Genomic DNA, 111,550 nt, shown 5'->3' with positions numbered 1-111,550 from the left:
GCAGTTCGGGCGGCAGGGTGGCGGCCAGGCGCTGCAGGAACGACAGCCTTTCGCCGAGGTAGTTGTCGACGTCGCGGGCCACGTAGTCGGCCAGGGCCTTCTGCTGGGTCGCCACCGACTGGGTCAGGTCCTGCCGCAGGAAGCGGCTGAGCTGGATGTAGCTGACGGCGGTTCCAAAAACCGCCATCAGCAGGCCCATTGCGAGCAGGCGAACAACCAGACTGTTGGCAGATTTTCTGAAGTTCACTCTGGCGGCAAGTCGTGAAGCGGTGGTGCGGGACTGTATCCCAACCGCCCGATGTGCAAACCGCGGTACTACCCGTTTTGTGCGGCCAGGCCCTCGCGCGAGGGCCGCTGCCGGCGCGACCAGACGAAGATGGCGCCCATGGCCAGCACCAGGAAAGCGCCGAAACCCGCAAGCGTGGGCAGCAGCGGCGCGTCCAGGTAGAGCAGGGCGCCGTACACCGCCAGCATCGCCAGCGAGGCCAGGCTCTCGTTGGCGTTCTGCACCGCGATCGACTGGCCCGGGTGCATGCGCTGCAGCCCACGGCTTTGCAGCAGGGCGTTCATCGGCACCAGCAGCAGGCCAGCCAGCGCGCCGATCAGCACCAGCATCGCGGCGGCCACGGCGGGCCGGGTGACCAGCGTCATGGCCATCACCGCGGCGCCCAGCGCCACGCCCAGCGGCAAGGCGCGCCTGGCGCGTTCCAGCGGAAACCAGCGCGACGCCCCGATGGCGCCGGCCACCATGCCGATGGCCACGGCAATCTGCAGCAGCGCGCCCTGCGACAGCGGCAGCCCCAGCCGCTCGGCCGCCCAGCGAAGCACCAGGAACTGCAGCGTGGCCGACGCGGCCCAGAACAGGCTGGTGACGGCCAGCGAGATGCGCGCGTCGGCATCGGCCCACAGCAGCCCCAGCGAGCGCCAGAAGCCGCGCAGCAGCGCCACCGGATGCGCCAGCGCCGCGCGGTCGCGCGCCGGGCTGTGCGGAATGGCCCGGGTGCAGGCGGCGGCCAGCAGGTACACCGCGCCGATGGCGTGCAGGCCCAGGGCGCTGTCGACCAGCGTGCTGCCCAGCGCCACGCCGAACAGGATCGACAGCACCGTGCTCGCCTCCACCCAGCCGTTGGCCCTGACCAGCTGGTCCTGCGGCAGCAGCTCGGGCAGGATGCCGTACTTGGCCGGCGAGTACGCGGCCGCGCCCAGCCCGACCAGCGCATAGGCCACCAGCGGCTGCACGTGCCACAGCAGCAGCGCGCAGCCGCCCAGCTTCACGAGGTTGGTGGCCATCAGCACGCGGCCCTTGGGCGCGGCGTCGGCCACGGCGCCCGCGAAGGCGGCCAGCAGCACGTACGACAGGTAGAAGAACAGGCGCAGCGCGGGCGTCATCCAGCCGGGCGCGTGGCGCTGCGCGAGCAGGCCGATGGCGACGATCAGCAGGGCGTTGTCGGCCAGCGAGCTGAAGAACTGGGCGCAGACGACCGCGCGCAGCGCGCGCCTTGAACGCTGTGCCGGCGCTGCCGGCTGTGCCCGTGGTGCGGGCGGAGCAGGCGGTGCAGGCGGTGCAGGAGGCCGCGCCAGAGGCTTCACGCCGCCGCGCCGAAGAAGTGCTGGCGGTAGCGCGGGGCAACGTCGTCCAGCCGCAGCATCAGCGGCAGGTCGGCCGTGTTGAAGGCGACGTCGAGCGCCGGCGGGCCGAGCAGGCGCGCGCCGCAGCGCAGGTAGCCCTTGATGAGCGGCGGCGGCGCCGGGGGAGCGGCGTCGCTGTCGGCATCGGCGTCGGGGTCGGTGTCCAGCGGCAACGCGATGCGGGGCTCGACGCGCCAGCGCTGCTCGACCAGGTGGGTGCGGCACAGCCGGTGCCACAGCCGCGCGGCGCTCAGACCCTGGTCGTCCAGGCCGATGCTGGCGCAGCCGATCATGGTGTCCAGCCGGTGCTCGACCATGTACTGGCCCAGCGCGGTCCACAGCGCCATGATGACGCTGCCCGAGCGCCATTGCGCGTCCACGCACGAGCGGCCCAGCTCCAGCGCACTGCCGCGCAGCGGCGCGAGCGGTGCCAGGTCGAACTCGGTGTCGGTGTAGAAGCCGCCCGCGCGCCGCGCCGCCTCGGGCGTGAGCACGCGGTAGGTGCCGATGAGCGGGCCGGGGCCGTTCACCGGGTCCACCGCGCGCACCAGCAGGTGGTCGCAGAAGGCGTCGAAGCGGTCGGCGTCGAGGCCGGGCGGCGTGCCTTCGGGCGGCGACAGGCTGGCACCCATCTCCTGCGCGAAGACGCGGTAGCGCAGGCGCTGGGCGTCGCGCAGGTCTTCCTCGCAGTCGGCCCAGCGCGTTTCCAGCACGGGCGCGGGCGTGAAGGCGAAGGCGGTGGTCGTTGTGCCCATGGGCATGCGCTCTTTCATGCGGTGGCTCTTCAGTTGGAAGGGGGATAGCGGTCGACCAGGCGGTTCTGCCGCCGGTTGAGCCGCGCGAGCGCCAGCAGGCCGATGGGCCGCACGCCGGCCTTGCGCTGCGCCGCGCCAATGGCGAACAGCAGCCGCTGCTTGGCGAAGACCATGCGAAAGCCCTGCACCACGCCGGTGTCGGGGTCCCAGGCCTCGATGGCCTCGGAGCCCGCGCCGTTGATCTCCATGATGGTGAAGCCTCGCCCCGCGCCCAGTTCGCGCAGGCTGTCGTAGCGCACGTCGAAGCGGCCGAAATGAAACTCGGGCATGTCGCGCGCCACGGCATCGATGGCGCGCACCAGCTCCGGCGTGATGAGCGCCACGCCGTCGCGGTACAGCCCGCCCACGCGCGTGGAGCCGATGGTGGCCAGCCGCACCTGCTGGCCGGCCGCGGGCACGCTGTCGGGCGGCACGCTGCACTGGTGGCGCGGCGAGCGCCCGATGCGCCGGGCGCGCACGTCGCCCGCCACGAGCTCGGCCACGGTGCTGCGCCCGTCGCCCGTCACGCGCGGAAAGTAACGCAGCGCCAGGCCGATGATGCGGCCCTCGCCCGTGGCCGGGTCGCGCGCATAGAAGATGCCGGCCTCGCCCTCCTGCGGCAGGTAGCGCTGCAGCACCACGGTCTCGCCGGTGGGGAACGCCGCCAGGTACGCCTGCAGTTCGCCCATGCCGTGCAGCAGGCGCACGCCGTAGCCGCACAGGCCCAGGTCGGGCTTCGCGACCACCGGGAACGCGAGGCCGTTGCCGGCCATGGCTTGCTGCAGCGAAGCCGGCGTGGCCGCGCCGTCGTTGAACACCGCGCAATGCGCGGCCGTGACCGAGCGCGCCAGCGGCCCCATGCCGCGGAAGTACTCGAGCTTGCCTTCGCCCACGAGCCCGCCCGAGGTCAGGTGCGGGTTGGCCGCCGACGGCACCGTGGGCCCGCCGTAGCGCAGCGACAGCCACAGCCACTGCACCACCAGCGGCACGCAGATGAGCCACTTGGGCATGCGCTCGAGCACGCTGCATGCGCGCACCTCGGCCAGCCGGCCGGTGTCCACGCCAAGGTCGGCCGCGCCGAGCCGGGCGGCCATCAGGCGGCCTCCGGTGCCCGCGTGGCGACGAGGCCCACGGCGGCGATGCGGTCAATGTGCGCGTACACGGGCCGCTCCAGCTCCTCGCCGAACACGTCGGGGTCGATCTCGGTGTACGACCACTCGGTGCCCGAGGCGGCCAGCAGCGGACGCATCTCGGCCAGGAACGGGTCTTCGCCGTCGACCATGGCCACGCCCGTGTACAGCAGCAGCTGCCCGCCCGGCGCCAGCCGTTTCAGCGAATCGGCCGCGATGCGCGCGCTCAGCGCCCGCCCGAGCCGCGTGCCGCCGTGGCGGTAGGCGCGCTGCGCGGCGTCGTCGAGGTACGGCGGGTTCGACACGATGAGGTCGAACGCACCGTCGACCGCCGACAGCGCATCGCCCTGCGCCAGCGTCACGGGCACGCCGGCCACTTCGGCGTTGGTGGCGGTGTACTGCAGCGCGAGCGGGTTGATGTCGTTCATGACCACCGTGGCCGCGATGCCCATGGCCGCCAGCGCGCGCGCCACGGCGATGCCGCCCGCGCCGCTGCCGCAGCCCACGTCGAGCACGCGCAGCGGCGGCTGCTGTGGCTTGCGTGCGTGCTGCGTGTGGCGTGGCGCCAGCGCATGCCCGATGAAGCGCGCGAAGCGGCTGGTGTCGGGGCCGAAGAACACGGCGTTCTCCTCCACCGTCGGGTACGCCGAGTGAAGGAACAGGTCGTCCCCCAGGCTGGCGATGCGCACGGTGCTGCGCAGCAGCGAGCCGGTGCGCGCGACGACGCCGACATGCTCCATCGCGGCCAGCAGTTCCGGCGGCACGGTGCGCGCCTCGAACGGCAGGTTCCAGCCGAAGATGTCCCGCAGCGTGGCGCCCGGCTCGCGCCCGCGGCGGGCCAGCACGCGCTGGTGCGTGAGCGGCGTGACGGTCGTGAAACGGTAGCCCGTGGCCGCCACCTGGCGCAGCAGGCCGGCCGCGTTCAGCATGCGGCGACCTCCTCGGCGTGCAGGGCTTCATCGAGGTGCGCGCCGTAGCGCGCGAAGCAGCGCTCGCCGCACACCAGCCGCATGAGCGCGCCCTCGGCAATAAACTGGCCGCAGGCCGGGTCGGCCGCCACCAGCGGGTGGATCACTTCGCGCAGCCATGCGCGCGCGTGCGACACGTCGAGCGCCGCGTGCAGGTCGAAATAGGCGCGCGCCCGCCCGCTCAGGCCCAGGCGCCGCATGCCCGCCGCCACCTGCTTCACGCGCCCCGGCGCGGTGAGCTCGATGACGCCGAGCGCGCCGACGGCGTGGTAGCCGTAGCGCCGCGTGGTGGCCAGGCCCACCATGGTGTTGGCGAGCGCCAGCGACTCCCACACGGTGGTGTCGATCGACGGGCGCAGCCCCAGCTCGCCCACCATGTGCTCGAGCATCTGGCCGTGCATGGCGCTTTGCTTGCCGTGGCCCATCTCGTCCCAGAAGTTGCGCGCGCACTCGAGCTTGGGCCGGGGCGGCAGCTTGACCTGGGTGTAGGCCAGCAGGTCTTCGAAGCCCGCCTCGCCCGCGGCCTCCTGTGTGAGGAACCAGCGCATCTGCGGCAGCGTGGCCTCCTGCGCCAGCCGGTCGAACAGCGCGTGGTTCTGGCCCGGGCCGGTGTGCGCGAGCTGCTCGAACCAGCTCACGAAGTGGTCTGCATTGCCGGCCGAGCCCGCGGCCGTCACCTGCACCGTGGCGCGCAGGTCTTCGAGGAAGCGGCCTTCCAGCAGCCGGTATTCGTGTTCGCGCGCGAGTTCGTCCTGCCATCGGGGGGAAGGAATGCCGAGCTTCAGCCGCTCGGCATTGAACCGGGCCAGCCGCCGATGAAGTGAGGTGTTCGTCTCCGGGGTCTTCTGAGCAGGCATGGCCGGTCCTTGTCACCGCTGGGCAAAAGGGCAGCGTGCGCCTTTGCGCAGCGGCTGTCCGTCAGACAGCGGCTACAAATTCGCTCCCCGCTCCGGGGGAGGGCGCTCAGGTCGCCCAGATGCGCGGGGTGGCCGCGGGCAGCTGCCAGAGCTCGCTGCGCCATGCCTGCCACACCTGCCGCAGCAGCTGCATCGCGGGCTCGACCACGGGCGCGAGCACGCGCAGCACCACCAACTCGGCATGCGGGCTGGTGGCACCGGCGCTGTCGAACAGGGGGCTCGCCTCGAGCAGCGTGCGCGCATGCGCGAGCAGCGCGTCGCGCCGCGCGCGGGCCACCGGCGAGCCCGCCACGAAGAACAGCGAGGCCATGCAGCGGTGGCCGCCCAGGCCGATGGGGCTTTGCAGCAGCCGGTGGTCGGCCGCGTCGATGCGCCCGCGCTCCAGCCACAGGCCGGGTACCTCGATGTGCTGCAGGTAGGTACCCCGTTCGAAGGGCTGGTTGGCGTTGGGCAGGCCGAGCGCGGTCACGTCCCAGCCGATCAGCTCGGCGCCGGGCGCGACCTCGATCTCGAGGCGGTTCTCCGCCTGGCAGCCGCTGTAGCAGATGGCCTCCAGCGGCAGCCACTCGAGCCGCGCGCCGGCCGCGAGCCGGATGCGCGTGCGCTGCAGCGCGAGCTCGCCTTCGGAACGGTAGAAGCGCGAGGCACCGGGCGTGGTGATGAGGCCGTGGCTGCCGTCGGCGGCCTCGATGTCGATGTCCAGCGTGTCGCCGCCCACCAGGCCGCCGGGCGGGTGCACCAGCACGTTGTGGCAGACGGTGTCGCCCTCGGGGTAGAGGCTTTGCAGGATGCGCAGCGGGCCGTCGTGGCGGAAGCGGGCGACGGTGCGGTCGGCTTCGTTTTGGTAGGAGAGATGGAGACGGGCGTGCCAGGGCATGCGGCGAGTCTCGCATGGGGCGTATGAGGGACGCACCCGGCGCGTCCGGGGGGCATACGGGGCTTGCTTACGAGGCGGTGCGCACCGACGATCTCTGCTTCTTCATCTCGGCCGCCGCCTTCACCACCACGTCTTTCAGTTCCCGCACCATGAGGCTGCCCTGCATGGCGCTGGTGGTGAGGAAGCTCACCGGTGGAAGGTTCCACCCCAGCCGGTACGGCAGGGCTCGCCAGTGGCCCTTGGCCTCCATGTCGTCCACGACGTCGCGCGAAAGAATGGAGATGGCATTGGGCTCGTCGCGCAGGGCGGTCTCCAGGGTCCTGATGGAGGTGGACTCCAGCATGGGCACGGGCGGCTGCACGCCCGCGCCGACGAAGACGGCGTTGTAGGTGCGCCGCATCGGCGTGTTCAGCGGCGGAAGTATCCAGTCGAGCCTGGCCAGGCCGGCCCAGTCCAGCGGGCCGCGCGACAGTCTCCTGGCGCTCTTGGCGGACACCACGAGGCAGGGCTCCTGCTCGTAGAACGCCTCCTGCACGAGGCCGGTGGCGTCTCCGTCGTAGGAGCGGCCGATGGCGCAGTCCAGCTCCCCCGCGAGCAGCAGCCCCACCAGCTCGTCGGTGGTGCCTTCGCGCACCATCGCCGCGACGCGCGGCGTGCGGTGCAGCAGGTGGTCGAGCAGGGCAGAGATGAACTTCTGCGGCACCTGCTGCGTGAGCCCGATGCGCACCCGGCCGCCGCGGCCTGCTTCGTACGACGACAGCACCTGGGCGGTCGCTTCCAGTTCCGCCAGGCCGCGCTTCGCATAGGCCAGCACCGCCTCGCCGCTGGGCGTGGGAACCAGGCCGCGACTGGTCCGCTGGAAGATCGCGCTGCCGAAGATCTCCTCGACCTCCTTGAGCGCCTTGGTCACCGCGGGTTGGCTCACGCGCATCTCGGCGGCGACCCTGCCCAGCGTTCGATGCCGGTCGATGCGTTGCAGCAACGCAAGTTGCCGCAGCTTCAAGCGGGACAAAAGCGCCTGGTGCAGCACCTCGGCGGGATCGCGGAAGGAAGACAAGCCATAACTCCAGGGTTATCGGTGCATCAGTTTATAGGTGCTTTTATTGAATTGACCGGCCTAGACTTTCTTCATGACATCGCCGTGCAACATCAATGACCTCGATCTGGACCTCCTCGCGGCCTGCGCCACGCCGGGGGAGGGAATGGCCGCGATCGATGCGCTGCGGCGCAGGATCGCACCGCAGTCGATCTTCAGCATCCAGCAGAACGTGACGACCGCGCGCGATGCGGCGGGCGAGGTGCTCCTGCGCCGTTTCCATTCTTCTGAGGCCGAGAGCTTTCCGGTCAACGGCGCCAAGCGCAAGACACGGACGCCATGGACCGAATGCCTCTTTGTCGAGGGGCGCGCCTTCATCGGCGAAGGAGAGCAGGTGCTCGCGCAGCACTTCGACGACTTCGAGCAGATGCGTGCGATGGGCTTGCGCAGCGTGATCAATGTGCCGCTCATGCAGGGCACGCTGTGCTACGCGACCTTCAATGTCTTCGGCACCCGCGACCGCTGGCTGCCGGGCGAGGTCCTCGGCATTCGGCTGCTGGCGCTCGCAGCCGCGCGCTGGGTGCCGGCCATGCCCGGGCTTTCCTACCGGTTCACGGGTTTGCCGGCCATTCCCGCGGTCCCCGCGATCCTCGCCATTTCCGGTATTTCCGGCATTTCCACCATGGATGCGCGAGTGCGCTGAAGGAGTACTTCCATGCCCGTGACCGCCTTGCATCACTTCACCATCCGCTGCGCGCCGCAAGAGCTGCCGCCGCTGCTGGACTTCTACACCCGCGTGCTGCGCCTGGAGGCCGGGCGGCGGCCCGAGATTCCCGCGCCGGGCGCCTGGCTCTATGCCGAAGGTCAGCCGATCGTGCACCTGTTCGCGCACCTGTCGACGCCGGACGCGCCCGTGCAGCCGGTCACCGGGCATGTCGACCACATCTCGTTCCGTTCGCACGGGCTGCGGGAGATGCGCGCGCACCTGCGCGAACTGGGCGTGCCGTTCAGCGAGGCGCCGATTCCCGGCTGGAACATCCAGCAGCTGTTCCTGCATGACCCGCGCGGACTGAAGATCGAGATGACTTTCTGGCTGGACCAGGAAGAAGGTGCGAAAGAAGACGTGGAACAAGGCGCGAAAAAGGGCCTGGAAGGCAGCGCGCCATGACCGAATTCCTGCAGGCTGGCGAGGTGCGCATCGCCTTCGACCGGGCCGGCGAAGGCCCGCCGCTGGTGCTCATGCACGGCGCGGAAGCCACGCGGCAGATGTTCGCGGCGCTGGTGCCGCACCTGGCGAGTCACTTCACCGTCATCACCTACGACCAGCGGGACTGCGGCGAAACCGAAGCACCGGAACAGGCCAGCACGCTGTCGGACCTCGCGAACGATGCGCAGCGGCTGATCGGCGGGCTGGGCTTCAGGCGCGCGCATGTGTTCGGGTCGTCCTTCGGTGGCCGGGTGGCGCAGGCGCTGGCCCTGATGCATCCGCGTGCCGTCGATCACCTGGTGCTGGGCAGCACCTGGCCGCTGCCGAGGCCGCTGGAAGAACTCTGCCCCGACGCACGTCGCCTGGCCGAGGTTCGGCGCGGCCTTCCCGGTACCGCCGAAGAGCTGGCGACATGGTTCTTTCCCGAGGCTTTCCTGGCGCAGCGGCCCGAGCTGCGGCGCTTCTTCGCCAACGCGCGGCCCGCGTCGCCACGGTCCGCGCGCCGCGCCGCCACCGTGCAGACCGCGCTCGACAGCGGCGTGGCCGACATCGTGGCGCCCACGCTGCTGCTGGCCGGCGAACTCGATCGCGTGGTGCCGGCGAGTGTGACCCTTGCCATGGCGGCCCGCATCCGCAATGCCGACGCCGTGCTGCTGCCCGCGGTGGGCCACGTGACGGCGATGCAGGTGCCCGAGGCTCTCGCCCGGCACATGGTTCATTTCTTGAAGCCCACAGGAGCCGACGCATGAACGCACCCCTGCGCCCCGACTACATCCGCATCGAGGGCCTGTCCAAGAACTTCGGAGGCGGCACCGACGGTGTGCTCGCGCTCAAGGACATCGACTGCACCATCGCGCAGGGTAGCTTCGTCACTATCGTCGGGCCGAGCGGGTGCGGCAAGAGCACGCTGCTGCGCATCCTGGCCGGGCTGCTCGACTACAGCATGGGCACGGTGATGCTCGACGGCCAGCCCATCCGCGGCACGCGCCGCGACGTGGGGGTGGTGTTCCAGAGTTCCATCCTGCTGCCGTGGCGCACCATCCTGGAGAACGTGATGCTGCCGGCGGAGGTGCTGGGCCTGGACAGGAAGAAGGCCCGCGACCGCGCCATGCAGCTGCTGCAGATGGTCCGGCTCGAAGGCTTCGAACACAAGCTGCCGCGCCAGCTCAGCGGCGGCATGCAGCAGCGCGCCTCCATCGCGCGGGCACTGCTGCACGACCCGAAGATCCTGCTCATGGACGAGCCCTTCGGCGCGCTCGATGCCATGACGCGCGAGCGGATGAACCTCGAGCTCCAACGCATCTGGATGGAAAGCGGCAAGACCGTGGTGCTGATCACGCACTCCATTCCCGAGGCCGTGTTCCTGGGCGACAAGGTGTTCGTGATGTCGCCGCGCCCCGGCACGCTGGAGCGGGTGCTGCCCATCGACCTGCCGCGCCCCCGCACCATGGACGCGATGTCGCACCCCCGCTTCGCGTCGGCCTCCGCCTCGATCCGCGAGCGCTTTTCGCACGCTGCCTCGTTTGACTGAAAGGGCGCTCCCATGACCACCGCCATGCTGAACTCTTCCCAAGCCGCGCCGTCCACCGGTGTTGCTGCGGCGCCCCTAGCGTCAGTCGTGGGATCGCCGCCGCGCCGACGCTTCAACCCGCTGGCGTCCACCCGCGTGCAATCCATCCTGCTGCTGGCCGCGCTGCTGGGCTCGTGGGAGGCGGCCGTTCGGCTGTTCAAGGTGCCGCAGCACCTGGTGCCGCCGGTCAGCGACATCGCGGTCGCGCTGTGGCGCGGCCTGGCCACCGGGCCGATGGCGAAGGACGGCTTCTGGTACCACGGCGGCGTCACGCTCGCGGAGATCCTGCTGGGCTTTTTCGTCGGTGGCGGCATCGGGCTCGCGATAGGCATCGTGATCTCGCAGATGCCGCGGCTGGAGGCGCTGCTGGAGCCCTACGTGGCGGCGCTGCAGAGCGTGCCCAAGGTGGCGGTGGCGCCCATCATCGTGGTGTGGCTCGGCTTCGGCATCAGCTCCAAGGTCGTCATCATCTGCCTGCTGACGTTCTTCCCGGTGCTGGTGACCAGCATCGCGGGCTTCAAGGCGGTGGACACCGACCGCATCGACCTGCTGCGCTCGCTGTCCGCCTCGCCCTGGCAGATCTTTCGCAAGGCCAAGTTCCCCACCGCGCTGCCGTACATCTTCGCGGGCCTCAACATGGCCGCCGCCTTCAGCGTGGTGGGCGCCGTGGTCGGCGAGTTCGTGGGCGCGCAGGCCGGCCTGGGGGTGCTGATCCTGCAGATGGAAGCGCAGGCCGACACCGGCGGCAGCTTTGCGGTGTGCATCGTGCTCTCGGTCATCGGCATCCTGCTGACATCGGCGTTGCGCCGCGTGCAGCGGCGGGTCTTGCACTGGATGCCGGCCGACACCTCCCAGCGCCCGGTGAACACCTGAACCGGCGACACCCCGAGCCATCTTTTCCTGAAGGAGCACAGCGATGTTGACGAGACGTGATCTTGGCCTGGGCCTCGGTGCCTGGGCCCTTGCGACCGGACTGCCGGCACTGGCGCAGAGCGTGCGCGTGATGAAGCTGGCGAACACGGCGGCGGTGAACGACCCGCAGCAGTGCTTTGTCACGGCGGGCCAGCATCCGCGGCTCAACTTCTACAAGCCCGCCGGCGTGGACCCGGAGTACGTCAACATGTCGAGCATGACGCAGGCGCTGCAAAGCCTGCGCGCCGGGCATGTGGATTTCGGGCCCGCCGTGCCGGGCATCCTGCTCCCCGCAATGGCGAAGGACCCGTCGCTGGACCTTGTGAGCGTCTACAAGTGGCTGCCGGGCAATGCCAACACGGTGGTGGTCAAGCCGGGCAGCCCGATCAAGTCGGTGGCGGACCTCGTGGGCAAGCGCATTGGCGTGCGCAGCCAGGGCGACGCGGGCATCGTCGTCACCAAGACCATGCTGGGCGAACTGGGGCTGAAGGACGACACGTGCGAATACATCGCGATCGGCGACGGCGCGCCCGCCGGGGCGGCGATCGACAACGACCGGGTGGACGCCATGGTGGCCTTCGACACGGCCACGGCGCGCATCGAACTGGTGGGCACCCCACTGCGGTATGTGCCGCTCACGCCCAGGTTCGCGCGCTTGGGTTCGGGCTGGTTGTGCGTGCCGCGCAAGCTGCTGAAAGATGAGCGCAAGTCGCTGGTGGCCCTGTTCCAGGGCATGGCGAAGTCGACCATTTTCTCGAACGCCAACCTCGATGCGGCCATCGACCTGCACTGGGCGGTCTACCCCGAGAGCAAGCCCAAGGGCCGCAGCGAAGACGAAGCCCGCAAGGAGCTGGCGTTCATCCTCAAGGACCGCAAGAACAGCTGGATGCGCCGCACCGACGACCCGGACCAGCGCATGGGCGCTTCTTCGCTGGCCGAATGGAACTCGAACATCGAGATGGCCGCGGAAAGCAGCAAGAACCCCAAGCTGGGCAAGGAGCTGGGCGACCCGAACCGCCTGTTCACGAACGACCTGGTCGACGAGATCAACAACTTCGACAAGCAGGCGGTGATCCGGATGGCCAGGGACTTCAAGCTGTAGACAGCGGCAACACGCCCATGCCGCCGAACGGGTACCCACGCTCAACACTCAGGAGCCGCACCATGAATGTCCTAGTCTCCGGCGCCAGCATGGCCGGCCTTTCCGCCGCCTACTGGTTCGCCCACCTTGGCCACCGGGTGACCGTGGTCGAGCGTTCGGATGGCCTGCGCCCCGGCGGTGCGCCCATCGACGTTCGCGGACGGGCGCTCGGCACGGCGCAGCGGATGGGAATTCTCCAGAGGATCGACGACGAGAAGGTCGTGGTCTCGCAGCCGGCGCCGGTGCTCGACGCCAAGGGAATGCAGGTGGCCACGCTCGACCTGCGGTGGTTCGCCAACGAGACCGACGACGACATCGAGATCTCGCGCGATCGTCTCAACAACATCCTGCTGGGTCTCATCCCGAAAGAGGTCGAGTTCCGCTTCGAGGTGTCCATCGCGTCGCTCGTGGATGACCAGGACGGCCAGGGCGGCGTGGACGTGGCCTTGACGGATGGCTCGCAAGGCCGCTACGACCTCGTGGTGGGTGCCGACGGCCTGCACTCCAACGTGCGCAAGCTCGCCTTCGGGCCCGAGAAGAACTACGTGCGGCACTTCGGCTACTACGTGGCGCTGCTCGACCTGCCGAAGGAGCGTGAGTGGTCCCGCGGCATGCTCAACGTGCCCGGCCTGAAGATCAGCGTGCGCAACGCGGGCGACGGACCGCAGGCCATGATGATCGCCGCCAGCCCCGAGATCGACTACGACCACCGCGACCTTGCCGCGCACCGGAAGATCATCGATGGCTTCCTGTCGCGCGTGGATGCGTGGCAGGTGCCCGCGATACGCGCGGCGTTCATGGACCCCGCCGCCAAGGGCTTCTACTTCGACTCGGTGAGCCAGACCCACATGCCGAGCTGGACCCAGGGCAACGTGGCCGTCATTGGCGATGCGGGCCACTGCGCGGCCCTGCTGTCAGGCATGGGGACCACGCTGGCCATGGTGTCCGCGGAAACACTCGCGAGAACCTGGAGCGATTGCGATGGCGACATGTCCGCCGCATCCCCCCTCTATCACGAGAGCCTGCGCCCCTACGTGGAGCAGTGCCAGGCCTTCGCGCACGAAGGCGCGCCGATCATGGTGCCCATGACGCAGGAGGCGCTCGACCAGCGCAACGCGAGCTTCCGGAGCTGCGCCGAAAAATCAGCGGCATCGTTGGCTGCAACAGCCGTCGAGGGCAGCGACCAGGTTCGCGCCTGAGTTCGCGCGTGAGCAGGCAGCACCTGCCCGTTTGGGTCAGGGCAGCAGCAGGATCGCGCCAGTCACCGAGCGGCTTTCGGCGGCCCGGTGCGCGCCGGCCGCATCGGCCAGCGCAAAGCGCGCGCCGATCGACGCGCGCACCGCGCCCGAGGCCATGGCGTCGAACACGTCCTTCGCGTTCGCGCGGAAGGTGGCGGGGTCGGCGTTGTGCGGGAACACCGACGGGCGCGTGAGGAACAGGCAGCCCTTCTTGTTGAGCAGCTCGGGCTCGATGGCCGGCGCCGGGCCCGAGGCCGCGCCGTACAGCACCACCATGCCGAAGGGCGCGGTGCAGTCCAGCGAGCCCATGAAGGTGTGCTGCGCGACCGAGTCGTACACCACGCGCGCCTTGCGCCCGCCGGTGGCGTCGATCACCTGTTGCACCCAGTCGGGCTGCGAATAGTCGACGGCCACGTCGCAGCCGGCCGCGCGCGCCGCTTCGCACTTGGCGGCGGAACCGGCGGTGCCGATCACCGTGGCGCCCAGCGCCTTGGCCCAGCCGCTCAGGATCTGCCCCACGCCGCCCGCGGCCGCATGCACCACGACGATGTCGCCGGGCTGCACCGCGTGCGTCTTCTTCACGAGGTACTGCGCCGTCATGGCCTTGAAGAACACGGCGGCGGCGTCCTCGTCGGAGATGGCGTCGGGAATGCGCACCAGCTTCGCGGCCGGCACGTTGCGGCGTTCCGCATAGGCGCCGACGCCGGCGTTCATGTAGACCACGCGGTCGCCCGCCTTCAGGTCGGTGACGCCTTCGCCCAGCACCTCGACCACGCCGGTGGCCTCGTGGCCCAGGCCGGTGGGCGAGGGCAGCGGGTACTTGCCGCTGCGCTGGTACACGTCGATGTAGTTGAAGCCGACGGCGGTCTGGCGCAACTGCACCTCGAGCGCGGCGGGCGCGGGAAGGTCGACGGTTTCGAGGCGCATGGCCTCGGGGCCGCCGAATTCGGTCACGCGGATGGCTCGGGTGGTTCCGGTCTGTGGGGTCTGCTGTGTCGGGGTCACGGGGCTTGCTCCTTTTTGCTTCTCATGGGCCATGGCGGCCGATGCGATTCTGGGCGAAGCCGGAGTCCCGGGCAGGCGCGGGTCTTTCGGGCGTCCAGGCCTTCAGGAGAAGCGCAGGAGGCGAGGCGTCGGGGCGTCGGGGCGTTCGGCCTTCAGGCCTTCAGGCCTTCCAGGCCCCGTCGTGCGCCGCGCTGGCCTCGTCGATCAGCGCGGGCCCGATGCACTCGATGCGGTGCGGCGACGCGCGGAACACGTCGCGGCACGACAGCTCGGCGTCGCGCTGGTCCTGCCGTTCGCCGCGGAACACGCGCAGGCGCTCGGCGTCGATGCCGAACACCACGCGGCCGATGTTCGACCAGAAGATGGCGCCCGCGCACATCACGCAGGGTTCGCCCGAGGCATAGAGCGTGGCGCCCGCCAGCTCTTCGCGCGAGATGTTGCGCCCGGCCAGCGCGCGCAGCGCGTTCACCTCGGCGTGCGCGGTGCAGTCGCCGGTCTCGGTGTTGCTGTTGCCGGCCTCGGCCAGCACCTCGCCGGAGGCCGAGACGATGACCGAGCCGAAAGGGCGGTTGCCACGGCGGCGCGCCGCGTGCGACCACACGATGGCCTTGCGCAGGTAGCGGCCGTCGCGCTCGTCGAGTTCGTTTTCCGCGGGGTAGGTTTGGGTGTTGTTGTTGAGGTTCATGCCTGGGGTTGGGTCCTGTGTCACGCCTTGGGAAGATTGCGTTCGCTGCGCAATGGGAGCATCGAAGTGTTGAAGATGGCGTCGGACGCGGGCTTGATCTTGAGGCCGAACACATCGGCCACTTCGTCGACCTGCTGCTCGAGCGTGAGCTTTTGGATGTCGCCCAGCCCGTGGCCGCGCGTGTCGGCCGCGCCCACGTACTGCGCCGTGATGCCCCAGCGCTCCAGCTCGATCTTCTCGTCGAGGATGGGCTCGCGCTGGCGCATGGCCGCGATGCTCGGCGCCGGGTTGGCGAAGGTCTCGACGATGGCGCGGTTGCTCGCGCGCAGGAAGGCGGCCACCACCTTCGGATTCTGCGCGATGAGGTTGCTGCTCGCGAGGATGGCGTTGCCGTACAGGTTGACGCCCGCGTCGGCGTACTTGAGCACCGAAAGCTCTTCGGGCTTCATGCGCGCGAACAGCGAGACGGCCGAGTCGTGGAAGTAGGTGGCGGCATCGACGTCGCCGCGCACCATCACGTTGTCGCGCGCGCTGAAGTCGGTGGTCTGCCACTGGAAGGCGTCGCCGCGCATGCCCTGCTTGCGCGCCACCATCGGCCAGGCGCGGCGGGTCGACTCGACGGCCGCCGCGGCCACCTTCTTGCCCTGCAGGCTCCTGAAGTCGCCGGTCACGCCGCGGTCCTTGCGCCCGATGATCACGAACGGTGCACGGTTGTAGTACTGGTACACGGCCTGCACCATCGGCGTGCCCGGGTTCTGCGCGTTGAACTCCACCAGCGAGCTGATGTCGCCCAGGCCCAGCTGGTACACGCCGCTGGCAATGCGGGTGATGGAGGCGACCGAGCCGGCGCCCGTGTCGATGCTCACGTCGAGGCCTTCGTCCCTGTAGTAGCCCTTGGTCATCGCGAGGAAGAAGGGCGCGGTCTGGCCGTTGATGCGGAAGTCGAGCGTGAACTTGAGCGGCGTGAGCTTGCCGGTGCCCTGCGCGAAGACGGCGGGTGCGGCAATGGGGGCGAGGGCGGCGGTGCTTGCCGCAAGAAAGAATCGACGTTGCATGGGGGGAGCCTCGGAATCTTCTGGTCTTGAATCCCTCCGCACAAAGCGGAAGGCGCTTCAAGAGCAATTTCCGGGCGAGCGCACTTTCGTGGTGCGTGCGCTGCTGAACGCTTCTACTCTCGGGAGTGTTGATGCACGACGCATGCCAAGGCCTTGGCTCGGGCTGTATCGAAAAATTCCACACGCAAAAGCAGAATCAATGCTGCCCACGGCCGCTATATGAATCAAGCACTTGCCGTCCACAAACTCCGTGAGCATCCTGATTCGCACAACTTCAGCGCATCTTGTTGGATTCCGCCGATCTCCGACCCTGGATTCAGCAGACGTCGAATTGGGCTGGGAGTGCACGCACCACGGGCCCTGCGGTGAAATAGACCCGGCCTTGCCCGCACGGCAGAGGTGGGTTCGGGTCGACAGCAAACGCTGCGCCACGCAGGATCGGGGTTCGCAGCCCGACCCCCACGTGCGTTCACCTGCACGCAGGGGATTCACCCATCACCGGACGGATATGGATTTCCCCGCCGGCGTTGCATCGAAGCTCAGCGTGGCGGGCCAGCGCGGCCATGCGACGCCCAAGCTCGTATCGTTCGGATCACCCTTGAGCGCGAAGGCGCCGATGCTGCGCATCATGCTGTCCGACAGGGCAAGCCGGCCCTGCTCGTTGGCCTTGCTGAACATGATGTTGGCGTACAGCGAGGGGCCGAAGTTGCCGAAGGCGAAGGGCAGATCGAAGGCATGCGCTGCGCCGTAGATGCTGTCGAACGGCGCGGGCTCTTCATCCCAGTCGAAGCTGTAGGCCCACAGGTTGCTCTGCTGTGACGCGAGGGCGCCCGCAACGCTGTCGCGGCTGGCGCCGAAAAAGAGCTGGGTCAATCGGGAAGCCACGGCGTCGAAGCCGGTGCCCGGCGTCGCCACTGGCAGGTAGGCCGATGGGATCCACTGTGCAAGCGTGCTCTGCGGTGCGGCGTCGGGCTGGTAGTTGAATGCGGTGGAGAACACCTGCGAATCGCCCAGCAGCCGCGCGCTGCCCGTGCCGCCGGCAAGCGGAAACAGCGTGGGGAAGAGTTTGCCCTCGTCTCGCGCATTGCCGATCAGCACCGGCACCTTCGCGTACTTGCCGGCCTTGATCGCCGCGATGGGGCTCGTCGGCACCACGTTGCCGTCGGGAATCGGCCCCGACCCTGAAGCACCCAGCGGTGCAAGCCGCGTGAGCACCGTGTGCAGCACGAAGTCGGCGCTCTTGCCGCGCATGTATGCGGCAATCTGGTCGCTGCTCTGCGTCGCAAGGTAGGCCTGCGCAGACGGTATGTCGGTGGCAAGCCCGTCGTCGATCACCATGTAGACGATCAGCAGCCCCCATTGGCCCGCATAGTCCGACGCGCGCGCGAGCGTCGCGACACTGCCGGCCGGCAATTCGCTCGCCAGCGAGATGCCACCGCTGATGGGCAGCGCGCGGTGTATCAGCGCAGGCTTCGCATTGGCCACCAACGGCGACGTCATGGCCGCGTAGACATTCACGGCACCCGCCGACTGGCCCATCAGCGTGACGTTGCCGGGGTCGCCGCCAAAACTGTCGATGTTGGCCTGGACGAACTGCAGCCCCTTCACGATGTCCAGGATGGCGAAATTCCCCGAGTCGTTGAGCGGGTCGCCGTTCTTGAGTGAGCTCGCATTCATGAAGCCGAACATGCCGAGCCGGTAGTTCACCGAGACCACCACGGCGTTGGCCGTGCGCGCAAGGTTCGCGCCGTCGTAGACGGGGTCGGCCGTGTAGCCGGTGATGTTGCTCCCCCCGTGCACCCACACGATCACCGGCAGCTTTGCGGTGTCGTTGGCCGGCCGCCAGACGTTCAGGTACAGGCAGTCTTCCGAGCCGACCGTCTGGCCGAGCGTTGTGCCGATGGTGGCGTCGTACGTGTTGTTCAGGCCCGGCCCGTACAGCCGGCCGGTCGATGCACAGGCGTTGCCGAACTGCTGCGTGTCCCTGGGCGAGTTCCACGCCTGCGGGTCGACCGGCGGTTTCCATCGCAGCTCGCCCACAGGCGCCTTGGCAAAGGGAACGCCCTTCCAGGCGAAGGTGCCGCTGGTGGCTGAGTTGTCTGTGCCGACGACCCCACCGAAAGCGGTTTGGCGCTGCATGGAAGGTGCCGATGTCAGTGGCGGCGGCGGTGCGGCCGGCTGCGCGGGTGGGGGCGCCTGCGTGCCGAGACCGCTCAGGTCGATGGCGCCGCTGCCACTGCCACCACCGCCGCCACCACCGCAACCGGTCAGCATCAGCGCCGTCAAGAGCATCGCGGGCAGGCTGCGATGGAGCGACTTGCCAACCGCAGTTCGTGTTCTCTTCATGTTGTCTCCTGGATTTTTTTGAGCCCCGGTCGGCGAGGGCCGAACGGGTGCCGCGTGCCTGTGCTGCGCGACCGCTCCAGTCTGGCGGGCTGCCATCCGCGTTCAATGGCAGCGGAGCACACCGCTGGCCAGGACATGGTGTGCGCAGGTTCTACCGGAAGAACCCTTGAAGAGTTGGCGCAGAGGTGGCGCAAAGGTGGCGCGACCCCCTGGCTCAACCAGCGATCGCGCCGGGCACTCGGAAGCTCTTACTCGTCGCGCAAGGCAGGCAGCGCGCCGGCCGCGCTCAGGCTCCACAAACGCAGCGCCATGTGAATCTCCAGTGCCCGGCTGGCGCTTCCCCAATGGCCCAGCAGCTCCTCCACGCTCGCCAGGCGCTGGCGCACCGTGTTGACGTGGATGCCCATGCGGGACGCCGTCGCCTTGGCGTTCTGGTTGCTGTCGAAATAGGTCAACAGCGTGGATGTGAGTTCGGAGCCCCGCTTGCTGTCGTGCGACGTGACGGGGCCGATGGTCGCGCCGAGAAACGAGGAGAGGCTGGACTGGTCGTGCGTTTCGAAAAGCACCGAGTACAGCGCCATCTCGTTCTGCGCGACGACGACCGCGCGCATGCCCAGCCGTGCCAGTACCGACAGCCCGCGCCGCAGCGCGGCGTACAGCGCCGGCAACTCCGCCGGCGCCAGTGCAGGCCTCGACGTCACGCCCCTGTAGGCCTGCCCGAGTTCGCGCCGGGCGAACGCGCCGAACTGCCCGAGCACGTCGTGCGCCCTCGAGGCGTTGCACACCAGCACCAGCACGCCGTCCACCTCGTCGAGCACCTGTTCGCCCAGCACAGGGTCCGAGCGCAGGCGCCGCGACCAGAACCCCGCCGTGGACTGGTCCGTCTCGACCACAAGCAGGGACATGGGCTGCGACAGGTCGAGCCCGAAGCGCTCGGCCCGGTCCTGCGCCAGCGCAGGCTCGCCCTGCCGCGGAGAGATGAGCGTGCGCAGCAGCGCGGACACGTCGCGGCTTTTCTCCGCTTCCACGCGTTCCTGCGACAGCAGCATGACCCCGATGACGCTGGAACTTCGCTCGAAAGTGCGCAGCGAAATCCCGCGCAGGTCTTCGTGCCGGAAGAGCAGCACGGCGCCCAGCATGTCGTTGCCACCGATCACGGCGATGGCCCGGCAGAGCTCGTCGCCGTGCGTGAAAGCCGCGACCGACCGGCCGGCCTGCCGGCTCTCGCGCAGCGCGCGCGTCAGGTCCGCGCTGTGAGCGCCGTTCGGCGAATAGGCTTGCGCCACCGTGCCGTCATAGCCAGGCTGCTTGGCGCTGGCAATCACGTGGCCGGCCTCGTCGAGCACCAGGACGCTGCCGTTGAGCAACTGCGCAACCGACTCGCACAACACGCCCAAGGAGGCACCCCTTGCAAGCAACGACGTGAGCTGCTCGTGCGCCTCGGCCGCGCCTTGCACGTCGCGCGCATGGCGCTCCAGCTCGGCGCGTGCCAGGTCGGCGTTGGCCAGGGCCGCCTTCGCTTCGGCGAACGCCTTGGCGTTGTTGATGGCCACGGCGGCATGCGTGGCCAGCGTGCACAGGATCGACACGTTGAGCGCGGTGTGCGTGCGGTGATACCGGTCCGCCACGAACAGCAGGCCGATGACGTTGTCCTCGCAGATCAGCGGCGCGCCCACCAGCGCGGCCACGCCCTCGTCGCGGAAGGTGTCGTCCAGCGCGGGGTCGTGCACGAAGCGCTTGTCGTGCAGGTAGTCGGGCGTGAAAAAGGGCAACCGTGTCGACATCACGACGCCGGCCACGCCGAGGTTGCGCCCCGCGGTCATCCTGCCCGTGCGTTGCGAGATGGCACCGTCGGCCACCACCACCTGGAACTCGCCGGTGTGCGCATCGACCACCGTCAGCCAGCACAGGTGCGAGCCCATCAGGTTGCGTGCACGGTTCGCGATGGCCTTGAGCAGCCCCTGCAGGTCGAGGCGGCTCGACAGGTCCTGTGCCGACTCGATGACCGCGAGCATGCCGCGTTCGCGCTGCTCGTGCAGTTCGAGCCGGTTGCGCAGCGCCATGGCCATGCGCACGAGCTCGACCAGGCCGGGCTTGCCACGCAGTGCGTCGGGCAAGGCCTCGACGTTGGAAAGGCGCGCCGCGAATTCCTCGGCGGAGGCGCTGCGGTGCAGCAGGCCGATCAGGTCGGCGGCAATGTCCTCGGGGGCGAGGCCCGAGGCCGGCGCCTGTGAACGCTTTCTTTCGAGGGGCAGTGATGACATAGGGCTGCGAAGGCTAGCAGAACGAGGCGGCCCGGGCATGGGCGCAAGCCCTGAGCCGCGGGGCGCGTTTTCCCGGAGGGTGGCGCGCACATCGCGACGGCGGCGCGTGTGTGCGCGGCTCACATAGCCATCGGCTCATGCCTTCCGGACACTCGATGCATTCAGTCGTCGACCGGCAACCCCACACACGTTCTACAGGCATTCATGAGCATCATCGATTCACTCCGGCCCGCGCCCGGCCTGCGCGTGCTGGTCACCGCGGGCGCTTCGGGCATCGGCGCGGCTGTTGCGCGCGCGTTCTGCGAGGCGGGCGCGCGCGTGCATGTGTGCGACATCGATCGGGCCGCACTCGACCGGCTGGGCGCCGAGCTTCCCGAGGTCACCGCGAGCATGGCGGACGCATCGGTCCCCGAAGACGTCGACCTCGTCTTCGACGACGTGCAGGGCGCCCTGGGCGGCCTGGACGTGCTGGTCAACAACGTCGGCATTGCCGGGCCCACCGGCGCCATTCAGGACCTGCGGCGCGGCGACTGGGAGCGCACCGTGTCGGTGAACCTGAACAGCCAGTTCTACTTCGCGCAGCGCGCGGTGCCGCTGCTCAAGCAGTCCGTGAACAACCCCTCACTGATCGCGATGAGCTCGGTCGCGGGCCGGCTCGGCTACCCGTTGCGCACACCGTATGCGGCAACCAAGTGGGCCATCGTCGGCCTCATGAAGTCGCTGGCCATCGAGCTCGGTCCGCACGGCGTGCGCGTCAACGCGATCCTGCCCGGCACCGTGGAGGGCGAGCGCATGAACGGCGTGATCGGTGCGCGCGCGGCCACTGAAGGTGTGTCGGTGGAGGCCATGCGCGCGCAGTACCTGCAGAAGATTTCGCTGCGCCGCATGGTCACGCTGGACGACGTGGCGGCCATGGCGCTGTTCCTGTGTTCACCCGCCGCGCGCAACCTCAGCGGCCAGGCCATCAGCGTCGACGGGAACATGGAATACCTCTGACGCCCAGCGAGCTTCCCCCGCGGTTCGCACCCCGCGCCTCCCGCACCTCTCGCGCCTCTCGTACCTCCCCCCGCATTCCGCTTTTCAAAACAAGGAGACATTCATGCAAAAACGCAAAACTTCCGCCTTCAATTTCGCGCTGATCCCCACGGTCGGGCTGCTGCTCTCGGCGGCTGCATCGGCGGCGCCGGTGAAGATCGGCGTGCTAGAAACCCTGTCGGGACCACAGGCCTCGTCGGGCCAGGCCTACCGCAGCGCGGTGCGCTACGCCATCGACCAGATCAATGCGGCCGGCGGCTGGAACGGCGAGCCGGTGCAACTGCTGGAGTACGACAACCAGGGTGGTCCCACCGGCGCGGCAGACAAGCTCAAGGCCGCGGCGGCCGACGGCGTGCAGATGATCGTGCAAGGCGCCTCGTCGGCCATCGGCGGGCAGATCACCGAGGACGTGCGCAAGTACAACCTGCGCAACCCGGGCAAGGAAATCGTCTACATCAACGTGGGGGCGGAGGCGCTCGAGCTGACCGGCGACAAGTGCAACTTCCATCACTTCCGCTTCAGCGGCGATGCGCAGATTCGCACCAAGGCGCTGGTGAGCGCCATGAAGCAGGCCAACGCACTCGGCACCCGGGTGTATTCGATCAACCAGAACTATTCCTGGGGCCAGGACATGGAGCGCGCCATTTCCGACAACGCGTCGGCGGGCGGTTACCAGGTGGTCGAGAAAACGCTGCACGACGTCAACAAGGTGCAGGACTTCGCGCCCTATGTCGCCAAGATCGCCGCGGCCAAGGCCGACTCGGTGCTCACCGGCAACTGGTCGAACGACCTGCTGCTGCTGATGAAGGCGTCGAAGTCGGCGGGGCTGAAGGTGCGCTTCGGTACCGTGTTTCTCGACCAGCCGGGCAACCTCGCCAATGCCGGCGACCTGGCCATCGGTCACTTCGTGGTCCACACCTTCAATGCGGAGGCGGGCGGCGCGGACGGCGAGCGCTTCGTGAACGACTACAAGGCCAAGACCGGCCACGCGCCCGCGTTCATCGAACCGCAGACCGTGTTCGGCATGGCGATGGTCGCCGACGCGCTGAAGCGCACGCCGGCCGAAGGCGGCAAGCTCAATGTGAACGCCTTCGCCAAGGCGCTGGAGACCGCGAAGATCAAGTCGCCCATGGGCGAGATGAGCATGCGTGCCGCGGACCACCAGGTGCAGATGCCCATGGTGGTGTCGACCGTCAGCAAGGACGCGCGCTACAAGGCCGACGAGAGCGAGCTGGGCTTCAAGCCGGTCAAGCGCTTCTCGGCCGAGGAGGCTTCCGCGCCGGCCCAGGCCAGCTGCGTCATGAAGCGGCCGGGCTGACCGGGCGGCGACATGGACCAGTTCCTCGTTTCGCTCATGAACGGCGTCATCTATGGCCTGCTGCTGTTCATGGTGTCCGCCGGGCTCACGCTGATCTTCGGGATGATGGGCGTGCTGAACTTCGCGCACGCCTCGTTCTACATGCTGGGCGCGTACTTCGCCTACACGCTGCAGGACCTGATCGGCTTCTGGGCCGCGGTGGCGGTGTCGCCCGTCATGGTGGGGCTGGTCGGCGTCGCGGTGGAGCGCTTCTTCCTGCGGCGCGTTCACCAGTACGGGCATGCGCACGAACTGCTGCTGACGTTCGGGCTGTCGTTCATCGTGGCGGAATCGATCAAGCTGTTCTTCGGCAACTTCCCGGTCGACTACCGCATTCCCGCGGCGCTCGACGTGCCGGCCTTCAGCATCGGCGGTGCGCAGTACCCGGTCTACCGGTTGCTGATGGGCGGAATTGCCATCGCGATGTTCGTCGTGATCTACCTGCTGCTCACGCGCACCCGCGTGGGCATCGTGGTGCGCTCCGCCATCTACAAGCCGCGCATGGCCGAGGCGCTGGGGCACAACGTGCCGCTGGTGTTCATGGGCGTCTTCGGCGTGGGGGCCGCGCTGGCGGGGCTGGCCGGCGCCGTGGCCGGCGCGTTCTACACGACCAACCCCAACATGGCATTGGAGCTGGGCGTGATGGTGTTCGTGGTGGTGGTCGTGGGCGGGCTTGGCTCGCTGGGCGGGGCCATGCTGGCGTCGCTGCTGATCGGCGTTGTCACGTCGCTGGCCGTGAGCGTCGACCGCAGCCTCGCGGACCTGTTCGCGCTCGTCGGCGCGGGCGACTGGGCGCGCGATGTCGGGGGCCTGCTGACGCTGAAGATCTCCAGCCTCTCGGCGACCATTCCTTTCGCATTGATGCTGCTGATCCTGCTGGTGCGCCCGGGCGGGCTCATGGGCGAGAAGGTCTGACGCGATGAAGACTTTTTTCAATCCCATGGTCGCGGTTGTCTTTGCGGGCGTGGCGCTGCTGCTCGCGTTGCCCTTCCTGCTGTCGCAGGGCTTGCTCAACGCGGCCGTGCAGATGCTGATCGCGGCGCTTTTCGCCAGCGCCTACAACCTGCTGTGCGGCCAGGCCGGCATGCTGTCCTTCGGCCATGCGGCGTATTTCGGCGTGGGCGCGTTCGGCACCGTGCATGCCATGAATGCCGTGGGCGGCGCAGGGTTGCTGCCCACGCCCTTGCTTCCGCTGGTGGGTGCGGCCTTCGGCCTGCTCTTCGGTGGCATCGCGGGTTGGTTCGCGACCAAGCGGACGGGCACCTACTTCGCGATGATCACGCTGGCCATTGCGGAGCTGGTGCATTCGCTTGCGCCGCACCTGAAGGGGCTGTTCGGCGGCGAGGCCGGGGTGTCCACGATGCGCATGCCGGCGTGGGGCCTCGACTTCGGCTCGACCACGCAGGTGTACTACCTCACGCTCGGCTGGGCATTGCTGTGTGTGGGGCTGCTGTACTTCTTCACGCACACCCCGCTCGGGCGCCTGGCGTACGGGCTGCGCGAGAACAGCCACCGCCTTCGCTTCCTCGGCTACAACGTGCATGGCCTGGGCATGGCGGTGTTCGCGATCTCGGCCATGTTCTCGGGCGTTGCCGGCGCGCTGCAGGTGCTTTCCAACGAGTCGGCCAACTATGTGGTGTTCGATCCGGGCCTGTCCGCGGCGGTGATCCTCAACAGCTACATCGGCGGGGTGAAGATGTTCCTGGGGCCGGCGCTCGGCGCGGCGCTCATGACCTTCTTCGGCTATGCCGTCTCCGACCTCACGCAATCGTGGCTGCTCTACCAGGGCATCCTGTTCGTGCTGGTGATGATGTTCATGCCTTCCGGACTCGCGGGGCTGCCCGGCACCCTGGGCCGGCTGCGCCAACGCTTCGGTCTTGCACGAGCGATGCCGCTGGTGCTCCTGTCGGTGGGGGCGGCGCTGCTGCTGAGCATGGGCGGTACCTTCATGATCGAGCTGCTGCAGCGCGTCTTCTCGCAAGACTACCGGTCGGCGGTGCGTCTTCATCCGGGCGATGCATGGCCGCCCGTGATGCTGCTGTCGCGCGAATGGTCGCCTGCCTCGGTGGCCACCTGGTCGGTGCCGCTCACGCTGTTTGCTGCCGGACTGCTTCTCGCATGGATCGCGCGCCGCCGCCGCGCCGCGCTGGAAGACGGCCAGACCGAGAGCCCGCCGCCCGGCCACAGGGTCGCGCGCACGGAGGGTGCCGCATGAGCGAGCCGATCCTCAGCATTCGCGGCTTGCGCAAATCCTTCGGACCTACCGAAATCATGCGCGGGGTCGACCTCGATCTGCGCAGCGCCGAAAGGCACGCGTTGATCGGGCCGAATGGCGCAGGCAAGTCCACGCTTTTTCATCTGGTGTCGGGGCACCTGGCGCCCAGCGCCGGGGAGATCCGCTTCGACGGGCAGGACATCGGGGGGCGCTCGCCGCAGGCCATCAACCGGCTGGGCCTGGCGCGCTCGTTCCAGATCACCAACATCTTTCCCAAGCTCAGCGTGTTCGAGAACATCCGCCTCGGCGTGATGCGTCCGCGCGGCGTGCAATACACGTTCTGGAAGGTCATGTCGCGCGACAAGGCGATCCAGCGAGAAACCGAGCGGCTGCTCGAACTGGTCCGCCTGACCGCGCGGGCGTCGACGCTCGCGGGCGAGATGGCCTATTCGGAGCAGCGCTCGCTGGAGATCGCCATGACGCTCGCATCCGACCCCAAGCTCATCCTGCTGGACGAACCGATGGCCGGCATGGCCAGCGAGGAAACCCACTACACCGCGCAGCTGATTCGCGAAGTGACCCAGGGGCGCACGCTGGTCATCGTGGAGCACGACATGGACGTGGTGTTCGCGCTCAGCGACCGCATCAGCGTGCTCGTGTACGGCCAGGTGATCGCCACCGGCACGCCCGACGAGATCCGCAACGACGCGCGCGTCAAGGAAGCCTACCTGGGCGAGGAGGTGAGCGCATGAACGCCGCTGCTGAAGACAGCCTGCTCGATATTGCCGAGCTGCACGCGCACTACGGCAAGAGCCACATCCTGCACGGCGTGAACCTGCGGGTGGCGCACAACGAGGTGGTGAGCCTGCTGGGGCGCAACGGCTCCGGCCGCTCCACCACCATGAAGGCGATCATGGGGCTGGTGGCGCCCTCGGCCGGCCGCATCCGGCTGCAAGGCCGCGAGTTGGCGGGTCAGAGGCCTTATGCCATCTGCCGCGCCGGCATTGCCTACGTGCCCGAGGAGCGCGAGGTGTTCGCCAACCTCACGGTCGACGAGAACCTGCGCATGGGCGAGCAAGCCGCGCCCGCCGGTGCGCACCGCTGGAGCGTGCAGGACATGTTCGACTATTTCCCTCGCCTGAAGGAAGGCCGCAACACCCGCGCGGGCAGCATGTCCGGCGGCGAGCAGCAGATGCTGACCATGTGCCGCTCGCTGCTGGGCAACCCGCGCGTGATGCTGATCGACGAGCCCACGGAAGGCCTCGCGCCCAAGATCGTGGCGCAGGTCGGCGAGTGCATCCGCGACATGCACCGCAAGGGCGTGTCGGTGCTGCTGGTGGAGCAGAAGCTGGCCATTGCACTGAAGGTGTCCACGCGCGTGTGCGTGATGGGGCACGGGCGCATCGTGTTCGAAGGCACGCCGCAGGCGCTGGCGTCGAACGAGGAACTCGTCGCGCAGTGGCTGGCGGTGTAAGGCCACGGCCTTTCGCTGCTGCGCCGCCGGGGCCACGGCGCCCCCGGCATTTCATCCAATCATCGAGAGGGCCGACATGGCAATCACACAAGACAAGGTCATCATTTCCTGCGCGGTCACGGGGTCGGTCCATACGCCGACCATGTCCGAGCACCTGGCGTTGACGCCCGAGCAGATCGCGGAGCAATCCATCGAGGCCGCGCAGGCCGGCGCCGCCATCCTGCATCTGCACGCGCGCGATCCGGGCGACGGGCGGCCTTCGGCCGACCCCAAGGTGTTCGACCAGTTCGTGCCGCGCATCCGGGATGCGACCGACGCCGTCATCAACATCACGACCGGCGGCAGCACGCGCATGACGCTGGAAGAACGCCTGGCCTATCCGCTGAAGGCGAAGCCGGAGATGTGCTCGCTGAACATGGGCTCGATGAATTTCTCCATTCACCCGGCGGCGCGGCGCATTTCGCAGTGGAAGCACGACTGGGAGCAGCCGTACGTGGAGGGCATGGAGGACCTGATTTTTCGCAACACTTTCCGCGACATCAAGCACATCCTGAAAGTGCTGGGCGACGACTGCGGCACGCGCTTCGAGTTCGAGTGCTACGACGTGGGGCACCTCTACAACCTGGCGCACTTCGTGGACGAGGGGCTGGTCAAGGGGCCGCTGTTCATCCAGAGCATCTACGGCATCCTCGGCGGCCTGGGGCCGGACCCCGAAAACCTGGTCACGATGCGCACCACCGCGGACCGGCTGTTCGGCCGCGGCGGCTACCGCTTTTCCATCCTCGGCGCGGGGCGCCACCAGATGCCGCTGCTGACCATGGGCGCGGTGATGGGCGGCAACGTGCGCGTCGGCCTGGAAGACAGCCTCTACCTGGGCAAGGGCCAGCTTGCCAAGTCGTGCGCCGAGCAGGTCCGCAAGATCCGCCGAATTCTCGAGGAGCTGTCACTGGAGATTGCGACGCCCGACGAGGCGCGCGCCATGCTGGGTCTCAAGGGCCGCGATGCCGTGGCGTTCTGAGGACCGGGAGGCCTGCCCGCGCGTGTCTCCCCGTGCCTCCCCTGTAGCTCCCCTGTGCCTCTTTCTTTCAAATCCCGAGGAACTTCGATGAAGAAATTTTTGGACGGCCGCGTGGCCATCGTCACCGGCGCCGGCAGCGGCCTGGGCAAGGCCCACGCACTGGCGCTTGCGGGCCATGGCGCGCGCGTGGTGGTGAACGACGTGGCGGGCTCGCAGCCGGGTTCGCCCGGGCGTGCCGTGGCCGACGAGATCGTGCGTGCCGGCGGCTTCGCCATGGCCGACGGCGGCGACGTGACCGACTTCGCGCAGATGCAGGCGATGGTGGCGCGTGCCGTCGGCGAATGGGGCCGTGTCGACATCCTGGTCAACAACGCGGGCGTGCTGCGTGACCGCACCTTCGCCAAGATGTCGCTCGACGACTTCCGCCTGGTGATGGAGGTGCACCTGATGGGCTCGGTGAACTGCGTCAAGGCGGTGTGGGACCTCATGCGCGCGCAGAAGTACGGGCGCATCGTGATGACGACGTCGTCCTCCGGCCTGTACGGCAACTTCGGCCAGTCGAACTACAGCGCCGCCAAGATGGCGCTGGTCGGGCTGATGCAGACGCTGGCACTCGAAGGCGAGCGACAGGACATTCGCGTGAACTGCCTCGCGCCGACAGCCGCGACGGCCATGACCGAGGGGGTGCTGGCGCCTGATGCACTGGCCCGGCTGCAGCCCGCTTCGGTGAGTCCGGGGCTGGTTGCGCTCGTGGGCGAGGACGCGCCCACGCGCACCATCCTGCTGGCGGGGGCGGGCAGTTTCGAGAGCGCGAACATCACGATGACGCGCGGTGTCTTCATCGGTGGCGTGCAGGACGCGCAGGACACGGAGAGCGTCGCAAGCCAGGTTCGCGCGCGGATGGACGAGATCCTCGACCGCGAGGGCGAGTCGGTGCCCCGCACGGGCTTCGAGCAGTACCGGCTCGAACTGGCAAAGGCCGGCGTCGAGGTTGCGCTGCCGGGCTGATCGGGGTTTACGCGGCATGTGGGCCGCACATCGCATGCGCCGATCCGGTGTGCGGTCCGCACATTGGTTTCGGTGCGCCACGGCGGGAGACTTCGCCGGCGAACGAAAAAACACAGGAGACATATGAAAAGCAGACTCGGAAAACTGGCGCTGGTCGCCACAGCCTGTGTCGCCACCAGCGCGGCATTGCTCGCATGCGGTGGCGGCGGCGGAGGAGGGGGCGCGGGCTTCCCGCTGATCCTGCCGCCGGCGGCCAACCCGCCGGCCTCGGAACAGCCAGGCCAGCCAGGCCAGCCAGGCGAACCGGTCGTGCCCGCGGGTCCCACCGCGCTGACCTGCAACCAGTTGCAGGGCATGGCCATTCCCGCCGCGTCCATCGGGCTGCCGACGACGGGCGCGACCGTCACGGCCGCCAAACCCATTGCCGCAAGCGGCACGGGTGTCACTGCCGTTCCCGCCTATTGCGAGGTCTCCGGAAAGATCGCGCCGGTCGATCCCGCGGCGCCGAACATCCTGTTCCAGGTCGGTTTGCCCGAGAACTGGAACCAGAAGATCGTCATGTTCGGCGGCGGCGGTTTCGACGGCACCATTCCCAGCGTGAAGTCCAACGTGCCCAACGGACCCGTCGACAAGCCCACGCCGCTGGGCCGGGGCTACGCCACCTTTGCCAGCGACTCAGGCCACCAGGCGAACGCGATGGGGTCCCAGGACGGCCGGTTCGGGCTCAACGACGAGGCGGTGCGCAACTTTGGCGGGGACGTGCTGAAGAAGACACGCGATGTGGCCGTTGCGATCATCAAGGCGCGCTATGCCGCCGGTCCGGTGAAGTCGTACTTCGCGGGCGGCTCGACCGGTGGGCGCGAGGCCCTGGCCGCCATCCAGCGCTGGCCGGCCGACTGGGACGGCGCCATTGCGTGGTACCCCGCATGGAACGACGCGGCAGCGCTGCTGGGCGGCCACCGCATGAGCCGCGCGCTGGCGCAACCCGGCGCGTATCCCAACGCCGCGAAGCGCCTCGTGCTGTACGAAGCCGCCATGGAAACCTGCGACGCGCTCGACGGCGCCGTCGACGGCCTGATCAGCAACCAGACCCTGTGCAACGCGCGCTTCGATCCGTCGACCGCGACCCTGAGGGGCGTGGCGGTTCGCTGCCCTGGCGGTGCCGACACCGGCAACACGTGCCTGTCGGACGCGCAGATCGGCGCGATGAACACCATCAACACGCCGACCAACCTCCGCTTCCCGCTGGCCAGCGGCGAGACGCAATACCCGGGCTACAACATCTGGGGTGCCGACACCGGCATCGGCAGCTGGACGTCGCCACTGGAGCCGACGGTGACGTTCCTGGCCTTCGGCGCGTCGCAGCCCACGCGGCCCATGCCCGCGAACGCGCCGTATGTCAGCGTGCTCACGGACCAATGGATCAAGTACTTCATCACGCGTGACCCGGCGTACGACTCCCTGTCTCTCGACCCGGAGAACCCGGGAGCGTGGGCCAGTCGCATCAGCGCGCTGAGCACGCAACTCGACACGAGTACCGACATCTCGGCCTTCAAGGCGCGGGGCGGCAAGCTGCTGCTCGCCCATGGCCTGGCCGACGTGTTGGTGAGCACGCGCGCCACCGAGCAGTACTACCTGCGCCTGCAGTCCAGCATGGGGCCGTCGCAGGTCGACGCCTTCGTGCGGTACTACGAGGTCGCCGGCCTGGGCCATGCCGTCAGCAGCGTCTTCAATGCAACCTGGGACTCGCTCACCGCGCTCGACCAGTGGTCGGTGAACGGTTCGGCGCCGGCTGGGCAAGTCACGACCGATACCTCCGGTGTTCCCGGGCGCACACGCCCGCTGTGCGACTACCCGAAGTGGCCGCAGTACAAGGGAACCGGCGACGTCAACGTGGCGAGCTCGTTCCAGTGCGTCAACTAGGCGGGCGACGCAGCAAAGGCTCGGGTGGGGAGCTGACCCTCTCCACCCGACGGATCCCGGTCGCGTTTCATCGATTCCTCGGCGTTCCACCTGGCTGGCGATCGAGGCCACCAAATCGCGCAAACAGCGGCGCAATCTGCGGCAGGTCCACACCCGCAGGACCTCTCTCAAGCGGATTTTTTCTCATCGGGCAAGAGAAATTGCCGTGGACAACGTCGTGCGAGTTTTCTTGCGCCAATTTCCTCGAAAGCAGCGTCGTAAGTCATTGATTTCATTGGGTTGGTTGCGCGCGTCCAATTTTTGCCGACACGGGCATTGCGTTGCGGGGCTTGGCGCGCGGCAAACACGGCGCCACAATCCGGGCGCGCAACTTGCATGGCAGGTTGCGCAGAGTAGAAGCGTTCAACCAGGCGGACCGAGTTCGTCGCGGCGGGAAATTGCTCTTTCAGTTCGTCCCCACGCGACCACAGAAGGAGTCCCACGCATGCTCGTCACCCAACAACCCGTCTTCCGCAAGTTCTGGCATGCCGTCATGCCGCTCACCGAACTGGCCAACGGCCCCCAGCCCTTCCGGCTGCTGGGCGAAGACATCGTCCTGTTCATCGACGCCACCGGCCAGCCCGCCGCGCTGCGCGACCGCTGCTGCCACCGCACCGCCAGGCTGTCGAAGGGCTGGTGCGTGGACGGCGAAGGCCAGGCCTGCGGCACCGGCGCCATCCAGTGCGGCTACCACGGCTGGACCTACGACCGCAGCGGCCAGGTGGTGCGCATCCCGCAGTACGAACCCGATCGCAAGATCTCACCCGAGTACCGCACCACCGCCTACCACTGCACCGCGCGCTACGGCTACGCATGGGTGGCGCTGGAAGACCCGATTGCCGAGATTCCCGCCATTCCCGAGTTCGACGACCCGGGCTACCGCACCATCTTCCAGTTCTACGAAGAGTGGCAGACCAGCCCGATGCGCGCGCTGGAGAACTCGTTCGACAACTCGCACTTCAGCTTCGTGCACCGCGCCACCTTCGGCGTGGCCGCGAGCCCGAAGCCGAGCAAGTACGAGCTGGTGGAAAACGAGTCGGGCTTCTACGCCGAGACGGTCATCGAGGCGACCAACCCGGCCAGGTTCCACGCCATCAGCGGCGTGACCGACCCCATCACCACGCGCCACATGCGCAACGCCTACTTCCTGCCGTTCTCGCGCCGGCTCGACATCGAGTACCCGAGCGGCGTGCGCCACATCATCATCAACTGCTTCACGCCCATCGACGACGGGCGCATGCAGCTGTGCCAATGGCTCTTTCGCAACGACACCGAGGCCGACTGCGCCGCGCAGATGCTGATCGACTTCGACGATGCGGTGACGCGCGAGGACAAGGACATCCTCGAGTCGACCGACCCCGACGCGCTGGTCGACACGCGCCGGCGCGGCGTGGAGTACTCGATGGAGTCGGACCGGCCCGGCATGCTCATTCGCAAGCACCTGATGCAGTTGCTGGCGAAGCACGGCGAGGCGGAGGTTTATCGCGGCATGAACGCGGTGATCCCCATTGCAAAGGCCGCCTGAGCGGCGGCCTTTGCGTCTGCTTTTGCTTCAGCCCTCCGACGGGCCAGCCGGTCAGGCCGGCGCGGTGGTTGGGTTCGGGCGCACGCTGCGCGGCGAACCCTTTGCGTAGCGGTCCATCGCCAGGCCGTCGGTGCGGATCTCGGGGCGCTGGCCCATCACCATGTCGGAGATGAGCTTGCCCGAGCCGCAGGCCATGGTCCAGCCCAGCGTGCCGTGGCCGGTGTTGAGGAACAGGTTGGCGTAGCGCGTGCCGCCCACGATGGGCGTGCTGTCGGGCGTCATCGGGCGCAGGCCGGTCCAGAAGGTGGCGCGCGGCACGTCGCCGCCGGGGAACAGGTCGGTCACGACCTTCTCGAGCGTGGCGCGGCGCGCCGGGTTCAGCCGCAGGTCGAAGCCGCCGAGCTCGGCCATGCCGCCCACGCGAATGCGGTTGTCGAAGCGCGTCACGGCCACCTTGTAGGTCTCGTCGAGCACGGTCGATTGCGGCGCGAGCGATTCGTCGAGCAGCGGCACGGTCAGCGAATAGCCCTTGACCGGGTACACCGGAATGTCCAGGCCCAGCGAGGCCACGGCCGCGCGCGAGTAGCTGCCGAATGCCATCACGTAGCGGTCGGCCGTGAGCACCTTGCCCGTGGTGGTGCGCACACCGGTGATGCGGCTGCCGTCGGTCTCCAGCCCGGCGATGGTCTGGCCGAAGCGGAAGTCCACGCCCATGCCGCGCGCGATCTCGGCAAGGCCGCGCGTGAACAGGTGGCAGTCGCCGGTTTCGTCGTTGGGCAGGCGCAGGCCGCCGGTGAGGCGGTCGCGCGCGCCGGCCAGCGCGGGCTCGACGCTGGCGAGCGCATCGCGGTCGAGCAGTTCATAGGGCACGCCGCATTCCTCGAGCACCGCGATGTCGCGCTGCACCGCGTCGAGCTGGGCCTGCGTGCGGAACAGCTGCAGCGTGCCGCCGGTGCGCTGCTCGTACTGCAGGCCGGTGTCGGCGCGCAGCTGTTGCAGGCAGCCGCGGCTGTACTCGGCCACGCGCATCATGCGTTCCTTGTTCACTGCGTACGCCTCCGGCGAGCAGTTGCGCAGCATGGCGGCCATCCAGCGCAGCTGGAACAGCGTGCCGTCGGGGCGGATCGACAGCGGCGCGTGCTTCTTGAACATCCACTTGATCGCCTTCAGCGGAATGCCCGGCGCGGCCCACGGCGTGGAGTAGCCGGGCGACACCTGGCCGGCGTTGCCGAAGCTCGTTTCCTCGGCCGGACCGTCCTGCCGGTCGAGCAGGGTGACCTCGGCACCGGAGCGCGCGAGGTAGTAGGCCGTGGTGGTGCCGATCACGCCGCCGCCGAGAACGATGACTTTCATGGTGTATTCGCCGATTCAGATGGAATACGTTGAATCTAAAGTGCACAATGCCGTGGATTCCATTGTTTTTAAGGGTTTGGCAGCGGAATTCGCTGCCGACAATCGTCCAAAGCCACGCGCGAAGTGAAATGCCTGAACTCGACCGAATCGACCGCAAGATCCTCGACCTGCTGCAGCGCCAGGGCCGCATCTCGATGACCGAACTGGCCGAGCACATCGGCCTGTCCGCGTCGCCTTGCGCCGAGCGCGTGAAGCGCATGGAGCGCGACGGCGTCATCACCGGCTACCACGCGCGCGTGTCGCCCGAGGCGCTGGGCAAGACGCTGCTGGTGTTCGTGGAAATCAAGCTCTCGGCCAAGTCGGGCGACGTGTTCGACAAGGTCAAGCAGGAGCTGCTGCACATGCCCGAAGTGCTCGAGTGCCACCTGGTGTCGGGCAGCTTCGACTACCTGGTGAAGGCGCGCCTGAGCGGCATGAGCGAGTACCGCCACCTGCTGGGCGACATCCTGAAGAAGCTGCCGGTGGCGGCCGAGTCGCACAGCTACGTGGTGATGGAGGAAATCAAGGAAACGCTGACGCTGGCGGTGGACCGATGAGCACCGACAACGACATTCCCGACATCGCCATCCGGCCCTGGCGCCTGGACGACTTCGACGCGGTGAAGGCCATCCTCGACGACACCTTCGCGCACACCTGGTTGCCGCAGCTCACGCCGGAAGCCGCCGGCGCCTACCGCGAGAGCGGCGAGCCCGTGGGCTACATCGACGAAATGGGCCCGGCCTTCTTCGTGGCCGAGATCGACGGGGACGTGGTCGGCATGGTGCACTGGGCGCACGACTTCGTGCATGCCCTGCACGTGCCCGCGGCGCAGCAGCGCAAGGGCATCGCCCGCGCGCTCATGGCCTTCGCCGAAGACGGCATGCGCGCCGACGGCTTGGCGCTCGCGCGGCTGGAGACCGACACCTTCAACACGCAGAGCCAGGGCTTGTACCTGGCGCTCGGCTACCGCGAGGCCGGCCGCTATCCCGACCTCGAATGGCACAGCGGTTTCACGACCATCCTGTACGTGAAGACGCTGTCACCTTGACCGAACCGCAATTCCTTTCAAAGGCATCCGCATGACTCTCTCGATCCGCCGCGACGGCATCACCGGCACGCGCCACATCCTCAAGATCCGCAACCACGAGATCCCGGTCGACGCCTCGCCCGCCGGTGGCGGCAGCGACGGCGGCCCCGAGCCGCACGACCTGTACGACGCGTCGCTGGCGGCCTGCAAGGCGCTCACCGTGCTGATCTACGCACGCCGCAAGGGCATTCCGGTGGAAGACATCGAGGTGGTGGTCGACCGCGACGACAGCGAGGAACGCAAGGGCGTGTACCGCCTGAAGTCGGGCCTGCGCGTGAGCGGCGACCTGAGCGAGGCGCAGCGCGAAGAGCTGCTGCGCGTGGCGGCCAAGTGCCCGGTGCACAAGCTCATGACCGAGGTGAAGACCGAGATCGAGACCGGCTGGGCGGACTGAACGCCGCGCGCCTGTTGCATGCTTCTGCTTCTGTTTCAGTTCAGCACGCGGTAGGCGCGCACCGCGCGCAGCAGCGCCCACAGGCCCGCCTCCGCGGGCACCTTCTTTTCGTTGAACGACACGGCGATGTACACGTCGTCGCCCGGCACGTAGGCCACGATGCTCGTGAAGCCCTCGATGCCGCCGCTGTGCCCGAGCATCAGCCCCGGGCCGTCGGGCACGTCGTACAGCTGCACGCCCATGCCGTAGAACGAGTTGCTCCCGCTGTAGACGCCGAGCATGGGCGGCATGCCGGTGAACATGCGATGCACCGTCGCCTCGGGCAGCACCTGGCCGGCGAGCAGCGCATGCCAGAAGCGCACGAGGTCGCCGGCCGTGGAGGCCAGCGCGCCGGCGGCATAGGGCGTGGCGTACTGGTCGGGTGCTTCGACCGGGCGGCCGGCCTCGTGGCCCGTGGCCACCGGCAGTTCGACGCCGGGCTGGCGCATGACGGAACGGGTCAACGACAGCGGCTCGAGCAGGCGCTTCGAGAGCACGTCGGCCAGCGGCGCACCTTCGATCTTCTCGATGATGACGCCGAGCATCGCGTAGCCCGTGTTGGTGTAGCTCCATTGCGTGCCGGGGCAGAACTGCGGCTTCTGCGCGGTGCCGAGCGCGATGATGTCGGCGGGCGTGCGGTAGTTCGTGCCAAACGACGGCAGCGCATTGAAGCTCACCAGGCCGCTGGTGTGCCGCAGCAGCTGTTCGATGGTGATCAGCTTCGCGTTCGGTGCATCGGGGAACCATCGGTCGACGGTATCGGCGAGGCGAAGCTTCTGCTCTTCGACGAGTTGAAGAACCACACCGGCCGTTAGTGTCTTTGCCGTGCTGGCCACCTGGAACTGCTGGTCGGGCGCCACCGGTTGTGGCGGTTCCTTGCGCGCCAGCCCGCGCGTGGCCGTCCAGGTGCCCTGGCCGGGAATCGCCACCGCCACGCTGGCGGCCGGCACGTGCGCCAGCATCTTGTCGAGCGCATCGCCGAGCGATGCCTGCAGCGCGGCCGGCAAGGTGCCGTCGATGGAGCGCTTGAAGTCCTTCTGCCACACGGCGCCGGGCGCCGAGCGCACTGCCGGGCCGGCGTAGACAGGCGAGGGCGGGCACATCGATTGCGCCTTGGCCTGCGGCATGTGCAAGACCGTGGTCAACGCAAGCAGTGGCACCAGCGTGGCCGACACCAGCGCCGAACGCCTGTTCATTTCGCGGCCTCCGCCTGCTTGCACGGCGGCACTTCGTGGAACACCTCGCGATGCACGATGCCGTCGGTCTCGAGCTCGCGCAGCTGCTGGATCAGCATCTTCTCGCTGATCGCCGGCAGCAGCCGCTTCAGCTCGCCAAAGCGGCTCACGCCCATGTCATGAAGCGGATGGCGCGCAGCACCTCGGCTTCGTGCTCGCTGGACTTGACGTTTCCATCGGCACGAGCGTCAGGTGGTCGAAGCAGCGCGCATGGGCGCTGGGGACGCACCGGAGCCGTCCCGCTGCGCCTGCACGTGGAGAGTGGGGTGAGTGAGATGAGAGGGTTTCGGTTCACGCGCGTATCCCGTCAACAGGAGCCAAGAGGTCGCCCCAGTGTCCGGCCCGCAGCTGAAGGCTCCCTGCGGCATTCATGAAGATTTCCTGAAGTCGGCGCGCGGCGCTTGTCAGATACTTCTGCCTCATCCCGGACCCGGGCTGGCTCATTCCCCTGGAGGCCCATGAATCTTTTGCTTGTTGAGGACGATCTTGATCTCGGCAACGGCGTGCGCATTGCGCTGGCCAACCAGGGCATGGACGTGGTGTGGGTCCGCCGGCTCGACGACGCGCTGCGCACGCTCGACGGCGGCGCCTTCGACATGGTGCTGCTCGACCTCGGCCTGCCCGACGGCGACGGGCTCGACCTGCTGTTCCGCCTGCGCCGCGACCGGCAGATCCTGCCGGTGCTGGTGTTGAGCGCACGCGACGCGCTGAACGACCGGCTGCGCAGCCTGGACGACGGCGCCGACGACTACCTCGTCAAGCCCTTCGCGCTGGCCGAGCTGCTGTCGCGCGTGCGGGCACTGGCGCGCCGCAGCTACGGCTTCAACGACGAGACCATCCGCATGCGCGGCCTGGCGCTGCACGAGCCCACGCGCGGCGTGATCGTCGACGGCGAGCCGGTGGAGCTCTCGCGCTGCGAGTTCGACCTGCTCGCGCTGCTGCTCAAGCGCACCGGCCGCGTGGTCACGCGCCGCGTGATGGAAGAGCAGGTGCTGCCCGGCGGCCAGGCCAACGGCAGCAATTCGCTCGAGGTGCACATCTCCAACCTGCGCAAGAAGATCGGGCAGGGCTACATCCGCACGGTGCGCGGCATCGGCTACGTGATCGACGTGCAATCGCTCGCGCGGAGCGCAGCGAAATGATGCAGGCGCTGGCGCAGCGCTGGCAGAACTGGAAACAACCTTCCCTGATGCGGCGCCTGCTGATGGCGCAGATGGCCGTGGTGGCGCTGCTGTGGACCATGGTCATCGCGCTGCTGCTGTACGACTCGTACGAAGACCCCGAGCTGCTGAAGTACGACAAGATCTTCAACACCGTGCTGGCCATCGCGCAGAACACGGCCGACCGGCCCGCGGCGCAGCAGCAGACCCTGGCCGCCTTCGACGCCGCGCTGCTGGAGACCGTGGGCGACGGCGACGCCGCCTCCGACAGCGCACCCGTCATGCAGGTGTGGCAGGGCGACCGGCTCATCTACCGCTCGACGGCGGCGGTGCCCGTGATCCTGAACACCACGCTCGACCGCATCGAGACCGTGAAGGCCGGCAACCGCGAATGGCGCGCGCGCACGCTCGCCTCGGCCACCTCCGACACGCGCGTGATGCTGGCCGAGCCCAGCGTCTGGCGGCTCACGGTCACGGTGATGTACCGCGGCTTCTACCTGCTGCCGCTGGTCATCAGCCTGCCTTTCCTGGTGTTCCCGGCGTGGCTGTCGGTGCGGCTGGCGCTGCGGCCGTGGCGCCAGGTGAGCAAGGAAACCGCCGAGCGCGGGCCGGCCGACCTCACGCCGCTGTCGTATTCGCCGCCGCACAAGGAGCTCAAGCCGCTGGTGCAGAGCATCAACAGCCTGCTGCAGCGCGTGCGCGACAGCACCTCGCGCGAGCGCAGCCTGATCGCCGACGCCGCGCACGAGCTGCGCACGCCGCTGGCCGCCATGCGCGTGAACGTGGAGGCGCTGAAGGAGCAGAGCACCGACGAGGGCCAGCGCGAGCTCATGGGCAACCTGCTGCGCAGCAACGACCGCGCGGCGCGGCTGGTGGGGCAACTGCTGCAGCTCATGCGCAGCGACGCCGTCTCGGGCAACAACCTGCCCGTGATGCTGTCGCTCGACGCGCTGGTGCAGGACCGCCTGGCCATGATCGAGGGCCTGGCCAGCGCCCGCAATGTGGAGCTCGAACTGGTCTGCGACGAGCGCGTGCCGGTGCTCGGGGAGCGCGAGAGCCTGGTGTCGATGATCGACAACCTCATCAACAACGCCATCAAGTACAGCCCCGAGGGTGCGACGGTGGTGGTGCACGTGTGGCGCGAAGGCCCGCACGCCGTGCTGACCGTGACCGACCGCGGCCCGGGCATTCCGAGCGCGCTGCGCGAGCGGGTGTTCGACCGTTTCTTTCGCAACCCCGACCAGACCCAGAGCGGCAGCGGGCTGGGGCTGGCCATCGTCAAGTCGGTGGTCGACCGGCATGGCGGCGAGGTCACGCTGGGCCAGGGCGGGGCGGACGACGCCGGCAGTTCGGGTGGCGGCCTGAGGGCCACCGTGCGGCTGCCGCTGGCCGAGGCCGGCACCCCCCAACCCCTGCTCTGCAGCTGAAACCTCACCCCGGCGCACGGCCAAAGGGCGTGGTCAGGTCCATTTTGGGGCAAGGATTTACACTACCCGGTGCCGTTTACAGGACACTTTCAACAATGAAGTGGGTCATTCTTGCCATCTTCGCGCTCAGTGCGCTCTACGTTCATTTCCGCGGCCAGGTGCGGCATCGTTTCTTCAGACAGCTCTCTGATCACTCGACCTTCCTGGCCCCGCTGAACGTCTTCATGTACCTTTTCTCGAAGGTGCCGGGTACGCCGTACCTGTCGCCCGCGCAGTTCCCCGAGATGCGCATCCTCGAGGAGAACTGGGAAGTCATCCGCGAGGAAGCGCTGGCCATGCGCAATGGCGGCAGCATCAAGGCGTCGAGCCAGTTCAACGACGTGGGCTTCAACTCGTTCTTCAAGAGCGGCTGGAAGCGCTTCTACCTGAAGTGGTACGACGAGGCGCATCCCTCGGCCGCCGTGCTGTGCCCGCGCACCACCGAGCTGCTGAAAGGCATCGGCACCATCAAGGCCGCCATGTTCGCCGAGCTGCCCCCGGGCAGCCGCCTGGTGCGCCACCGCGACCCGTTCGCCGGCTCGCTGCGCTACCACCTGGGCCTGTGGACGCCCGGTGTCGAAGGCTGCTACATCGACGTGGACGGCCAGCGCTACCACTGGCGCGACGGCGAGGCCGTGGTGTTCGACGAGACCTTCATCCACTACGCCGAGAACACGACCGACCACGACCGCGTGATTTTGTTCTGCGACATCGAGCGCCCGCTGAAGTACCGCTGGGCCAGCGCGGTGAACCGCTGGTTCGCGAAGAACCTGCTGGCCGCGGCCAGCTCGCCCAACGACGCGGGCGACAAGACCGGCGGCATCAACCGCGCGTTCAAGTACATCTACCAGATCCGCGTGATCGGCAAGCGCCTGAAGGCGTGGGACAAGCGGGCGTACTACCTGGTGAAGTGGGCCATCTTCGGCGGCCTCGCGCTCTGGATCTTCTGGTAACAGGGCGATAACAAGGCCATGGCCCGGGCTCGGCATGGGTGCCCGGCGCCTGTCAGGCCGGGGCGCTCTGCGGACCCTCGCGCATCCGCACCTCGAGCAGTTCCAGCAGCGCGCGCAATGCCGCGCTGTTGTGCCGGCGCTGCGTGTAGGCCGCGTAGAGCCACATATCACGCGGCATGAATTCCTGAAGCACGGGAACCAGGTTGCCGCGATCGGTGTGCGGCTGTGCCATCAACGCAGGCACGCAGACCGCGCCGATGCCTGCGAGCGCGGCGGCGATCAGCGCACCCGCGTCGTTCGCGTCCATGCGCCCCTGAATCGGAAGGTTGTAGGGCTGGCCCTCCACTTCGAACGGAAGGTATGGCGCACCTGAGCCCAGCGAGTAGGTGAGCACGTCGTGATGCCGCATGTCGTCAGGCTGCTTGGGCATGCCGCGCCGGGCCCAGTACCGGGGCGTGGCGCAGAGGGTGAGCGCCACGCGCTGCAAGCGCCGCACAATCAGATTCTCGTCTCCGATGCGTCCGAACTTCAATGCAACGTCGACGCCTTCCTCGACGAGGTCGACCACGCGATTGCCGAGCTGGAGGTCGATGTGCACATCGGGATACCGCGTGAGGAACTCGCTCAGCAGGCCAGGAAAAGCGGTCTGCACGAGCCCGTGAAGTCCGGCGACGCGCAGGCGCCCGCTGGGCCGCGACCCATGCGCCTGCATTTCGCTCTGCGTCAGCTCGATCATCTCGACCAGGGGCGCGCTGCGCAGCTGGAGCAGCCGCCCCGCATCGGTCAGCGTGACCGAGCGCGTCGAGCGGTTGAACAGCCGCACGTTGAAGCGTGATTCGAGCGTGGCGACATGCTTGCTGACGGTGGCTTTCGAAATGCCCAGCTTGCCGGCCGCGCGCGAGAAGCTGCCGCGGGCGGCAATTTCCAGGAATGTCCGGAGGTGGTCGAGCCCGTCCATGGGGTTCTCCTGGTCGGGCAGGCGCTAACGCGCAGCATCCGCCAGGACCTCTTCGGTTTCCCAGCCCCCGCCCAGCGCCATGAAAACGGCGACCTGTTCGTCGGCCAGTTGGGCCTCCGACGCCGCCAGGGCGGCTTCGCTGGCCGCCAGCGTGCGTTGCGCGTCCAGCGCCTCGAGCTGTGCGACCTTGCCGTTGACATAGAGCATGCGGGCCTGGCGGGCCACGGTGGCGCTCTGGTCGCGCGCGGCGGACAACGCGCCATGGCGTTCCAGCTCGCGTGCGTAGAGGTCGAGCGTGGTCTCGACCTCCCGCAGTGCGGTCAGCACGGTGCCGTCGAAGCGCGCGGCAGCCATTCGCGTCGTTGCCTCGGCCTGCGCAATGCGCGCCTGGGCGACGCCGGTGTTCGGCAAGGTCCAGCTGATCAGCGGGCCCAGGCTGTAGCTCAACGTTTCACGGTTGCCGAACCTGTCCAGAAAGCCAGCCGAGCTGGCCGACACGCCCAGGACCACCTTGGGATACAGCTCGGCGGTTGCGACGCCGATGCGGGCCGTGGCGGCGGCCAGGTTGCGCTCTGCCTGGCGAACGTCGGGCCGGCGACGCAACAAGGCCGCGCCGTCTCCCACCGGCAGCAGTCCCGCCACGCGCGGCGGTTGTTCGCACCGGGCCACTGCCGCGGGAAAGTCACGCGGCGCGGCGCCCGTGAGGGTGGCCAGCCGGTACAACGCGCCTTGGCGCAGGGCCTGGAGGGGCGGCAGTGCGGCGCGGAGTTGTTCCAGCTGGCCGCGTGCGCGAACGATGTCGATTTCCCCCACCTTGCCTGCGCGCTGCAGCCGCTCGGAGAGCCGGATCGCCTCCTCCTGCAGGCGCACCGACTCCTGCGCGGCGCGCAAGCGCAGGCCGCTCGAGCAGACCGTTGCATAGGCTTGCGCCGTGCCGCGGGCCACGCTCACGCGCACGAGGTCCACCGCCGCCTGCGCGGCGCCCGTGCCCGCCTCGGCGGCCTCGATGGCGCGGCGCAGCTGGCCGAACAGGTCCAGCTGGTACGACAAGCTCGCACCCGAGCCGTAGGTGAAGCGGCCGGGCGGCTCGTAGTCCTTCTGCACCAGGGCCAGGCCCGACACGTGTCCGAAACCCGGACCCCCGCTCACGGTGGCCGTCGGCTTCTCGTTGCCGTGGACCTCGGCTTCCAGCGCCTGCTCGCGCGCCAGGTTGGCCACGGCTTGCCGCAGGTCGCTGTTGTGTTCGAACGCTCGGGCCACCAGCGCGTCCAGCTGCGGGTCCTTGTACAGCCGCCACCAGTGCGGCGGCAAGGCCGCATCTGCCGCGACCTCGCCGGCGGATTGAAACGGGCGTGCGGAGGTCGCCTGGTCGGCGGAGAGCGCGGCCGGGGCCACGTAGTCCGGTCCCACCGGCGGGTGGGCACAGCCGGCCAGAAGTACGCCTGTGGCTGCAGCGAAGGCCAGCCATCGATACAGCGGGCTCATCCTCGGCGCTCCGACAAGCGCACCTTGGCAGCCGCGCTTGTAGCCGTTTCGAGCACCTGCACCGTGACCGTCTGGCCCACCACCAGCCGGGTGCCGGCCGGCAGCGGGTTCAGCTTGATGCGCACCGGCACACGCTGCGCAAGGCGCACCCAGTTGAATGTGGGGTTCACGCTGGGCAGCAGGTTGGCGCTGGTGCTGCGGTCGCGATCGGCAATGCCGGCGGCAATGCTCTCCACCGTGCCCTCGAGCGCTCCGGCGTCCATGAGCGTCACGCGCACGCGGTCCCCGAAGTGGATGCGGGCCAGCTTGTTTTCCTCGAAATAGCCTTCGACGTAGACCGATTCCGCGTCCACCAGCGCCATCACCGGGTGGCCGGCATTCGCGTAGGCGCCTCGCTGCAGGTCGAGGTTGGTCACCAGCCCCGAGGTGGGTGCGCGCACCTCCGTGCGTTGCAGGTTGAGCCTTGCCGTGTCCAGCACGACCTGCGCCTGGCGCAGCCCCGCTTCGGCCGATTGGAGCGCGCCCTGCGCCTGGTCTGCCCGCAGGCGCGACTGCTCGCGCACTTCCTGCGAGATCAGCTCGCCCAGGCCCGAATTGCGACGGCTTTCGCGCAGGGCCTGCGCCAGCGCGATGCGCTGGTTGCCGATGGCGATGCCCTGCGCGGCAACGGCAGCCTCGGCCTGCTGTTGCGCCAGCTCGAAGCGGGCCTTGTCCACCGAAAACAGCAAGGCCCCGGCGGCGACGGACTGGTTGTCCTGCACGGCCACGTGGGCCACCGCTCCGGACACGTCGGGTGCGACCTGCACGATGTTGGCGCGCACGCGTCCGTTGCGGGTCCAGGGGGCCAGCTCGTAGTGGTCCCACAGTTGCCACGCAGCCCAGCACGCGGTCGCCACCGCCAGCACGGTCGCGCACAAGCGGGCGAGGGAGTGAGCGAAGGGGTGAGCGAGACGCAAGGCCCCGGCAGGAGAAGAGAGGGCGTCAGGTTTCATGGGTAGAACGGAATGCAAGAACAGGAATCAGGCCGGGAAGGCGCCGGTGAGGCGGGTCAGTGCGTACAGCCACAGGACGTACAGCGCCAGGTCGAACAGGGCGGGGTGCCACACCCATCGATAGGCGCCGGCCCATGCCAGCAAGCGCCGCGTGGCCCAGGCGCACGCCAGCGCGCCGCCTGCCAGCAGCAACAGCCACGGCAGGTACACGCCGTACAGATTCGCTTCGATCATGGTTGGAGAGCGGCCGGAGCCGACGGGAAAAGGTTGCGACGAAGACCCACCAGGGCCGCGATGGCATGCGGCCCGGCGTCGCCATGCACAGCGCCAAGCAGCAGCCGGTCGATCTGCGGCATCAGCGACTCAGGGCAGTGCGGCGTGCCCGCCGCCTGGGCCCTGAAGACACGGGCCAGCTCGGCGAAAAGGCGGCGGGTGGGTTCGGCCGGAAGCCGGCGCCGCTGCTGCTGCAAGGCCACGATGTCCGCACCCACGCGCAGGTCGCACAGTGCGCGCTGCGCGGCGGCCCGAGCCGCCTCGCCGCCGGCGGGCGCCATGCGCGGGGCCAGCAGCGCGGTGCGGTCCAGCATCCGGGCGGCGTAGGCGTCGCGCGCGCCAGCGTCCTGGGAACGGGTGGCCAGGTCGGCGAGATCGCGCCAGGTCGCGCGCCGGATGCGTTGCGCGCTCCAGTCGCGCCCCACGCTGCGCACCAGGGCGGTCACGCGGGCCGCGATCAGCGCGCCAGCGAACAAGGCCAGGTTGGAACCGACGAAGCTCAGCAGGTCGGCGTTGGCGGTGTCGTGCAAGGCGAGCGTGCCCGCGACGCCGAAGAACATGCCGAGGGCGGCCAGGGAACTCGCCGGTCGCGCCATGTAGCAGCCCACCACCAGAAACAGGGGCGCGATGCACAGCACCAGCACGGCGAAGTCATTCACCAGCGGGATGACCGCCAGCACGTAGAAGGCGGACACCGGCATCGACCACAGCAGTGCCTTGATGAACTGGTGCATGGCTGGCACCGGGTCGTCCATGGTGGCGAAGAAGCAGCAGAAGACGGCCGCGCTCATGGCCATCGCGGACCCCGAAGGCCACCCCAGGGCAATCCAGAGTGCGCAAGACGCGCAGGTGGCCAGCACGGCGGTCATCGCCGAACGCAGTGCGAGTCCACGGTCCAGATGGAGCACCGTTTGACCGAGTGCCGCAATGCGTCGCAGCGGCACCGCTTTTCCGGCCAGGCCCGCATCGACATCGCCACGCAGCACCGTGCATGCATGCCAGCCGTCGACAAGCTCCGCGAGGCGGACCGCCAGATCGACACGCAGCGCGCGGATCCATGGCGACGCCGCCGGTCCGCCCGCCAAGGCGCCAAAGGCGGCGTGGGCTTCGTCCAGCGCGCTGCGCGGTGCGCCCGGCTCCAGCCACTGCGTGTGCCGGGCAAGGGCCGAGGCGATGTCGACCGGCACTTCGCCCGCTGTGGCGCGGAGTGCTTCGAGCCGGTCTTCCACCGCCGACAGCGTGGGCGTCAGCGCGGCAATGCGGTCCTGCAAGGCGCGGATGCTGCCTGCCGCCCAGCGCAGATTGGTGGTGTCGAACGGGACATGCGTGGACAGCAGGCGCAGCTGGGTGATGTCGAGGGCCAGGCGCTGGCGGTCCGCATCGATGCGCTCGCGGCCTGGTTCGCCGAGGTTGTCGTTGGGGCTGTCATCGAGCAGATCGCTCCACCATCGACGCGCATCGCCCAGCGCCCGGTCCATCACCCCGAGCAGGGTCGGCCCCAGCCCCGCCGGCAGCACGATGCTGTGAACCAGGCTGGCGCACAGAATGCCCAGCCCGATCTCTTCTGTGCGCGCCACGGCCGTGTCGAACATCGACGCAGGCGCCTCCACCAAGGGAAAGCCGATGATCGCGGCCGAATACCCCGCCAGCAGGAAGACGTACGAGCGCGCGCTGCGGTCCAGCAGCGACAGGTAGAGGCACAGGCCCGTCCATGTCGCCAGCGCCAGCGACAGCAGCTCCGGCGAGGCGGACAGCGACGGGATCAGCACCACGGTGGCCGCGCACCCCAGCAAGGTGCCCACGAAACGGTAGAGCGCCTTGGAGCGCACGTTGCCGGCCAGCGGGTGGGCCACGATGTAGGCGGTCATCAGGGCCCAGAACGGCCGCGGCAGCCCGAAGCGGCCGGCCAGGTACAACGCGAGCGTTGCCGCGACAAAGCTCTTGCACGAGAAGAGCAGTTCCTGGCGTGAGAAGCGCGGCAGCGCGACCCTCTTCCATCGCCCCGCGTGGGGCGCGGAAGGCGGCAAAGGCGTGCCCGCTTCCGCTCGTCTTTTGTTGCGAATCACTGTCATGCGTCGATGCTAGGGACGGGCACGAGAGGCAGGAATTGCATTCCTGGCCGAATGATTTCTCTTTTCGGACATCGCCGGTGCCAAGCCTTGCCGGGCGCTCGCCGTCGGAGCCGGGGGACAATGGCGCGCCTGCACCAACGATCCATTTTTGGAAACCATGCGAAGTCTGGAATTCGGCGAGCAAGACCTTGACTACCAGCCCTCGGTACCGGTCTGTGCCCTTCGCGTCGATGTGGAGGCACGCGAGCGCGAAATCCCGGTCCACGAGCACCGGTCCGGCCAGCTCGTGATCGCCTTGCGCGGCGCCGTCTCGTGCGACGTGCCGGGTGCGCTCTGGATGGTTCCGCCACAGGCGGGCGTGTGGATTCCGGGAGGGATACCGCACAGCAACCACGGCACGGCGAACGCGGTGATCTACTACCTGTTCGTTGCGCCCGGCGCGGCGCCCTTGCCGACGCGATGCTGTACCTTGCGCCTCAGTCCGATGCTGAGCGAAATGATTCAACATCTGGCGGGCCTGCCGCCAAGCTATGCGTCCGGCGATCCGACGGACCGGCTGGCCCGCGTGTTGCTGGACCAGCTCTGCGAGATGCCTGTCGAAGAACTTTCCCTGCCGATGCCGCAGGATGCACGGCTTCGAAGAATCTCACGGGCCATCACGGCGGAGCCTTCCAACCGCAGAACGCAGAGTGACTGGGCGGCCGAACTCGGCATGAGCGAGCGGACCCTGAACCGGCTGTGCACCACGCAGACGGGCCTGAGCTTCGGTCGCTGGCGGCGTCAACTGCACATGATCCTGGCGCTTCGCGACCTGTCCGCGGGGGCGACCGTGCAGCAGGTCTCGTACGACCTGGGGTACGAGTCTCCCTCGGCCTTCATCACCATCTTCAAGAAGGCTTTCGGAAAGCCTCCGGCCACCTATATCAGCGACCGATGGAGGGCCGGAGACTGAACTCGGGTTGCGGTGGCGGCGTTGAGTCAATGCCGCTTGCTTGGTGCATTCACGCATGGACCTGCGCCAATGTCCGCTCCACACTTCGGGGCGGCGGTCTTCCGGCGCTGGTAGAGGACGCTTCGGCACCCGCCCGCTTGGGGCGGTTCCTCGATGCCGGAGACTGTCGTCGCTTGCCTTGCGTGCGCGCATGTGCGCCTGCTCGACAGCGGCCTGCTTGCTGCAGTCGGCCAGGAGCGGCCCTTGCCGCTGGTACCCATCTCTCGATATTCGGAGGAGCCCTGGTGAGAAGCCGCATCATGTACATCGAGGCCAAGTCCGGTGGCCTCACAGGCCCGGCTCGCATCGGTCGCGTCACGTTCTCCAAGTCCGGGGCCACGCTCTATTACGCAGGAAGGGCGTTTCGCAGCCTCAAGGGAAACGGCTTCAAGTCGAACTACTTCGAAGTCGAAACCGGCGACCATTATTGGATTTCAGGGCCGCGCAAGGACGGGAAGGACGCGCTGTACGCAACGCATGTCCGGCCCGCCATCGACGACGATGTTCGAAACGAATACTGGGCGGCCCTCAGAGGCGCCAGCTTCGTGCGGGCGCCTGAACGGCAGGCGGCCTGAGCCCGGGCGTGCCGGTCAGGCCCGACGACTGCAACGCCCGGCGCTCATTCAAGCCGACGACCGCGCGCCCCGTTCTCAAGGGCGCTCGATCGGCTCCACACGCATCGATCCGGGCGGCACATTGCCAGCCAACCCGTAGCACGCCAACCCCAACGGCGCCAGCCGGTCAGGGTAGGCCCAGAAGGCGTGGTCCAGCGCGTCGAGCTCTTCGCTTTCCGCTTCGGTCAGCAAGCGGTAGATGTCCTGCATGGATTGCATGCGCGGATCGTGTTCCAGCCGCTGAATGATGTCGCGCTGTCGCTGCACGATGGCGAGCGCCTGGTGCGCGCCGATTTTTCGCACCGCCTCCAGCGCGATCCGGCAGTTGGCTTCGCCCCAGTTCCCGAAGAACTGCAGGAAGCCGCCGTTGTTCATGTCGGCTTCGAGCCGCCACAGCGCGCACAGGTCCTGCTCGCGCGAAGGCAGGGCCTCCAGTTTCCAGCCGGCGTCCTTGAGCGATGCCATCGCCGCGTCGTACGACGCCTCCCAGGCCAGGTCGCATGTGTTGATCAAGCCGACCTCGTCGGGCTGCGCCAACGCGGGCCATGAGATGCCGCAGCCCCCGTCGACCAGCACCCATTGGGCGCGCTGCGCGGAGGTCGCCTTCTCCAGCACGCTGTGCAGGCGATAGGGCTGGGGGTGTTCGCTGCCGTTGGCGAGCGTCAACTGCAGGCTGTCGGTGCCCAGCGTGACGCGTTCGATGCGCAGCGCGGCGGCGATGTCGTTGACCATGATTTCAGAGAGGGCCGGTGTTGTTGTTCCTCGCGCTTTGTACCGTACCCGGGCACTCGGGCACTCGGGCACTCGGGCACTCGGGCACTCAGGTGCTCAGGCCTCGGTCCACACCAGCCAGTCGCGCGTGTTGCCGGCCCAGCTCACCACGCCCGCGAGCAGCGTGCCGCCCAGCACGTCGAGCAGCACGTGCTGGCGCGTTGCCAAGGTCGAGTAGACGATGCCCAGGGCCCACAGCAGGTTCAGCGTGCGCACCCAGGCGGGCGCGCCGACGCTGCGCAGCTGCCGCGCCAGCAGCACCGCGGTGAGCACGGCGAACGCGACGTGCAGCGACGGGAACGCGTTGCCGCCCGCGTCCGCCGTCTTGAGGAACTGCAGCGCCGGGTACTGCGACCAGTCGACCGCGAACGCGGGCACCACCGTCGGGAACAGGCAGAACACCAGCAGGCCGACGGTGGCCATCAGCGCGGCGTCGCACGCGCAGGCCCAGAGCTCGGCCTTGTCCTTCGCGAAGGCCGGCGCGAGCGAGATGTAGAACCACAGCGAGCCGTACAGCAGCATCGCGTCGTCGTTCACGCCCACCCAATGGTCCAGCGGCGTGAGCGGCATCACCGTGGGTTCCCACAGCGGGTTGTGCATCACCCAGAAGTACACGAAGAAGAAGCCCGAGATGCCCAGCGTGGTGCCGAACATCTTGACCACCCAGAGCGTCGCGATGCGCTGGCCCAGCGCCGCGTACCAGGGCACGGGCCGCAAGGGGGAATGGGTCGCCGGACGGGAGGTCACCGATGCTGCTCTCGGAGGAATGGGCGTTCCAGCTTAGAGGCCTGCATTGCGTGAACATTGCGTCTTCCGCAAGGAAGGCCTCTCCTAGAATGACCGGCCCCTGTCGGTCTCCGCCAGTCCCTTCTTGCGCATTCGCGCACTTCATCACCGCATCGCCACCCCATGAGAATCCTGCTTGTCGAAGACGAGGTCGACCTGGCCCAGGCGCTGGCCTCGGCGTTGCGGCAGAACCAGGCGGTGGTCGACGTGGCGGGCTCGCTGCGCGAGGCCGAGGAGGCGGCGCTGTCGGCGCAGCACGACGTGATCGTGCTCGACCGCGGCCTGCCCGACGGCGACGGGCTGTCGCTCGTGGCCTTCCTGCGGCACAACGACATCGCCACCGCGGTGCTGGTGCTCACCGCAATGACCGACGTGGCCGAGCGCGTGCTGAGCCTGGACGGCGGCGCCGACGACTACCTCGCCAAGCCCTTCTCCATGGACGAGCTGATGGCGCGCGTGCGCGCGCTGGCGCGACGCCCCGCGGTGCGCGCCCACCTCGTCATGACGCTCGGCCTGCTGCGCTTCGACCATCAGCTGCGCCAGGCCTACGTGGGCGAAGCGAGCCTCACGCTGCCGCGGCGCGAACTGCTGGTGCTCGAGGCGCTGCTCGAACACCGCGGGCGCACCGTGCTGCGCGAGGCCATGCAGGACCGCGTGTACGGCCACCAGGACGAGATCCAGTCGAACGCGCTCGACACGCACGTCTCGCGCCTGCGCTCCAAGCTCGACAAGGCCGGCGCGCAGGTCGAGATCCACGCCATTCGCGGCGTGGGCTATCTCATCTGCGCGGCAACGCAGGCCGCGGCCGCGGAATCGCGATGAGCCTGAGCCTGATCTCGCTGCGCTGGCAGCTCATCTGGAGCCTGATCCTGCTGCAGGTGGTGGTCGGCTCGCTGGTGCTGGGCGGCTTCATCGGCCTGGCCTGGGTGATGGGCCGCGTGGTCGACGAGACGGGGCAGGAAACCGTGGCCGTGATCCGGCGCGCGGTCACGCGCGATGCCGGCGGCAAGCTGCTGCTGGAACCCACCGCCGAGCTGCAACGCGTGCAGGCCGATCCGTCGTTCTGGTTCACCGTGCGCGACACCACGGGCCAGGAGGTGCGCCACGGCGACATGCCGGCGAAGTACGAAGCGCTGATGCACGGGCTCGACGGCCTGGCGCGCCTGTCCATCGAGCCGGCCAACGACAACACGCAGCCCAAGGCGCGCTTCGAGCGCGTGGAAACCGCGGCGGGCCCGGTCAACGTGATGACGCAGACCGGCGCGCCGCTGACGGTGAAGAACACGCTGAAGGGCACCGGCCTGGTGTTCCTGTTCCTGGTGGCGCCGATGGCGCTGGTCACCTGTCTCGGCGTGATCCTGGCCACGCCCTTCGTGGTGAAGCGCGGCCTGAAGGGCGTGGTGGCCACGGCCGAGCATGCGGAGAGCATCGACGTGCACGAGCGGACCACGCGGTTGCCGCTGGCCAACGTGGCCAGCGAGATCCGCCCGCTGGTGAATGCCGTGAACCGCGCGTTCGACCGGCTCAACGAAGGCTACGACCGCCAGGAGCGCTTCCTGGCCGACGCCGCGCACGAGCTGCGCACGCCCATCACCACGCTGCAGATCAACATCGAGGGCCTGCCCGGCGGCGATCCGCTGAAGGTGAAGCTGATGCAAGCCTCGGCGCGGCTGGCCACGCTGGCCGAGCAGCTGCTCGACCTGCAGCGGCTGGACCGCATCGCCTCGCAGGACCGCCAGCAGATCGACCTGAAGGCGCTGTGCGAGCGCATGGCGGGCGACATTGCGCCGCTGGCCATCATGAACCGCTGCACGCTCTCGGTCGACGCGCCGCGGCCGCTGTGGGTGAGCGGCGACGCGCCTTCGCTCGAACGTGCGCTCACCAACCTGATCCAGAACGCCATCGAGCACGGCGGGCCGGGCTGCGACATCCAGGTGCGGCTGTGGGAGCCTTCGGGCTTCGAGGTGCTGGACTCGGGGCCGGGCATTCCGGAGGCCGACCGCGAGCGCGTGGTGGCGCCGTTCCACCGGCTGGTGCCGCGCGGGCGCGGCGCGGGGCTGGGGCTGCACCTGGTGGCCGAGGTGGCGCGCCTGCACGGCGGCCAGCTCACCATCGGGTCGAGCGAATCGGGCGGCGCGAAGATGCGGCTCGAACTGAACCTGGTGGCCTGAGAGCCTTCGTGCCATGAACCCCATCGACCGGCTGCCGGAACCCACCAACCTCGCGGGCGCGCAAGCGCTGATCGCGCGCGTGCAGGCCCTGCTCCACGCGCACGGTGTCGCCCTGCGCGCACCGCCGCCCGAGCCCACCACCTGCTGCGGGCGTGGCTGCAACGGTTGCGTGTGGGAAGGCTGGCTCGCGGCGGTGAACTACTGGCGCGACGAGGCCTCGCTGCTGCTGAGCGACGGCTCCGCCTGAGCGCGCGCGGCGCACGGCCGCGTCATGCGGCTGGTGACGATTCCGTTTCCTGTGCAAACCCGGCGAAGCCGCGCAGCACCCCTTCGCACCGGTGGCACAGCATCTCCGGCCCGGTGTCGGCCGTCACGGTGGCCTCGTGCCGCCAGCACCTGGCGCAGCGCAAGGTCTCGGTTCGCCGCACCTTGATGTCGACCGCGTGGCTCTCCTTCAGCGCCACCTCTGCAACGATGAAGATCGACGGCAGCTCGAAACACAGGGGCGCCAGCGCTTCGATGACCTGCGCGGGCGCCTCGATGACGATGCTCGCCTCGCTCGAACGGCCGATGGCGCCGGACGACCGAAGGTCTTCGATCGCCTTCATGACGCCGGGGCGAAGCTGTTTCACCTGCCGCCAGAATTCGCCGGCGTGCGACATGTCGACAAGGGGCGGCGCGGCCTCGTCCCAGGTGTGGAGGAACACGCTGTCGTCGCCGTCGTTGAACAGCACCGCCCACGCTTCCTCCGTCGTGAAGCTGAGAATCGGCGCCGCCAGCAGCAGCAGGTTCTTCAGGATGACGTGCAGCGCCGTCTGCGCGCTGCGCCTGTCATGGCCGTCGCGTGCGCCGGCGTACAGCCGGTCCTTCAGCACGTCGAGATAGAACCCGCCGAGTTCTTCGGCGCAGTAGCCGTGAATCAGCCGCGTCACCGCCACGAAGTCGTAGTCGCGGTAGCCCTGGCGGCACTGCGCGACAAGCTCGCTGCAGCGCGCCATCGCGTACTGGTCGACCGGCGCCAGGCGGCGCGCGGGCACCGCGTGGGCGGCGGCGTCGAAGTCCGACACGTTCAGCAGCAGGAAGCGGACCGTGTTGCGAATGCGCCGGTACATCTCGACCACGCGGTCCAGGATCTCGTTCGACACGGAGATGTCGGTGGCGTAGTCCGTGCTGGCCACCCACAGCCGGACGATGTCCGCGCCCCGCGTGCTCGCCACCTCCTGGGGGCTGACCGTGTTGCCCAGCGATTTGCTCATCTTCTTGCCGTGGGCATCGACGGCGAAGCCGTGGGTCAGCACGGCCTTGAAGGGCGCGTGGCCATCGGCCGCGCAGCCCGTCATGAGCGAGGAGCCGAACCAGCCGCGGTGCTGGTCGGAGCCTTCCAGGTAGAGGTCCGCCTGGCCGATGTCGCTGCCGCTGCTGTTGCCCTGGGCATCCCCGCGTCGAGGGTCCCGGTAGACCGTGGCGTGGATGGAGCCGGAGTCGAACCACACGTCCAGCGTGTCCGCCAGTTTCTCGTACTCGGCTTCGTCGACCCCCAGGTCCGCCGGCCTCAGTCGGGTCCAGGCGGCGATGCCTTCGCGTTCGATGCGCTGCGCCACTTCTTCGACAAGGCGCGCGGTCTCGGGGTGCAGCGACCGGTCGTTGCGCCGCACGAAGAAGGCCAGCGGCACGCCCCACGAGCGCTGGCGCGAAATGCACCAGTCGGGCCGGCCGTCGATCATCGCTTCCATGCGCGAACGGCCCGACGCGGGGTAGAACGGCACGTCCCTGATGGCCTCGCGCGCGGTTTCCCGCAGCGTGCGTGCGTCGCCGGCGGCCCGGCGGTCCATGCCGATGAACCACTGGGTCGTCGCGCGAAAAAGAATCGGCGTCTTGTGGCGCCAGCAGTGGGGGTACGAATGTTCGATGGGCGCCTGCCGCAGCAAGGCGCCACTCACCGCCAGCATCTCCAGGATGGCCGTGCTGCCTTCCTGCAGCGCCATGCCGCCGATGGTCGGCAGGCCGGCCGCGAACCGGCCGGCCCCGTCGATCACGTTGTCGCCGGTGATGCCCAGCCCCTGGCACAGCTCGAAATCTTCCGCGCCGTGCGCCGGCGCCAGGTGAACCAGGCCGGTGCCGGTATCGAGCGACACAAAGTCGGCCGCCACCACGGGCACCGCGGCGGCCAGCAGCGGATGCGCGAGCATGAGACCGACGAGGTCGATGCCCGGCGCGACCGCGCAGAGTTCGTGGTCCGTGCCCAGCGCGTCGAGCAGCGTGCGGCTGCTTTCCACCGCCAGCACCAGCAGCCCGCCGGGCGTGTCGTACAGGCCGTAGCTGGCGGTCGGGTCGAGGGCCACGGCCCGGTTGCCGGGCAGCGTCCATGGCGTGGTGGTCCAGATGACCAGCCGCGCCGGCCTGTCCGGCATGGGCTGGCACTGGAAGCGCGACGCGAAATCGACCGCGTCCAGCACCCGCAGGCCGACATAGGCCGTCACCGATCGCTTGGGCGCGTACTCGAGCTCCGCCTCGGCCAGGGCCGACTGGCAATCGACACACCAGTTCACGGGCTTCTGGCCGCGAAACAGCAGGCCGCGCTGGCGAATGCGGTCGAGAAAGCGGACCTCGTTGGCCTCGGTCTCGAAGTCCATGGTGCGAAAGGCGTGCGCCCAGTCGCCGAGCAGCCCCAGCCGCAGAAAGTCCTTCTTCTGGCTCTGCGTCTGCAGCAGCGCGTAGTCGCGGCACAGCTGCTGCACCTGCTCCGTTGGCAGCCCCCTGCCATGGGTCTGCTCGATGCGGTGTTCGATGGGCATGCCATGGCAGTCCCAGCCGGGAATCCACTGCGCATCGAAGCCGTCGAAGAAGCGGCTCTTGAACACCATGTCCTTGAGAACCTTGTTCACCGCGTGGCCGATGTGGATGTCGCCGTTCGCATAGGGCGGCCCGTCGTGCAGCACGAACGGCGGGCGGCCGGCCGCCGCGCTGCGCATCCGGTCGTAGATGCGCTGCGCGGCCCACCGCTCGACCCACTCGGGCTCGCGGCGAGGCAGGTCGCCCTTCATCGGAAACGGTGTCTTCAACAGGTTCAGGGTGTCTTTGAGGTCGGTCATTTCGGGTCAGGTCATGCGGTTGGAACGGGCAAGGAGGCGGCGGCCCAGGCGCCGGCCGACTGCATGAAGCGATCGGCCGCCTGCAGCTGCGTGGCGCAGATCCATTCGTCCGGCTGGTGCGCCTGGGCAATGGAGCCGGGTCCGCACACCACCGTCGGAATGCCGACCTGCTGGAAGAAGCCAGCCTCGGTGCCGAAGGGCAGGTCGGCCTCCGGCCAGAGCGCGCCGAGTTCGCGCGCCACCGAGACCGCCGCGCCGTTGTTGCGCGTGGACAGCGCCGGCACGCCCGCGACCTGCACGGCCTGGACCGTGACGCCGGTGGGCAGGTCCGCCAGGGCCTGCCGCACGGCGTCGTGAACGAGCGCCACCGCCGCGTCGTCCTGCGGGCGGAATTCCCACAGCACCTCGCAGCAGCCCGGCACGATGTTGATGGCGGTGCCGCCGTCGATCCGGCCGATGTTGAGCGTGGCCGCGCTGCCCTGCCTGGCAAAGGCGCGGCGCAGCCCGGCCAGGCAGGTGACCAGGTAGGCGGCGGGTTCGATGGCGCTGGCGCCGAGCGACGGGTCGCTCGAATGCGCGGGCAGTCCGCTGAACAGCGCCCGGTGCCCGAAGAAGCCCCTGTGCCTGACGCCGATGCGCATCTGCGTCGGCTCGCCGATGATGGCCAGCGCAGGTGCCGCCACCTGGGCCTGCAAGCGGCTCACGAGCCGCGGAACGCCCAGGCACCCGATCTCCTCGTCGTAGGAGAAGGCAAGGTGGATCGGACGGCTCAGCGTGCGCCGTTGCCACGACGGAACCGCCGACAGGCAGGCCGCAATGAAGCCCTTCATGTCCGCCGCGCCGCGGCCATGGAAGCGGCCATCGCGCTCGGTCAGCGTGAAGGGGTTGGCGCTCCAGTGCTGGTCGGTCACGGGCACCACGTCGCTGTGCCCCGACAGCACCATGCCGCCGGCCGTGTCGGGGCCGATGCTGGCCAGCAGGTTCGCCTTGCGCGCGTCTTCGCTGTGCACGAGGTGCACCCTCGCCCGGTGCGCCGCCAGGTAGTCCGCGATCCAGTGGATCAGCTCGAGGTTGGAGCGGTGCGACGTCGTGTCGAACGCCACCAGCGTGCGCAAGATCTCGACAGTGCTCATGCCGGGGGAGACGATCATCTTGTTCTTCGGATTGCGTTGGAACGGGGATGGAAGCCGCTGAGCCGCACCGGGGCCGATGCGTGACTGGCGCAGGCTAGATAGAGCAGCAAGCGGTGCAGGTACAGCAGCAGCGACACGGGCCGCACATTGCCCGCCGCGCGGGCGAGCGCCGCAACGTCCGGGCTGGACAGGCTGGCTAGGCGAAAGATGTGCGTCATGTGATGGCCTCGCTGTGCACTGCAGCATGGCAGCGGCCGACGCCGTGATATTGGCGAAAATTTGCTGCCGCAAAGTCAGGCGGTGAAGGCCGGCAGTGCGGATGCGAACGTGGCCAGGCCCATGGCGTCGAACAGCCTTCGGTATTCGTTCAGCGCGAGGACCCGAAGCGAAATGTCATGGTTGGAGTCCGTCGTTGCTGCTGCATGAGAGAAATCGAATTCCTCCAGGCTCATCCAAGCTTCGAGATGAAGTTGGATCGCTGACGCAATTTCACTTGCAATTTCACCGGGGTCGGATGCGTCGACTTCCGAGAGAATTTCCGGTATGCGCGGCTCGCCTTGCGGAATCAAACAGGTCCAGACAAGTCCGTGCCTTTCCACCACCGGAAACATCGCGAGCCTGAAACACGCCGCCGGCTTGAGCGCGAGCTTCTCAGGGATCTTGCGGCACTGCCCGTCGGCGCCGAAACGCAGCCCGTGGTAGGCGCACACCAGCTGGTCGCCGTCGATGCGCCCCGTGCTCAGGGGCAGCCCGCGGTGCGGGCACATGTCGCGGCCGATGCGAATGCCGTCCGTCATGCGGTAGATGGCCAGGCGCAGGTCCAGCAAGCTCACCTGCCTTGGCTGGGCCGTGACTTCTTCGATGCGGGAAACGGGAAACCACTGCCTGGCCAGAACGGGCCAGTCCTGCACGGCAAAGCCGCAGTTCGGCGGCAGGAATTCGTCGGGCAACGGGCTGGCACGCGCCGGCTGAATCTGTTCGACGGACATGCACGGCCTACCTGACCAGGCCGATGCGGATCCTTCGGTTGTGCTGGCCCTTGTTCTCGATCTTCAGGATGCGCAGCGGCGCCGATTGCGAGGTGTTCGACAGATGGGTGCCGCCGCAGGCTTGCCGGTCCAGCCCGACGATCTCGATGATGCGCGTGGTGCCGTCGTCCTGGCTCGGCGGCGCAACGGAACGGCTGCGCAGCACGCCGGGCTCGCGCGCGAGCGCGCTTGCGTCGAGGTACACGGCGTTCACCTGCAGCCCGTCGCCGATGAGGGTGTTGAGCTCGGGCTCGAGCTTGCGCAGGTCGTTGTTGTCGGCCTCGGGCAGGTCGAAGTCGATGCGGGCCGTGCCGTCGGCGGCCATCTGCACGCCCGTGACCAGCGAGCCCTCGAAGCGCTGATAGACCAGCGCATTGAGGATGTGCAGGCCGGTGTGCAACTGGCTCATCATGAGCCGGAAGTCCGGGTCCACGTGGGCAACGACTTTTTCGGCAGGCATCGCGGCGCTGTCGGACTCATCGAAGCAGTGCCACGCATTGCCGCCCTCCATCTCGATGCGGCCGATCCTGACCTCGCCGCCGTTCCACCGCAGCGTGCCGCGGTCCGCCAGTTGCCCGCCGCCGCCCGGATAGAAGAACGACCGGTCGAGCAGCACGGCATTCGGGCGGCGCGCCACCACGTGGGCTTCGAAGCTGAAGCAATCGGGCTGGGCATGGCAAAGATAAGGTGACATGAATTTCTCGCTGGCGCGGTGTTTATGAAAACCGGCGTGCCGTCACGATGCCGATCAGGATGACGGCGCCGCCCACGAACTCGGTCGCGCTCAGGTATTCGTGAAACAGGCAAGCGCCGAGCACGGTGGCGATGACGGGCTGCACCAGCAGGGTGATCGAAGAAAGCGCCGCGGGGAGCTTGGCCAACGCATAGGCGATGAGGCCCTGGCCGCCGACGTGGGACACGACCGCCAGCGCCAGCAGCATCAGCATGCCGTGCACCGTGTGCGGCACCAGCGATTCGCCGCGCAGCAGCGTGATGGGCAGCAGCACGATCAGCGTGCCCACGCTGCTCCAGGCCATGACGGTCATCGTTCGGTAGTTCGACCGCACGAGGCTCACCGCCAGCAGGTACGAGCCGTAGAACACCGCCGTCAGCAGCCCCAGCAGGTTGCCTGTCATGTAGTTGGAGCCGAAGTCGAGCCGATGGCCGATCAGGACGAACGCGCCGGCCAGCGCGAACAACATGCCGAACATGAAGCCGGAATTGAATTTCTTGCCCAGGAACAGGCGCGACCCGAGCACCACGAAGATCGGCGCCAGATTGGCCAGCAGATTCGAATTGGCCAGCGTGGTCAAGGTCATGGACCAGTGGTACAGCGCCAGATTTCCCGAAAAAATGAACCCGACCAGGATGAGCTTGACCGGAATGGCCGGCACCTTGTCGGCTGCCCGAATGGACGTGCCCACAGGCTCGGCTCTTGCGGCAAGCCTGTCGAGCAAGAAGAAGATGGGAATGGCGAGTGCCACCCGGTAGACCGCGCTGGCCGTCGGAGGCAATTCGCTGTGCCTGAGAAAAACGCCGCCCAGCGCCAATGCGGCCGCGCCGAGCAGCAGCGCGACGAACGATAGGTAATTGCTCTTGGATGCGGCCGGCAGTGCAATGGATGTCGTCATTTTGATTTCGGGCATGCGACCGAGTCTCCATCGGTCGTGCCAGTGGTTTGTTTTTGAACTTCAGTGGATTTGAGTCAATTCGAAGGGCGAATACCTGGTGCTATTCAAATCCCTCGACCACCACGAGCTGCATGTCGACGGCGGCGCCATCCCGCAGCGTGCGTGCGTAGCTGTATTCCGGCGAATCGTAAAAACTTCGGGCTGCATCGGCTGATTTGAATTCCACAAGCACCACGCGGCGATCGTCCAGAACGCCTTCCAGGTGCATGCGTTCGCCTCCGCGCGAAAGAAACCTGCCGCCGAATTTTTCGATGATCCCGGGCGTGAGCTGCTTGTATTCCTGGTATTGATCCGGGTCCACGATGGACATCCGGCCAATCAGATAAGCGACCATGGGGCAAACCTTGCTCGGTGCTTCAAATGCTGTTCGGGCGAAAGAGCGGTGCAGCAGGGCGCTAGACGTACGCCAGCTTGCGCTCTTGCGCGACGCCGGATTGCAGCAAGGCCGAATCCAGGACGTCCCAGAGACCGGTCAGCGAATCGAGGAAATCGTCCGCGCCTTCGATGACCAGATGGGCGTATTCCGTTTTCAGGGCCAGCTCGACCGCGGTGCGGGCGTTTTGCTCGTGATGCTGCTCGGCGCCCACTTCGCCCCAGTGCTCCAGCAGGTAATGCATTTCGGGCACGTCGAGGTTCGCGTGGTAGATGCCGCTGTCGACCAGGCAATACTTTTCGCCCGGAATCAGTTGCTTGTTGGAGATCATTTCCAGCGCCAGCGTGGTGCCGAGGTTGCGGTAGGTGTTCTCGATGTCCGTCAGCTTGCGGTGCTCGAAGACGCCGATGGCTTTTCGAACCTGGGAGGTCATGCCGGTTTCCATGTCGTAGCCGGGCAGGGCGCCGAGCAATTGATTGGAAAAGTCCTTGAGCTTCGCCTCGACCTGCTCCTGGTTGTAGAGGTCCGCAAACACGGGCCGTTCGGCCGACTGGTTGACGATGTAGCCCGCCATCGTGGCCAGCTCGGGGCCGTGGCCCGATTCGCTCTCGACGATTTCCTCGAGCAGTTCGCTCTGCCGGTGCAGCCCGTGCGTCTTGAGCGCGGTCGGAAAATTCCATCCCGGCCGGGTCGACGCGCAGAAGCTCTGGATCTGGTGAAAGAGCGCGCCCACCACGGGCGGCTCCGGTTCCATCTTCACCCAATTCCTGAAAATCGGATGGGAATAGCAGCGGTGATTTTCAACTCTCTCAACCAGATCGGAAATGGTAACGCTCATGACGTACTCCTAATTGCAGTCGGTTAAAGAAATGCCGTGGAAATTCGTTATTTGCTTGCCATCAGCATGCGCCCCCCAGGGTGATCGAGAATTTCTACCCGCACATTGGTGAATCCTGCGCGGAACATTTTTTCGGTCCATTCGTCCTCGCTCAGGAGTTTTCTGGACATGAAATGGTTGTGCAGATGATTGAACGCCGCGGCAAATGGCTTTTCCCAGCTGGACTGCGCCACCGGAATGGCGTCCACGATGATCAGCGTGCCCTTCACGGCATGGGCGCAGCAGGCGCGCAGCAATGCGTCGAGGGTTTCTTCTTCTGCCGGGAGAAGGTCGTGCATGACGAAGCCGGCGTGGATGATGTCGGCGTCCTGGATGAGCGAAGCGTCTTCCACGAGAACCTGGATCGGCGCGGTCACGAATTGCAGCCGGTCGCTCATTCCCGCTTCGCCGGCGGCGCGAACGGCCTGTTCGGTGGCCGATGCGCTCAGGTCGATGCCGATGCCCGTGGCGCCCGGAATCTTCCTGAGCATGCGGATCAGGAATCCGCCTGAACCCGATCCAAGGTCCACGATCTTCTTGGGTGCCATGGCAACGATGGCGTTTTCAGGTTGCGGGTAGAAGGATTTCTCGCCCATCCATTTCGAGGTGCGCGCAACCAGACCGCCGCTGCGCGGGTATTTCGCCTGCGCTTCCTCGTTGTTTTCCGAAAACTCCTTGGCGTTGTTGATCAGGGGCGCGCATGCGCGCAATGCCCATGAGAGGTAGCCGACCTCGTTGATCAATTCGTCGAAATGGCTGCCGGCCTTGTAGGTGGCCGGTGCCTGCGGATTCAATACCTCGATGATTCCCGCCTTGCTCAGCGAGTCGAGGTAGGCGGAAATGACCGACTCCTTGATGCCGCACGAGCGGGACGCGGTGGCGGCGTCCACCACGGGCGAATTCTGGAGAATTTCGATGATTCCGTATTCCGCGCCGATTTCAAGCAGGATGGCCGAGCCTGCGAGCGAAGAACCGGTAATGCCGCGATCAACATTTTGCATGGGTCACCTGTGAGTTCAATGTCATTGAAAACCAACTGATTACTTTACGTGGGACTAAGCCATTGAGTTGCACGATAGTCAGCGCGCGGATGTCCGTATTGGCAAAAATTGCGCAGCGCAGCATTGGCGGGAGAAATCGAAAACTCGAATTCGGCGCGGACGTCGTCGCAACGCACAGGCGCACGCACGCAACCTGCCTTGCGGGCAGTGCAGGAGCGAAAGGAAGGGGCCTCGGCGCGTGGCGCCAAGGCCGCGGTAACGGCCTCTCAGCGCGCCCGGGCGCGGACGTACTGCAGAGGCGTCATGCCGAAGGTGCGCTTGAAATGCCGGGTCAGGGCGCTCTGGTCGTAGAAGCCGCTCGCCACGGCGGCCTCGATCAGCGGCAGGCCCGCGGTGAGGTGGGCAATGGCGGCCCGCAGCCGCAGCTGCGTCAGGTAGGTGTGCGGCGTCAGCCCGATGGTGCGGTTGAACGCGCCGATCAGCTGGAACGGCGTGAGCGCGGCGGCCGCCGCCATCCGTTCGAGCGTCAACCGCTCGGAGAAGGCGTCGTGCAGCAGCTCGAGCACGGGTGCCAGCACGCGGGCGTCCGCGGGCACGGGGAGCACGCGCTGGCCCGGCAGCGCGTGGCTCTGGAAGAGCGTGCCGAAGCTGTGGACCAGCATCTCCTGCTGCCGCAGCGGGTCCCACAGGGCGCTGTTTCCGTCGAAGGCGCGATGGAGTTCCAGGAAGCTGCCGATGAGTTCCGGGTCGCAGAAGATGTTCGAGCCGAAGTACCGGGTCTGGTCGATGCCCAGCGTGGTCATCAGGTGCCGGATGCCCGGTTCGGCCAGGTAGAAAGACCGGTACCGCCAGCGCGCGCTGCCGCCCATGCGGCCCGAATGGGGCTCGGCCGGATTGAACACGAGCAGCGCCTGCTGGTGCGCGACGCCGGTTCGCCCGCGGCTCTTGAATTCGGACCCGCCGACCTCGGTGATCGCGATCACGAAGGAGTGGTGCACATGGGGCGCGTACTCGTGCGTCGTGAAATCCGCATGCAGCATGTCCATGCCCGGCAGGTCCGGCACGTGCCAGTAGCGCGATGTGTTCAGCGGGTCCAGCTTGGCCAAGAAAGCCTCCGTTTGGATCAGCGGTTGCAGCGCCTTGCGCGTCCGGCCGATGGCATGGCACCTGAATGGTGAGCCAAGGGGCCGCGGGCTGGGCGCCGTGTATTCCAAAGACTACATCGCGACAAGGTGGGCCGGTGGCCGCCCGATCGCCATGCCCTGGGCTCGCAAAGGCTGTGCCATTGTGTCGCTTTCACGGAGTGGCGCGGTGCGGTGCGGTGCGGTGTGATGTGTGAGCCGGCAAGGCGCGACTACCAATTCACGAATCGCCAAGAAGGGTTCACCATGGCCGCGGCGCAGCAGCGACGCACGTCGGGCCTGCGGTGCGGCCAACCCCTGGAGAGCTTCATGAACATGCCTCTTGAAAGCACCGCGCCGGCATTGGCGTCGGCGCCAACCTTCCGTTCGCCCGAAGGCGTTGAAACGCACGAGGTGCTGAACCAGGCCCGGCCTTGCGTCGGCCACAACGCGTTCACCGGCGACGTGGCCCTGCGCGACCTCGTGGCGCGTCATGCGGCCTGGAGCATTCCCCATGCGACGCGCGTCGGCGCACTGGCGGGCAACGAAGAGGTGCAGGACCTGGCCCGGCTGGCCAACGAGCACAGCCCCCAGCTGCGCACGCACGACCGTTTCGGCAACCGCCTGGACTGGGTGGAGTTTCATCCCGCCTGGCATCAGTTGATGGCGCTGGGCACCGGGCATGAGGTGGCCAGCCTGGCCTGGACCACCGCCGAGCCGTCGGGCCACCTGGCGCGCGCGGTGCTGAGCTACCTGTGGAACCAGGTCGAGAACGGCACGGCATGCCCCTTGGGCATGGCCTACGCCGCGAGCGCCGGCTTTGCGCAGCGCCCGGAGTTTGCCGAATGGCGGGAGAAGACGCTCTCCGCGCACTACGACCCCCGGCGCCTGCCGCTCGCGCAGAAAAAGGGGGCCGTCATCGGCTACGCCATGACCGAGAAGCAAGGCGGCTCCGACCTGCGCCAGACGCAGACCACGGCCGTGTTCGCGGGCACGGAGGGCGGCGCGCGGGTCTACCGGGTCACGGGCCACAAGTGGTTCTTTTCGGTTCCCACGTCGGACGGCTTCTACACGCTGGCGCGAACCGCATCCGGCGTGAGCTGCCTTTTCGTTCCACGCTTCCTGCCGGACGGCAGTGCCAACCGCATCGCCGTGCAGCGCCTGAAAGACAAGTGCGGCAACCGCTCCAATGCGTCGAGCGAGGTCGAGTTCAACAGGACCTGGGCCATGCTGGTCGGCGAGGAGGGGCGCGGCATTCGCGAGATTCTTTCGCACGCGCACCTGACCCGCATGGACTTCGCGGTGGGCTCGGCGGGCCTGATGCGCCAGGCACTGACGTTGGCCATTCATCACGCGTCGACACGCGACGGTTTCGGCCGCCGCATGGCCGACCTGCCGATGCAGACGAACGTGCTGGCCGACCTGGCGCTGGAAAGCGAGGCGGCCATGTGGTCGGCGATGCGCGTGGCACGGGCGACCGACAGCATGGCGCTGGACGAGCGGGAGCGGCTGCTGGCGCGGGTGGCCACGCCGGTGGTCAAGTACTGGAACTGCCAGCGCGCGACGTACGTCGTGTACGAGGCGCTGCAGGTTCACGGCGGCAACGGCTTCATCATGGAGAACCCGGTCGCCCGGCTGTACCGCGAGGCGCCGCTCAACTCGATCTGGGAAGGCACGACGAACATGATGTGCATGGACGTGGTGCGCGCGCTGGACCGCGAGAAGGGCGCGCTCGATGTCTTTCTCGACGAAGTTTCACAGCCGGGCGTGGCCAACGCGGCGCATGCGAAATTCATCGCCGCCTTGCGCGACGATCTGTGCGCGGGCCCCGTGGACGAGGGCAATGCCCGTGCCGTGGTGACGCGCATGGCCCTGGCGCTGCAGGCGAGCGAGCTGCTCAGGCACAGCGACGGCGCGGGCGCGGAACGCTTTGCGACGTCGCGCCTGGGTGGGCAGCACGCGGGTGTCATGGGCACGTTGACCGCCGGGGCGGACCTGCGCGACATCGTTGCGCGCGCCGACGTGAGCGCGGCGGCGCGGGCTTAGCGCTGCTGCCAGAACCCGCGGTGCGTGGCGATCATTTCTTCCGCCACTTCAGGCACCGGCCCGATCACCTCGATCTTCTTCTGCCCGCGCGCGAACACCTCGCGGCACGGCAGGCTCAGCGTCGGGTTCTCGGGGTGGTCGCCCGTGAGCGCGAGCAGCGCGGATTCTTCCGCGCCGTACACGACGCGCCCGATGTGCGCCCAGTAGCTCGTGCCCGCGCACATGGCGCAGGGCTCGAAGGTGGTCACCAGCGTGCACTGCCACAGGTAGTCGGCGGGCCAGTTCAACGCGGCGTGGCGCGCCAGCGTGGCCTCGGCGTGGTGCACCGTGTCGATGTTGCCCTGCTCGGCGAGGACGGTCTCGCCGTCCGGCGCGACGAGCACCGCGCCGAAGGGGTGGCGCCCCATGGCCATGGCGCGCCGGGCCACCTCGTTGGCGCGGCGCAGCGCGCGGATGATCTGTTCGTGGGTCATCCGTGGATCATTGCGCGAATCACTGGTTCTGGGAACCGCGGTGTGCCCAGCCGGTGGTGTGCTTCTCGATCACGCTGAACAGTTCGTACATCAGCATGGCCATCGCGCCCACCACCATCAGGCCCGCGAAGGCCAGGCCCATCTGCATGGCGGAGCCGGCCGAGATCAGCAGGTAGCCGATGCCTTCGTTGGCGGCCGTCATCTCGCTCACTGTGGTGCCGACGAAAGCCAGCGTGATGGCGACCTTCAGCGAGCCGAAGAAGTACGGCATGGAGCGCGGCAGGCCGATCTTCATGAGCACGTCCCAGCGCTTGGCGCCCAGCACGCGCAGCACGTCTTCGAGTTCGGGCTCGAGCGTGGCGAGGCCGGTCGCGATGTTCACCATGATCGGGAAGAAGCTGATCAGGAAGGCCGTGAGAATCGCCGGCCCCGCGCCAATGCCGAACCACACCACCAGGATCGGCACGAAGGCCGCCTTGGGCAGTGCGTTGAAGGCCGTCATCAGCGGGTAGATGGCCGCATACGCCAGGCGCGAACTGCCGATCACGAAGCCCAGCAGCACGCCCACCACGATCGCCAGGCCGAAGCCCGCCATCGTGACCCAGAAGGTGCGCCACGCATGGCCCGCGATGATTTCCTTGTATTCCCAGAACTGGTTCCAGATGCGCCAGGGGCTCGGGAAGATGAAGTCCGAGACCTCGAAGCCCGCGCAGACGATCTGCCACAGCAGCAGCACCGCCACGAGCAGCAGCCATGGCGACCAGCGTTCGATTTGCTTGGTGTTCTTCATGGCGCGCCTTCAGTGAGACACCGCGGCGGCGGTCTGTGCGGCGCTGGCGCCGGTGTTTCGGATGGCGCCGATGTGGCTGCGCAGTTCCAGCACGATGTCGGTGAACTCCTTCGTGTAGGTGAGCTCCAGCTCGCGCGGGCGCGGCAGCTCGATGTCGCGCTTCACCACGAAGCGCCCCGGGCTCTTGCTCATCACGTACACCGTGTCGGCCAGGAACACCGACTCGCGCAGGTCGTGCGTCACCAGGATGACGTTGAACTGCTGCTCGGTCCACAGGTCGCGCAGGATGCACCACAGCTCCTCGCGCGTGAACGCGTCGAGCGCGCCGAAGGGCTCGTCCAGCAGCAGCATCTTGGGCTCGTGGATGAGCGCGCGGCAGATGCTCGCGCGCTGCTGCATGCCGCCCGAGAGCTGCCACGGAAACTTGTCTTCATAGCCCGCGAGGCCCACCTTCTGCAGCAGCTTGCGCGCGCGCTCGACGTACTCCTTGCGCTTGGCCTTGAAGTTGGAGCGGTAGGGCTCCACGATTTCCAGCGGCAGCAGCACGTTGTCGACCGTGGTGCGCCACGGCAGCAGCGAAGGCGCCTGGAAGGCCATGCCCGAGATCTTCAGCGGCCCGGTGACGGGCTGCCCGTCGATGCGGATCTTGCCCATCGACGGCATCTTCAGCCCCGTCGTGAGCTTCATGAAGGTCGACTTGCCGCAGCCCGAAGGGCCGACGATGGCGATGAACTCGCCGCGCTTGACCTTCAGGTCGATGGCCTCGACGGCGAAGTGGTTCTCGCGAAGCAGCTCTTCGTTGTAGGCGAGCCAGACGTCCTGGAAGTCGACGAAGGGAGCGGCCGTGTCGAGTGCGCCGGGCGTGCCGGGCGCACCGGTGGTGGACACCATTACTTCTTCAGGATGTTGAGTTCCGCCGCGGGCGGCAGCATGGCCGAGGTCCACACCGCGTCGGGGCTCACGCGCGTCTTGGTGTTGAACGCGTCGGACACCTGCGAGGCCATCAGCGACATGCGGCCCGCGTTGACCGCGCCGAAGCCTTCGGCGCGCGCGTCGGCGCTGTTGATCACGGTGTCGATGGCCAGCTGCAGGCGGCGCGTTTCGAGCTTGCTGTCGATGATGCCGTCGCGCGCCTTCACCGACTCGATGGCCACGGCCGGGTTGGCAATGACTTCCTTCGCGCCCTTGGTGAAGGCCGAGAGGAACTTCTTCACCACCTCGGGGTGCTCCTTGATGAGCTTGGGCGAGGCAATGATCACGTTGCCGTAGAGCTTCACGCCGTAGTCGGGGTAGGGCAGGATCACCACGTCGGCCGTCTTGGCGCCGCGCGCTTCCAGGTTGAGCAGCGAGGTGAAGGTGAAGCCGGTGATGGCGTCGATGTCGCCGCGCATCAGCATGGTTTCGCGCAGCGTCGGGTCCATCGCGGTCCAGTTGACGGCGCCCACGTTGTTGGCCTTGGCGAAGATCGGGAACGCGCGGCGGCCCGCGTCGAACACCGGCGCGCCCAGCTTCTTGCCCGCGAGGTCGGCCGGCTTGGTGATGCCGCTCTTCTTCAGCGCCATGACCGAGGCCGGCGTGTTGTTGTAGACCATCATCACTGCGACCGGCTTGTTCGGGCTGTCGGGGTTGTTGGCGTGGAATTCCATGAGTGCCGCGAGGTCGGCAAAGCCCATGTCGTACGCGCCCGAGGCCACGCGCGTCACGGTGCCGCCCGAGCCGTTGCCCGCGTCGATGGTCACGTCCAGGCCGGCGGCCTTGAAGTAGCCCTTGGCGGCCGGGTGCAGGAACAGCGCCGCCGGTCCTTCGAAACGCCAGTCGAGCTGGAACTTGATCGGCGTCGTGGTCTGCGCAAAGGCCGAGGGCAGGCCGAAGCTGAGGGCCGAGGCGGCGAGGAAGGACTGGAGCAGTTGGCGCTTGTTCATTCGGGATGGGTCCGTGAAAGGTGAATGCAAGGTAGTTCTCCGGCATTCAAGCAAAAACGGTGCCCGCACGTGATTGGTGCGAACCCTTCCCGTGAATCAAGGCGGTGCGATATCTGCACCTTGCATGGGAAAACCCTTTGATTTCAAGGGCTGGCTGCACCGAATATGAGCAAAAAGAGGCCGCTGATGCGTTCGGCCAGGGCTGGCGAGAGCCTCTTCGCGGGCAGCGCGATGCCGAAGGTGTTCAGGGTCATTGGCGCCATGGGCGGCCCGCGCACCATCAGCGGCATGAGCGTCAAGGACGCCGTTGAATCCGATCGCATCCCCCACCAATGGCCGCCTGGCGCCCGCAGGACGTTGGCGACCCCGGGCCACAAGTTCACGACCGACCCGGCCGGCGCTCGGGGTTCAGCAAGCGCCGCGAAGGGCGCTGCCGCGGGCGTGCCGGCAGGAACTTCTCGCGCTCCAGCGTTACTCATGCTGCACCACAACCCCGGAGACCTGCATGACGACGATGGAAGCATTCCCTGAGAAGCTCGCAGTGGAGCTGCGAAACGCGTTCGGCATGGCGTTCGATGCCGACGCTGGTTCGCTGGTGGTCGAGGTGGGCGATGAATGCGCGCTGGCGCTCGAGTACGACGCCGACTCCCGCCGCCTCGTGGTGTCGGGCGAGTCCAAAGGCGAGCAGCAGGAGCTTTCCGCGGAAGACCTGCGCGAAGCACTCGGCGTCTCCACGGATGCGATGGCCGACCTGGGCATCGCCGTCGGCCTGCATCCCGTGCTGGAAAAGCTCGTGGTGCTGTGGTCGGCCAGCGTCGACGCGATCGCGCCGGACAGCCTTTCGGGCACCTTCTCCGCGATCGCGACGGTGGTCGAGACGCTGGACGAGCGGATCACGCAGGCGCGCCAGAACCGCATCGAGCCGCTGCCGGGCGCGGACATTCCGCCGTTCATGCTTGAAGGAAGGGCCTGATCATGGTGACCACGGCTTTATCGGCGGTCCGAACGAGCCTCGTCACGCCGCGCGTCGCGACGGCGACGCAGGGCGCCCTCGTCTCCGCCACGCGTTCGCTCGTGGGGAACCGGACCCATGCCCGCTCCATGTCCATGCGCGTCGAGAGGCAGCCGGCCTCCCTGGCGAGCAGGGCGCTGGTCATCTACAAGCCGCCGATGCGGGCGCTGATGGTGCACACGCAAAGGGAGACGGGGTTCGTCCTGAGAGGGGCAGTCTCGGAACCGAAAGGCTCGGCGCTCAGGTCGCCGGGGCAGGCGCGGCGGCTGGCCGAACTGAGGCAGGCGTTCAAGGCGGCGACAGGCGAACTGTCGGGCATCCGCATGGCGCTCACGCCGCGCAGGGAGCAGGCCCAGCGAATCATTGCTGATTTCGCACACATGCAAGGTTTCATGGACAAGTCAGGGCGCGCGCTGCACGGCGACACCGTGATGAAGATGTTCGGCAACGAGAAGGCCAGGGCGTCTGTCCCGCCGGAGGAGCAGCAGAGGGTGACCGACCTCATGAAGGACCTCGGCATGGAACTGCAGGTGGTCGGCTTCTCCGACGAAGCGGAGTCCGCCGAGATCTACAGCGCCATCCCGAGGTGCGCGCGCGACATCGTCGCTTCCGTGCGAGGCAGCGAGGACCTCGCGGTCCACGCCGAACCCATCGAAGGCGAGGCCGCGAAACTGCTCGAGATGCTGGACAACCGCGCGTCCATGCCGCTGGACCAGCGGGTTCGCGGCCTGTACGAGCAGGCCGACCGCCAGCTCGTTCCCCGCCTGCAGCTGTTGAGCAAGCAGGCCATTCCGGTCGACCGCACGATCTCCGACCGCCGGGTGATCAGCCAGATGAGTTCGGACATCCGCTCGCTCACGCGCCACGCCGCGAGGCAGATGGACAAGCCCGAGCGGATGGCGCTGGCCTACATGCGCGACTTCCTGAAAGACGGCAACGCCAGCGGGCCCACGTTCCACGAAATGATCAACAAGAAGATCAACACCCAGGGCGCCACGGCCGTCGATGCGCTGGACTCGCTGACCGCATCGGCGGCGCGGCCGAACAGGGACGTTTCGGAGCATCTGCTGGGCAAGGCGAAGGGCGCCGGCACCAACATCGAGTAAGCGGGCCCGACAAGCCATGCGAAGGGGCCCGGCGCGGGCCCCTTCACCCCAGCGCCACGTCGAACAGCGCCTTGATCAACGGGCGCTCCCGGCGCACCGACAGGCAGCACAGCGAGTAGTTGATCGAGAACTGCTCGTCGTCGACCACCACCGCCGCCAGCCCGGGCAGCGGAATGAACTCCACCTGCGTCACGAAGCCCACGCCCATGCCGTTGGCCACCGCGTGCAGGATGGCCTCGCGGCTGTTGATCTCCATGGCGCAGTTCATCGGCACGTTCTGCTGCCGGCAAGCCAGGTCCACGCGGTGCCGCGTGCGCGATCCGGGTTCGCGCAGGATCAGCATCTCGCCCTCGATGTCTGCGGGCGTGACGGAAGGCCGCTGCGTCCATGCATGGCCCGCCGGCACCACCGCCACGATGCGTTCGCTGCGGTAGTGCGCGATGTGCAGCCCCGGCACCGCCGGCGGTTCCACCATGATGCCCGCGTCGATGCCGAAGTCCTGCAGGCCCTGCAGCGTGGCTTCTTCCGAACCGATGGACACCGTGAGTTCGAGCGAGGGATGCGCCTGCTTGAAATGGCGCGCCAGTTCGAGCGCGATGGGCGGCGACACCGCGCCCACCCGCACCAGCCCCGCCTTGAGCTTGTGCGCGCTCTGCAGGAACTGGATCGCCTCGTCTTCCTGCCCGAACAGCCCCTGCGTGATGGCATAGAGGCGCTCGCCCACGGCGGTGAGCTGTACGCCGCGCCCGCCGCGCAGGAAGAGTTCGACGGTGAAGCGCTGCTCCAGCGCCTTGACCTGGTCGGTCACCGTGGGCTGGCCGATGTGCAGGTACTGCGCCGCCGAAGTGAATCCGCCCGTCTTCGCCGACTACGGCGTCGCGGACGCCGAGGCGCAGGCCATGGTGGCGCGCGCGATGGACGGCGCGCGCGGCAGGAACTTCATCGGCGCGCTCGCCGCCTAGCGCGGCGCGGCGTCCACGGCAGAACAGAAAAGAATGCCGGCGCCAAGGCCGGTCCCGCGGGTCCCACGGCCCGATCCAAAAGACGGAGACAACACATGCAAATGGCCAATCAGCCCCTGGCGGCGGGCACTTACGTGCAGCCGATCGACAACGCCTTCCGAAGAACCCAGTGGCGGATGCTGCTGGCCGCCATGTTCTGCTACTTCTTCTTCTACACGGGCCGCCAGACCTTCGGCTTTGCGATCCCGGGCATCCAGAAGGAGTTCGGTCTGTCCAAGGAGATGCTCGGCTGGGCGTCGAGCTGCCTGCTGTGGTGCTACGCCATCGGCCAGGCCATCAACGGCAACCTGGCCGACAAGCTCGGCGGGCGACGCGTCATAACGGCGGGTGCCATTCTTTCGTGCGCCGCCAACTGGGTGGTCAGCTTCGCCGTCGGCTTCAAGAGCCTGGCCATTCCGTGGGGCGTCAACGGCTACTTCCAGGCGCTGGGCTGGGCGCCCGGCAGCCGCCTGCTGTCGAACTGGTGGGGCATGCACGAACGCGGCAAGGTGTTCGGCTGCTACACCTTCGCCGCGGGCTGCGCGTCGGTGCTGTCGTTCGTCACGTCGATATTGGTGGTGAACGTCTTCCACCTCGAATGGCGCTGGATCTTCCGGCTGCCCGTGCTGCTGATGCTGGTGGGCGGCATCACGTTCTACCTGATCGCCCGGGAGCGCCCCGAAGACATGGGCTTCAAGTCGCCCGACACCGGCGTCGCCAACCCGGAGGATGCGAAGGTGGCTGCCGGCGACCAGGCGGCCACGGAAAGCTCCTGGACGCGCTACAAGGCCGTGCTGAGCAATCCGCGCCTGATCATCGCCGCGCTCGCGATCATTCCCAACCCCGTTCCCGGCAACAAGCACGTGCTGCTGATCGGCATCGACGGTCTGCGCGGCGACGCGATCCAGTGCCAGGGCTGCGCGCAGACACCCGCAATGTCGGCACTGATCGCGGGCGGCGCATTCCACGGCAACGTGCTGGCCGGAGGCCCGCTTCAGGACACGGTCAGCGGACCGGGTTGGAGCACGGTGTTCACCGGCTTCTGGGCCGACAAGCATGGCGTGACGAGCAACAACACGAGCCTGAGCCTGAACAAGCCGCATGTGTTCGACCTGATCAAGCAAGCCTGGCCAACGGCCACGACGGCGGTGGTGGCCGACTGGGAAAACCTCACGACCAACCTGCGCCCCAAGAACGCCAACTTCGTCGTCAGGAACGGCGCGAAGAATTCGCAACAGGCCACCAATACGGTGAAGGAATGGCTGAGCTGGACGAATGCGCCCACGGCCATCTTCTATTACCTGCACAACGTCGATAGCCACGCCGCCAGCTACGCGCCGCTCAACGCCTTCTATCAAAGCAAGATCGTCGGCGAGGACCAGCAGATCCAGCAGGTGCTCAATGCGCTGGTTGCACGGCCGAACTACGCCAACGAAGAGTGGCTGATCGTCGTCACCTCCGATCACGGCGGCCTCAACAGCGGCCATGGCGGGCAGTCGGCCGGCGAAAGGGACACGCTGCTCATCATGAACAACAACTACCGCAATCCCCTCAAGACCAGCTATTGCCGGGGCAACCTCAGCGGCACCACGATGCTGCAGGCCGATGGCGCGACCCCGCACATCCTGGATTTCCTGGGGCGACCCAACAACACCGAGGGGCACAAGAACCCCAGTTGCAGGAACTGACGGCGAAGGTGCGGGCCCGGTGTCTGCCTACAGCAGCGTGCCCATGCTCACCTTCATCTGCGTGACGGTTGCCGGCTGCGTCAGGATGTCGTTGATGCGCGCCAGCGAGTCGCCCATCCCGTCGTAGCCGAACACATGGCCCGGGTCCGGAACCACGTGGGCGCCGTTGTGGTCGTGGTGGAAAACGTTCTGCACGTTGCCAAGCTGGCGCGTGAAGTAGGCCACGTCGCCCACGGCGAAGTCGCTGCGCGCGATCGCGGCGAAACGCGTCTGCACGTCGGCCAGCGCGTAGGCCTGGTCGACGTCGGACACGATGAAGGTGCCCGCCACCGCCTGTTCGGGCGACCGGTCCGGGTTGAGCTTGCGGACCTCAAGGGTGTTGAGCTGCGTCATCGTCGTGACGGGGTGGTAGCGCACGCCGAAGCCGGCGAAGTGGTTCTGCAACAGCTGGGTCAGCGCGAGGTTGTCCACGGGCTGCGCGAAGGTGTCGATGATTTCGTCGAAGCCCGCCTGCGCGGCGGCCTGGAAGGCCGCGCCGTTCGCCACGTCGTCGAGCCTGGCGATGTGCCCGTTGAGCCGCACGAAGTTCGAGGTGTCGCTGGCAGCCGCGTGGGCACGCGGCACGAACGCGCCGCCGCCGCCGACGGTGAACGGCAGCTGGAACGCGTTCTCGTCGTGGCTGATCAGCGCGCGGTCCAGGCCCGTGGTGCCTACGCTCGGCGCGGCGCCGCCGCGATCGAGCACCGAGCGGCTGAACGCGATCTCCAGGTCCGTCATGTGGGGCCGCAGCCCCGACACGATGAAGTTGCCATGGTGCAGGTCCGTCACGCCCAGCATGTAGGCCACCGCCGCCTGCCGGCCCATGTCGCGGAAGTAGCCTGTCGCCGCCGGCACGTTGGCCGCGCAGTCGAAGTCGGCGGGCTGGTGCGACAGGTGCTCGACGAAGGCGTATTCGTCGTGCGCCACGCCGCCAAGCAGGTAGCGGTAGGTCGGGATCGTGCCCGCGCCCAGCGCCGTCTGGTTCACGACGTCGGCGACGCTGGCGGCCACGTTGCCCACGCCCGCCTCGCCCGCGATGAACGCATCGACGCGGCAGTCGCGCGGCTTGTAGACCACCGGCTGGGCGGGGAAGTTGGCGAACTCCAGGATCATGACGCGCTGGCCGCCGTGGTGCGGGTCGCTGTCGGTCACGCGCAGGTTCACGATGTCGCCCGCGGGAACCGCGCCGAAGAAGGTCGCCTCGATGGCGACACGGTCGGCGGTCACACGGCCCAGCACCGAATTCACGTTGCCGGCGAAGGCGGACATCTCGGTGTCCAGCGCATGCAGCAGGCTTGGGTTGGCGTTCAGCATGCCCGGCACGTCCGCCGCCAGTTGCGTGGCCAGCACGTCGTGGTTCGGCGCGCCGCGCGAAAGCATCATCATGCCGATGTGGTTGTCCAGCGATTCGGCCAGCTTGCCCGCCATCTGCGTGAGCAGCGGGCAGTTGGGACGCGGGTCGGCCGCGATGCAGGCCGGTGCCATGTTGGCCAGCGCGGCCTGCAGGAACGGCTCGTACAGCGGCTGGCGCAGCGCGTTCGGCGAGACCATGTTGGCCACGGCGTGGTTGACGGCGAGCATCGCGTTCACGTCGGCGGCCACAGGGCTGGCCGCCATGCGTGTCGCTTCGCGGTCGATCGCCGCGGCACCCGTGGCCGTGTAGGCGGCGACCACCTGCGCGCCCGCGGCGCCGCTGAAGATGCTCGCCTGCAACGGTCCTGCGGGCATGGCGCGAAACATCTGCGCTTCGCGCGCCTCGAGCTTCTGGAGGCCGAACGCGCCGACCGCCGCGTGGGGTGCGAGCGCCGCGTCGCGGCCGACGGCGATGCCCGCCGGCCCGATCGCCGCGCGCACGTCGTGCGCCGACAATGGCGTGTTGTTGACCTGGGCCGGCGTGAACACGCGGTTGGCGATCACCGCGCCGAACTGGTTGGTCAGCATGTTCGCGAAGTCCTGGCGCACAGCCAGGTTCTGCGCCTGCAGCGTGACGTTGCGGGTGAAGAACAGCGACACGCTGTTCAGGAAGCCCGGCGCCGGTGCACGCAGCGCGGTGCCGGCGTGGGACAGCGTGACGCGCGGCGCGGTGCCGGCCGCGACGGCGGCGAAGGGGACGATTCCGACGGGTGGCATGTGCGACCTCAGCCGTAGATCAGGCCCTGTGGCCCCACGCCGCCTGGCGCGGCGTGCGCCTCGGCCGCGCGCGCCAGTTCTTCGACGCGCGACTGCCAATCGCCCGCGAGGTCGATCATCCAGCCCAGCAGCGCCGGCACGTCTTCCTGCGCCAACTGGCTGCCCGGTGCCTGGTAGGCCAGAACGACCGTGTGGCCGTCCTGTGCGAGCGACAGCGTCGCGCCGCCGGTCTGCTCCCAGAAGAGATTGGCGCGCAACAGCGCGGCCAGCGCACCGGCACGGTCCACCGCTTCCTGCAGCGAGCCCACCGGCGCGAAGAAGACGACCTGCGAGGAGGGCTCCGACCAGCCGATGTTCACGACCAGCTTGTCGTCGATCACCAATTGGCAGGTGCCGTCGGCATCGGGCTGGAGGTCGGGCAGGCCGACGGCGGCGCGAAGGGCCGCGAGGACGGTTTCGAAATGCGGATGAATCACGTCAGGCTCCGTTGCTGCAGGAGCCGGTGAGTAACCGCGCGGGGGCGCCGGTTCCATTTGCCACACTCGAAAAATCGGGGCTAGAACCTTCGGCCTCATGTGCCAGGGCAGCCTGGCTGCGCATGCGGGTGGCGCCGCGCGCGGACAGAAAGAAAGAACGCTCGGCCGTCGCGCCGCCATCCGGGCGAGGGCGGCAGCAGCCGGGCCCGGCCTTACTTGTCGACCGTCACCTTGGCCACGGCCAGCGCGGTCATGTTCACGATCCGGCGCACGGTCGACGAAGGCGTCAGCACATGCGCCGAGCCCGCGCCACCGAGCAGGATCGGGCCCACGGTGATGCCGTTCGCGCCCGTCATCTTCAGCACGTTGTAGAGGATGTGGGCCGAGTCGAGGTTCGGGCACACCAGCAGGTTGGCTTCGCCGCTGAGCGTGGTTTCCGGCAGGGCGGTGCGGCGCACTTCCTCGGACAGCGCCGAGTCGCCGTGCATCTCGCCGTCGCATTCGATGTCGGGCGCCATCTGCGCGAACAGATCGCGCGCCAGCCGCATCTTGCGCGCCGAGGCGCGGCTCGACGTGCCGTAGTTCGAGTGCGAGAGGAAGGCCACCTTGGGCGGCAGGCCGAAGCGGCGCACTTCCTCGGCCGCCATCACCGCGATGCTGGCCAGCAGTTCGGCGCTCGGGTCTTCGTTCACGTTGGTGTCGGTGATGAAGACCGTGCGCTTCTCGAGCGTGAGCGCGTTGAGCGTCGCGAAGCCCGGGGCGCCGCGCTTCAGGCCGATCAGGTTGCGGATGTGCTCCAGGTGCACGTCGAAGCGCCCGACCAGACCGCAGATCATCGCGTCGGCGTCGCCCAGTTGCAGCATCAGCGCGGCAATGGTGGTGTTCGAGCGGCGCACCATGGTCTTGGCGGCTTCCGGCGTCACGCCGCGGCGGCCCATGATCTTGTGGAAGCTCTCCCAGTAGGTGCGAAAGCGCGGATCGTCCTCGGGGTTGACGATCTCGAAGTCGGTGCCCGTGCGGATGTGCAGGCCGGCTTTCTGGATGCGCGCCTCGATCACGGCGGGGCGGCCCACCAGGATCGGGCGGGCCAGGCCTTCGTCGACCGCCCACTGGGCCGCGCGCAGCACGCGCTCGTCTTCGCCTTCCGCGTAGGCCACGCGCTTGGCGGTGGCGATCTTGGCGGCGCTGAACACCGGGCGCATGAACATGCCGGTCTGGTAGACGAAGCGCGTCAGGTGCTGGCGGTAGGCCTCCATGTCCTCGATGGGGCGCGTCGCCACGCCGGAGGCTGCCGCGGCGGCGGCCACCGCCGGCGCGATGCGCAGGATCAGGCGCGAGTCGAAGGGCTTCGGAATGATGTAGTCGGGGCCGAAGGCCAGCTCCTGGCCGGCGTAGGCGGTGGCCACCTCTTCGCTGATGTCGGCCTTGGTCAGGTCGGCGATCTCGCGCACGCAGGCCAGCTTCATCTCTTCCGTGATCTTGGTGGCGCCGCAATCGAGCGCGCCGCGGAAGATGTACGGGAAGCACAGCACGTTGTTGACCTGGTTCGGGTAGTCCGAACGGCCGGTGGCGATGATGCAGTCGGGCCGCACGGCCTTGGCCAGCTCGGGGCGGATCTCGGGCTCGGGGTTGGCCAGCGCCAGGATGATGGGCTGCGTGCCCATGGTCTTGACCATCTCGGCCGTCATCACGCCGGGGGCCGAGCAGCCCAGGAACACATCGGCGTCCTTCACCACGTCGGCCAGGGTGCGGGCGCCGGTGTCTTTCTGGGCGTAGCGGGCCTTGGACTCGTCGAAACCGCCTGCGCGGCCCATGTAGATCAGGCCCTTGGAGTCGCAGGCGTAGATGTTGGCGGGCTTGGCGCCCAGGCCGACCATCACGTCCAGGCAGGCGATGGCGGCGGCGCCGGCGCCCGACACGGCGATCTTCACGTCCTCGATCTTCTTGCCCACCAGCTCCAGGCCGTTGAGCAGCGCGGCGGCCGAGATGATGGCCGTGCCGTGCTGGTCGTCATGGAACACCGGGATGTTCATGCGCTCGCGCAGCTTCTTCTCGATGTAGAAGCACTCGGGCGCCTTGATGTCTTCCAGGTTGATGCCGCCCAGCGTGGGCTCCAGCGCCGCGATGATGTCGACCAGCTTGTCGGGGTCGTTCTCGGCCAGCTCGATGTCGAACACATCGATGCCGGCGAATTTCTTGAACAGGCAGCCCTTGCCTTCCATCACCGGCTTGGCGGCCAGCGGGCCGATGTTGCCCAGGCCCAGCACGGCCGTGCCGTTGGTGATGACACCCACCAGGTTGCCGCGCGCCGTGTATTCGTTGGCCAGCGACGGGTCGGCCTCGATGTCCAGGCAGGGATAGGCCACGCCCGGCGAATAGGCCAGCGACAGGTCGCGCTGGTTCAGCAGGGGCTTGGTCGGGGTGACCGAGATCTTGCCCTTGACGGGCGAGCGGTGGTATTCGCGCGCTGCCTCGCGAAGTGCTTCTTCTGCGGGGGAAAGGGGTGCAGCCATGAAAGTCTCCTTTTTTCCAGACGGGCAACGAGGCTACCGCAAAAGCGCGGGTTGTTCTCGCAGGGGAAATGCCGAAAACGCCTGACCTCATCACTTTGGTGGGGCAGGGCGCCGGTTCGCTAAACTCCGCGGCTGTTAACCATAGTCAAACAAGGTTAACAAAGCCACACGTCAACCACATCACAGAACGACAGCGGAGGGGCAGCGCATGAGCGGCATGAGTCACGGACCTTTCACCACCACCGACCCCGACGTCGTGGTCATCGGCGGAGGCCCTTCGGGCTCCACGGTGGCCGCGCTGCTGGCGGACAAGGGGCACGACGTGGTGCTGATCGAGAAGGCGCAGCATCCGCGCTTTCACATCGGCGAGTCGCTGCTGCCGATGAACATGCCGCTGTTCGACCGCCTGGGCGTGCGCAGCGAGGTCGAGGCCATCGGCATCAAGAAGCACGGCGCGGAGTTCGTCTCGCCCTGGCACGACCACACCAGCCACTTCGACTTCGGCGAGGCCATGGACAAGAGCTTTCCGTACGCGGTGCACGTGCGCCGCTCGGAATTCGACGAGCTGCTGTTCCGCCACGCCGGCAAGCGCGGCGCGCGCACCTTCGAGGGGCAGCGCGTCACGGGCGTGGACATGGACGCCGACAAGAGCGCCGACAAGCGCCCGCTGCTCAAGGTGAAGGCCGACGACGGCACCGAGACCACCTGGCGCCCGCGCTTCGTGATCGACGCCAGCGGGCGCGACACGCTGCTGTCGAACCAGTTCGACGCCAAGCGCCGCAACCGCAAGCACGCCAGCGCGGCGCTGTTCGGCCATTTCGAGAATGCCGAGCGCCGTCCGGGCCGCTTCGAGGGCAACATTTCGCTGTTCTGGTTCGACCATGGCTGGTTCTGGTACATCCCGCTGAAAGACGGCACCGTGAGCGTCGGCGCGGTGGCCTCGCCGGCCTACTTCAAGAACCGCAAGGGCTCGCTCGAAGAGTTCCTGATGGAGACCATCGCGCTGGCGCCCAAGCTGGCCGCGCGCCTGAAGAACGCCACGCTGATGGAAGGCGCCACCTCCACCGGCAACTACGCCTACGACTCCGCGTTCTGCCGCGGCGACCGTTTCATGATGGTCGGGGACGCCTACGCCTTCGTCGACCCGATGTTCTCCTCGGGCGTGTACCTGGCGATGAACAGCGGCTTCGAGGCCGCCACCGCGGCCGACCACTGGCTCAAGGGCGACATGAAGGAAGCCGAGAAGGCCTTCCGCCACTACGAGAAGGTGATGAAGCACGGGCCGAAGATGTTCTCGTGGTTCATCTACCGCATCACCTCGCCGGCCATTCGCCGCCTGTTCATGGCGCCGCGCAACGTCTGGCGCATGCAGGAGGCGCTGCTGTCCATCCTGGCCGGCGACCTGTTCCGCGACACGCCCATCGCGCCGCGCTTCTGGGGCTTCAAGGTGACGTACTACGTCTCCTGCCTGGGCATCCTGCCGCAGGCCGTGAAGACCTGGGCATGGCGCCGCCGCAACCTCAAGGAATCCCTCGAGGCGGCGGCGAAGACCTGAACGGCCTGGGGGTCAGTCCGGGCTGACCGTGTGCTGGGCCAGCGCTTCGAGCGCCTTGACCAGCGCCGAGTGGTCCAGCTGGCCGTAGCCCAGCGCCGCGCAGGCGTTCATCAACTGCGCCGCGTTGGCCGTCTGCGGCAGCGCCACGCCCAGCGTGCGCGCGCTCTGCATCGCCAGGTTCAGGTCCTTCTGGTGCAGCGAGATGCGAAAGCCCGGCGCGAAGGTGCGCTTGATCATGCGTTCGCCGTGCACCTCGAGGATGCGCGAGCTCGCGAAGCCGCCCATCAGCGCCTGGCGCACCTTGGCCGGATCGGCGCCGGCCTTGGAGGCGAACACCAGCGCCTCGCTCACCGCCGCGATGTTCAGCGCCACGATGATCTGGTTGGCCACCTTGCAGACCTGGCCGTCGCCCGCGCCGCCCACCAGCGTCACGTTCTTGCCCATCCTGTCGAGCAGCGGCTTCACGCGCTCGAAGGTGCCTTCGTCGCCGCCGCACATGATCGTGAGGCTCGCGGCCTTGGCGCCCACCTCGCCGCCGGAGACCGGCGCGTCGATGTAGCCGGCGCCCAGCGCGGTGATGCGGCGCGCGAAGTCCTTCGTGGCAATCGGGTCGATCGAGCTGCAGTCGACCACCACCTTGCCGCTGGAGCCCTTCAGGCCGGCGGCCACGCCTTCGGAGCCGGGCGCGCCGAAGAGCACTTTCTCGACGTCGGGCGTGTCGGGCACCATGATGAAGACGATGTCGGCCTGCCGCGTCACCTCGGCCGCCGAGGCGCAGATGGTGGCCTTCGACACGAAGGGCTCGGGCGTGTTGCCGTGCGTGTTCACGAACAGCTGGTGGCCCGCGTCGAGCAGGTGGCCCGCCATGGGCGCGCCCATGATGCCGAGGCCGATGAATCCGATTTTTTGCTGGGTTGCCATGTCTCTGTGTCCTTGTTCAACGTTCATTGCTTTTGCGTGAGGGCTTCGCGCCAGCCGAGGCCTTCCACCGTGGTGGCGCGGGGCTTGTATTCGCAGCCGATCCAGCCGTCGTAGCCCAGCGCATCGATGTGCTGGAACAGCCACGGGTAATTGATCTCGCCCGTGCCCGGCTCGCCGCGGCCCGGGTTGTCGGCCAGCTGGATGTGGCCGATGCGCGGCAGGTGCTTGCCGAGCGTGTTGCCCAGCTCGCCTTCCATGCGTTGCGCGTGGTAGATGTCGTACTGCACGCGCAGGTTGGCCGAGCCCACCTCGTCGACCAGTGCCAGTGCCTGGTCGGTGCGCGTGAGAAAGAAGCCCGGAATGTCGAAGGTGTTGATGGGCTCGATCAGCAGGCGCAGGCCCGCCGCCTCGAGCTCGCGCGCGGCCAGGCGCAGGTTGCCCGTCACGGTGCGCTTCACCGCCTGCGCATCGGCGCCTTCGGGCACCTTGCCGATCAGGCAGTTGACCTGCGGACAGCCCAGCGCCGTGGCGTAGTCGATCGCCATGCCGATGCCTTCGGCGAACTCGCCCGTGCGCTCGGGGTGGCAGGCGATGCCGCGCTCGCCCTTGTCCCAGTCGCCGGCGGGCAGGTTGTGCAGCACCTGCTGCAGGCCGTTGGCGCGCAGGGCGGCGGCCAGTTCCTTCTTCTCGAAGGCGTAGGGGAACAGGTACTCCACGCCCTTGAAGCCCGCCTTGGCGGCGGCTTCGAAGCGTTGCATGAAGGGCAGCTCGGTGAAGAGCATCGTGAGGTTGGCTGCGAACTTGGGCATGTGTTTCCTTCGGGGTCTCAGTCGAGCATCGCCACGGCCAGCGCGGTGGGCGCGTCGGCGGCGCTCTCGGCCAGCGGCTCGAATTCGTTGATGGCGTCGATCTCGGTGCCCATCGCGATGTTGGTCACGCGCTCCAGCATCACCTCGATCACCACCGGCACCTGGAACTCGGCCATCAGCGCCTCGGCGCGCGCAATGGCGGGCGCCATCTCTTCCTGCTTGCGCACGCGGATCGCCTTGCAGCCCAGGCCCTCGACCACCTTCATGTGGTCCACGCCGTAGCTGCTCTCGATGCCCGCGTCGGGCGCCGCGTTGATGTTGTCGAACGCGAGCTGCACGCAGTAGTCCATCTCGAAGCCGCGCTGCGCCTGGCGGATCAGCCCGAGGTAGGAGTTGTTGACCACGATGTGGATGTACGGCAGCTTGAACTGCGCGCCCACGGCCAGCTCTTCGATCATGAACTGGAAGTCGTAGTCGCCCGAGAGCGCGACGATCTTGCGCGTGGGGTCGGCCGCGCGCACGCCCAGCGCGGCGGGAATGGTCCAGCCCAGCGGGCCGGCCTGGCCGCAGTTGATCCAGTGGCGCGGGTTGTACACGTGCAGGAACTGCGCCGCCGCGATCTGCGACAGGCCGATGGTGCTCACGTAGCAGGTGTCGCGGTCCAGGTGGTTGTTCATGCACTGGTACACGCGCTGCGGCTTCATCGGCACGTCGGCGAAGTTGGTCTTGCGCAGCATGGTCTTCTTGCGGTCGCGGCATTCGCCGGCCCACTGCGCGCGGCTGGGCAGCTTGCCCGCGGCCTTCATCTCCTCGGCCACTTCGACGAACAGCTGCAGCGCGGCCCTGGCGTCCGACACGATGCCGAAGTCGGGCGTGAACACGCGGCCGATCTGCGTGGGCTCGATGTCCACGTGCACGAAGGTGCGGCCCTTGGTGTAGACCTCGACCGAGCCCGTGTGGCGGTTGGCCCAGCGGTTGCCGATGCCCAGCACGAAGTCGCTCGCCAGCATGGTCGCGTTGCCGTAGCGGTGGCTGGTCTGCAGGCCGCACATGCCGGCCATGAGCGGGTGGTCGTCGGCAATGGCGCCCCAGGCCATCAGCGTGGGAATCACCGGCACGCCGGTGGCTTCGGCAAAGCGCACCAGCAGGTCGGCCGCATCGGCGTTGATGACGCCGCCGCCGGCCACGATCAGCGGCCGCTCGGCCGCGTTGAGCATGGCGATGGCCTTCTCGGCCTGGGCGCGCGTGGCGGCCGGCTTGTAGGGCACGAGCGGCTCGTAGCTGTCGATGTCGAACTCGATCTGCGCCATCTGCACGTCGAAGGGCAGGTCGACCAGCACCGGGCCGGGGCGGCCCGAGCGCATCAGGTGAAAGGCCTGCTGGAACACCTGCGGCACCTGGCCGGGCTCGCGCACCGTGACCGACCACTTGGTGACGGGCTTGGAGATCGACTCGATGTCCACCGCCTGGAAGTCTTCCTTGTACAGCCGCGCGCGCGGCGCCTGGCCGGTGATGCACAGGATGGGAATGGAGTCGGCCCAGGCCGAGTACAGGCCCGTGATCATGTCGGTGCCCGCCGGGCCCGAGGTGCCGATGCACACGCCGATGTTGCCGGCCACGGCACGGGTGTAGCCCTCGGCCATGTGCGAGGCGCCCTCGACGTGGCGCGCCAGGATGTGCGCGATGCTGCCGCGCTGGCGCAGCGCGGAATACAGCGGGTTGATCGCCGCGCCCGGCACGCCGAAGGCCTGCGTCACGCCTTCTTTTTCCATCACCAGCACCGCGGCCTGGATCGCTGTCATCTTTGCCATTGAATGTCTCCTTGAGGTGCTCCCACTGTAGGAAGCGGGGCGCGTTCGAAGAAGACGGCTGCGGACCATAAAACCTATTCCATGGCGGAATAAGTGACTACGATGCGGGCCATGGACAGACTGTTGGCAATGGAAATGTTCGTGCGCGTGGTCGAGACCGGAAGCTTCTCGAAGGCGGCGCGCGAGTTCAACACCACGCAACCCACCGTGACCAAGCAGGTCGCGGCCACCGAGGCGCGGCTGAAGGTGCGCCTGCTCAACCGCAACACGCGCGGCGTGAGCCTCACCGAGCCCGGCGCGCTGTACTACGAGAAGTGCAAGACCATCGTGCGCGAGGCCGAGGAGGCCGAGAGCATCGTGCAGCTGCGCCAGAACCAGGCGCAGGGCCTGTTGCGCGTGGGCACGTCGGTGGCGTTCGGGCGGCGCGTGGTGGTGCCGCTGGCGCTCGAGTACATGCGCCGGCACCCGCAGGTGCAGCTCGACCTGAGCTTCGAGGACCGCTACGTCGACCTCATCGCGCAGGGCGTGGACGTGGCCATCCGCATGGGCAAGCTGGCCGATTCGTCACTGGGCGCGCGCTACCTCGGCGCCAACCCGTGGGTCATGGTGGCCTCGCCCGCGTACCTGAAGAAGCACGGCACGCCCCGGCGCGCGCAGGACCTGAGCGCGCACGTGGCGCTCATCTACAGCAGCGTGGTGGGCGACGAGTTCTGGCGCATGCACACGCCCAAGGGCGACGCGGTCACGGTGCCGGTGTCGGGGCGCTTCCGCTCGAACAACCTGTCGGCCGTGCTGGCCGCGGCGCGCGACGGGCTGGGCATTGCGCTGATGCCGCGCTACGTGGCCAGCGACTCGCTGGCCGCGGGCAAGGTGCGCGAAGTGCTCGGCGACCATGCGCTGCCCGAGCAGGAGATCCACGCCGTGTTCCCGTCGCCCAAGCTGGTGCCGGGCAAGGTGTCGGGCTTCGTCGCGTTCCTGCAGGGGCGTTTCGACGAGGGGTGGTGGGCCGCCTGAGGGGTGCGATGGGCCCTGGCGTCCCGCCTGAGGCGTGCGATGGGCCCTGGCGTCCCGCCAGAAGCGCGCGATCAGCCCTGGCGCCCCGCGTGGCGCAAGGTCTGCAGCAGCATGTGGTGCAGGCTGTCGACCGCCTTGGAGCCGCGCGAGGCGCTGCTGCGGTACAGCGCGACCTGCATCGGCTCGAGCGGGCCGAGGTCGTGCGCCGCGCCCAGCACCTGCAGGTGCGCGGGCGCGCTGCACTGCGTGAGCGCCGCCACGGCCAGCCCGCTTTCCACCGCCGCGATCTGCCCGGCCAGGCTGGAGCTGTTGTAGACCACCTTGTAGGGGCGGCCCTGCAATGCCAATGATTGGACGGCGCTGCGCCGGCCCAGGCTGGCTTCCTCGTAGACGGCAATGGGCAGCGGGTTGCGGCTCCACACGTCGAACTGCGTGGAGCCGACCCACACCATCGGCTCGTGGAACAGCAGCGTGCCGCGCCGCACATGGTCGCGCGAGACCAGCGCCAGGTCGAGTTCGCCGCGCGCCACGCGCGGAATCAGCGAGGTCGACTGCTCGCAGTCGAGCTGGATCTCGACGCCGCCATGGCGCGGCGCGAAGCGCTTGAGCACGGGCGTGAGGTACTTGCTCGCGTAGTCGTCGGGCACGCCGAGCCGCACCAGGCCCGAGACGCTTTCGCCCTGCAGCGCGGCCTGCGCCTCGGCATGCAGGTCGAGCACGCGGCGCGCGTAGCCCAGCAGCGTCTGGCCTTCATGCGTGAGCTCCAGCTGCCGCGCGCCGCGCACCAGCAGCCGGCAACCCGCGGCCGACTCCAGCTTCTTGAGCTGCATGCTCATCGCCGACTGGGAGCGATGCACCTCGGTGGCCGCGCCGGAGAGCGTGCCGGCATCGACCGCCGCAACGAAGCTCTTGAGCCAGTCGATCTGCAGGTCTCTCATGTATTCGAAAAGCGGATGGTTGTGTTCAAAATTATGCGCTTTTCGGTTTGCACGGCGGGCGGCACAGTCGGGCCGATGAACTCGACGACTTCCCTGCGCGCCGTGACGGCGGCTCCCGCGGCTCCCGCGGCCCGTGCGGCCCTTGCCGGCGCCTTGCCGCTCTCGCGCCAGCCGGCCGCGCCCGGCCCGCTCGACGGCCGCGCCATCGGCGTCATGACGCTGCTGTGCCTCGCCTGGAGCCTGCAGCAGATCTCGCTGAAGGCCATTGCCGGGCAGGCCAGCCCGATGCTGATGGTGGCGCTGCGCTCGGGCATCGCGCTGGTGCTGCTGGCGGCGCTGATGTGGCACCGCGGCGAGCGCCCGCACGCCGCCCGCTGGAAGCCCGGCGCGGCCGTCGGTGCGCTGTTCGCGCTGGAGTACCTGCTGGTGGCCGAGGCGCTGCGCCTCACGGGCGCGTCGCACGTGGTCGTGTTTCTCTACACCGCACCCATCTTCGCCGCGCTGGGGCTGCATGTGCGGCTGCCGGCCGAGCGCATGGGCGCGCGGCAGATCGGCGGCATCGCGCTGGCGTTCGCGGGAATCGCGGTGGCTTTTCTGGGAAGCGATGCGGGTTCCGCCGACGCGAGCGGCCGCGCGCTGCTGGGCGACGGACTGGCGCTGCTGGGCGGCGTGGCCTGGGGCGCGACGACGGTGACGATCCGCTGCTCCAGCCTTGCCGCGGCGCCCGCCACCGAGACGCTGCTCTACCAGCTGCTGGGCGCCTTCGGCCTGCTGCTGCCGGCCGCGGCACTCATGGGGCAGTGGCACTTCGAGCCCTCGGCGGCCGTCTGGGCGCACCTGGGGTTCCAGAGCCTGGTGGTGTCGTTCGCCAGCTTCCTGACGTGGTTCTGGCTGCTGCGCCGCTACCTGGCGTCGCGGCTGGGCGTGTTCTCGTTTCTCACGCCGCTGTTCGGGGTGGTGCTGGGCGTCGGCCTGCTGGGCGAGCCCATCGAGCTGCCGTTCGTCGCGGGCAGCGTGCTGGTGCTCGCGGGCATCGGGCTGGTGGCGCTGCGCCGCCGCTGAAAGCGCGGGGCGCGGCAGCCCCGGCGCTTCGCTTCAGCCCTGCTTCTTCTTCTCTTCGCGCGCGGCCTGCACGGACGGGTCGGCCGCTTCGGGGGTTTTCGGCGGATCGATGGCCTCGTGCCCGTTGCCCACGTGGCCCGAGTCGGCGAACAGGCTCCACGCCGCCATGAACAGCGCCGCGATCACCGGCCCGATCACGAAGCCGTTGATGCCGAAGATCGCCATGCCGCCGATGGTCGACATCAGCACCACGTAGTCGGGCATCTGCGTGTCCTTGCCCACCAGCAGCGGGCGCAGGATGTTGTCGACCAGGCCGATCACGAACACGCCCACGAAGATCAGCACGCCGCCCTGCCACAGGTGCCCCGTGGCCAGGAAGTAGATGGCCACCGGCCCCCAGATCAGCGCCGCGCCCACGGCCGGCAGCAGCGACAGGAAGGCCATGAGCACCGCCCACAGCAGCGCGCCCTGCACGCCCAGGAACCAGAACGCCAGTCCGCCCAGCGTGCCCTGCGCGATGGCCACGGCCACGTTGCCCTTCACGGTGGCGCGGATCACGGTGGTGAACTTGTTCAGCAGGTAGTGCGTGTGCGGCTTGGCCAGCGGCAACGCGTCGCGCACTTTCTTGGAAAGGTCCGCGCCGTCGCGCACCAGGAAGTACAGCAGGTACAGCATCACGAAGAAGCTGACGATGAAGTCGAAGGTGTTCTGGCCGATGGCCAGCGCCTGGCTCGCGATGATCTGGCTGGCCTGCCCGGCGGCCGCCGAGATGCGCGCCTGCCAGGCCGCCATGTCGCCCAGGTTGAAGCGCTCCACCAGGTTCAGCAGCCATTGCGGCGCCGCGTCCAGGATCTGCTGGAAGTAGGCCGCGAAGTTGATCTGGCCCGAGCGGATGTTCTGCGTGACCAGCGCCACCTCCTGCACCAGCGACACGCCGACCATGGCCAACGGCAGGATCACGATGAACAGGCAGATGGCCAGCGTGGAAAGCGCGGCCGCGTTGGGCTTGCCGCGCATCTTGCGCAGCAGCCATTTGTACAGCGGCGTGAACAGGATCGCCAGCGCCACGCCCCAGAGCACCGCGCCGAAGAACGGCATCAGCACCCAGAGGAAGGCGCCGGTCACGACGGCGAGAAGGGCGAGGAACACGCCGCGCTGGAGTTGGGGGGAGTTCATAAGTGTCTCGGACTGTAGCCGAGCCGGAACCCGCGCCTGTGTCAGCCGGTGCGCCCTTGTGCGGCGCGGCAGGTTCCCGCAGGGAATTCGCCCGATACGCGCACCGCAGTTGCGTAGTGCGCTATGAAATAGATAGCGAAGTCCGGAATTATTTCACAGCTTCAGCGCTTGGCTCGCGGCAGCGCCACCGGTGCCAGCGTGGCACGCAGCCGGCTCGGCGCGTCGGGCTCGGCGGCGGCGTCGACCTCGAGCGCGCGCTCCACGTTGCCGATGTGCGCCAGCATCAGCTGGCGCGCCTGCTCGGTGTCGCCAGCCTCGAGCGCCGCGACGATCGCGCCGTGCTCCGCGCACGACTGCCCGGCCTCGTGCTTCGACTGGTACAGCGTGGCCGCCAGCGTGGTGCGCGCCGTGAGGTCGCGCAGCACGTCGACCAGCAGCTGGTGGCCCATCTGCTCGGCCAGGCACACATGGAAGTCGGCCAGCAGGAAGGCGCGCGTGGCCGCGTCGGCGCCTTCGATGGCGCGCTGCTCGTCGGCGATGTGGTCGCGCAGCTTGCGGATCACCTTGGCCAGCGGGCGGCCCTCGCTCGCGGCCAGGATGCCGGCCTCGACGATGCGCCGCGCCGAGAACGCGTCGCGCGCCTCCTCGGCCGACGGCTCCACCACATACCAGCCGCGGCGCGACTGCACCTCGACGAAGCCGCGCGCCTGCAGCTGCATGAGCGCCTCGCGCACCATGGTGCGGCTCACCGAGAAGTTCTCGGCCAGTGCCTGCTCGCCGAGCCGCTCGCCCGGCGCGAGCTTCTGCGCGAGGATGGCCTCGACGACGCGTTCTGCAATGGCGGTGGGGCTGACGTCGGCGGGCATGGAGTTCAACGGGCGCTGGTGGCTGCGGTGGCGGTGGCGGTGTTTACCACGGGCGCGCCGCTGGCTTCGGCTTCGGCCAGCGGTTCGTCGTCGGGCGAATAGCGCCCGTCGAGCACCGCATGCGCGCGCTCGCGGTCGATGTCGCCTTCCCACGCCGCAATGGCCACCGTCGCCACGCAGTTGCCGATCAGGTTGCCCAGCGCGCGGGCGATGCCCATGAACCAGTCCACCGACAGCACCAGCACCAGGCCGATGGCGGGAATCGCCGGAATCGCATGCAGCGTGGCGGCCAGCACCACGATGGCCGAGCCCGGCACGCCGTGCGCGCCCTTGGACGTGACCAGCGCGATCGCCAGGATCGTCAGCAGGTCGGCCATCGAGATGGGCGTGTTGGTGGCCTGCGCGATGAACACGGCCGCCAGCGTGATGTAGATCGAGAACGCGTCCAGGTTGAACGAGTAGCCCGTGGGAATCACCAGGCCCACCGTCGAGTCGCGGATGCCCATGCGGCGCAGCTTGGCCATGATCTGCGGCAGCACGCTGTCCGACGAGGTGGTGGCGAACACGATGGTGAGCTCCTCGCGCAGGTAGCGCAGCAGCTTGATCAGGCTGAAGCCCGACAGGCGCATCACCAGCCCGAGCACCACGAACACGAAGATCGCCACCGCGCCGTAGAAGAGCGCCACCAGCATGCCCAGCTGCTTGAGCGAGCCGATGCCGTACTGCCCCACCGTGAAGGCGATGGCACCCAGCACGCCCAGCGGCGCCAGCTTGATGATGATCCCCATGATCTTGAACAGCACCAGCGAGAGCGCGTCGACCACCACCGCCACCGGCTTGCCGCGATCGCCCAGCAGCGTGAGCGCGCAGCCGAAGAGCACCGCGAACAGCAGCACCTGCAGCACGTCGCCGGTGGCGAAGGCGTTCACCACCGTGGTGGGAATGAGCTTCATGAGGAAGTCGACCGTGCCGCCGCTGGTGAGCTTGTCGGCGTTCGACGCGTAGGCGCTCATGGCGGCCGGGTCGAGCTTGGAGGGGTCCACGTTCATGCCCGCGCCGGGCTGGAACACGAAGGCCAGCGCCAGGCCCATGGCCAGTGCGACGGTGGTCAGCACCTCGAAGTAGATGAGCGACTTCACGCCCACGCGGCCCACGCGCTTGAGGTCGCCCGCGCCGGCGATGCCGTGCACCACCACGCAGAACACCAGCACCGGGATGATCATCTTGATCAGCTTGATGAACCCGTCACCGAGCGGCTTGAGCTTGACGGCGTACTCGGGAGCGAAGAGCCCCGCGAGCACGCCGAGCACCAGCGCGATGACCACCTGACCGAAAAGCGATTTGGCGAAGCGAGGCATGGGAGCTCCTGTCTGTCTTGTCGAGGGTTTGCATGCAAGGCCTGCCGTGTCTTGCATACAAGAACTGTAGGCAAGACGGGTTGACGGGGGTCAGAGGGTATTCCCGGGCCGGGTTGCAATGCGCCGGACAGGAGCGCTCCGCGCTGTCGCCGTGCCGGCGTCTCATGCGTGTCGGCAATTCGACGGAATTGCCAATTCAAAGGCCCGATGAGTCAAATTTGCAATCAGCATCACCGAACGTGATCAATTGCATTCGATTTGCCAATTCAGGGTTTTCAGGCATTGATCCTGCATGGCTGAACCCTGAAACTCGCCTGCGCTTATTGAAAGCTCTGCTTTTGGGCCGAATTGGAATTTGGCTTTCAAGCCATTGCCGATTGCCGGATGTTCGCCCGCATCCATTCCCAAGATGGTGCACCGAAGGCGCAAGTCCCGCCCGGCGGGGCGAGGGGGAGCGTCATCGGGGCGAGCGAAGCCCGGGACTGAAAGACAGCATCAAGTTTGCTTATGCTGTTGGCTTCCAAAGTGCGACCCATAAGATCGTGGAATTTAACCCTGACCTTAAGGTGTTGCACTTCCATGCCAATGACTCGACGCGCTCTGGTTCGCACCGCTGCAGCTCTCATTCCTGCAATTGGCGGATTTCCTCAAATCGGCCGTGCGGCAAATCGCGCATTCACGTACGGCGGGTCTGCCTGGCTCGGGCATTACTCCGCGTATATCGCCATCAAGACCGGAATATTCGCTAAGAAGGGCCTCGAGATCAAGTGGCAGAGCTTTCCGACCTCGTCCGACCGCATGGGCGCGGTGATGGCGGGAAGCATCGACCTGGCAGGCACCGGCGTGGTGTCCTCGCTGGCGCTCATGGCCGCCGGCGCCACGCAGTTCAAGGTGATTGCCACGCCCAACAACTTCGGCCGGGCCGAAGGCGTGCTCGTGCGCCCGAACGTCGCGGGCATCGCGCAGCTGAAGGGCAAGAAGATCGGCGTGACCTTCGCTTCCAGCGCGCACGTGCTGATCCTCGACCTGCTCAAGCAGGCGGGCATGAATGCCGACAGCGATGTCTCGCTGATCAACCTTCCCGCGCCCAACCTGCTGTCCGCCTACCAGGGCAACCAGATCGATGCCGCCGTGGCCTGGACGCCGGCCTTCGACCGCATCAAGACGCTGCCCAACACGCGCGTGCTGGCCGACGACACCTCGTTCTCACTCTACAAGGAATACAACATCACGCCGGGCCCCGACGTGCTGCTGGCCACCACCAAGCTGGCCAAGGAAGACCCGGCCGCGATCAAGACCTTCCTGCAAGGCATCTTCGAGGCCAACGCCATGCTGAGCAACGCGCCCGAGGAAGCAGCCAAGGTGCTGCTCGAGGTCACCGGCCTCACGCTGGACGAACAGGTCAACACGATCAAGCAGACCGGCTGGTACAGCGCCGAGCAGCAGCGCGGCCTGCTGGTCGCGCCGGGCGGCTTCGTCACCGGCATGCAGAAGCTCTCCGAGATGCTGGTGTCGCTCAAGCAGATCGACCGGGCGCCGGTGGTTCGCAACTGGCTCGACGCTTCCTACATCTGACATGGCCGAAGCTTCGAAACCCCGCAGAACACCGGCATCGCTGGCATGGCTGAGCGTGCTGTCGCTGCTGAGCTTCCTGCTCGGATGGGAGCTCGTCTGCCGCGCCGGCGTGGTCGATCCCATCTTCCTGCCACCGCCGTCGCAGGTGCTTGCCAGGGCCTCCAACATGTGGGGGCAGGGCACGCTGGTGTGGCACGTGCTGGCGTCGACGCGGCGCGTGATGGTCGGCTTCCTGGCCGCTGTCGCGGTCGCGATCCCGCTGGGCATCTGGCTCGGCACCTCGCGCATCGCCCGCGCGATCTTCGACCCGGTGATCTCGTTCCTGCGCCCGCTGCCTTCCATGAGCTGGATCCCGCTGTCGCTGCTGTGGTTCGGGATCAATGAAACGCAGAAGTACAGCATCGTCTTCATGGGCTCGTTCGTGCCGGCGCTGCTGTACGTGATGGAGGCCACGCGCAGCATCGATCCGCTGCTGATTCGCGCCGCGCGCAACCTGGGCGCGCAGCGCTGGCAGGTCATGCGCGAGGTGCTGCTGCCGGGCTGCCTGCCGCAGATCATCTCGGGCATGAAGATCATCCTGGGCCTGTCGTGGACCTGCGTGATCTCGGCCGAACTGGTCGCGGCCAAGGAGGGCCTGGGCTTCATGATCATGAACGGCAAGGAGTTCTTCCAGACCGACACCGTGGTCCTGGGCATGGTGCTCATCAGCTTCACCGTGCTGGCGACCGACCTGCTCGTGCGCGCGCTGGAGCGCTGGCTTCTCGATTGGCAAAAATGAAAAACAGCATGATCAGTATTCGCGACGTGTCGAAGAGCTTCGGCGACAACCACGTCCTGTCGAGCCTCGACCTCGAGGTGAAGAAGGGCGAGTTCCTCGTGCTGCTGGGCGCGTCGGGCTGCGGCAAGTCGACGCTGCTGAACCTCATGGCGGGCTTCGAGAAGCCGACGCACGGCACCGTGTCGGTCAACGGCAAGCGCATCGACGACGTCACTTCCGCCTGCGGCATGGTGTTCCAGCAGTACGCGCTCTTCCCGTGGCAGACGGTGCAGCAGAACGTGGAGTTCGGGCTCAAGATGAAGAAGGTGCCCAAGGACGAGCGCGCGGCCGTGGCGCGCCGTTTCATCGAGATGGTCGGCTTGAAGGGCAGCGAGAACAAGTACCCGCAGGCGCTCTCCGGCGGCATGAAGCAGCGCGTGTCCATTGCGCGCGTGCTGGCCAACGACCCCGACGTGATGCTGTTCGACGAGCCCTTCGCCGCGCTGGACGCCATGACGCGCCAGGTGCTGCAGGACCAGCTGCTGTCGATCTACGAGCAGAGCGGCAAGACGATCGTCTTCATCACGCACTCCATCGACGAGGCCCTGATGCTGTCGACCCGCATGGTCATCATGGGCTCGCGCCCGGGGCGCGTGGTGCAGGACATCCGCAACGAGCTGCCGCATCCGCGCACGGCGGAGATCCAGCTGTCGGAAGACTTCATTGCGCTGAAGCGTTCGATCTGGGAAACGGTGCAGGAGGAAGTAGGGCGCACCCTGGCGGTCTCGCGCGGCTGAACTGCAGGCCCCAATGAAAAAGCACCGGGACTTTGTGTCCCGGTGCTTTTTTCATGGGCGCGTGAAGGCGCGAGTCAGAGCGTGTTCGTGAGTTCGGGCACGGCCACGAACAGGTCGGCGACGAGGCCGTAGTCGGCCACGCTGAAGATCGGTGCTTCTTCGTCCTTGTTGATCGCGACGATGACCTTGGAGTCCTTCATGCCGGCCAGATGCTGGATGGCGCCGGAGATGCCTGCTGCGATGTACAGCTGCGGGGCGACGATCTTGCCCGTCTGGCCCACTTGCCAGTCGTTGGGGGCGTAGCCTGCGTCGACGGCTGCGCGGCTGGCGCCCAGGCCTGCGTTCAGCTTGTCGGCCAAGGGAGCCATGACTTCCTGGAACTTCTCTGCGCTGCCGAGTGCGCGGCCACCCGAGACGATGATCTTGGCTGCGGTCAGTTCAGGGCGTTCGCTCTTCGTGACTTCGCGGCCGACGAAGCTGCTCTTGCCGCTGTCCGCGACGCCTTCAGCGGTTTCGACCGTTGCGCTGCCACCCGTGGCGGCTGCGGCGTCGAAGCCGGTCGTGCGGACCGTGATCACCTTGGTGGCGTCGCTGCTCTGCACGGTGGCGATGGCGTTGCCGGCGTAGATCGGGCGCTCGAAGGTGTCGGGGCTGTCGACCTTGGTGATGTCGCTGATCTGGGCTACGTCCAGCTTGGCGGCCACGCGGGGGGCGACGTTCTTGCCGTTGGCGGTCGAGGGGAACAGGATGTGGCTGTAGTTCGACGCAATCGCCAGCACTTGGGCTGCGACGTTCTCGGCGAGGTTTTCTGCGAGGCTCGGGCTGTCTGCGGCGATGACCTTGGTCACGCCTGCGATCTGCGCTGCAGCCTTCGCAGCTTCTGCTGCGTTGGCGCCTGCAACCAGCACATGCACTTCGCCACCGCACGCCAGGGCAGCGGTCACGGTGTTCAAGGTTGCCGGCTTGATGCTGGCGTGGTCGTGTTCGGCCACGACGAGGGATACAAGTGCGGTCATGTTCAGATCACCTTCGCTTCGTTCTTCAGTTTGTCCACCAGCGCTGCAACGTCAGGCACCTTGATGCCGGCGCCGCGCTTCGGAGGTTCTGCCACCTTCAGCGTCTTCAGGCGGGGCTTCACATCCACGCCCAGGTCTTCGGGCTTGAAGACATCGAGCTGCTTCTTCTTGGCCTTCATGATGTTGGGCAGCGTCACGTAGCGTGGCTCGTTCAGGCGCAGGTCGGTCGTGATGACGGCTGGCAGCGTGAGGCTCAGCGTTTCCATGCCGCCGTCGACTTCGCGAGAGACGGTGACCTTGTCGCCAGCGACTTCGACCTTGGAGGCGAAAGTGGCTTGCGGCAGATCAGCCAATGCAGCCAGCATCTGACCGGTCTGGTTGGCGTCGTCATCGATGGCTTGCTTGCCCAGGATGATCAGCGAGGGCTGTTCCTTGTCGACCAGCGCCTTGAGCAGCTTGGCGACAGCGAGAGGCTGCAGCTCTTCGGTCGTCTCGACCAGGATGCCGCGATCGGCACCGATGGCCATCGCCGTGCGCAGCGTTTCCTGGCACTTCGCATCACCGCAGGAGACGGCGATGACTTCAGTCACGACACCCTTTTCCTTCAGGCGCACGGCCTCTTCGACAGCGATCTCGTCGAAGGGGTTCATGCTCATCTTCACGTTGGCAATGTCCACCCCGGTGCCGTCGCTCTTCACGCGCACCTTCACGTTGTAGTCGACGACCCGCTTCACGGGCACAAGGATCTTCATATTCGCGTGAACTCCAGAATTGATTTGAAAGACGGCGGGCTGATGCCCGATATGGCGCGCGCCTCGACGCGCCCTGCGCGCAGTGTTGCCAACCGGCAAGCGATCCGGCGAAGAATAAGTCTCGCCGATGCAATGCTTAAGAACCGATTCAGTCGCCGCTCTCGGACGCGACGAGCGCGTCCGCGTCCAGCTGCAGCGCGTCGGTGATTTCCCTGGACAGCTGGCGCTTGACCGCAATGCGGATCAGGTCCCGCACCTCGGTGGGCAAGGCGCCCAGTTCGCCCTGCCGGTAGGCCAGGTAGAAGGTGCGGCTCACATCGACGTAAGGCCGGCCGCGCCGCACGAACGCGGACATGGGCAGCACGCGAATGTCCGGCAGGAACTGGCGCGACTGCCAGATGCACAAGGGCGTCGTCAGCGCGAACCCCATGCCGTTGGCGACCAGGCTGAGCAGCGGGTCGGTGGTGTCGAACTCGTAGGTGCGCTCGAGCATGTCGCCGCTGCGCTGCAGGTAGTCGTCGACCTGCTGGCCGATCACCGACCTGGCGCTGTAGCGAATGAACTTGAGTTGCCGCTCGAGTTCCGCGAGCGACCCGAGCGGGCCGGCGTCGAATCCCGGCGGAAGCACCGCGTAGAACTTCTCCGAGAACAGCGGCGTGCGCGCAATGCCCGCGGAGCCATGCAGGCTGGTGGTGACTGCCAGGTCCAGTTGCCTGCTCTCGATGGACGCGTCGAGCGTGGGCGTGATGCCGGACCACAGCCGGATCTGGTGCGAGGAACCCGACAGGCCCTTGATGAGCATCGGCCCGACCGTGGCCGCGAACGAGTCGACGCATCCGATGCGCACGGTCATGCGCTTGGCGCGGCTGACGCTGCGCACGCTCTCCACCAGCTGGTCGGCCTGCGTCAGCAGTTCCTTCGCGTGTTCGAACAGCCGCTGCCCCGCGGCCGTGGGCTGCGCGGGGCGCGTGGTGCGGTCCAGCAGGGCGGTGTCGAAGAAGGTCTCCAGCTGCTTGATGCGCTGGGACACGGCGGCCTGCGAAATCTTCAGGAGCTGTGCCGCGTCGGACACGCTGCCCGACTCGATCACCGCGATCCAGCTGACAAGCAGATCCCAGTCGGGCAGACCTTTCTTGCTGTTGGAATTCATAGAGGGTGCCGGCAAGGACGAAAGATCGAACGCTTGCATTCGGTCGTCGAAAGAAGCTGTCTTTCTCATTACAGCATAGCCCCCTGGCGCGCGAGCCGGTGAAATCAGCGGCCCGCGGGAGCGCTGGACTGCACCTGCGCCACGGCCGCCGCCAGCATGCGGGCCAGCAGCGGTTGCACCTTGGCCGCGGTGTCGGCACGGTACTCGAACGGCGCCTCTTCGTTCATGTACAGGCTCTGGCACATCTCCAGCTGGATGGCATGCACGCCCGATGCGGGCTGCCCGTACGAGCGGGTGATGTAGCCGCCCTTGAAGCGGCCGTTCACCACATGCGTGAACGGCGAGCCCTGGTCGGCGGCCGGCCGCAGTGCCGCCTCGAGCACATCGGCGGCGCAGGACGCGCCATCGTTCGTGCCCACGTTCAGGTCGGGCAGCTTTCCGTCGAACAGCCGCGGGAGCACGCTGGCGATGGAATGCGCCTCCCACAGCAGCACCTGCCCGTGCAGGGCGCGAAGCCGGTCCAGCTCCGCCCGCAGCGCATCGTGGTAGGGCTGCCAGTACACCGCGCGGCGGCGCTGGACCTCGGCATCGGTGGGTGCGCGGCCGGGCAGGTAGAGCGGCTCGCCGCGAAAGCTCTCGGTCGGGCACAGGCCGGTGGTGGTCTGGCCCGGGTAGAGGCTTTCACCGCCCGGCGGCCGGTTGAGGTCGATCACGTAGCGCGACACGCGCGCACCGATCACCGAGGCGCCCATGTCCCTGGCGAACCCGTACAGCGTGTCGAGGTGCCAGTCGGTGTCGCGCACGCCGAGCGCTTCGGGCGTCAGGTCGCGCCGCACCTCCTCGGGCAATGCCATGCCCAGGTGTGGAATGGAGACCAGCAGCGGCGCGTGGCCCTGCGCGAGATGGAATGCGTTCGACGTCATGGGAAGAAAGGAGGGGAGAGGTGCAGGGAGAGGTGCAGGGGGAGGTGCAGGGAGAGGGGCATGAAAGGGCGCGCGGCGGTGGCACATCGTGGGTTGTGCCGGCGATGCGGGCGACAACTCAAGCGGGGCTGATGCTGAAAATCAGTTCCCCCAATGCCCAGCGGGAAATGGAGAGCGGCTTTTACGCTCCGGCTCATCCGTTTATCTTGTCAGGACTGTGGAATGAAAACCTATGACGCGATCGTGATCGGCGCCGGTGTGATCGGCACCTCGGTCGCCTACCATCTCGCCCGCCTTGGCTGCACCAACGTGCTGGTGCTGGACCGCACGCAGATCGGTGCCGGCACCACCTCGCAGTCCAGCGGCATCCTGCGCACGCACTATTCCGTGATCGAGAACGTGCGCCTGGCACAGGCGTCCTGGCGCATCTTCAACGACTTCGCCAACTACCTGGGCGACGACGAGGCATCGGCGGGCCTGGTGAAGTCGGGCTACCTCATCGCCGCGCCCGAAGGCCCGAAGCTGAGCCCGCTGCGCGCCGCGCTCGACGCACAACGCGCGCAGGGCATTCGGGTCGACCTGCTCGACGCGCAGCAGGCCGCGAGCCTGCTACCCATCGCCCGCTTCGACGATGCCGCGCTGATCGGCTACGAACCCGAAGCCGGCTTTGCCGACGCCTACCTGGTGGCGACCAGCTTTGCCCGCACGGCCCGCCGCCTGGGCGTGAAGATCATGGAAGGCGTGGAGGTGCACAGCCTGGTCGTCGAGAACGGCCGCGTCGCCGGCGTCGAGACCTCGCAGGGCCGGTTCACCGCGCCCACGGTGGTCAGCGTGCAGAACATCTGGTCCACCGACATCGAGCGCTGGACCGGCATCCGGAGCCCGGTGAAGGCGGAGCGCCACGCGGTGCTCGCCCTCGAGGGGCCCGAGGCCTACACCTTCAAGATGCCGGTCTACAAGGACCTGGGCTCGCCGGGCATGCTGTACTGCCGCAGCTACGGCGGCAACCAGATGCTGGTGAGCGAGGGCATCGTCGGCGAAACGCTGGACAGCCCCGACAACGAGCAGGGCGACATCAGCATGGACTACATGGTCGAGGTCGGCGAACAGGTGGCCGGGCGCTTCCCGAGCTTCGAGACCGCCGGTGTCGCCTCGTCGTGGACGGGCGTGTACGACGTCACGCCCGACTGGAACCCGGTGCTGGGGCGGCTGCCGGAGCTGCCGGGCCTGGTGGTCGGCTACGGCTTCTCGGGCCACGGCTTCAAGCTGTCGCCGGCTGTGGGCCTGGTGCTCGCGCAATCGGCGCTGGGGCTGAAGACCGAGGTCGACATCGAGCCCTACGCCCTCGAGCGTTTTCGCACCGGCGGGTTGCTGACCGGAAAGTACGGGCTCGGCGCGGTGTCCTGACGCGTGACCCGTTTCGATTTTGCCCGCTTGCCCGCCACGCCTTGGCGCAACGGCGGCGGCTGGACGCGGGAAATCGGTGCGGGTGTCTTCCTCTCATCGGTCGGCGAGGCTCGCGCCGACCTGGATTGGGACTGGCGCCTGAGCGTCGCGTCCATCGCGAAGGACGGCGCGTTCTCGACGTTCGCGGGCATCGACCGCGTCGCCGTGCTGGTCGACGGCGCCGTCACGTTGCAGTCCGGGGCGGCCATGCTGTCGTGGTGCTCACAGGGCGATGCACATGCGTTCGCGGGCGAGGCACCGTTCGACGCCCGGCTCCAGGCCGGCCCCGCGCGCTTCTTCAATGTGATGACGCGGCGCGCGAACGCCCGCGCTGAAGTCCGCGTGCATCGCCAGGGGTTTCGGCTGGCGGCGACGGGTGCGGCGCAGGTGTGCCTGCTGGTGCTGAAGGGGCGCTTTCGCGTCGTCACCCCTTCCGGTGAACAGCCACTCGACGCGGCGCACGGGCTGATCGGCGAACCTCCAGCGGAAGCACTGGAGATCTGGATGCTCGGCGAGGCCGGATGCATCGCGCAGGTGCAGCTGTTGCGCTGATGCGCGGCGCCGCACGCCGGCCGTCGCGCCTCAGTGCGACTGCTTCGGCAGGTTCAGGCTCTTCAACATCGGCACCCAGCGCTCGAACTCCGTCTGCACGAACTTCGCCAGTTCTTCCGGCGTGCCGCCGCGCGGCTCCATGCCCATGGCGCGTGCGCGGGTCACGAAGTCGGGCTGCGCGATGACTTCGTTCACGGCCTTGTTGAGACGGCGGATCGAATCGGCCGGCGTGCCCGAGGGCACCGAGAGCGAATACCACAGCACCGCCTCGAAGTCGTAGCCCTGCTCCTTGAAGGTCGGTGCGTCGGGCACCTGCGGCAGCCGCTTGCTGTCCATCACGCCCAGCACGCGCAGCTTGCCCGCCTGGATCAGCGACAGCGAACCCGTGAGCGAGGTGCCGTGGATGTCGATGGTGTTGCTCAGCAGCGCCTGCACGGCCGGCGCGTCGCCGTTGAAGGGCACGTGCGTGGTGCTGAAGCCCTGGGTCTTCTCGAAGCTCAGCGGCGCCAGGTTGGTGAGGATGGCCTCGCCCGGCGAACCGCGGTTGATCTTGCCGGGGTTGGCCTTGGCGTAGGACACCAGTTCCTTGATGTTCTTGTACGGCAGGTCGGTACGACCGACGATGATCGCGGGCTGGTAGCCGATCTGCGTGACGGGCGCGAAGTCCTTCTTCGGGTCGTAGGGCAGCTTGTCGTACAGCACGGTGTTGTTGGCCAGCGTACCGAGCGAGGAGACCAGCACCGTGAGGCCGTCGGGGCGGGAGCGGGCCACGTAGTCGGCGGCCACGATGCCGCTCGCGCCGGGCTTGTTCTCCACGATGATCTGCGTGCCCTTCTTGGCGAGCTCGGAGGCCAGCAGGCGCACGTACTGGTCGGTGCCGCCGCCGGCCGCGAAGGGCACGACCATGCGGATGGGTTGCTGTGCCTGCGCCGAGCCTGCACCCGACATCAAGGCCAGCCCGAGCAACAGCGGGGCGATGAGTTTTCGATGAATCACTTTGTCTCCTATCTCTTTTCAAAGGGTCGATGGCGCCGGGCCAGTACCGTCGAGCCAGTCTATCGACGGGGTCGCATCAACGTGCTGCAAGGTGTGAAAAGCTGCTTTGTAGGTTTGACGCCGGCGCGGGCGGGTTCACCCCCTTGACGACGCGGGCCTCATGCAGTGCTTCGATCTCCGCGGCGCCGTAGCCGGCCTCGCACAGGATCTCTTCCGTGTGCGCGCCGTGCGCCGGCGCCGCCTGGGTGGCGCGGCGCGGCGTGTCGCACAGTTCGTAGGGCAGGCCGAAGCTGGCGTAGCCCGGCACGTCGCCGTTGGGCGCGGCCTCGATGACCATGCGGCTGGCGCGGAAGTCGGCGCCCGCCAGCGCGTCGGCGTAGCTGCGCACCACCCCCACCACGATGCTGTGGCGCGTGAGCAGGTCCACGCACTCGCCGGTGCCGTAGTGCGCGAGCCGCTCGCTCACGGCCGCCTTCATGGCCGGGCGGTGCTGCACGCGCAGCTCGTTGGTGAGAAAGCGCGGGTCCGCAGCCAGCTCGGGGCAGCCGATGGTCTCGCACAGCCGCACCCAGTGCGCCTGCACGTAGGCCGAGATCACGACCATGCCGTCGCGCGTGTGAAAGATGTCGGCCGCCGGCGCGTTCATCGGCTGGCCGTCGCCGCTGCGCGTGGGCTCCACGCCGCGCACCAGGTAGTCGCTCCAGTTGGCCAGCTGCAGGTTCAGCGCCACCTCCAGCAGCGACACGCGGATGGTCTCGCCGTGCCCCGTGCGCTCGCGGCGGAACAGCGCGGCCAGGATGGCCTGCGTGGCCACCTGCACGGTGGCCGTGTCGATGATGGTGGCGCCCACCTTCTGCGGCAGGCCCTGCGGCTCGCCGGTCATGGACATGAGGCCGCTCTCGGCCTGCGCCGCGATGTCGTAGCCGGGCCGGTCGCGCGAGGGCGCGTCCGCCGGGAAGCCGCTGATCGACACGTGAACGAGCCCCGGGTGCGCCGCGCGCAATGCCTGCGCGCCCAGGCCCAGCGCGTCGGCGGCGCCCGGGCGCAGGTTCTGCACGACCACGTCGGCGCCGGCGATCAGCCGGCGCGCGACCTCCAGGCCGCGCGGCTGGCGCAGGTCGAGCGCAATCGACTTCTTGCTGCGGTTGTAGGCGCGCAGCATCGCGTGGCCGAAGTGGCCCGTGTGGCGCGACATGTCGCCTTCCATCGATTCGATCTTCAGCATCTCGGCGCCGAGATCGCCCAGCGACATCGCCGTGCCGGGGCCCGCGATGTAGTTGCCGAGCTCGACGACGCGGATGCCCTGCAGGGGCGGGGGAGCGGTGGGTTGGGTCATCGGCCGGACTCTAGGAGCGCGTGGGCGCCATCGGAAAGCACGATGCGCAAAGCTGCTTTGCACGATGCGCCACCGGCCGCGCGCCGTCTGTCGCCACACTGCGGTCCCATGGACGCATGGACTGTTCGAGAGCTCGGCACGACCCGGGATTTGCTGGGCGAAAGCCCCTGCTGGGACGCGCACGCGGGGGCCACGGGTTCCGCGGGCAATGCAGCCGCCGTGGGCGCGGTCTGCTGGATCGACTCGCTCGCCGGCACGCTGCACCGCCACTGGCCGCAGACCGGGGAATCGGAGCGACACAGCCTGCCCGCCCCCGTCGGCTCGATCGCGCTGTGCGCGAGCGGCGCGGTGCTGGTGGCGCTGAAGCACGGCTTCGCGCGCTACGACCTGGGCACGCGCACGCTGCGGACGCTTGCGTCAATCGACACCGACCACCCGGACGTGCGCCTCAACGATGGCAAGTGCGACCCGTGGGGCAACTTCGTGGCCGGCACGTTGCACGTGCACCGCCAGCCCGGCGAGCCCATCGGCGGCGGGCTGTACCGCTTGCGGCCCGGCGGCGAGGTCGAGCTGCTGGCGCAAGGCTTCTCGCTGACCAACGGCCCCTGCTTCAGCCCGGACGGCCGGACCTTCTACGTGGCCGACAGCCCGCTGCGCACGATCTGGGCCTACGACTACTCACCCACGGGGCCGCTCGCCAACAAGCGCGCCTTCGCGCAGACCGAAAGCTTCGCCTCCGGCCCCGACGGCGCGACCGTGGATGCGCAAGGCTTCGTGTGGAGCGTGCTGCCGCGCGTCGGCAAGATGGCGCGCTTCGCGCCCGACGGCCGCGTGGAGCGGGTCATCGCGCTGCCCGCCACGCACCCGACCAGCCTGTGCTTCGGCGGGGCGCAGCTCGACAAGGCCTTCGTCACCTCGCTCTCGAAAAGCACGAACCTCTCGGGCGACCGCCCGCAGGACGGCGCATTGTTCGAGCTGAGCGGCTTGCCCGCGCCCGGGCTGCCGCCGCACCGCTTCGGCGGCTGAAGCGCTCCTTCAGGCTTTCCGGGGCCTCAGGCGCTGTCGTTCTCGCGCAGCGCCTCGGCCATGAAGTCGACGAAGGCGCGCACCTTCAGCGGCAGCGTGCGGCTCTGGCGGAACACCGCGTAGACGCCGTTCGAAAACGCGCGCACCGCAAAGCGGTACTCGGGCAGCAGCCGCACCAGCGTGCCGTCCTGGATGCCGCTGCGCACCGTGGGCTCCGACAGCAGCGCAATGCCCATGCCGCCGATGGCGGCCAGCCGCAGCAGCTCGCCGTTGTTGGAGTTCAGCACGCCCTGGATCGCCAGCTCCTGCTGCACGCCCTGCTCGTCGATGTACTTCCACGTGACCGCCTCGTGCTCGCGCTTGTAGGTGAGGCATCGCACCTGCATCAGGTCGTTCGGGTGCCGGATGCGCTTGTGCACGTTCATGAAGGCGGGGCTCGCCACCAGCACCTCGTCGCTGCTGAGCAGCCGCTTGATGACGAAGTTCGAGTCGTTCGACTCGCCGGTGCGGATGTCGATGTCGAAGTTCTGCTCCACCAGGTTCACCGGGTGCTCCGACAGCTCCAGCTCCAGCTGGATGTCGGGGTGGCGCTGCGCGAAGCCCGGCAGCAGCGGCCCGATGACGCGCAGGCCGATCTGCGTGCGCGAGTGGATGCGCAGGCGCCCTTCGGGCAGCAGCTTCGAGTTGCGCGCGGCTTCCTCGGCCCGCGCCATGGCCTCCAGCACCACCTCGGCGTGCTCCAGGAAAGCCTGGCCGGCTTCCGTGACCTTCAGGTTGCGGCTGGTGCGGTCGACCAGCTGCACGCCGAGCTCTTCTTCCAGCGCGCTGATGCGCCGCGAGATGGTGGCGGGCGACAGGCTCAGGCTGCGGCCGGCCGCGGAGAGGCTGCCCTTCCTCTGGACGATCACGAAGATCCGCAGCGAATCGAGGGCCTTCATTTCAATAAGCGCAAAGAAGCTGTGCGAAGCATGGTGAGCCGGGCGGGTGCCCCGCTCCTACGATCAAAGCACGTAACCAAGCCTACAAGGAGACCAGCGATGGATTTCGGAATCTTCATATTGATGCAGCAGCGAAACAAGCACAAGACGTCCCACCAGATCCTGCGCGACGCCGTGGAGCAGACGCGCGTGGCCGACGAGCTGGGCTTCGGTGCCGCGTGGTACGCCGAGCACCATTTCAGCAACTACGGCCTGTGCTCGTCGCCGCTGACCATGATCGCGCATTGCGCCGCGGTCACCCGCAACATCCGGCTGGGAACCGGCATTGTCGTCGCACCGCTGTACCAGCCCGCGCGCCTCATCGCCGACGTGGCCATGGTCGACCAGCTGTCCAACGGCCGGCTCAACCTGGGCATCGGCTCGGGCTACCAGCATTTCGAGTTCGAGCGCTTCGGTGTCTCGCTGGACACCGCCAAGGCACGCACGCTGGAAATGCTCGACATGCTCGAGCTGGGCCTGAAGCAGCCCAAGTTCAGCTACGACGGCGAGTTCTACCAGCAGCCCATGAGCGCCATCAGCCAGCGCGCGGTGCAGCAGCCGATGCCGCCCATGTGGATCACCAGCGTCGACCCGACCTTCGTGACGCGCGCGGTGCGCGGCGGCCACCACGTGTTCGTCTCGGGCGGCGACGGCGGCGTGGAAAAGCTGCGCCAGACCCGCAACCTGATCGACAAGGTCGCGCTCGCCGAAGGCAAGGACCCGGCCCAGATCAAGGTCGGCGTGCTGCGCGCGGCCTATGCCAGCGACAACAAGGACGAGGTGGAGCGCTACCTCGACTGCGCCCGCTTCCAGCGCCGCATTGCCGTGAGCCTGAAGCGCCGCACCGCGCAGGTGGCCGACGACTACCAGGTCGAGGAGAACACGGTCGAAGGCGAATCCAGCCTCGAGGAAATGCGCGCCAACCTGCCGGTGGGCTCGGTGGACCAGGTGATCGAGCGCGTGGTGAAGGAAATCCGCACGCTCAAGCCTTGCCACTACGCGTTCCAGACGCAGATGGGCGACTTCGACCACCCGACCATGCTGCGCCAGCTGGAGCTGTGGGCCAAGGTGATCATGCCCGCGGTGCAGCGCGAGATCGCCAACGACCCGCCGCACGTGGCGCAGGTCCAGCCCGAACTCGCCGCGGCCTGAAGCGGCGCCGGCCCAGTGACTCACCCGAGGGGAAAGCCATGACCCATGCCGTTTCCGACGTGGCCCGCGACGAGCCCGCCGCGCAGGTCGCACCGATCGAGCCGACACTGTTTCGCCAGCTGCTCGGCTGCTTCCCGACCGGCGTGGCCGTCATCACGACGCGCGACGCCGGCGGGCGCCCGGTCGGGCTGACCTGCAACTCGTTCAGCTCGGTGTCGCTGGAGCCGCCGCTGGTGCTGTTCAGCCTGCGCAAGGCCAGCAGCCTGCTGGGCACCTTCCGCGCGGCCGAGGGCTTCGCCATCAACATCCTGTCGCAGCGCCAGGACGCGCTGTCGGGCCGCTTCGCCTCCAGCAAGATCGCCGACAAGTTCGAGGGCGTGGCCTGGCGCGCCGGCCCGCTGGGCATGCCGGTGATCGACGACTGCCTGGCCAGCTTCGAGTGCAGCGTGCACGCCTGCCACGAGGCGGGCGACCACCACGTCTTCATCGGCGAGGTGAAGCACATGGGCGGCGGCGGCGCCGACCACGCGCTGGTGTTCTACAAGGGCGCCTACATGATGCTGGCGGAGTCGCTGCGCACGCTGGTCGTGCAGGGGCGGCTGGGCTCGGCCGACCTGGACGAGGCCTACCGCACGCTGTACGGCACGCTGCTGCGCCTGGCCAGCGAGCGCGCCACCGACGCCGAGCTCGACGCGATCGAGAAGGCGGTGGACGACATCGAGCGCCACCAGGGCAGCGACACGCTCGCGCAACGCATCGAGTCGGCCAGCCGCTTCTTCTGCGCCATTGCCGACGCGGGCCACAACGAGGCCCTGACGCTCATGGCGCAGACCATGACCACCATCCTGCGCGAACGCATGACCCACGTCATTCTCGTGCTGCCGCGCCCCGACCTGTTCCCGCTGCGGCGCGAGGTGGTGCAGTGCCTGCGCCGGCGCGACGCCGGCGGCGCCGTGGCCGCGCTGGACGAGCTGATCACCAAGCTGCGCAAGGACGCACCCGTGCAGGCCGCGGCCGCCTAGCGACGCCAGGCCCCCGATGCGCCGCCGCCGGCAGCGCATCGACGAAATCGATGGCGCGGCAAGCGCTGCGCCCGGACCACAGGACAGGAGACAACATGTCGAACACCGACACCCCGAACGCCGCCGGCACCGATGCGGGCGCGCAAGCCGACGCCTACGCCGGCTTTCGCCGCGAGCTGGAAGACTTCGCGCGCAGCGCATGCCCGCCCGAGATCCGCGCCGTCGTGGCCGCGGGCCAGAAGGTCACCAAGCGCGAGTACCTCGGCTGGCAGCAGATACTCACCGCCAAGGGCTGGGGCGCGCCCAGCTGGCCGCGCGAGCACGGCGGCACGGGCTGGGACATCACGCAGCGGCTGGTCTTCGAGGAGGTGATGGCCGAGTCCGACTGCCCGCCGCTGTACCACCACGGCCTGGGCCACATCGGCCCCGTGATCATCCGCTTCGGCACGCCCGAGCAGAAGGCGCGCTTCCTGCCGCGCATCCTGGACGGCGCCGACTGGTGGTGCCAGGGCTACAGCGAGCCGAACTCGGGCTCCGACCTGGCCTCGCTCACCACCAGCGCTCGGCTGGACGGAAACGAGTACGTCATCAACGGCCAGAAGATCTGGACCTCGCACGCGCACGAAGCCAACATGATCTACATGCTGGTGCGCACCTCGAAAGAGGCCAAGAAGCAGGACGGCATCTCGCTGATCCTGGTGCCCATGGACACGCCCGGCATCACCGTGCGGCCCATCCACACCATCGACGGCTGGCACCACCTCAACGAAGTGTTCTTCGACGAGGTGCGCGTGCGCGCCGACAACCTCATCGGCGAAGTCGGCAAGGGCTGGACCTGCGCCAAGTTCCTGCTCGAGCGCGAGCGCCTGCCCCCGGCCAACGTGGCGCGGCTGGAGCTGGTGCGCCGGCAGGTCACGCGCGTGGTCGAGGAGGCCGCCAAGGCGGCCGCCGGCAAGCGCGACTTCAGCAGCCTGCGCTACCGCCTGCTGCTGGCCGAGGCCGACGTGAAGGGCGCGCGCGTGCTGCTCGCCAACGCCACCGACGACCTGAAGAACCAGCGCCCGCTGGGCGTGCAGCCGTCGGTCATCAAGCTGATGTGCAGCGACGTGGCGCAGCGCCTGACCACCATCGCGCTCGACGCGGTGGGGCCCGATGCGGCGCACCGCTTCCTGGTCGACCAGGGAGAGGGTGAGCCGGGCGCCGCCTGGGTGCAGAACTACCTGTTCACCCGCGCCCGCACCATCGCCGGCGGTACGTCGGAAGTGCAGCGCACCGTCGTTGCCAATGAATTGCTGGGAGCCTGAAAAGTGTCGATGTCATTCACCCCCCTGTTTCCCGGCATGCTGCTGGACGCCGCCGCGCGCTTCGCGCAGGACAACGAGAACACCAAGGACTTCGCCGGCACCGACCCCGTGCGCGAGATGGGCTGGACCTGCACGCTGGTGCCCGAAGCGGCCGGCGGCGTCGGCGGCACGCTGGGCGACCTGGCCTCCATCGTCGTCGGGCTGGCCGCGCACGGCGTGCACCTGCCCGTGGTGGAAACCTGCGCGGTTGCGCCGCTGCTGCTGCAGGCGGCCGGTGCCGACATTTCCGCGCGCTGGCTCGAGGCGGTGTGCGAAGGCAGCGCGAAGATCGCGCCGCTGACGGCGCTCTCGGCTTCGCTGGACGACATCGCCGTCACGGCGAAGCAGCTGGACATCGGCTACGCCTTCACCGGCGAGGTGAAGGGCGTGGACGTGTCGCTCGCGGCCACGCACTACATCGTGCCCGCCGTGCTGCAGGGCAGCGACGAAACGGCGCTGTTCCTGGTCGACCTCGAGCACATGCCCGCACCCGCGGCCACCTACCGCACGATGGAAGGCCGGCGCAGCGCCGACTTCAGGCTCGACGGCGTCACGGTGCCGGCGGTGGCCTGCATCGCACGCGGCGCCGCGGCCGACGCGGCCATCGAACAGGCCGACAACGCCGCGCTGCTGCTCACCGCGGCCGACACCGTGGCCGCGCTCACCACGCTGATCGAGCAGACCGTGAAGCACCTGCAGGAGCGCCGCCAGTTCGGCGTGGCGCTGGCGTCGTTCCAGGTGCTGCGGCACCGCACGGCGGACATGTACGTGCGCTACCTCTGCGCCAAGGGCCTGATGCTGCATGCGTTCCAGGAGCACGAGCGGGGCGCCGCCAACCTGCGCCGCACGCTGCGCCTGATGAAGGTCGCGCTGGCCGAGACGGCGCGGCTGTGCGCCGAAGGCGCGATCCAGATGCACGGCGGCATGGGCGTCAGCGAAGAGGTGCTGGCCACCCGCATGGCGCAGCGCCTGCTGGCCTCCGAGTTCCGCTACGGCGACCGCATGACGCATGCGTCGCGCCTGCTCTATTCCCCCGCCGAAGCGGCCGTTGCGCAGGCAACCGCTGGCGGCATGTCCCCCGTCTCCAGGAGTTCGTCATGAGCGTCAGTCTTGAAGTTTCCGAGTTCGTCGCCGTCGTGCGGCTGGACAAGCCGCCCGTCAACGCCCTGAGCCGCGAGACCCGCCACCGCCTCATTCAGGTGTTCGACGAGGTCTCCGAGCGCGACGACATCCGCGTGGCCATCCTTACCGGCACCGGCAAGTTCTTCTGCTCCGGCGCCGACCTGAAGGACCGCCCCTCGGCCGACAAGCCCGGCGACTTTCTCGACCACAACCGCTGGACGCGCGAGACCGGCAACGCCATCCGCGAGTGCGCCAAGCCCGTCATCGCGGCCGTCAACGGCCCAGCGCTGGGCGCGGGCTTCGGCCTGATGGCCGCGTGCGACATCTTCCTGGCGTCCGAAGAGGCGAGCTTCGCCATGCCGGAGATCAACGTGGGCCTGGCCGGCGGCGTCTCGATGCTGCGGACCATGTTCGGGCGCTCGTTCACGCGCCACATGTTCTTCACCGGCATGCGCGTGCCGGCCGCCGAGCTGTACCGCCGCGGCGTGCTCGACGAGGTGGTGCCCGCGGAAGAGCTCATGCCCACCGCCCTGCGCCTCGCGCAGGAGATGGCTTCCAAGAGCCCGATTGCGCTGGCCTATGCCAAGCAGGCCGCCAACATGATGGACGTGATGCCGCAGCGCGACGGCTACCGCTTCGAGCAGAACATCACCATGGCGCTGTCGCGCACCGAGGACGCCAAGGAAGCGCGCCAGGCCTTCCTGGAAAAGCGCCCGCCCGTGTTCAAGGGGCGCTGAGCGATGGCCACAGCTGGAGTCGAAGTGGAAGCCGAAGTTGAAGTTGGCAGGGGTTTGGAGGCGCTCTTCAAGCCGCGCTCCATCGCGATCTTCGGCGCGTCCGACGACGTGACCAAGATCGGCGGGCGGCCGCTGCAGTTCCTGCAGAAGTACGGCTACCGCGGCGCGATCTACCCGGTCAACCGCAAGGGCGGCACGGTGCAGTCGCTGCCCGCCTATGCGAGCGTGGCCGAGTTGCCGTCGGTGCCCGACCTGGCCGTGATGGCGGTGCCGCCCGGCGCGGTGCTCGAGGCGGTGAAGGACTGCGCCGCGCGCGGCGTGCGCGCGGCCGTCATCCTGTCGTCCGGCTTCTCGGAGATGGGCGAAGAAGGCAGCCGGCTGCAGGCGGCCATCGGCGAGGTCGCCAGGGCGTCGGGCATGCGCGTGGTGGGGCCGAACTGCCTGGGCTCCATCGGCGTGGCGGACAAGAGCATCGCCACCTTCTCGGTGGCGCTGGAGTCGGCCTTTCCGGCCGCGGGCCCGGTGGGCATCGTGTCGCAGAGCGGCAACCTCGGCAGCTACACGATGCGCCTGGCCGCCGAGCGCGGCATCGGCATCAGCCGCCTGCTGACCACGGGCAACGAATGCGACGTGGACATTGCCGACGGCATCGCCTCGCTGGCAACCGATGCGGCCACCTCGGTCATCCTGTGCTGCATGGAAACCTGCCGCGACGCGCCCAAGCTGGTGCGCGCACTGGGCATGGCGCGCGAGGCCGGCAAGCCGGTGGTCGTGCTGAAGGTGGGTGTGTCGTTGGCGGGCAGCGAAGCGGCGGCCTCGCACACCGGCGCGCTCGCGGGTTCGGACGCCGTGTTCGACGTGGTGCTGCGCAATGCCGGCGCCATTCGCGTGCCCAGCATCGAGCAGTTGCTCGAGGTGGGCCATGCCGTGTCGGTGGTCGGCACGGCGCGCGCGCCCAAGGGCAACCGCGTGGCGCTGGTCACCGCATCCGGCGGCTTCGGCGTGCTGATGGCCGACGCGGCCAGCGCGCAGGGGCTGGAACTGCCGAAGCTCTCCGCGGCCACGCAGCAGCGCATCGTGGCGGCGCTGCCGTACGCATCGCCGGGCAACCCGGTCGACATGACGGCCCAGGTGTCGAGCCGGCCCGAGCTGCTGATGCAGGTGCTGTCGGCGGTGGCGGAAGACGCCAGCTGCGACGCGCTGATCCTGCAGTCGGCCTACGCCTTCCAGATGCCGCGGCTGCGCGACGTGTACATCGCCGCGCTGGAAGAGGTGCGCCGCGCGCACCCGTCGCGGCTCATCCTGCTGTGCTGCAAGGCGCCGCGCGAGACCATCGCGCAACTCAACGAGATGGGCCTGCCGACGGTGGAGACCATCGACGCCGCGTGCGCCACGCTGGCCGCGCTGGTGCGCCTGGGCACGCGCGGCGAGCAGGTGCAGGCGCCGACGGCATCGCCTTCGCCCGAAGCGCTGCCGCCCGAGGCCTTTGCCAACGAAGCGAGCGCCAAGGCCGTGCTTGCGCAGGCCGGCATTCCGGTGCTGAAAGAAGTCACGGCCAGCGGCTGGAACGAGGCACTGGCGGCCGCGCGCGACATCGGATTTCCGCTGGTGCTGAAGATCGTCTCGCCCGACATCGCGCACAAGACCGAGGTCGGCGGCGTGGTGGTCGGCGTGCGTTCGGAGGCGCAGCTGCACGAAGCGTACGACGCCATGCTGGCGCGCGTGGCGCAGAAGGCGCCGCGGGCGCGCATCGCCGGCGTGCTGGTCGCGCAGATGGCGCAGGGCGGCACCGAGCTGATCCTCGGCACCACGAAGGACCCGGTCTTCGGCCCGGTCGTGATGGTGGGCCTGGGCGGCATCTTTGCCGAGGTGCTGCGCGACGTGGCGCTGCAGGTGGCACCCGTGACCGAGGCGCAGGCGATGCAGATGCTGCGCTCGCTCAAGGCCTTCGCGCTGCTGGACGGCGCGCGCGGCCGGCCGAAGGCCGACGTGGCGGCCGCGGCGCGCGCCGTGGCGGCGCTGTCGCAGTTCGCCGCGCGGCATGCGCAGAGCGTCTGCGAGATCGACATCAACCCGCTGGTGGTCCTGGACCACGGGCAAGGTGCCTTCGCGCTCGACGCGCTGCTGGTGCCCGAAACGAAAGACAAGCCATGAATGCACCTCTGTCCCTCGAAGGCCGCGTGGCCTTCATCAGCGGCGCGGGCCACGGCATCGGCCGCGCCACCGCGCTGGCCTTCGCCCGCCTGGGCGCGACGGTCGGCGTGAACGACCTCAAGGCCGAGTTCGTGGAAGACACCGTCGCCGAAATCCACCGGCTCGGCGGCAAGGCCGTGGCGGTGCCGCAGGACGTGTCGAGCCGGGACGGCATGCGCCTGGCCGTGCAGCGGCTGCACGCCGAAGCCGGCCGGCTCGACGTGATGGTCAACAACGCGGCCTGGGTGCGCTACCAGCCGCTGATGGAAGTCACGCCCGAGGTGATGGACCGCATGGTCGACATCGGCTTCAAGTCGGTGATCTGGGGCATCCAGGCCGCGGCCGAGGTCATGGACCCGGAACGCGGCGGCTCCATCGTCAACGTGGCCTCCATCGCGGGCTTCAAGTCGCCCGCGCGCTCGGTGGTGTACAGCGGCCTGAAGGCCGGCGTGCTTGGCATCACCCGCGCCGCGGCGGCCGACCTGGGCGCGCGCGGCATCCGCGTGAACGCCGTGGCACCCGGCGCGGTGCCGACCGAAGGCACGGCCAAGCACCGCAATGCCGAGCTCGACGCCAGGCGCATCGCGCGCACGCCGCTGGGCCGCCTCGGCACGGTGGAAGACATTGCGGACGCCATCTGCTTCCTGGCCGGCGACGGCTCGCGCTTCGTCAATGCCGAGGTGATCCGCCTGGACGGCGGTGCGTCGGAGACCTCGCTGTGAGCACCGAAGGCACTCCTGTCGACCCTTCGCCGCTGCGCCTGCAGAACGTCTACGTGGTCGCGCAACGCCCGGCCGAGCTGCATGCCTTCTACGAATCGGCGCTGGGCCTGAAGCTCAAGTTCCGCGACAAGGACCGCTGGTTCCAGTACGGCGTGGGCAACACCAGCGTGGCGCTGGCCTGCACCGAAGAAGCCGCACCGGCCGCGTCGGGCCTGGTGATGGTGTTCGAGGTGAGCGACTTCGCCGGCGCGCAGGAGCGCATCACCGGCGCGGGCGGCGAAGTCATCGGCACGCGCGACATGGGCTCGCACGGCGCGGTGATGTCGCTGCGCGACCCCGAAGGCAACGTGGTGCAGCTGTTCAAGCGCGCCGCGGCCCCGGCGGCATGAACCCGCGCGCACCGCTGCAGGCGCTGCTCGACCGCGAGGCCATTCGCGAGTGCCTGTTCCGCTATTGCCGCGGCATCGACCGCGTCGACGAGGAGGCGCTGCGCTCGGCCTACTGGGAAGACGCCACCGACTGCCACGGCGCCTGGAACGGCAGCGCCGACGGCTTCATCACGCAGGCGCTGCAGCGGCTGCGCCAGGGCGGGCGGCGCGTGCACCAGGTGAACAACATCTCGATCGAGCTGCACGGCACCACCGCCGCGGTGGAAAGCGGCTTCTTCGCGCTGCAGGCGCCGGCCGACGCGCCCGCCAGGCGCACCTTGCTGTGCGGGCGCTACCTCGACCGCTTCGAGCGCCGCCTGGGCGAGTGGCGCATTGCCGCGCGCACCGTGGTGTACGACTGGATCGAGGAGCGCGAGCGGCCCGAACTCGTGCGCAGCGACGCCGTGCTGTTCGGCGCGCGCCAGCCGGTGGGCTGCGCGGCGCCGCACGACATGCTGTATGCGTTGCTGCGCGATGTACGCGATGCAGGTGCAGCGGACAACGGAAAGAACACATGATCAGGGACCGCGAAAAATTCCAGGCCCTGCTTGGCACCGTGCGCCGCTTCGTGCAGGACGAATGCCGCCCGGTCGAAGCACGGGTCGACACCGACGACGAGATTCCCGAGCCGCTGGTGCAGCGCATGCGCGACATCGGCCTGTTCGGCCACAGCATTCCCGAAGACTTCGGCGGCGCCGGCCTGACCACGGAAGAACTCACGCTGGTGAACCTCGAGGTCTCGCAGGTCGCCACGGCGTTCCGTGCGCGCTTCGGCGGCAACACCGGCATCGCCTCCGAATCGCTCGTGGTCGACGGCACGCCGGCGCAGCAACGCCACTACCTGCCGCGCCTGGCCAGCGGCGAGCTGACCGGCTGCTTCGCGCTCACCGAGCCCGAGGCCGGCTCGGACGCGACGGCGCAGAAGACGGTGGCGGTGCGCGATGGCGACAGCTTCGTCATCACGGGGCAGAAGTGCTTCATCACCAACGCGCCGATCGCGAACCTGTTCACCGTGTTCGCGCGGACTGACATGAGTGCCAAGGGTGCTGCGGGCATCAGCGCCTTCCTGGTCGAACGAGGCGCGCCGGGCCTGTCGACCTCGCAGCCCTACCGCAAGATGGGTCAGCACGGCTCGCCGGTGGGCGAGGTCACGCTGGAGCGGGTGCGCGTGCCGGCGTCTGCCATCGTGGGCGGCGTGGAAGGGCAGGGCTTTCGCACGGCCATGAAGACGCTGAACAAGCAGCGCATCAACCTGGCCGCGCTGTGCATAGGCCCGGCGATCCGGCTGGTGGAAGAGAT

Annotated in this window: 108 protein-coding genes and 2 pseudogenes (2 of these 110 running past the window's edge); 53 read left to right on the top strand and 57 right to left on the bottom strand. The window is 68.2% G+C overall.

Going from position 1 to position 111,550, the window contains the following annotated elements; genetic code table 11:
• The 8 genes from BM013_RS24245 to BM013_RS24210 form a co-directional block, all read right to left on the bottom strand.
• On the bottom strand, positions 1-187 hold the beginning of the coding sequence (locus tag BM013_RS24245; protein WP_256221648.1) for a GGDEF domain-containing protein. The gene continues 1,361 nt to the left of window position 1, outside the view; 187 of the gene's 1,548 nt are visible here — the first part of the coding sequence; the start codon lies at positions 185-187; its stop codon lies off the left edge, out of view.
• A gap of 128 nt (positions 188-315) precedes the next feature.
• Entirely contained in the window at positions 316-1,590 is a 1,275-nt protein-coding gene (gene lplT / locus BM013_RS24240; RefSeq protein WP_256221647.1) for a lysophospholipid transporter LplT, read from the bottom strand.
• A complete protein-coding gene (locus BM013_RS24235) occupies positions 1,587-2,402 on the bottom strand; it encodes a GNAT family N-acetyltransferase (RefSeq protein WP_256221645.1) in 816 nt (271 codons plus the stop codon). Before BM013_RS24235 ends, lplT begins: the two co-directional genes overlap by 4 nt.
• An 11-nt stretch (positions 2,403-2,413) precedes the next feature.
• Entirely contained in the window at positions 2,414-3,517 is a 1,104-nt protein-coding gene (locus BM013_RS24230; protein ID WP_093130201.1) for a hypothetical protein, read from the bottom strand.
• The gene (locus BM013_RS24225) at positions 3,517-4,482 is read right to left on the bottom strand and encodes a methyltransferase (RefSeq protein ID WP_093130200.1); all 966 of its coding nucleotides are present in this window, start codon (positions 4,480-4,482) and stop codon (positions 3,517-3,519) included. The genes BM013_RS24230 and BM013_RS24225 overlap by 1 nt, the downstream gene beginning before the upstream one ends.
• A complete protein-coding gene (locus tag BM013_RS24220) occupies positions 4,476-5,378 on the bottom strand; it encodes an iron-containing redox enzyme family protein (protein WP_093130199.1) in 903 nt (300 codons plus the stop codon). Before BM013_RS24220 ends, BM013_RS24225 begins: the two co-directional genes overlap by 7 nt.
• A gap of 106 nt (positions 5,379-5,484) precedes the next feature.
• Positions 5,485-6,315, bottom strand: a complete 831-nt coding sequence (locus BM013_RS24215; RefSeq protein ID WP_093130198.1) for an urease accessory protein UreD — start codon at positions 6,313-6,315, stop codon at positions 5,485-5,487.
• 67 nt (positions 6,316-6,382) lie between these two features.
• Positions 6,383-7,372 carry a LysR family transcriptional regulator gene (locus tag BM013_RS24210; protein ID WP_093130197.1) on the bottom strand — a complete coding sequence of 330 codons (990 nt, stop codon included), beginning with the start codon at positions 7,370-7,372 and terminating at the stop codon, positions 6,383-6,385.
• A 73-nt stretch (positions 7,373-7,445) separates the two neighbouring features.
• Between BM013_RS24210 and BM013_RS24205 the strand changes: the two genes are divergently transcribed.
• The 7 genes from BM013_RS24205 to BM013_RS24175 all read left to right on the top strand — a co-directional run bounded on the left by BM013_RS24205 (position 7,446) and on the right by BM013_RS24175 (position 13,380).
• On the top strand, positions 7,446-8,054 hold the full coding sequence (locus tag BM013_RS24205) for a hypothetical protein (RefSeq protein ID WP_093130196.1): 609 nt from the start codon (positions 7,446-7,448) through the stop codon (positions 8,052-8,054).
• A 12-nt stretch (positions 8,055-8,066) separates the two neighbouring features.
• Complete coding sequence (locus BM013_RS24200) at positions 8,067-8,519, top strand: VOC family protein (RefSeq protein WP_093130195.1); 453 nt, start codon at positions 8,067-8,069, stop codon at positions 8,517-8,519.
• Complete coding sequence (locus BM013_RS24195) at positions 8,516-9,307, top strand: alpha/beta fold hydrolase (protein ID WP_093130194.1); 792 nt, start codon at positions 8,516-8,518, stop codon at positions 9,305-9,307. Before BM013_RS24200 ends, BM013_RS24195 begins: the two co-directional genes overlap by 4 nt.
• On the top strand, positions 9,304-10,089 hold the full coding sequence (locus BM013_RS24190) for an ABC transporter ATP-binding protein (RefSeq protein WP_093130193.1): 786 nt from the start codon (positions 9,304-9,306) through the stop codon (positions 10,087-10,089). The genes BM013_RS24195 and BM013_RS24190 overlap by 4 nt, the downstream gene beginning before the upstream one ends.
• Before the next feature lie 12 nt (positions 10,090-10,101).
• Positions 10,102-11,001: an ABC transporter permease gene (locus tag BM013_RS24185; protein ID WP_093130192.1), complete on the top strand. Its 900-nt coding sequence runs from the start codon at positions 10,102-10,104 to the stop codon at positions 10,999-11,001.
• Between the two features lie 43 nt (positions 11,002-11,044).
• The gene (locus BM013_RS24180) at positions 11,045-12,142 is read left to right on the top strand and encodes an ABC transporter substrate-binding protein (RefSeq protein ID WP_093130191.1); all 1,098 of its coding nucleotides are present in this window, start codon (positions 11,045-11,047) and stop codon (positions 12,140-12,142) included.
• Positions 12,143-12,204: 62 nt separating this feature from the next.
• On the top strand, positions 12,205-13,380 hold the full coding sequence (locus tag BM013_RS24175) for an FAD-dependent monooxygenase (protein ID WP_177225553.1): 1,176 nt from the start codon (positions 12,205-12,207) through the stop codon (positions 13,378-13,380).
• Positions 13,381-13,416: 36 nt separating this feature from the next.
• Here the strand turns inward: BM013_RS24175 and BM013_RS24170 are convergent, their stop codons facing one another.
• From BM013_RS24170 to BM013_RS24150, 5 genes are all read right to left on the bottom strand, one after another.
• The gene (locus tag BM013_RS24170; RefSeq protein WP_256221665.1) at positions 13,417-14,346 is read right to left on the bottom strand and encodes a quinone oxidoreductase family protein; all 930 of its coding nucleotides are present in this window, start codon (positions 14,344-14,346) and stop codon (positions 13,417-13,419) included.
• A 238-nt stretch (positions 14,347-14,584) separates the two neighbouring features.
• Positions 14,585-15,109: a nucleoside deaminase gene (locus BM013_RS24165; protein WP_093130188.1), complete on the bottom strand. Its 525-nt coding sequence runs from the start codon at positions 15,107-15,109 to the stop codon at positions 14,585-14,587.
• 20 nt (positions 15,110-15,129) lie between these two features.
• On the bottom strand, positions 15,130-16,164 hold the full coding sequence (locus BM013_RS24160; RefSeq protein WP_093130187.1) for an ABC transporter substrate-binding protein: 1,035 nt from the start codon (positions 16,162-16,164) through the stop codon (positions 15,130-15,132).
• A 495-nt stretch (positions 16,165-16,659) separates the two neighbouring features.
• Positions 16,660-18,510, bottom strand: coding sequence for a carboxylesterase/lipase family protein (locus tag BM013_RS24155; protein WP_256221643.1), 1,851 nt, complete (start codon positions 18,508-18,510; stop codon positions 16,660-16,662).
• A 248-nt stretch (positions 18,511-18,758) separates the two neighbouring features.
• Positions 18,759-20,774, bottom strand: a complete 2,016-nt coding sequence (locus tag BM013_RS24150) for a helix-turn-helix domain-containing protein (protein ID WP_093130185.1) — start codon at positions 20,772-20,774, stop codon at positions 18,759-18,761.
• A gap of 204 nt (positions 20,775-20,978) precedes the next feature.
• On the opposite strand from BM013_RS24150, the gene BM013_RS24145 reads away from it, so the two are divergent.
• The 9 genes from BM013_RS24145 to BM013_RS24105 all read left to right on the top strand — a co-directional run bounded on the left by BM013_RS24145 (position 20,979) and on the right by BM013_RS24105 (position 30,804).
• Positions 20,979-21,770, top strand: coding sequence for an SDR family oxidoreductase (locus BM013_RS24145; protein ID WP_093130184.1), 792 nt, complete (start codon positions 20,979-20,981; stop codon positions 21,768-21,770).
• 103 nt (positions 21,771-21,873) lie between these two features.
• Positions 21,874-23,127 (top strand): branched-chain amino acid ABC transporter substrate-binding protein, encoded by a 1,254-nt coding sequence (locus tag BM013_RS24140; protein WP_093130183.1) that lies wholly within the window; start codon positions 21,874-21,876, stop codon positions 23,125-23,127.
• Positions 23,128-23,139: 12 nt separating this feature from the next.
• A complete protein-coding gene (locus BM013_RS24135; protein ID WP_093130182.1) occupies positions 23,140-24,081 on the top strand; it encodes a branched-chain amino acid ABC transporter permease in 942 nt (313 codons plus the stop codon).
• Between the two features lie 25 nt (positions 24,082-24,106).
• On the top strand, positions 24,107-25,381 hold the full coding sequence (locus BM013_RS24130) for a branched-chain amino acid ABC transporter permease (RefSeq protein WP_256221641.1): 1,275 nt from the start codon (positions 24,107-24,109) through the stop codon (positions 25,379-25,381).
• Entirely contained in the window at positions 25,378-26,133 is a 756-nt protein-coding gene (locus BM013_RS24125; RefSeq protein WP_093130180.1) for an ABC transporter ATP-binding protein, read from the top strand. The genes BM013_RS24130 and BM013_RS24125 overlap by 4 nt, the downstream gene beginning before the upstream one ends.
• Positions 26,130-26,855: an ABC transporter ATP-binding protein gene (locus tag BM013_RS24120; RefSeq protein ID WP_093130179.1), complete on the top strand. Its 726-nt coding sequence runs from the start codon at positions 26,130-26,132 to the stop codon at positions 26,853-26,855. Before BM013_RS24125 ends, BM013_RS24120 begins: the two co-directional genes overlap by 4 nt.
• A 76-nt stretch (positions 26,856-26,931) precedes the next feature.
• Positions 26,932-27,873, top strand: a complete 942-nt coding sequence (locus tag BM013_RS24115; protein WP_093130178.1) for a 3,5-dioxohexanoate:acetyl-CoA acetone transferase — start codon at positions 26,932-26,934, stop codon at positions 27,871-27,873.
• A gap of 87 nt (positions 27,874-27,960) precedes the next feature.
• On the top strand, positions 27,961-28,881 hold the full coding sequence (locus BM013_RS24110) for an SDR family NAD(P)-dependent oxidoreductase (RefSeq protein ID WP_093130177.1): 921 nt from the start codon (positions 27,961-27,963) through the stop codon (positions 28,879-28,881).
• 123 nt (positions 28,882-29,004) lie between these two features.
• On the top strand, positions 29,005-30,804 hold the full coding sequence (locus BM013_RS24105) for a tannase/feruloyl esterase family alpha/beta hydrolase (RefSeq protein WP_256221640.1): 1,800 nt from the start codon (positions 29,005-29,007) through the stop codon (positions 30,802-30,804).
• A gap of 167 nt (positions 30,805-30,971) precedes the next feature.
• Here BM013_RS24105 and BM013_RS40610 read toward each other — a convergent pair whose 3' ends face one another.
• Entirely contained in the window at positions 30,972-31,286 is a 315-nt protein-coding gene (locus BM013_RS40610; RefSeq protein WP_143098325.1) for a hypothetical protein, read from the bottom strand.
• Between the two features lie 2 nt (positions 31,287-31,288).
• Here BM013_RS40610 and BM013_RS24100 point away from each other — a divergent pair, with 2 nt between their 5' ends.
• Positions 31,289-32,368, top strand: coding sequence for an aromatic ring-hydroxylating dioxygenase subunit alpha (locus BM013_RS24100; RefSeq protein ID WP_093130176.1), 1,080 nt, complete (start codon positions 31,289-31,291; stop codon positions 32,366-32,368).
• A 51-nt stretch (positions 32,369-32,419) separates the two neighbouring features.
• On the opposite strand, the gene BM013_RS24095 is transcribed toward BM013_RS24100, so the two are convergent.
• Entirely contained in the window at positions 32,420-33,721 is a 1,302-nt protein-coding gene (locus BM013_RS24095) for a D-amino acid dehydrogenase (protein WP_093130175.1), read from the bottom strand.
• A gap of 128 nt (positions 33,722-33,849) precedes the next feature.
• Between BM013_RS24095 and BM013_RS24090 the strand changes: the two genes are divergently transcribed.
• From BM013_RS24090 to BM013_RS24080, 3 genes are read left to right on the top strand one after another with little or no spacing between them, the layout of a single operon-like run.
• Positions 33,850-34,317, top strand: a complete 468-nt coding sequence (locus BM013_RS24090) for a winged helix-turn-helix transcriptional regulator (protein WP_093130174.1) — start codon at positions 33,850-33,852, stop codon at positions 34,315-34,317.
• Positions 34,314-34,808: a GNAT family N-acetyltransferase gene (locus BM013_RS24085; RefSeq protein WP_093130173.1), complete on the top strand. Its 495-nt coding sequence runs from the start codon at positions 34,314-34,316 to the stop codon at positions 34,806-34,808. Before BM013_RS24090 ends, BM013_RS24085 begins: the two co-directional genes overlap by 4 nt.
• 31 nt (positions 34,809-34,839) lie before the next feature.
• Entirely contained in the window at positions 34,840-35,241 is a 402-nt protein-coding gene (locus BM013_RS24080; RefSeq protein WP_093130172.1) for an OsmC family protein, read from the top strand.
• 35 nt (positions 35,242-35,276) lie between these two features.
• On the opposite strand, the gene BM013_RS24075 is transcribed toward BM013_RS24080, so the two are convergent.
• Both BM013_RS24075 and BM013_RS24070 read right to left on the bottom strand, forming a co-directional pair.
• The gene (locus BM013_RS24075; RefSeq protein WP_093130171.1) at positions 35,277-36,476 is read right to left on the bottom strand and encodes a serine hydrolase domain-containing protein; all 1,200 of its coding nucleotides are present in this window, start codon (positions 36,474-36,476) and stop codon (positions 35,277-35,279) included.
• A 23-nt stretch (positions 36,477-36,499) separates the two neighbouring features.
• Positions 36,500-36,619, bottom strand: a pseudogene (locus BM013_RS24070) (winged helix-turn-helix transcriptional regulator); the annotation flags it as partial.
• Positions 36,620-36,973: 354 nt separating this feature from the next.
• Here BM013_RS24070 and BM013_RS24065 point away from each other — a divergent pair.
• The 3 genes from BM013_RS24065 (at position 36,974) to lpxO (ending at position 40,094) form a co-directional block, all read left to right on the top strand.
• Positions 36,974-37,657 carry a response regulator gene (locus BM013_RS24065; protein ID WP_093130170.1) on the top strand — a complete coding sequence of 228 codons (684 nt, stop codon included), beginning with the start codon at positions 36,974-36,976 and terminating at the stop codon, positions 37,655-37,657.
• Positions 37,654-39,102 (top strand): sensor histidine kinase, encoded by a 1,449-nt coding sequence (locus tag BM013_RS24060; RefSeq protein WP_093130169.1) that lies wholly within the window; start codon positions 37,654-37,656, stop codon positions 39,100-39,102. Before BM013_RS24065 ends, BM013_RS24060 begins: the two co-directional genes overlap by 4 nt.
• Positions 39,103-39,197: 95 nt before the next feature.
• Positions 39,198-40,094, top strand: a complete 897-nt coding sequence (gene lpxO, locus BM013_RS24055; RefSeq protein ID WP_093130168.1) for a lipid A hydroxylase LpxO — start codon at positions 39,198-39,200, stop codon at positions 40,092-40,094.
• A 52-nt stretch (positions 40,095-40,146) separates the two neighbouring features.
• On the opposite strand, the gene BM013_RS24050 is transcribed toward lpxO, so the two are convergent.
• The 5 genes from BM013_RS24050 to BM013_RS24030 are packed head-to-tail and all read right to left on the bottom strand — an operon-like array spanning position 40,147 to position 45,829.
• Positions 40,147-41,052 carry a LysR family transcriptional regulator gene (locus tag BM013_RS24050; RefSeq protein ID WP_093130167.1) on the bottom strand — a complete coding sequence of 302 codons (906 nt, stop codon included), beginning with the start codon at positions 41,050-41,052 and terminating at the stop codon, positions 40,147-40,149.
• A 24-nt stretch (positions 41,053-41,076) separates the two neighbouring features.
• Positions 41,077-42,537: an efflux transporter outer membrane subunit gene (locus tag BM013_RS24045; protein ID WP_093130166.1), complete on the bottom strand. Its 1,461-nt coding sequence runs from the start codon at positions 42,535-42,537 to the stop codon at positions 41,077-41,079.
• Positions 42,534-43,529 carry an HlyD family secretion protein gene (locus BM013_RS24040; protein WP_093130165.1) on the bottom strand — a complete coding sequence of 332 codons (996 nt, stop codon included), beginning with the start codon at positions 43,527-43,529 and terminating at the stop codon, positions 42,534-42,536. The genes BM013_RS24045 and BM013_RS24040 overlap by 4 nt, the downstream gene beginning before the upstream one ends.
• Before the next feature lie 27 nt (positions 43,530-43,556).
• On the bottom strand, positions 43,557-43,763 hold the full coding sequence (locus tag BM013_RS24035; protein ID WP_093130164.1) for a DUF1656 domain-containing protein: 207 nt from the start codon (positions 43,761-43,763) through the stop codon (positions 43,557-43,559).
• Positions 43,760-45,829, bottom strand: a complete 2,070-nt coding sequence (locus BM013_RS24030; RefSeq protein WP_256221639.1) for an FUSC family protein — start codon at positions 45,827-45,829, stop codon at positions 43,760-43,762. The genes BM013_RS24035 and BM013_RS24030 overlap by 4 nt, the downstream gene beginning before the upstream one ends.
• Positions 45,830-46,031: 202 nt before the next feature.
• Here BM013_RS24030 and BM013_RS24025 point away from each other — a divergent pair, with 202 nt between their 5' ends.
• Complete coding sequence (locus tag BM013_RS24025; protein WP_093130162.1) at positions 46,032-46,826, top strand: AraC family transcriptional regulator; 795 nt, start codon at positions 46,032-46,034, stop codon at positions 46,824-46,826.
• A 299-nt stretch (positions 46,827-47,125) separates the two neighbouring features.
• Entirely contained in the window at positions 47,126-47,440 is a 315-nt protein-coding gene (locus BM013_RS24020) for a 1-deoxy-D-xylulose-5-phosphate synthase (protein ID WP_093130161.1), read from the top strand.
• A 75-nt stretch (positions 47,441-47,515) separates the two neighbouring features.
• On the opposite strand, the gene BM013_RS24015 is transcribed toward BM013_RS24020, so the two are convergent.
• Together BM013_RS24015 and BM013_RS24010 are read right to left on the bottom strand one after the other, a co-directional pair.
• Positions 47,516-48,211, bottom strand: a complete 696-nt coding sequence (locus tag BM013_RS24015) for a DMP19 family protein (RefSeq protein WP_093130160.1) — start codon at positions 48,209-48,211, stop codon at positions 47,516-47,518.
• A gap of 96 nt (positions 48,212-48,307) precedes the next feature.
• Positions 48,308-48,997 carry a phosphatase PAP2 family protein gene (locus tag BM013_RS24010; RefSeq protein ID WP_256220000.1) on the bottom strand — a complete coding sequence of 230 codons (690 nt, stop codon included), beginning with the start codon at positions 48,995-48,997 and terminating at the stop codon, positions 48,308-48,310.
• 162 nt (positions 48,998-49,159) lie between these two features.
• On the opposite strand from BM013_RS24010, the gene BM013_RS24005 reads away from it, so the two are divergent.
• The 3 genes from BM013_RS24005 to BM013_RS23995 are packed head-to-tail and all read left to right on the top strand — an operon-like array spanning position 49,160 to position 51,454.
• Entirely contained in the window at positions 49,160-49,858 is a 699-nt protein-coding gene (locus BM013_RS24005; RefSeq protein ID WP_093130159.1) for a response regulator transcription factor, read from the top strand.
• A complete protein-coding gene (locus BM013_RS24000; protein ID WP_093130158.1) occupies positions 49,855-51,207 on the top strand; it encodes a sensor histidine kinase in 1,353 nt (450 codons plus the stop codon). The genes BM013_RS24005 and BM013_RS24000 overlap by 4 nt, the downstream gene beginning before the upstream one ends.
• Positions 51,208-51,220: 13 nt before the next feature.
• A complete protein-coding gene (locus BM013_RS23995) occupies positions 51,221-51,454 on the top strand; it encodes an oxidoreductase-like domain-containing protein (protein ID WP_093130157.1) in 234 nt (77 codons plus the stop codon).
• Between the two features lie 22 nt (positions 51,455-51,476).
• Here BM013_RS23995 and ileS read toward each other — a convergent pair whose 3' ends face one another.
• The 10 genes from ileS to BM013_RS23950 form a co-directional block, all read right to left on the bottom strand.
• Positions 51,477-54,299 (bottom strand): isoleucine--tRNA ligase, encoded by a 2,823-nt coding sequence (gene ileS / locus BM013_RS23990; RefSeq protein WP_093130156.1) that lies wholly within the window; start codon positions 54,297-54,299, stop codon positions 51,477-51,479.
• An 11-nt stretch (positions 54,300-54,310) separates the two neighbouring features.
• Positions 54,311-55,450 carry an acetylornithine deacetylase gene (gene argE / locus BM013_RS23985; RefSeq protein ID WP_177225552.1) on the bottom strand — a complete coding sequence of 380 codons (1,140 nt, stop codon included), beginning with the start codon at positions 55,448-55,450 and terminating at the stop codon, positions 54,311-54,313.
• Positions 55,447-55,650: a hypothetical protein gene (locus BM013_RS41300; protein ID WP_177225551.1), complete on the bottom strand. Its 204-nt coding sequence runs from the start codon at positions 55,648-55,650 to the stop codon at positions 55,447-55,449. Before BM013_RS41300 ends, argE begins: the two co-directional genes overlap by 4 nt.
• Positions 55,651-55,725: 75 nt before the next feature.
• Positions 55,726-56,421 (bottom strand): Rieske 2Fe-2S domain-containing protein, encoded by a 696-nt coding sequence (locus BM013_RS23980; protein WP_093130154.1) that lies wholly within the window; start codon positions 56,419-56,421, stop codon positions 55,726-55,728.
• 7 nt (positions 56,422-56,428) lie between these two features.
• Entirely contained in the window at positions 56,429-57,154 is a 726-nt protein-coding gene (locus tag BM013_RS23975) for an alanyl-tRNA editing protein (RefSeq protein WP_093130153.1), read from the bottom strand.
• A gap of 22 nt (positions 57,155-57,176) precedes the next feature.
• Positions 57,177-58,106, bottom strand: a complete 930-nt coding sequence (locus BM013_RS23970; protein ID WP_093130152.1) for a DMT family transporter — start codon at positions 58,104-58,106, stop codon at positions 57,177-57,179.
• Between the two features lie 85 nt (positions 58,107-58,191).
• The gene (locus BM013_RS23965; protein ID WP_093130151.1) at positions 58,192-58,485 is read right to left on the bottom strand and encodes a DUF1330 domain-containing protein; all 294 of its coding nucleotides are present in this window, start codon (positions 58,483-58,485) and stop codon (positions 58,192-58,194) included.
• A gap of 61 nt (positions 58,486-58,546) precedes the next feature.
• Positions 58,547-59,362 (bottom strand): hypothetical protein, encoded by an 816-nt coding sequence (locus BM013_RS23960; RefSeq protein ID WP_093130150.1) that lies wholly within the window; start codon positions 59,360-59,362, stop codon positions 58,547-58,549.
• A 47-nt stretch (positions 59,363-59,409) separates the two neighbouring features.
• The gene (locus BM013_RS23955; protein WP_093130149.1) at positions 59,410-60,402 is read right to left on the bottom strand and encodes a class I SAM-dependent methyltransferase; all 993 of its coding nucleotides are present in this window, start codon (positions 60,400-60,402) and stop codon (positions 59,410-59,412) included.
• Positions 60,403-60,668: 266 nt separating this feature from the next.
• Positions 60,669-61,508, bottom strand: a complete 840-nt coding sequence (locus BM013_RS23950) for an AraC family transcriptional regulator (RefSeq protein WP_093130148.1) — start codon at positions 61,506-61,508, stop codon at positions 60,669-60,671.
• Positions 61,509-61,853: 345 nt separating this feature from the next.
• On the opposite strand from BM013_RS23950, the gene BM013_RS23945 reads away from it, so the two are divergent.
• Positions 61,854-63,569 (top strand): acyl-CoA dehydrogenase family protein, encoded by a 1,716-nt coding sequence (locus tag BM013_RS23945; RefSeq protein ID WP_093130335.1) that lies wholly within the window; start codon positions 61,854-61,856, stop codon positions 63,567-63,569.
• Here the strand turns inward: BM013_RS23945 and BM013_RS23940 are convergent.
• Genes BM013_RS23940 through BM013_RS23925 form a run of 4 tightly spaced genes read right to left on the bottom strand, consistent with a single transcriptional unit; the run spans position 63,566 to position 66,754 of the window.
• The gene (locus BM013_RS23940) at positions 63,566-64,042 is read right to left on the bottom strand and encodes a nucleoside deaminase (RefSeq protein ID WP_093130147.1); all 477 of its coding nucleotides are present in this window, start codon (positions 64,040-64,042) and stop codon (positions 63,566-63,568) included. The genes BM013_RS23945 and BM013_RS23940 overlap by 4 nt on opposite strands.
• 19 nt (positions 64,043-64,061) lie before the next feature.
• Positions 64,062-64,832: an ABC transporter permease gene (locus BM013_RS23935; RefSeq protein WP_093130146.1), complete on the bottom strand. Its 771-nt coding sequence runs from the start codon at positions 64,830-64,832 to the stop codon at positions 64,062-64,064.
• A gap of 9 nt (positions 64,833-64,841) precedes the next feature.
• Entirely contained in the window at positions 64,842-65,723 is an 882-nt protein-coding gene (locus BM013_RS23930) for an ABC transporter ATP-binding protein (protein WP_093130145.1), read from the bottom strand.
• The gene (locus BM013_RS23925; protein WP_093130144.1) at positions 65,723-66,754 is read right to left on the bottom strand and encodes an ABC transporter substrate-binding protein; all 1,032 of its coding nucleotides are present in this window, start codon (positions 66,752-66,754) and stop codon (positions 65,723-65,725) included. The genes BM013_RS23930 and BM013_RS23925 overlap by 1 nt, the downstream gene beginning before the upstream one ends.
• A gap of 505 nt (positions 66,755-67,259) precedes the next feature.
• Here BM013_RS23925 and BM013_RS23915 point away from each other — a divergent pair.
• Complete coding sequence (locus BM013_RS23915) at positions 67,260-67,727, top strand: hypothetical protein (RefSeq protein WP_143098324.1); 468 nt, start codon at positions 67,260-67,262, stop codon at positions 67,725-67,727.
• 2 nt (positions 67,728-67,729) lie between these two features.
• Positions 67,730-68,872, top strand: a complete 1,143-nt coding sequence (locus BM013_RS40605) for a hypothetical protein (RefSeq protein ID WP_143098323.1) — start codon at positions 67,730-67,732, stop codon at positions 68,870-68,872.
• 43 nt (positions 68,873-68,915) lie between these two features.
• Here BM013_RS40605 and BM013_RS23895 read toward each other — a convergent pair whose 3' ends face one another.
• The gene (locus BM013_RS23895) at positions 68,916-69,680 is read right to left on the bottom strand and encodes a LysR substrate-binding domain-containing protein (protein ID WP_256221636.1); all 765 of its coding nucleotides are present in this window, start codon (positions 69,678-69,680) and stop codon (positions 68,916-68,918) included.
• Between BM013_RS23895 and BM013_RS41295 the strand changes: the two genes are divergently transcribed.
• The 3 genes and pseudogenes from BM013_RS41295 to BM013_RS42220 all read left to right on the top strand — a co-directional run bounded on the left by BM013_RS41295 (position 69,664) and on the right by BM013_RS42220 (position 71,561).
• Positions 69,664-69,834 (top strand): hypothetical protein, encoded by a 171-nt coding sequence (locus BM013_RS41295; protein ID WP_177225542.1) that lies wholly within the window; start codon positions 69,664-69,666, stop codon positions 69,832-69,834. The genes BM013_RS23895 and BM013_RS41295 overlap by 17 nt on opposite strands.
• A gap of 95 nt (positions 69,835-69,929) precedes the next feature.
• Positions 69,930-70,706: pseudogene (locus BM013_RS42225) on the top strand (MFS transporter); the annotation flags it as partial.
• A 30-nt stretch (positions 70,707-70,736) separates the two neighbouring features.
• On the top strand, positions 70,737-71,561 hold the full coding sequence (locus tag BM013_RS42220) for an alkaline phosphatase family protein (RefSeq protein WP_371280793.1): 825 nt from the start codon (positions 70,737-70,739) through the stop codon (positions 71,559-71,561).
• 27 nt (positions 71,562-71,588) lie between these two features.
• Here the strand turns inward: BM013_RS42220 and BM013_RS23885 are convergent, their stop codons facing one another.
• From BM013_RS23885 to BM013_RS23875, 3 genes are all read right to left on the bottom strand, one after another.
• On the bottom strand, positions 71,589-73,730 hold the full coding sequence (locus BM013_RS23885) for a DUF4135 domain-containing protein (RefSeq protein WP_093130136.1): 2,142 nt from the start codon (positions 73,728-73,730) through the stop codon (positions 71,589-71,591).
• Between the two features lie 8 nt (positions 73,731-73,738).
• Positions 73,739-74,206, bottom strand: a complete 468-nt coding sequence (locus BM013_RS23880) for a type III secretion system chaperone (protein WP_177225550.1) — start codon at positions 74,204-74,206, stop codon at positions 73,739-73,741.
• A gap of 212 nt (positions 74,207-74,418) precedes the next feature.
• Positions 74,419-76,719, bottom strand: coding sequence for an NADP-dependent malic enzyme (locus BM013_RS23875; protein WP_093130134.1), 2,301 nt, complete (start codon positions 76,717-76,719; stop codon positions 74,419-74,421).
• 217 nt (positions 76,720-76,936) lie between these two features.
• Between BM013_RS23875 and BM013_RS23870 the strand changes: the two genes are divergently transcribed.
• Positions 76,937-78,274: an NAD(P)/FAD-dependent oxidoreductase gene (locus tag BM013_RS23870; RefSeq protein WP_093130334.1), complete on the top strand. Its 1,338-nt coding sequence runs from the start codon at positions 76,937-76,939 to the stop codon at positions 78,272-78,274.
• 12 nt (positions 78,275-78,286) lie between these two features.
• On the opposite strand, the gene BM013_RS23865 is transcribed toward BM013_RS23870, so the two are convergent.
• From BM013_RS23865 to gcl, 3 genes are read right to left on the bottom strand one after another with little or no spacing between them, the layout of a single operon-like run.
• On the bottom strand, positions 78,287-79,195 hold the full coding sequence (locus tag BM013_RS23865; RefSeq protein WP_093130133.1) for a 2-hydroxy-3-oxopropionate reductase: 909 nt from the start codon (positions 79,193-79,195) through the stop codon (positions 78,287-78,289).
• A gap of 23 nt (positions 79,196-79,218) precedes the next feature.
• The gene (gene hyi, locus BM013_RS23860) at positions 79,219-80,004 is read right to left on the bottom strand and encodes a hydroxypyruvate isomerase (protein WP_093130132.1); all 786 of its coding nucleotides are present in this window, start codon (positions 80,002-80,004) and stop codon (positions 79,219-79,221) included.
• A gap of 17 nt (positions 80,005-80,021) precedes the next feature.
• Positions 80,022-81,815 carry a glyoxylate carboligase gene (gcl, locus tag BM013_RS23855; RefSeq protein ID WP_093130131.1) on the bottom strand — a complete coding sequence of 598 codons (1,794 nt, stop codon included), beginning with the start codon at positions 81,813-81,815 and terminating at the stop codon, positions 80,022-80,024.
• Positions 81,816-81,926: 111 nt separating this feature from the next.
• Here gcl and BM013_RS23850 point away from each other — a divergent pair, with 111 nt between their 5' ends.
• Complete coding sequence (locus BM013_RS23850) at positions 81,927-82,829, top strand: LysR family transcriptional regulator (RefSeq protein ID WP_093130130.1); 903 nt, start codon at positions 81,927-81,929, stop codon at positions 82,827-82,829.
• A 71-nt stretch (positions 82,830-82,900) separates the two neighbouring features.
• On the opposite strand, the gene BM013_RS23845 is transcribed toward BM013_RS23850, so the two are convergent.
• The gene (locus tag BM013_RS23845; protein WP_093130129.1) at positions 82,901-83,767 is read right to left on the bottom strand and encodes a LysR family transcriptional regulator; all 867 of its coding nucleotides are present in this window, start codon (positions 83,765-83,767) and stop codon (positions 82,901-82,903) included.
• A 213-nt stretch (positions 83,768-83,980) separates the two neighbouring features.
• On the opposite strand from BM013_RS23845, the gene BM013_RS23840 reads away from it, so the two are divergent.
• On the top strand, positions 83,981-84,829 hold the full coding sequence (locus tag BM013_RS23840; RefSeq protein WP_256221663.1) for a DMT family transporter: 849 nt from the start codon (positions 83,981-83,983) through the stop codon (positions 84,827-84,829).
• A 33-nt stretch (positions 84,830-84,862) separates the two neighbouring features.
• Here the strand turns inward: BM013_RS23840 and BM013_RS23835 are convergent, their stop codons facing one another.
• The 4 genes from BM013_RS23835 to BM013_RS41290 form a co-directional block, all read right to left on the bottom strand.
• The gene (locus tag BM013_RS23835; RefSeq protein WP_093130127.1) at positions 84,863-86,005 is read right to left on the bottom strand and encodes an AI-2E family transporter; all 1,143 of its coding nucleotides are present in this window, start codon (positions 86,003-86,005) and stop codon (positions 84,863-84,865) included.
• A gap of 161 nt (positions 86,006-86,166) precedes the next feature.
• Complete coding sequence (locus BM013_RS23830) at positions 86,167-86,871, bottom strand: GntR family transcriptional regulator (RefSeq protein WP_093130126.1); 705 nt, start codon at positions 86,869-86,871, stop codon at positions 86,167-86,169.
• A 5-nt stretch (positions 86,872-86,876) separates the two neighbouring features.
• A complete protein-coding gene (locus BM013_RS23825) occupies positions 86,877-88,229 on the bottom strand; it encodes a C4-dicarboxylate transporter DctA (RefSeq protein WP_093130125.1) in 1,353 nt (450 codons plus the stop codon).
• A 243-nt stretch (positions 88,230-88,472) separates the two neighbouring features.
• The gene (locus tag BM013_RS41290; RefSeq protein WP_177225549.1) at positions 88,473-88,631 is read right to left on the bottom strand and encodes a hypothetical protein; all 159 of its coding nucleotides are present in this window, start codon (positions 88,629-88,631) and stop codon (positions 88,473-88,475) included.
• Between the two features lie 177 nt (positions 88,632-88,808).
• On the opposite strand from BM013_RS41290, the gene BM013_RS23820 reads away from it, so the two are divergent.
• From BM013_RS23820 to BM013_RS23810, 3 genes are read left to right on the top strand one after another with little or no spacing between them, the layout of a single operon-like run.
• The gene (locus tag BM013_RS23820; protein WP_177225548.1) at positions 88,809-89,804 is read left to right on the top strand and encodes an ABC transporter substrate-binding protein; all 996 of its coding nucleotides are present in this window, start codon (positions 88,809-88,811) and stop codon (positions 89,802-89,804) included.
• Position 89,805: 1 nt separating this feature from the next.
• A complete protein-coding gene (locus tag BM013_RS23815) occupies positions 89,806-90,582 on the top strand; it encodes an ABC transporter permease (RefSeq protein WP_093130123.1) in 777 nt (258 codons plus the stop codon).
• 8 nt (positions 90,583-90,590) lie between these two features.
• Complete coding sequence (locus tag BM013_RS23810) at positions 90,591-91,358, top strand: ABC transporter ATP-binding protein (protein WP_093130122.1); 768 nt, start codon at positions 90,591-90,593, stop codon at positions 91,356-91,358.
• Between the two features lie 74 nt (positions 91,359-91,432).
• Here BM013_RS23810 and BM013_RS23805 read toward each other — a convergent pair whose 3' ends face one another.
• From BM013_RS23805 to hutG, 4 genes are all read right to left on the bottom strand, one after another.
• The gene (locus BM013_RS23805) at positions 91,433-92,374 is read right to left on the bottom strand and encodes an electron transfer flavoprotein subunit alpha/FixB family protein (RefSeq protein WP_093130121.1); all 942 of its coding nucleotides are present in this window, start codon (positions 92,372-92,374) and stop codon (positions 91,433-91,435) included.
• A 2-nt stretch (positions 92,375-92,376) separates the two neighbouring features.
• Positions 92,377-93,126, bottom strand: coding sequence for an electron transfer flavoprotein subunit beta/FixA family protein (locus BM013_RS23800; RefSeq protein WP_093130120.1), 750 nt, complete (start codon positions 93,124-93,126; stop codon positions 92,377-92,379).
• A 148-nt stretch (positions 93,127-93,274) separates the two neighbouring features.
• A complete protein-coding gene (locus tag BM013_RS23795) occupies positions 93,275-94,276 on the bottom strand; it encodes a LysR family transcriptional regulator (protein ID WP_093130119.1) in 1,002 nt (333 codons plus the stop codon).
• Positions 94,277-94,380: 104 nt separating this feature from the next.
• The gene (hutG, locus tag BM013_RS23790) at positions 94,381-95,199 is read right to left on the bottom strand and encodes an N-formylglutamate deformylase (RefSeq protein ID WP_093130118.1); all 819 of its coding nucleotides are present in this window, start codon (positions 95,197-95,199) and stop codon (positions 94,381-94,383) included.
• 222 nt (positions 95,200-95,421) lie between these two features.
• On the opposite strand from hutG, the gene BM013_RS23785 reads away from it, so the two are divergent.
• Positions 95,422-96,606: an NAD(P)/FAD-dependent oxidoreductase gene (locus tag BM013_RS23785; protein WP_093130117.1), complete on the top strand. Its 1,185-nt coding sequence runs from the start codon at positions 95,422-95,424 to the stop codon at positions 96,604-96,606.
• A 3-nt stretch (positions 96,607-96,609) separates the two neighbouring features.
• A complete protein-coding gene (locus BM013_RS23780; protein ID WP_093130116.1) occupies positions 96,610-97,197 on the top strand; it encodes a HutD/Ves family protein in 588 nt (195 codons plus the stop codon).
• Between the two features lie 30 nt (positions 97,198-97,227).
• On the opposite strand, the gene BM013_RS23775 is transcribed toward BM013_RS23780, so the two are convergent.
• Together BM013_RS23775 and BM013_RS23770 are read right to left on the bottom strand one after the other, a co-directional pair.
• Positions 97,228-98,193 (bottom strand): Bug family tripartite tricarboxylate transporter substrate binding protein, encoded by a 966-nt coding sequence (locus BM013_RS23775; protein WP_093130115.1) that lies wholly within the window; start codon positions 98,191-98,193, stop codon positions 97,228-97,230.
• Between the two features lie 76 nt (positions 98,194-98,269).
• Positions 98,270-99,529 (bottom strand): CaiB/BaiF CoA transferase family protein, encoded by a 1,260-nt coding sequence (locus tag BM013_RS23770; RefSeq protein WP_093130114.1) that lies wholly within the window; start codon positions 99,527-99,529, stop codon positions 98,270-98,272.
• 108 nt (positions 99,530-99,637) lie between these two features.
• On the opposite strand from BM013_RS23770, the gene BM013_RS23765 reads away from it, so the two are divergent.
• Positions 99,638-100,555 carry an SMP-30/gluconolactonase/LRE family protein gene (locus tag BM013_RS23765; protein WP_093130113.1) on the top strand — a complete coding sequence of 306 codons (918 nt, stop codon included), beginning with the start codon at positions 99,638-99,640 and terminating at the stop codon, positions 100,553-100,555.
• 26 nt (positions 100,556-100,581) lie between these two features.
• On the opposite strand, the gene BM013_RS23760 is transcribed toward BM013_RS23765, so the two are convergent.
• Positions 100,582-101,493, bottom strand: a complete 912-nt coding sequence (locus BM013_RS23760) for a LysR family transcriptional regulator (protein ID WP_093130112.1) — start codon at positions 101,491-101,493, stop codon at positions 100,582-100,584.
• A gap of 99 nt (positions 101,494-101,592) precedes the next feature.
• Here BM013_RS23760 and BM013_RS23755 point away from each other — a divergent pair, with 99 nt between their 5' ends.
• From BM013_RS23755 to BM013_RS23710, 10 genes are all read left to right on the top strand, one after another.
• Positions 101,593-102,684: an LLM class flavin-dependent oxidoreductase gene (locus tag BM013_RS23755; protein ID WP_093130111.1), complete on the top strand. Its 1,092-nt coding sequence runs from the start codon at positions 101,593-101,595 to the stop codon at positions 102,682-102,684.
• Between the two features lie 38 nt (positions 102,685-102,722).
• A complete protein-coding gene (locus BM013_RS23750; RefSeq protein WP_093130110.1) occupies positions 102,723-103,706 on the top strand; it encodes a flavin reductase in 984 nt (327 codons plus the stop codon).
• 95 nt (positions 103,707-103,801) lie between these two features.
• Positions 103,802-105,010, top strand: a complete 1,209-nt coding sequence (locus BM013_RS23745) for an acyl-CoA dehydrogenase family protein (RefSeq protein ID WP_093130109.1) — start codon at positions 103,802-103,804, stop codon at positions 105,008-105,010.
• Between the two features lie 9 nt (positions 105,011-105,019).
• Positions 105,020-106,150 (top strand): acyl-CoA dehydrogenase family protein, encoded by a 1,131-nt coding sequence (locus BM013_RS23740; protein ID WP_177206578.1) that lies wholly within the window; start codon positions 105,020-105,022, stop codon positions 106,148-106,150.
• Positions 106,147-106,908, top strand: a complete 762-nt coding sequence (locus BM013_RS23735) for an enoyl-CoA hydratase/isomerase family protein (protein WP_093130107.1) — start codon at positions 106,147-106,149, stop codon at positions 106,906-106,908. Before BM013_RS23740 ends, BM013_RS23735 begins: the two co-directional genes overlap by 4 nt.
• Before the next feature lie 24 nt (positions 106,909-106,932).
• Positions 106,933-109,062: an acetate--CoA ligase family protein gene (locus BM013_RS23730; RefSeq protein WP_256221631.1), complete on the top strand. Its 2,130-nt coding sequence runs from the start codon at positions 106,933-106,935 to the stop codon at positions 109,060-109,062.
• Positions 109,059-109,823 carry an SDR family NAD(P)-dependent oxidoreductase gene (locus tag BM013_RS23725; RefSeq protein ID WP_093130105.1) on the top strand — a complete coding sequence of 255 codons (765 nt, stop codon included), beginning with the start codon at positions 109,059-109,061 and terminating at the stop codon, positions 109,821-109,823. The genes BM013_RS23730 and BM013_RS23725 overlap by 4 nt, the downstream gene beginning before the upstream one ends.
• Positions 109,820-110,212 (top strand): VOC family protein, encoded by a 393-nt coding sequence (locus BM013_RS23720; RefSeq protein ID WP_093130104.1) that lies wholly within the window; start codon positions 109,820-109,822, stop codon positions 110,210-110,212. The genes BM013_RS23725 and BM013_RS23720 overlap by 4 nt, the downstream gene beginning before the upstream one ends.
• The gene (locus tag BM013_RS23715; protein ID WP_093130103.1) at positions 110,209-110,769 is read left to right on the top strand and encodes a nuclear transport factor 2 family protein; all 561 of its coding nucleotides are present in this window, start codon (positions 110,209-110,211) and stop codon (positions 110,767-110,769) included. The genes BM013_RS23720 and BM013_RS23715 overlap by 4 nt, the downstream gene beginning before the upstream one ends.
• Positions 110,766-111,550, top strand: the 5' portion of a protein-coding gene (locus BM013_RS23710; RefSeq protein ID WP_093130102.1) for an acyl-CoA dehydrogenase family protein. It continues 385 nt past the right edge of the window; 785 of the gene's 1,170 nt are visible here — the first part of the coding sequence; its start codon is at positions 110,766-110,768; the stop codon falls past the right edge of the window. The genes BM013_RS23715 and BM013_RS23710 overlap by 4 nt, the downstream gene beginning before the upstream one ends.

Origin of the sequence: Variovorax sp. OK605 (genome assembly GCF_900115445.1) — a bacterium.
Classification (GTDB): domain Bacteria; phylum Pseudomonadota; class Gammaproteobacteria; order Burkholderiales; family Burkholderiaceae_C; genus Variovorax.
This window is presented reverse-complemented; position numbering and strand designations above follow the sequence as displayed.

Bases quoted from the DNA above. Each gene is read 5' to 3' on its own strand.
- BM013_RS24235 (WP_256221645.1), bottom strand. From the start codon at position 2,402: ATGAAAGAGCGCATGCCCATGGGCACAACGACCACCGCCTTCGCCTTC.
- BM013_RS24230 (WP_093130201.1), bottom strand. From the start codon at position 3,517: ATGGCCGCCCGGCTCGGCGCGGCCGACCTTGGCGTGGACACCGGCCGG.
- BM013_RS24225 (WP_093130200.1), bottom strand. From the start codon at position 4,482: ATGCTGAACGCGGCCGGCCTGCTGCGCCAGGTGGCGGCCACGGGCTAC.
- BM013_RS24220 (WP_093130199.1), bottom strand. From the start codon at position 5,378: ATGCCTGCTCAGAAGACCCCGGAGACGAACACCTCACTTCATCGGCGG.
- BM013_RS24215 (WP_093130198.1), bottom strand. From the start codon at position 6,315: ATGCCCTGGCACGCCCGTCTCCATCTCTCCTACCAAAACGAAGCCGAC.
- BM013_RS24205 (WP_093130196.1), top strand. From the start codon at position 7,446: ATGACATCGCCGTGCAACATCAATGACCTCGATCTGGACCTCCTCGCG.
- BM013_RS24200 (WP_093130195.1), top strand. From the start codon at position 8,067: ATGCCCGTGACCGCCTTGCATCACTTCACCATCCGCTGCGCGCCGCAA.
- BM013_RS24195 (WP_093130194.1), top strand. From the start codon at position 8,516: ATGACCGAATTCCTGCAGGCTGGCGAGGTGCGCATCGCCTTCGACCGG.
- BM013_RS24190 (WP_093130193.1), top strand. From the start codon at position 9,304: ATGAACGCACCCCTGCGCCCCGACTACATCCGCATCGAGGGCCTGTCC.
- BM013_RS24185 (WP_093130192.1), top strand. From the start codon at position 10,102: ATGACCACCGCCATGCTGAACTCTTCCCAAGCCGCGCCGTCCACCGGT.
- BM013_RS24180 (WP_093130191.1), top strand. From the start codon at position 11,045: ATGTTGACGAGACGTGATCTTGGCCTGGGCCTCGGTGCCTGGGCCCTT.
- BM013_RS24175 (WP_177225553.1), top strand. From the start codon at position 12,205: ATGAATGTCCTAGTCTCCGGCGCCAGCATGGCCGGCCTTTCCGCCGCC.
- BM013_RS24170 (WP_256221665.1), bottom strand. From the start codon at position 14,346: ATGCGCCTCGAAACCGTCGACCTTCCCGCGCCCGCCGCGCTCGAGGTG.
- BM013_RS24165 (WP_093130188.1), bottom strand. From the start codon at position 15,109: ATGAACCTCAACAACAACACCCAAACCTACCCCGCGGAAAACGAACTC.
- BM013_RS24160 (WP_093130187.1), bottom strand. From the start codon at position 16,164: ATGCAACGTCGATTCTTTCTTGCGGCAAGCACCGCCGCCCTCGCCCCC.
- BM013_RS24155 (WP_256221643.1), bottom strand. From the start codon at position 18,510: ATGAAGAGAACACGAACTGCGGTTGGCAAGTCGCTCCATCGCAGCCTG.
- BM013_RS24150 (WP_093130185.1), bottom strand. From the start codon at position 20,774: ATGTCATCACTGCCCCTCGAAAGAAAGCGTTCACAGGCGCCGGCCTCG.
- BM013_RS24145 (WP_093130184.1), top strand. From the start codon at position 20,979: ATGAGCATCATCGATTCACTCCGGCCCGCGCCCGGCCTGCGCGTGCTG.
- BM013_RS24140 (WP_093130183.1), top strand. From the start codon at position 21,874: ATGCAAAAACGCAAAACTTCCGCCTTCAATTTCGCGCTGATCCCCACG.
- BM013_RS24135 (WP_093130182.1), top strand. From the start codon at position 23,140: ATGGACCAGTTCCTCGTTTCGCTCATGAACGGCGTCATCTATGGCCTG.
- BM013_RS24130 (WP_256221641.1), top strand. From the start codon at position 24,107: ATGGTCGCGGTTGTCTTTGCGGGCGTGGCGCTGCTGCTCGCGTTGCCC.
- BM013_RS24125 (WP_093130180.1), top strand. From the start codon at position 25,378: ATGAGCGAGCCGATCCTCAGCATTCGCGGCTTGCGCAAATCCTTCGGA.
- BM013_RS24120 (WP_093130179.1), top strand. From the start codon at position 26,130: ATGAACGCCGCTGCTGAAGACAGCCTGCTCGATATTGCCGAGCTGCAC.
- BM013_RS24115 (WP_093130178.1), top strand. From the start codon at position 26,932: ATGGCAATCACACAAGACAAGGTCATCATTTCCTGCGCGGTCACGGGG.
- BM013_RS24110 (WP_093130177.1), top strand. From the start codon at position 27,961: ATGAAGAAATTTTTGGACGGCCGCGTGGCCATCGTCACCGGCGCCGGC.
- BM013_RS24105 (WP_256221640.1), top strand. From the start codon at position 29,005: ATGAAAAGCAGACTCGGAAAACTGGCGCTGGTCGCCACAGCCTGTGTC.
- BM013_RS24100 (WP_093130176.1), top strand. From the start codon at position 31,289: ATGCTCGTCACCCAACAACCCGTCTTCCGCAAGTTCTGGCATGCCGTC.
- BM013_RS24095 (WP_093130175.1), bottom strand. From the start codon at position 33,721: ATGAAAGTCATCGTTCTCGGCGGCGGCGTGATCGGCACCACCACGGCC.
- BM013_RS24090 (WP_093130174.1), top strand. From the start codon at position 33,850: ATGCCTGAACTCGACCGAATCGACCGCAAGATCCTCGACCTGCTGCAG.
- BM013_RS24085 (WP_093130173.1), top strand. From the start codon at position 34,314: ATGAGCACCGACAACGACATTCCCGACATCGCCATCCGGCCCTGGCGC.
- BM013_RS24080 (WP_093130172.1), top strand. From the start codon at position 34,840: ATGACTCTCTCGATCCGCCGCGACGGCATCACCGGCACGCGCCACATC.
- BM013_RS24075 (WP_093130171.1), bottom strand. From the start codon at position 36,476: ATGAACAGGCGTTCGGCGCTGGTGTCGGCCACGCTGGTGCCACTGCTT.
- BM013_RS24065 (WP_093130170.1), top strand. From the start codon at position 36,974: ATGAATCTTTTGCTTGTTGAGGACGATCTTGATCTCGGCAACGGCGTG.
- BM013_RS24060 (WP_093130169.1), top strand. From the start codon at position 37,654: ATGATGCAGGCGCTGGCGCAGCGCTGGCAGAACTGGAAACAACCTTCC.
- lpxO (WP_093130168.1), top strand. From the start codon at position 39,198: ATGAAGTGGGTCATTCTTGCCATCTTCGCGCTCAGTGCGCTCTACGTT.
- BM013_RS24050 (WP_093130167.1), bottom strand. From the start codon at position 41,052: ATGGACGGGCTCGACCACCTCCGGACATTCCTGGAAATTGCCGCCCGC.
- BM013_RS24045 (WP_093130166.1), bottom strand. From the start codon at position 42,537: ATGAGCCCGCTGTATCGATGGCTGGCCTTCGCTGCAGCCACAGGCGTA.
- BM013_RS24040 (WP_093130165.1), bottom strand. From the start codon at position 43,529: ATGAAACCTGACGCCCTCTCTTCTCCTGCCGGGGCCTTGCGTCTCGCT.
- BM013_RS24035 (WP_093130164.1), bottom strand. From the start codon at position 43,763: ATGATCGAAGCGAATCTGTACGGCGTGTACCTGCCGTGGCTGTTGCTG.
- BM013_RS24025 (WP_093130162.1), top strand. From the start codon at position 46,032: ATGCGAAGTCTGGAATTCGGCGAGCAAGACCTTGACTACCAGCCCTCG.
- BM013_RS24020 (WP_093130161.1), top strand. From the start codon at position 47,126: ATGTACATCGAGGCCAAGTCCGGTGGCCTCACAGGCCCGGCTCGCATC.
- BM013_RS24015 (WP_093130160.1), bottom strand. From the start codon at position 48,211: ATGGTCAACGACATCGCCGCCGCGCTGCGCATCGAACGCGTCACGCTG.
- BM013_RS24005 (WP_093130159.1), top strand. From the start codon at position 49,160: ATGAGAATCCTGCTTGTCGAAGACGAGGTCGACCTGGCCCAGGCGCTG.
- BM013_RS24000 (WP_093130158.1), top strand. From the start codon at position 49,855: ATGAGCCTGAGCCTGATCTCGCTGCGCTGGCAGCTCATCTGGAGCCTG.
- BM013_RS23995 (WP_093130157.1), top strand. From the start codon at position 51,221: ATGAACCCCATCGACCGGCTGCCGGAACCCACCAACCTCGCGGGCGCG.
- ileS (WP_093130156.1), bottom strand. From the start codon at position 54,299: ATGACCGACCTCAAAGACACCCTGAACCTGTTGAAGACACCGTTTCCG.
- argE (WP_177225552.1), bottom strand. From the start codon at position 55,450: ATGATCGTCTCCCCCGGCATGAGCACTGTCGAGATCTTGCGCACGCTG.
- BM013_RS41300 (WP_177225551.1), bottom strand. From the start codon at position 55,650: ATGACGCACATCTTTCGCCTAGCCAGCCTGTCCAGCCCGGACGTTGCG.
- BM013_RS23980 (WP_093130154.1), bottom strand. From the start codon at position 56,421: ATGTCCGTCGAACAGATTCAGCCGGCGCGTGCCAGCCCGTTGCCCGAC.
- BM013_RS23975 (WP_093130153.1), bottom strand. From the start codon at position 57,154: ATGTCACCTTATCTTTGCCATGCCCAGCCCGATTGCTTCAGCTTCGAA.
- BM013_RS23970 (WP_093130152.1), bottom strand. From the start codon at position 58,106: ATGCCCGAAATCAAAATGACGACATCCATTGCACTGCCGGCCGCATCC.
- BM013_RS23965 (WP_093130151.1), bottom strand. From the start codon at position 58,485: ATGGTCGCTTATCTGATTGGCCGGATGTCCATCGTGGACCCGGATCAA.
- BM013_RS23960 (WP_093130150.1), bottom strand. From the start codon at position 59,362: ATGAGCGTTACCATTTCCGATCTGGTTGAGAGAGTTGAAAATCACCGC.
- BM013_RS23955 (WP_093130149.1), bottom strand. From the start codon at position 60,402: ATGCAAAATGTTGATCGCGGCATTACCGGTTCTTCGCTCGCAGGCTCG.
- BM013_RS23945 (WP_093130335.1), top strand. From the start codon at position 61,854: ATGAACATGCCTCTTGAAAGCACCGCGCCGGCATTGGCGTCGGCGCCA.
- BM013_RS23940 (WP_093130147.1), bottom strand. From the start codon at position 64,042: ATGACCCACGAACAGATCATCCGCGCGCTGCGCCGCGCCAACGAGGTG.
- BM013_RS23935 (WP_093130146.1), bottom strand. From the start codon at position 64,832: ATGAAGAACACCAAGCAAATCGAACGCTGGTCGCCATGGCTGCTGCTC.
- BM013_RS23930 (WP_093130145.1), bottom strand. From the start codon at position 65,723: ATGGTGTCCACCACCGGTGCGCCCGGCACGCCCGGCGCACTCGACACG.
- BM013_RS23925 (WP_093130144.1), bottom strand. From the start codon at position 66,754: ATGAACAAGCGCCAACTGCTCCAGTCCTTCCTCGCCGCCTCGGCCCTC.
- BM013_RS23915 (WP_143098324.1), top strand. From the start codon at position 67,260: ATGACGACGATGGAAGCATTCCCTGAGAAGCTCGCAGTGGAGCTGCGA.
- BM013_RS40605 (WP_143098323.1), top strand. From the start codon at position 67,730: ATGGTGACCACGGCTTTATCGGCGGTCCGAACGAGCCTCGTCACGCCG.
- BM013_RS23885 (WP_093130136.1), bottom strand. From the start codon at position 73,730: ATGCCACCCGTCGGAATCGTCCCCTTCGCCGCCGTCGCGGCCGGCACC.
- BM013_RS23875 (WP_093130134.1), bottom strand. From the start codon at position 76,719: ATGGCTGCACCCCTTTCCCCCGCAGAAGAAGCACTTCGCGAGGCAGCG.
- BM013_RS23870 (WP_093130334.1), top strand. From the start codon at position 76,937: ATGAGTCACGGACCTTTCACCACCACCGACCCCGACGTCGTGGTCATC.
- BM013_RS23865 (WP_093130133.1), bottom strand. From the start codon at position 79,195: ATGGCAACCCAGCAAAAAATCGGATTCATCGGCCTCGGCATCATGGGC.
- hyi (WP_093130132.1), bottom strand. From the start codon at position 80,004: ATGCCCAAGTTCGCAGCCAACCTCACGATGCTCTTCACCGAGCTGCCC.
- gcl (WP_093130131.1), bottom strand. From the start codon at position 81,815: ATGGCAAAGATGACAGCGATCCAGGCCGCGGTGCTGGTGATGGAAAAA.
- BM013_RS23850 (WP_093130130.1), top strand. From the start codon at position 81,927: ATGGACAGACTGTTGGCAATGGAAATGTTCGTGCGCGTGGTCGAGACC.
- BM013_RS23845 (WP_093130129.1), bottom strand. From the start codon at position 83,767: ATGAGAGACCTGCAGATCGACTGGCTCAAGAGCTTCGTTGCGGCGGTC.
- BM013_RS23840 (WP_256221663.1), top strand. From the start codon at position 83,981: ATGACGCTGCTGTGCCTCGCCTGGAGCCTGCAGCAGATCTCGCTGAAG.
- BM013_RS23835 (WP_093130127.1), bottom strand. From the start codon at position 86,005: ATGAACTCCCCCCAACTCCAGCGCGGCGTGTTCCTCGCCCTTCTCGCC.
- BM013_RS23830 (WP_093130126.1), bottom strand. From the start codon at position 86,871: ATGCCCGCCGACGTCAGCCCCACCGCCATTGCAGAACGCGTCGTCGAG.
- BM013_RS23825 (WP_093130125.1), bottom strand. From the start codon at position 88,229: ATGCCTCGCTTCGCCAAATCGCTTTTCGGTCAGGTGGTCATCGCGCTG.
- BM013_RS41290 (WP_177225549.1), bottom strand. From the start codon at position 88,631: ATGGATGCGGGCGAACATCCGGCAATCGGCAATGGCTTGAAAGCCAAA.
- BM013_RS23820 (WP_177225548.1), top strand. From the start codon at position 88,809: ATGCCAATGACTCGACGCGCTCTGGTTCGCACCGCTGCAGCTCTCATT.
- BM013_RS23815 (WP_093130123.1), top strand. From the start codon at position 89,806: ATGGCCGAAGCTTCGAAACCCCGCAGAACACCGGCATCGCTGGCATGG.
- BM013_RS23810 (WP_093130122.1), top strand. From the start codon at position 90,591: ATGATCAGTATTCGCGACGTGTCGAAGAGCTTCGGCGACAACCACGTC.
- BM013_RS23805 (WP_093130121.1), bottom strand. From the start codon at position 92,374: ATGACCGCACTTGTATCCCTCGTCGTGGCCGAACACGACCACGCCAGC.
- BM013_RS23800 (WP_093130120.1), bottom strand. From the start codon at position 93,126: ATGAAGATCCTTGTGCCCGTGAAGCGGGTCGTCGACTACAACGTGAAG.
- BM013_RS23795 (WP_093130119.1), bottom strand. From the start codon at position 94,276: ATGAATTCCAACAGCAAGAAAGGTCTGCCCGACTGGGATCTGCTTGTC.
- hutG (WP_093130118.1), bottom strand. From the start codon at position 95,199: ATGACGTCGAACGCATTCCATCTCGCGCAGGGCCACGCGCCGCTGCTG.
- BM013_RS23785 (WP_093130117.1), top strand. From the start codon at position 95,422: ATGAAAACCTATGACGCGATCGTGATCGGCGCCGGTGTGATCGGCACC.
- BM013_RS23770 (WP_093130114.1), bottom strand. From the start codon at position 99,529: ATGACCCAACCCACCGCTCCCCCGCCCCTGCAGGGCATCCGCGTCGTC.
- BM013_RS23765 (WP_093130113.1), top strand. From the start codon at position 99,638: ATGGACGCATGGACTGTTCGAGAGCTCGGCACGACCCGGGATTTGCTG.
- BM013_RS23760 (WP_093130112.1), bottom strand. From the start codon at position 101,493: ATGAAGGCCCTCGATTCGCTGCGGATCTTCGTGATCGTCCAGAGGAAG.
- BM013_RS23755 (WP_093130111.1), top strand. From the start codon at position 101,593: ATGGATTTCGGAATCTTCATATTGATGCAGCAGCGAAACAAGCACAAG.
- BM013_RS23750 (WP_093130110.1), top strand. From the start codon at position 102,723: ATGACCCATGCCGTTTCCGACGTGGCCCGCGACGAGCCCGCCGCGCAG.
- BM013_RS23745 (WP_093130109.1), top strand. From the start codon at position 103,802: ATGTCGAACACCGACACCCCGAACGCCGCCGGCACCGATGCGGGCGCG.
- BM013_RS23740 (WP_177206578.1), top strand. From the start codon at position 105,020: ATGTCATTCACCCCCCTGTTTCCCGGCATGCTGCTGGACGCCGCCGCG.
- BM013_RS23735 (WP_093130107.1), top strand. From the start codon at position 106,147: ATGAGCGTCAGTCTTGAAGTTTCCGAGTTCGTCGCCGTCGTGCGGCTG.
- BM013_RS23725 (WP_093130105.1), top strand. From the start codon at position 109,059: ATGAATGCACCTCTGTCCCTCGAAGGCCGCGTGGCCTTCATCAGCGGC.
- BM013_RS23715 (WP_093130103.1), top strand. From the start codon at position 110,209: ATGAACCCGCGCGCACCGCTGCAGGCGCTGCTCGACCGCGAGGCCATT.